Genomic DNA, 113338 nt, shown 5'->3' with positions numbered 1-113338 from the left:
GCCCTGGCCGATGGAGAAACTGCCCGTCTTGACGATCCCTTCTTCGAGGCTCCAGCCTTCACTGCGCGTGTACTGGAAGTACAGGTCGGCGTAATCGACCTTGTGGGTGAAGATTTCACCCAGCGCCCGCGCCATGTCCGCCTCCGTCAGCCCCCAGGGGTCGAGCAGGAGGGATTTGGCGGTGGCTAGGGATGCAATGGCGGGATCGATGATTTTCATAGGCTCTGTTCAGGGACGGCAGCTGGGCCGCGCACGCGCGCGAAGTGGCTCAAGCCCGTATCGTAACGCCGACACGGCTCCGGCGTCCCGACTGCAAGGAAGTCGCGGCAAGGCGCGCCCATCGGCGGGCGACAAAATGGTCACGGATTATCTTCGGCTAATAGATGGGGACGGAATATTGCATATCAAGTTAACTATTCGACGCAGGCAGCAAACCGGGGGTTGAAATCAGGCGCTTGTCATACAACCTGACACCAAAATGAAATCTTGGCGGCGGACCACAACTAATCAAAGGCTCCATATCATTCCCGGAAGATGAGAAAGCCAAAATGCATGGACATTTATGACACCGAAGAGTTGCATGGTGGCTCATCACACGACTCGCCCGGCAATTGCCGGGAACGGCGAAGAACACAGCTGCTTGCCCTTTCGGCGTTTGAGTTCGGACTTGCCGCCCCCGCGCTCTCGGGAAACCGCCGGCAGACCGCGTAAGGACAGAGCTGCACGTCCTTGTTCGCCCAAGCAAGCGCTTGTATCAAGTTGTCCCAAATCTGGGATTAATCTTCCCAAGATTTGCACGAATGGACGAATCGCTGTCGCCACCCGGAGGGACGCTTTTGATACAAAGTAATTAGTCCGAAAATCGGAAATGCCGGGCTTAATTTCTGTATTATGCGAAGCACAACAAATAAACATAACTTCGCCGGCGATTAAAGCAGTTCCATAATCAGGAATAAACCATGGCCCGAGAAACCTACGCAGCTCTGCAAGCAAAGATCGAAAAGGAAATCAACAAGCTCCAAAAGAAGGCTGAAGTCCTCCAAACGAAGCGTCGCAAGCCGGTGATCACCTCGATCATCAACTCCATGCGCGAATACGACATCACGCCCGAGGAAATCATCGCGGCTTTCGGCGCAGGCAAGCCCGCGCGCGCCTCCGGCCCGCGCCGCAAGGCTGGCGCCCCCGCTCGCGCCGCCACCGCTTCCAAGCGCGCCGTGGCTCCGAAGTACCGCCACCCCCAAACCGGTGAAACCTGGAGCGGCCGCGGCAAGGCTCCTCGCTGGCTCGCCGCCGAAGAGGCTTCCGGCGCCACCCGCGAGAGTTTTCTCATCAAGGAATAAAAGCTATTCCTCAGTAAGAAATAAAGCGGCGCACCACCATGGTGCGCCGCTTTTATTTTGGAAATGCAACAACGCGGGCTTGGCCCGCCTTACTGCACCGGGAATTGAATCTCACGTTCAGCGCCATTATTTCCCGGGAAATTGTCGAATATCGCCCGCACCAGATAGGGCATGGTGCGAATGAAATCATCACGCTCACTCAATATGAAGGCGGTGGAACGGTATACCTCGGCGCCCCCTTGCTGGGTATCGCGGATGAAGAGTGTCAGCGAATTGCGCTGGACCACCATCGGCACATCCACCCAGCCCGGGCCCCAGTAGCCCGGGCCCCAGTAACCCGCGCCCATACCCCAGGGCCCCGGCCCATAGTACCCACCGTAGCCACCATAGAAATATGGATCATAGGAACGGCGCACCATCACCTGGGTCTGCGAAGTGCCATAGCGGAAGGACACATCGAAACGGCCCCTGGCGCCCGGCTGGGCCTCGACAAGCCCTGTTGCGCCGATGCCCGCGCGCACCATGTCCTGGAAGGATTGGTATTCCAGATTATTGAGCTGCGACGAATCCGCCGGCACGAACTGGTAGGTTTGGCCTTCCACGGCCGCCGGCCACTGCTGAAACGACGTTACCCTGGCCGACACGGTCGGCGCTGCACATCCTGTTAACGCCAGCGCGCCGAGCACGGCCAATATGCCTGTCCATCGGGCTACATTGCCGAACAAAAATCTTGCGGACATTTGCGACTCCTCTTGCGCGACGGCGCCCATCTTACCGAGGTTTGACATACGCGCTTGCCAAAAGTTTAAGGCTAGCCCGAATGCCCCAGCGTGCGCTCTGCGGCCAGCCACTACAATAGGGTCCTCGTTCATATCGGACTGCAATCCCATGCGCACTGAAACGCCCGTTACCGTCTACCGCAAGGATTACCAGCCCTACCCCTACGAAATTCCCGAAGTCGCGCTGGCCTTCGATCTCGCGCCGGATGCGACCGAAGTCCGCTGCACCATGCAGGTGCAGCGCAAGTCCGAAGCCAACGCCGACGCCGCCCTGGTCCTGGACGGAGAAGAGCTGGAACTCGTCTCGGTAGGTGTGGATGGCGTGGCCCTGCCCGCTGATCGCTACCAACTGTCCGAACACAGCCTCATCCTGCACGGCCTGCCCCCCGCCGCCACGGTCGAGATCGTCAGCCGCTGCAAGCCGTCCGCCAATTCCACGCTGATGGGCCTGTATGTATCGGGCGGCAATTTCTTCACGCAGTGCGAGGCCGAGGGGTTTCGTCGGATCACCTGGTTTGCCGACCGGCCCGACGTCATGTCGCGCTACCGCGTCACGCTGCGCGCACGGCCGGACTATCCGGTGCTGCTGTCCAACGGCAACCTGATCGCCTCGCGACAGCTTCCGGATGGCCGCAACGAAGTCGAATGGGAAGACCCCTTCCCCAAGCCGTGCTACCTGTTCGCACTGGTGGCTGGCAATCTGACGCACCGGGAAACCACGGTGAAGACGGCCAGCGGACGCGACGTGCTCCTGCAGGTCTATAGCGACCCCGGCTCCGAAACCAAGACCGAATGGGCGCTGGATTCGCTGGTGCGCGCACTGCGCTGGGACGAAAACCGCTTCGGCCTGGAACTGGATCTGGACCGCTTCATGATCGTCGCCGTCCATGACTTCAATATGGGAGCCATGGAGAACAAAGGCCTGAATATCTTCAACGCCGCGTACGTCCTGGCCGACGCCGACACCGCTACCGACGCCAACTATGAAGGCATCGAGTCCGTCATTGGGCATGAGTACTTCCACAACTGGACGGGTAACCGAGTCACATGCCGCGACTGGTTCCAGTTGAGCCTGAAGGAAGGGCTGACCGTATTCCGCGACCAGGAATTCAGCGCCGACATGATGGCGGACGACATGGACGCCACAGCCGCGGCCAGCGCCCGCGCCGTCAAGCGCATCGACGACGTGGTCGCCTTGCGCGCCGCGCAGTTCCCCGAAGACGCCGGCCCGATGGCGCATCCCATCCGCCCGGAAAGCTACCAGGAGATCGGCAACTTCTACACGGCCACCGTGTACGAGAAAGGCGCCGAGGTCATCCGCATGCAGCACACCCTGCTGGGCGAAGAAGGATTCCGCGCCGGCATGGACGAATACTTTCGCCGCCATGACGGCCAGGCCGTGACGTGCGACGACTTCGTCGACGCCATGGAGTCGGTATACGTGCGCAAGCACCCGGGACGCGACTTTTCCGTGTTCCGCCGCTGGTATCGCCAGGCAGGCACGCCTCGCGTCACCGTCAAACTCGACCACGACGCCGCCGCCCGCCGCTGCACCATTACGCTTACGCAGGCGAGCCCGTCCGTGGGCGTGGAAAAAAAGGCCGGCCCTGACTACGTCAAGTCGCCCTATCACATCCCCTTTGCGATCGGCCTGCTGGACCGCGACGGGCGCGCCCTGCCGCTGCGCCACGAAGGCGCGGTTGCAGACACCGCACTGTTGGAACTGACTACGCAAAGCCAGCAGTGGGTGTTCGACGATATCGCGGACCGTCCCGTGCCCTCTCTGCTGCGCGACTTCTCGGCTCCCGTCATCGTGGATTACGACTGGTCGGACGAGGAACTGGCGCTGCTGTCGGCGCACGACAGCAACCCGTTCGCACGCTGGGAGGCAGGGCAGGAACTGGCCACGCGGCAGATCCTTGCTCTGGCCGAGGCCCGCCAGTCCGGCCGCACCCTGCACGCCGACGCCGCCTTCGTCGAAGCATGGCGTGCGTTGCTCACCGATCCGGCGCTGGACGCCGCCTATCGCGCGCGCGCGCTGGCCCTGCCTTCGGAAAAGACTTTGGCCGAACGCATGCAGCAAGTCGACCCGCCCGCCCTTGCCGTGGCCCGCGACTTCCTGCGCGCCGAACTGGGCCGGCAGCTGGAAGCCGAGTTGCGACTAGTCTTCGACGACAACCAGACGCCCGGCGAATACAGCCCCGCGCCTGTCCCGGCAGGCAAGCGGGCGCTGAAGAACCTTGCGCTCAGCCATCTCATGGCGGCGGGCGAACAGGAAGCCCAGCGCCTGGCCGAACGGCAATACGCCACGGCCGGCAACATGACCGACAGCATCGCCGCCCTGTCCGCCCTGGTCAATTTCGGACAAGGCGCTTATCCGCAGGATGCGCTGGCCGGCTTCTACGAAAAATGGAGCAGCAACCCGCTGGTGGTGGACAAGTGGTTCGGCCTGCAGGCCGCCGCCCGCTCGACCACGGTGCAGACTGCGCGCGAGCTCATGGCGCATCCGGCCTTCACGTTGCGCAATCCCAATCGCGCGCGCGCGCTGATCTTTCAGTTCTGCCTGAACAACGCGCGGGGCATGCATCACCCCGACGGTTCTGGCTACGCGTTCTGGGCCGAACAGGTCCTGGCCCTGGACGCGCTCAATCCGGAAATCGCCGCGCGCCTGGCGCGCGCGCTGGACAACTGGTCGCGCTTCGTGCCCTCGCTCCGCGCGCCCATGCAGGCAGCCCTGCAGAAGGTGCGCCAGCACGAAGGCTTGTCGCGCAACGTACAGGAAATCGTATCCAAGGCTTTGGAATTCGCAGCATAGGAGACCCTTTTGAAACGTAAGACACTCACTCAATATCTGGTGGAGCAACAGCGCTCCACCCAAGCCCTTGCCCCGGAAGTGCGGCTGCTCATCGAAGTGGTGGCACGCGCCTGCAAGGCCATCAGCCATGCCGTCAGCAAGGGCGCGCTCGGCGGCGTCCTGGGCAGCCTGGAAAGCGAAAACGTCCAGGGCGAAGTCCAGAAGAAACTGGATGTGCTGTCCAACGAAATCCTGCTCGAAGCCAACGAATGGGGCGGCCACCTTGCGGCCATGGCCTCGGAAGAGATGGAAACCATCCATCTGATCCCGAACCGCTACCCCAAAGGCGAATACCTGCTGCTGTTCGATCCCCTGGACGGTTCGTCCAACATCGACGTGAACGTCTCGATCGGCACGATCTTTTCCGTGCTGCATGCGCCCCATAACGTTTCGGGCGCGCCTGTTTGCGAAGCCGATTTCCTGCAGCCGGGCAACAAGCAGGTGGTGGCCGGTTATGCCGTCTACGGCCCGCAGACGATGCTGGTCCTGACCATCGGCAATGGCGTGGTGGGCTTCACGCTGGATCGCGAGATGGGCTCGTGGGTGCTTACCCACGACAACATCCGCGTGCCGGAGGACACCAAGGAATTCGCCATCAACATGTCGAACATGCGTCACTGGGCCCCGCCGGTCAAACGCTACATCGACGACTGCCTGGCCGGTTCGACCGGTCCGCTGGGCAAGGACTTCAATATGCGGTGGATCGCGTCCATGGTGGCGGACGTGCATCGCATTCTTACCCGCGGCGGCATTTTCATGTATCCCTGGGATGCGCGTGAGCCCGGCAAGGCCGGCAAGCTGCGCCTGATGTACGAAGCCAATCCCATGAGCTTCCTGATCGAGCAAGCCGGCGGCGCCGCCATCAACGGCGAACAACGCATCATGGACATCCAGCCTGAAAAGCTGCACCAGCGCGTCAGCGTGATTCTGGGTTCCAGGAACGAAGTGGAACGCGTGGGCCGCTATCACGCGGAAGACGCGGGCAAGTAAGGCGCCCGCGCACACTGCGCGTCAATGCAAAAGCCCCGGCATGACAGCCGGGGCTTTTTTTGGTTCAGGCGGCCAAGTTAGTTTACTTGACCTCTTCGATCGACTTCACGTCGTCCTTGTTGACCTGAACCTTCTTGCCGTTTTGTTCGTATTCGTACATGCCCGACTTCTTGTCGTATTCGGGCTCATCGGGCGCTACGGTCGAAGAGCCGTCGCGTTGGTTGATAACCGAGGGGGACGAGCATCCGGCCAGTACTCCAAAGCCGGTCATCACCAGGGCCAACGTCATGGTCTTCAGCTTCATGGTCGTGTTCTCCGAGTGTGAATGGGTGATTTCACTCTATCGGAATCCGCCCCCAAAATCGTGTCGGCTTGTCGGCAAAATGCATAAGAACGTAAAACTACCCCGGCCCCAATAATGAAAAACCCCTCGCAGGAGGCACCAGCGAGGGGTTGCAACCGTACACAAGCGGCAAGCGTGGTTTACACCTTGGCGTTTGCCTCGATGAAACGGCGTACGGACGCTTCGTTGCAGTCCATGATTTCCACGCGTTGCGGCAAGGATTCGAGGTCGGCCAGGTTGCCCGGCGGCGTGGCCGGACGCCCAAGCGCCTCCTCGATGGTTTCGGAGAATTTGGCGGGCAACGCCGTTTCCAGCACCAGCATGGGCACGCCGGGCTCGACGAATTCGCGCGCGACCTTCACCCCATCGGCAGTATGCGGGTCGACCAACACGCCGGTGGCGTCGTACAGCGAGCGAATCGTCGCGAGGCGGTCTGCATGCGTGCTGGCGCCGGACACGAAGCCGTAACGCGATTCGAAATGCGCCATCAGGTCGGACAGGTCGAACGACCCATCGCGGGCAAGCGCCGTCCACAGTTCCTTCACGCGCGCGGTATCGCGCCCCACCAGGTCGAAGACGAAGCGTTCAAAGTTGGACGCGCGCGAAATGTCCATCGACGGGCTGGAGGTTGCGTAGGTCTGTTCGGCCGGACGCGGACGGTAGACGCCAGTACGGAAAAATTCTTCCAGCACGTTGTTCTCGTTCGTGGCCAGGACCAGGCGGCGGATGGGCAAGCCCATGCTGCGCGCGATATGGCCCGACAGGATGTTGCCGAAGTTGCCCGAAGGAACGGCGAACGACACCTGCTGACCCGGCTTTTCGGTGGCCCGCAGCCAGCCGTGGAAGTAATACACCACCTGGGCCGCGATGCGCGCCCAATTGATGGAGTTCACTGCGCCCAGACGGTAGCGGGTCTTGAAGTCCAAGTCGCCGGCCAAGGCCTTGACGATGTCCTGGGCTTCGTCGAACACGCCGCGCACGGCGATGTTGTGGATGTTTTCGTCCTGCAGCGAATACATCTGCGCGCGCTGGAACGCGCTCATGCGGCCGTGGGGCGACAACATGAACACCGCCACCCCCTTCTTGCCGCGCAAGGCGTATTCCGCCGCCGAGCCCGTGTCGCCTGACGTGGCGCCCACGATGTTCAGCGTCGTGTCCCGCTTGGCGAGCACGTATTCGAACACCTGGCCAAGGAATTGCATCGCCATGTCCTTGAAGGCCAGCGTCGGCCCCTCGGACAGGCCCAGCAACGACAGACCGCCATCCAACGGACGCAGCGGGACGATGTCCTCGCTGTTGAACGTCTGGGGCGTGTAGGCCGCGCGGGTCAGGCGGCGCAGATCGTCCGCGGGGATGTCCGTCGCGAACAGCGACAGCACTTCGAAGGCCAGGTCGGCATACGGCAGGCCACGCCAGGATTCCAGCGTTTCACCGGACACCTGCGGCAGCGTTTCCGGTACCGCCAGGCCGCCGTCCGGCGCCAGGCCTTCCAGCAGGATGTCGGAGAATTCCAGCGCGGCCATGCCGCCGCGGGTAGAGATGTATTTCATGCTGATTGCTCCATGCTGAGCCCAACGTTCCCGATCCGGGCTCGGGCGGAGCCGGCTGTGCCGGTCCGCGCGCGGCGCTTGCCGCAGGGGCAAGCGCCGGACCCGCTTCGGGAATGGGTCTTCATGTCAGGTGTTCCACACGCAGACGCGTGACCTTGGATCGCACGAAAGGCAATGCCTCGATGCGTTCGATAGCCTCGTTGACGTTGCCTTCCACGGCCTCGTGCGTCAGGAAAATGATATCGGCGCCGCCGATGTGCGAGGGCTGCTGGATCATCGATCCGATGGAGATGGAACGGTCGGCCAGCAGGCGGGCAATGTCCGCCAGCACGCCGGGCTGGTCGTCGACGCGCAAGCGCAGGTAATACGACGTGCTGACCTGCTCGATCGGGAGGATCGGCGTGTCCGACATCGCGTCCGGCTGGAACGCCAGGTGCGGCACCCGGTTGCCCGGATCCGCCGTGTGCAGGCGCGTCACGTCCACCAGGTCGGCCACGACGGCCGAAGCGGTGGGTTCTTCGCCCGCGCCTTGGCCGTAGTAGAGCGTCGGGCCGACGGCGTCGCCCTTGACCAGCACCGCGTTCATCGCGCCTTCGACGTTCGCCAGCAGGCGCTCGGAAGGAACCAGCGCCGGATGCACGCGCAGTTCGATGCCGTCGGGGCGGCGCTTGGTGATGCCAAGCAGCTTGATGCGATAGCCCAGGCGCTCGGCGTGCTCGATGTCTTCGGCGGCAAGCTGCGAAATGCCTTCGATGTGGGCGCGGTCGAATTGCACGGGCACGCCGAAAGCCAGCGACGCCAGCAAGGTCAGCTTGTGCGCGGCGTCCACGCCTTCCACGTCGAACGTCGGATCGGCTTCGGCGTAGCCCAGGCGCTGCGCTTCAGCCAGCACGTCGGCGAACGGGAGGCCGCGCGAACGCATTTCGGACAGGATGAAGTTCGTGGTGCCGTTGATGATGCCGGCCACCCACTGGATGCGGTTGGCGGTGAGGCCTTCGCGAATCGCCTTGATGATGGGGATGCCGCCCGCGACGGCAGCTTCGAAGTTCACCATCACGCCACGCTCGGAGGCGGCGGCGAAGATTTCGTTGCCGTGCTTGGCCAGCAAGGCCTTGTTGGCAGTGACCACATGCTTGCCGTTGGCGATGGCTTCCAGCACCAGCTCGCGGGCCAGCGTGTCGCCGCCGATCAGTTCGACGACGATGTCGATTTCAGGATCGCGCACCAGCGCGCGCACATCGGTGTCGACCAGGATGGAATCGCCCACACGCGCACGCGCCTTGGCGACGTCGCGCACGGCGGCGCGGGTCACTTCGATGCGACGGCCGGCGCGGCGTGCGATTTCCTCGGCGTTGCGTGACAGCACGGTCCACGTGCCGCCGCCAACCACACCAAGACCAAGCAGGCCCACCTTCATGGGTTTCATCGCGCCGCCCTCTGCGGGCGGGCGTTGAGGGGAATTCATTTCAGTTCTCCATAATGCTGTGCAAGAAGCAGATGCCCCCCTATCGGGATGCCGCGGATCCGGCTCCGCCGGTCCCCAGGCATGCCCCCTTAAAGGGGGCCCGCCAGAGGGGGAAGCGCGCAGCGCTGCGGGGGTGGGCCCCATTCACTTCAGCAAGCCGTCCTTGCGGAACATATCTTTGATGCCGCGCACCGCCTGGCGGGTGCGCTGCTCGTTTTCGATCAGGGCGAAACGTACGTATTCGTCGCCGTACTCGCCGAAGCCGATCCCGGGGGACACGGCCACCTTCGCGTCCGACAGGACACGCTTGGCAAATTCCAAAGAGCCCATCGCCCTGTAGGGTTCGGGGATCTGCGCCCATATGTACATGGACGCCTTGGGAATCTCCACATTCCAACCTGCTTCATGCAAGCCGCGCACGAGCACGTCGCGGCGGCTCTGGTACTGCGCCACGATCTCGTTCACGCAGTCCTGCGGGCCGTCCAGGGCGGCGATGGAAGCCACCTGGATCGGCGTGAACGTGCCGTAATCGTGATAGCTCTTGATGCGCGCGAGCGCATTGACGAGATCGCGGTTGCCGACCATGTAGCCAATGCGCCAGCCCGCCATGTTGTAGCTTTTGCTCATCGTGAAGAACTCGACGGCGACATCGCGCGCGCCGGGCACCTGCATGATGGACGGCGCCACGTAGCCGTCGAACGTGATGTCGGCGTAGGCCAGGTCGTGCACGACGAGAATGTCGTGTTCCTTGGCCAGCGCCACCACGCGTTCAAAGAACGACAGGTCCACGCACTGCGCGGTCGGGTTGCTGGGAAAGCCCAGCACCATCATCTTGGGCTTCGGGATGGATTCGCGCACGGCGCGTTCCAGTTCCTCGAAGAAATCCACCCCCGGCGTCATGCGCACCGAGCGGATGTTGGCGCCGGCGATGACGGCGCCGTAGATGTGGATCGGGTAGCTGGGGTTGGGCACCAGCACGGTGTCGCCGCGGTCCAGCGTGGCCAGCATCAGGTGCGCAAGCCCTTCCTTGGAGCCGATCGTGACGATGGCCTCGGAATCGGGATCGAATTCGACCGCGTAGCGGCGCTGGTACCAGTCACAGATCGCCTTGCGCAGACGCGGAATGCCCTTGGAAACCGAATAGCCATGCGTCGTGGGACGCGTGGTGGCCTCGACCATCTTGTCGACGATGTGCTTCGGCGTCGCGCCATCCGGATTGCCCATCGACATGTCGATGATGTCTTCGCCGCGCCGACGCGCCGCCATCTTGAGCTCGCCGGTAATGTTGAAAACGTACGGCGGCAAACGCTCAATGCGAGAGAACTTCCTCATGATGGGAATCCTTAGAGGCGAAAAAGCAAAAATACCAGGGCGCGGTCGCGCGAAGGGGAAATGGACTCAAAGCCGCGCCAGCGCACGTTTGCAGCGCAGCAAAACCCTGTAATCTAGCGCAACGCCGCCTGGGCGGCAAATGAGGCGAAAAAAGCCCCTTTTCCCTCGTGGATACGTTGCAACATGCGGTGTGTCCGATGCGCTATTATCAAGCACGTAAAGCCGGAGTTTTTATTGAAGCTGCATACCGATCCTGCGACGGCCGCTCTTAATACTGTCACCGCCTACGGCGATGGCTATATCGAGGTCAACCAGGTACGTTTTTCCTCCTCGGTCGCATTTGGCCCCGAAGGCGAAGTTACCCTCTGGCCCGTTGAGTCGCCGGCCGACATCACCCCCTCCCTCTTGCTCCAGGCAGCCGGATTGTCCGAGCCCGCCCGCGATCCCATGGACTTCCTGGACGCGCCGGAAGCCGCACCCAGTCGACCAGCCAACGCGCCGGAAGTCCTGCTGGTGGGCACCGGCGGCCGCCAACAGTTCCTGCGCCCCGAAATATTGCGTCCCCTTTTGGCGGCGGGTATCGGCGTGGAGATCATGGACACGCACGCCGCCTCGCGCACCTACAACATCCTGATGGCGGAGGGCCGGCGCGTGGTCGTCGCCCTCATCCCTCCCAATGGAGCATCCAGTCAATGACGCCGAGCATAGGCAAACCCGCCCCGCTGTTCACCGCCGAAAGCACGATAGGCCCGATCAGCCTGGAACAGTGCCAAGGGCGGGCGGTGATCCTGTACTTCTATCCCAAGGACAACACGCCTGGCTGCACCACCGAAAGCCAGGATTTCCGCGATCTGCACGCCGACTTCCTGTCGGCCAGTGCCATCGTGATCGGCATCTCGCGCGACTCGTTGAAGTCGCACGAGAATTTCAAAGCCAAGTACGAGCTTCCCTTCCCTCTCATCTCCGACGCCGACGAAACCGTCTGCAATATGTTCGGCGTCATCAAGCAAAAGAACATGTATGGAAAGCAGGTGCGCGGCATCGAACGCAGCACCTTCTTGATCGATGCCTACGGCGTGCTGGTGCAGGAGTGGCGCGGGGTGAAGGTCCCGGGCCACGCCAAGGAAGTCCTGCAAGCCGCCAAGAGCATCGGTTAGCCGCACAGGAAACCCGTCAGGCGCTATTGCCGGCCCAAACAGGAGAGTGACGCATATGCCGCTTCCGAAGTTGCCTACCCGCCCCGCAGCCATCCTGACCTTCCCCTCGGGCGATTCCGCCCGGGCGCAGGCCCGCACGACCAAGACTGCCGCTGCGCGGTCCAATACCCAAGCCGCCCTCGCCGAAGACGAGGACGAGCTGCTGGTTCAGCCAGAGCTTGATGGTCTGGCCGCCCCGGCGCGCAAAGCCCAGATTCCCGCTCCTGCCCGCGAAGTGCCTCCACCGGCGCCCGCGGCGCCCGCCGTGCGCGCGTCCGCGCGACAGCAGGCCAAACCCGCTCCCGCCCCCGCCAAGCGCGGCAAGGCGCGCGCCGAGAATGCCCCGCGCAAGCTCTTCGTGCTGGACACGAACGTGCTGCTGCATGACCCCAGCTCGCTGTTCCGCTTCGAAGAGCACGACATCTTCCTGCCGATGATGACGCTCGAAGAGCTGGACCACCAGAAGAAAGGCATGTCCGAAGTGGCGCGCAATGCGCGTCAGGTCAGCCGCTCGCTGGATGCGCTGGTGCAGGACGCCACGCACCTTGAAGAAGGGCTGGAACTGGCCAAGCTGGGCAACAAGGACGCCACCGGCCGCCTGATGTTCCAGACGACCGCCATCCACAGCACCCTGCCGTCCGACCTGCCGATGGGCAAGGCCGACAACCAGATCCTGGGCGTGGTTCGCGCCCTTCAGGAAAAATACCCGCAACGCGAAGTCGTGCTGGTGTCCAAGGACATCAACATGCGCCTGAAGGCCCGCGCGCTGGGCATGGCCGCGGAAGACTACTTCAACGACCACGTCCTTGAAGACTCGGACCTGATGTATTCGGGCGTGATGCAGTTGCCCGAGGACTTCTGGAACAAGCACGGCAAGGACGTCGAATCCTGGCAGCAAGGCGGCACGACGTTCTATCGCATCCACGGCCCGCTGTGCTCGCAGTTCGTCGTCAACCAGTTCGTCTACTTTGAAGGCCAGATGCCGCTGTACGCGCAGGTGCGCGAGGTCAGCGGCAAGATGGCGGTGCTGGCCACCCTGCGCGACTACACCCACGGCAAGAACAACGTCTGGGGCATCACCGCGCGCAACCGCGAACAGAACTTCGCCATGAACCTGCTGATGAACCCGGAATGCGATTTCGTGTCGCTTCTGGGCCAGGCCGGTACGGGCAAGACGCTTCTGGCGCTGGCCGCGGGCATCACGCAGGTGCTGGAAACCAAGCGCTACACCGAGATCATCATGACCCGCGTCACGGTGCCCGTCGGGGAAGACATCGGTTTCCTGCCCGGCACCGAGGAAGAAAAGATGCTGCCCTGGATGGGCGCGCTGGAAGACAACCTCGACGTGTTGAACATGGGAGACGGCGAAGGCAACGGCGATTGGGGCCGCGCGGCCACCATGGACCTGATCCGCTCGCGCATCAAGGTGAAATCCCTGAACTTCATGCGCGGCCGCACCTTCCTGAACAAGTACCTCATCATCGACGAGGCGCAGAACCTGACGCCCAAGCAGATGAAGACGCTGGTGACACGCGCGGGTCCTGGCACCAAGGTGATCTGCCTGGGCAACGTCGCCCAGATCGACACCCCCTACCTGACCGAGGGCAGCTCGGGCCTGACGTTCGTGGTGGATCGCTTCAAGGGCTGGCCGCATTCCGGCCACGTCACGCTGCAACGCGGTGAACGCTCTCGCCTGGCGGACTACGCGGGCGACGTGCTGTAAGCCTGCCAAGTCCCGGCCACAAAAAAAGCCCCTTGATCGCTCAAGGGGCTTTTTCTTTACGTACGCGAGCCGATTATTTGTCGGCAGCGTTGGTGATGGCGTTGCCCGCCCGGGACATGTCCTTGCCCATGCCGGCCACGGTATTGCAACCGGCCAACACAAACCCGAACACCACAAAGGCGGTCACCACGATCTTGCCGCGCATGCTGGAAACTCCTGGATAGATAAAAAGAAACTACGCGGCTCAGACGATCTGCACGCGCAGTTCGCCCAGGCCCTCGACGCCGCCGGTGATCACGTCGCCCTGCCGCACGGCGCCCACGCCTTCCGGCGTGCCGGTGAAGATGATGTCGCCGGGCTGCAGTTCAAACAGGCCCGAAAGGTACGAGATGCTTTCCGGCACATTCCAGAGCATCTGCGAAATGTCGCTGGACTGCTTGCGTTCGCCGTTGACGTCCAGCCAGATCGCGCCCTTGTCCAGCGTGCCGACAACGCTGCGCGGGTGGATGGGGCCCAACGGGGCGGATTGATCGAAGGCCTTGCCGATTTCCCAGGGACGCCCCTGCTTCTTCATTTCGCCTTGCAGGTCGCGGCGCGTCATGTCCAGGCCCAGCGCATAGCCCCACACGCATTCGTTGGCCTGATCAACGGGAATGTCGCGCCCGCCCTTGCCCAACACAACGACCAGCTCCATTTCGTAGTGCAGGTTGGAGGTCTTGGGCGGGTAAGGCATCTTGCCGGTTTCGCCGTCCGCCACGAACAGCACGGCATCCGCGGGCTTGCAGAAGAAGAACGGATCCTCGCGGCCAGTGAAACCCATTTCCTTGGCGTGCTCGGCGTAATTGCGGCCAACGCAATAAACGCGACGAACGGGGAACAGGGCGGCGCTGCCGGCCACGGGGACCGCGACGGGCGGCTGGGGAGGTAAAACGTAGTCCATGAGCTATCAACCTATGACAAATACGTGACCGGAAACCGGCGAAACATGTTACCCCGACGCCGCGCGCGCTAGGCATGCCCTGTGACCCCGCGATAGGGGCGTTTTTGTTTTGGGCGGCCGGGCGTTAAAAAGCACTCGCGAGTTTATCCCTTTCTGCGGCCGAAGCGAGGACCGATTGATTCGGGAACGCGCAAGACAACGGCGCGGCGGACGACAAGTAGCCGTCGCGACCGCGCCGCAGCAAGGGCCCGCCCGGCGCAATGCCGGCAGGCCCGGGGACTTATCAGCCCTTGGCGTAGCGCTCGGCGCTGCGAACGATTTCCTCGTGCGCGGCGTCGACGCCCTTCCAGCCCTTGACCTTGACCCACTTGCCCTTTTCGAGGTCTTTGTAGTGCTCGAAGAAGTGCTGGATGCGGGAGATGTCTTCCGTCGGCAGGTCTTCGTAGGTCTTGATGTTGCGGTAAGGGGGGTACAGCTTTTCGATCGGCACGGCCAGCAGCTTGGCGTCGCCGCCCGACTCATCGTCCATCTCGAGCACGCCGATGGCGCGGCAGCGCACCACGGCGCCGATCTGGATGGGGAACGGGGTCAGCACCAGCACGTCGGCGGGGTCGCCGTCTTCGGAGAGGGTCTGCGGGATGTAGCCGTAGTTGCACGGATAGTGCATGGCCGTCAGCATGAAGCGGTCAACGAAGATCGCACCGGAATCCTTGTCGACCTCGTACTTCACCGGGTCGGCGTTCATGGGGATTTCGATGATGACGTTGAAGTCTTCCGGCAGCTTCTTGCCAGGGGAGACGCGATCAAGACTCATGATTCAACCTTGTTTGTCTGGGAGGATATTCAAATCGAGCCGTCGTCCTTGAACGGCGGCTTGGTGGTGGGCACCGGCGCAGGCGGCGCCGGCTTGGTGGCAGCGGGTGCCGCAGGCGCAGGCGTCGGGGCGTACGTGGGCACGGGCTCGTCGAAAGCGGCGGCGGGAATCGGAGCGCTGTCGAAATACTCGTCGATGTCGGACGTTCCGCCAGCCAGCGGTGCGTTCTCGGGCGCCAAGGCACGGTCACGATGCTCTTTGCTGACGCGCGCGTCCGGGTCCAGCACGTAGTCGGAAGCCGACGCCGCAACCGCGGGCGGCAAGGCCGGATAGTCGCCGGCGATCTCCGCATCACTGTCGCTGTCGGACAAGCCAACGGCATAACCGCCCTCGGCGTCTACCCGGTAAGGATCCGAGCCCGTGTCGGCCGCCGGGAGCGCGGCATCCGCGGCCAGGACCGGCAACGCCATGCTGGCGGCCGTTGCCAGGCGCCAATGGCGGACGGCATCGGCGGGACGGTCCAGGCGATCGTACAGGCTGCCCAGCAAGGCATGCGTCTGTGCGTCACTGCGCCGGGCCAGGCTGCGCAGCAGATAGCGTTCGGCTTGACCCCACAGCTGGCCATTCAGGCAGAGCATGCCCAAAGCGGTAAGCAGATCGGGATCGGTCGGACGCTGCTGCAGCCAGGTTTCGGCTTTGGCCAGGCGGCGGGACACTTGTTCGGTATCGCAGCGGGCGTAGGCCGCAACCAGGGCGGGATTAAACTTGACGGCGACGGCCGCCTCGAGGACACGGGCCGCTTCGTTGGGTTCACCTGCAGCCTCGAAGGCCGCCGCGCCGGACAGCGCGACTTCGGGCAACAGGCGCTCTTCGGCTTTCAGGTCTTTCCAGATGGCTCGCCACGCATCGCTGCCCGCGGCTGCGCGCAACCGCGCTGCGCCCGAGGCGTCGATCAGGAGATCGGCTTCGGAGCGGCCAAGCGCATTGCGGCGCAAGAGCCCGCGCGCCAGCGTGAAGACTTGTTCCTGGTGGTTCAGCGCCGTGTGCGCACGCAGCAACAGGCGCATCGTGTGCAGATGGCGCGCGCCGCCATCCGCCAGCGGCGCCAGCACCGCCAGCGCGCGTTCGGCACGTCCCTGGTCCAGGAGCATGTCAGCCGAGACCGTGGCCGTGGCTTCCACCAGGCCGGGATCGGAGTCCGCCTGCTCTTGCGCGGTGGCCAGCAGACGATCGCGTCGGTCGAACTCGCCCAGGCCATGCGCGGCCCGCGCGGCGGACAACCCGGCCAGAACACGGCGCGTGCGCACCTTGGTCTGGTCCAACAGCTTGGTCAGGTCTTTCTCGGCATGGGAGTAGCGGCCTTCGAGCAAGCCGATCCAGCCGCGTTCGAGCAGTTCGTGGTCGCGCGCCTGAGCGCGCTTGCCGCGCCAGGCACGGACGCGATCCGGAATGGCAAGCAGCCAGGCCAGAAGGCGCAGGCCCACGTAGAGGATGATGAAGGTCGCGACGATCAGCAGGACGGCGAGCGTCAGCGACATCTCGATGCGCCACGGCCACACCAGCAACAGCACATTGCCGGCATGTGAACGCAGCACCACCGCCAGGGCGACGGCGACGACGGCGAGCAACAGAGTCCAGAACCAGGTACGCATAAGCCTCAGTCCTGATCGCTGGTCTTGAAGCCGGCTGCGCGCAGTGCGGCCACGGCGTTCAGGCTGTCCGCCACGTCGGGCATGCGCACGGCGATGTCGGTCTGGGCCAGTTCGCGGGCCAGGTTCTGGGCGGCGACGGTGTCCGGGGAACGGCCATCGAAGTACTTGGCGAGCGTAGAGTTGACGTTGTCCAGTTCGCTCTTCCAGACCGACGGCTGGCGCATCAGCATGGCCAACTGGGCGGTCAGCAGGCGCTGGCGCAGGGTGCCACGCACCTGATCGGCCTGTTCGGGAGACAGCAGCAGCGCGGCGGGCTCGTCGACACGCTGGATGGTGATGAGGCCACCCAATTCATGGGCCAGGGCCGAACCGGCGCGGCCAGGCCACGAGGCGACCTCGGCGCGCCAACGCTGCCACCAGGGCGCGTCGGAGGGAAGGTCCGCCAGGGGATCGACAGCGGGCGCAGGTGCGGCCGGCTGGGCTTGCCCCACGGGAGCCGCACCCGCCGAGGCGGCGTCCGGCACCAGCAGCGGCGCCCTGCCGATCAGCGAGACCAAACGTTCAATGCGGCCGGACTGGGCGGGGATATCGACCGTGGACACCGCACGCAGGCGGTCCAGGTCGCCATTGATGGATTGCTGCAGACTGGAGAAGCGCGGGCGGTCGGCGCGCGCCAGACGAGACTGAGCGGTTTCCAGGGCGACGATGGCATTGGAGACGTTGCCGGCCAGGCGCAGTTGCTGATTGGCGATGGTGAGCAGTCGCTCGACGTCGTTGGCCAGCAGTTCATCGCTGGCGCTGTCGTTGAAGTTTTGCCAAGCCTGCTGCAGGGCGTTGTATTGGCTTTGCGTTTCGCGCAAGGTGTCTTCGAGTTCGGCCACGCGGCCCGCCTGTGCCTGCGCAAGGGCCAGGGCTTCGCGGGTGTCCTTGCGGGCCTGCGCGACGTCGGCGCCAAGCGTATCGATGCGGGTAGCCACTTCGCGGCCAGCCGATACGAACTGGGCGCGCTGGTTCCACAGGGCATAGCCCAGGCCCACGGCCACGAGGATGACGATTATCAGCGCGGTGACCAAAGGGCCACTGCCGCGCTTGGCCGCACGAGGCTTGACGGAATCGGCCGGGGCCGACGCGGGCGCGGTTGCGTCCGGGGCAGCCGGATGAACGGCCGGATCGGTAGCGGGAGTCTTGTCTGTCATGACGCGATTGTATTCGGTGTCAGTCCGAACCAACGAATCAAGCAGCAACAAAAGCCTGGAATATCGACTCGTCGTTGGGCAAGCAGATTTTTACCATCGCCTGGCAGCCTGCGCTATCGCGGGGCTGTGGCACGCGGCGTGCCAGCGTGGGGTGCGTCAGCACGAACCGGCAGCGTTGCCACCAGTCCGCAAGACCGGCCGCCTGGACATGATCCCGGATGGCGTCGGCGCCCTCCCCGCTGGTAATCAGCCACGTCGCGATGGAGCCGGCATCCGCCCATTGCCGCAGGGTGGCCAACTGCCCGGAGTTCCAGTCGGCGGGACGTCGCAGATAGGCCGCGTGACGCGTCACGCTTGCGCCATGGGCTTCCAGTTTGTCGCCCAGCCAGTCCCTGCCCTGCGTGCCACGCACCAGGAGCACCCTGCCGGGCAGTTTGGGCAGACTTTCAAGGATGCTCCACAGCGCCTCGGAATCGTGGCTGGCAGCGGATTCGTCAGGGCAAAGAACTGTTGTATTCGCGCCAAAATAGCCTGAGTCGCGCAGGGCTTGCGCACTGGCGGGGCCCACGGTGGCTGCCGCCACGCCGGCCGGCCAGGAAACGGAGCCGTCCGCCAGCGCCAGTTGATCCAGGTATTGCCGGGCCGCGTTGCCACTGACGAACACCACGAGGTCGTAGGAGGATGGCCGAGGCAGATCCACCGAGGCGATCGGCAACGCCTGGATTTCAAGAGCGGGAAGAATGCAGGACTGCCAGCCGGCGCCAAGCAGGCGGCTGGCCAGCGTCTCGTTGCGCCCGGCGGGCCGAGTCAGAACGGCGATGCGCGGCCCTTCGGCGGCTGCAAACGCCTGGCTCATCAGTCCGGCCCGGCGGTTTGCTGCAGTTCGCGAAGAATGGCGTCGGCGCCCGCGTCCAGCAATTCGGAAGCGGCGGCCTCGCCGATGGCTTCGGCGTCGCTTGCGGGACCGGAGTGGGAAGCGTGGATCATGCGGGTGCCGTCCGGCGACGCCACCAGCGCCCGCAGCGACAGAGTGTCGCCGGAGATCTGGGCGAATGCCGCCAGAGGAACCTGACACGAGCCGCCCAGCCTGCGCGAAACCGCGCGTTCGGCCAGAACGCAGGCGGTGGTGTCGGCGCTGACCAGCGGCGCCAACCACGCCCGCATGTCATCGCGATCGTCGCGGATCTCGATGCCTAGCGCGCCCTGACCGGCTGCGGGCAGGCTGTCGGCGGGATCGAGCAGGCTGCGGATGCGCGCACCCATGCCCAGGCGATCAAGACCTGCAGCCGCCAGCACAATGGCGTCGTAATCGCCGTTGTCGAGCTTGCCCAGGCGCGTGTCCAGGTTTCCGCGCAGCGGCTTCACCACCAGCTCGGGATACCGGGAGCGGATCTGCGATTCGCGCCGCAGGCTGGACGTGCCAACCACCGCACCGGCGGGGAGGTCGGCCAGCGAGGCATATTGGTTGGACACGAAGGCGTCGCGCGGATCGGCGCGATCGAGGACCGCGCAAAGCTCGAACGGAGCCTGGAGATCCACCGGCACGTCCTTCAAGGAGTGAACGGCAAGATCGGCCCGGCCGTCGAGCAGCGCGTTTTCGAGTTCCTTGACGAACAATCCTTTGCCGCCCACTTTGGAGAGCGTGCGGTCGAGGATCTGGTCGCCGCGGGTCGTCAGGGTAAGAAGTTCAACCGCGCACGCCGGGTACAGCGTGCGCAGCCGATCGCGCACATGCTCGGCTTGCCAAAGGGCAAGCCGGCTGGCGCGGGTCGCGATGACCAGGCGTTGCGGCAGTGACACGTGCGGCCATCAAACGAAGTTGGAGACGATGACCGTCGCGACTACGCCGAGAATGGCCAGCACGAACAGGCCCTGAAGAAGACTCAGGCCTGATTCGGTTTGCTGGGGATCAGAAGATCTACGCAGACTCATGTGCTGATTCCTTGGAAGCGGTTTTGCGGCTTGCAAGCCACCGTCCAAGGACAACAACGAGCAAGGCGCCAATGATTTCTGCGCCGATTTTAACCGCAGTCGGCTGAACGCCAAATTGACGCTCGACAACCACGTCGGTGATCAGCATGCCGCCGGCGATCCAGCCCAGAAGGCCCGCACCGAACGTAACGACCAGCGGATAGCGGTCGATGAGCTTGAGCACCAGCGTGCTGCCCCAGATGATGATCGGCACACTGACGATCAGGCCGAAGGCGACCAGGCCGATCTGGTGATCGGCGTGGGCGTTCTGGGCCGCGCCGGCAATGGCGATGACGTTGTCCAGGCTCATCACAAAGTCAGCAATGATGATGGTTTTGATCGCGGCTGCGATGGATGTTCCGCCCTTTACGTTGCCATGCGCATCGTCTTCGGGGATAAGGAGCTTGACGCCGATCCAGACGAGCAACAGGCCGCCCACTACCTTCAGGAACGGAATGGACAGGAGCGTCAGCGCAAAGGCGATCAGCACGACGCGCAGGATGATCGCGCCGGCGGTGCCCCACAGGATGCCTTGCATCCGCTGCTTGGGCGCCAGGTTGCGACACGCCAGCGCGATGACGACCGCGTTATCGCCGCCGAGCAGGATGTCAATAAGGATGATCTGGAATACCGCTGCCCAACTCAGCGTCTGGAAAAACTCAAGCACTTTGAACCCCCGAAGGCATTTATGAAAAGAATTGGCCGGTCCCGAACCGGCCGCCCTGCCCGCGCGCAGCGCGGGCAGGTTAATTTCAGAACAACATATTATTGTAATTCAGCTTTCAGTCAGCTTTCTGGCGCATCAGCAAAACTTTGCCGATAGCCAGCACCAGCACGGCGCCCAGCACGCCTGTCATCAGGGCGAAACTGTGCTGCGTGACTCCCAAGGCCGCGTCGATGCGCGCCACGGGTTCCTGCAAGGCGGGATCGCCCACCAACAGTTCGCCAGCGATGAAGCCCAGGAGTGCCGCCCCCACCCAAACGATGACCGGGAAGCGCTCGATGACCTTCAAAAGCAACGTGCTGCCAAAGATGACCAGAGGAATACTGATCGCCAAGCCAACAATCAGCAAGGTGTTATCGCCCATTGCCGCCGCGGCAACCGCCACCACGTTGTCCAGGCTCATGACCAGGTCGGCGATCATGATGGTGCGGATCGCGGTGAGGAGATTGCCTTGCGTCTTGCCTGCACCGTCTTCGTCTCCTTCGGGCAACAGCAGCGTCACGCCGATGTAGACCAGAAGCAGCGCGCCGATCAGCTTGAGCCACGGCAACAGCAATAGCTTGGCCGCAACCAGCGTCAGCACGATACGCATGATGATCGCAGCGGCGGAACCGACCACGATCGCTTTCTTCTGTTGCGCCGGGGGCAGTGAACGCGCCGCCAGCGCAATAACCACGGCGTTGTCGCCCGATAGCAGAATGTTGACCCAAATGATCTGGAGCAACGCGATCCAGAATGCCGCTGAACTGAGTTCCATACCTCTCTTTCCTAGGTGTGATCCCCCTAGGAGAAAACCAAATTAATGGATGAAATGAAGACAAAAACGTACTGACCGTCTTGGTGCGAGCCGTGACGGCATTCTTGCTTGGTACGCGCGAAATTTCTTTCATTATAGTTTCGTTCAGCTTTCCGTATGATTCGCCTGACCGCGTCCTGTACGCGGGATTACCCTAGGAAAACGTAAAAAAAGCGGACGAAAAAAAGCCCGCCGAGGCGGGCTTTTGCAGCGCAAGGCTGATGGTCAATGCAGGCGCTTACAGCACCGACTTGAGCAGCTTGCCCATTTCGGAGGGGTTGCGCGTGGTGCGGATGCCGCAAGCTTCCATGACTTCCAGCTTGGCGTCGGCCGTGTCGGCGCCACCGGAGATCAGGGCGCCAGCGTGGCCCATGCGCTTTCCGGGAGGGGCGGTGACGCCAGCGATGAAGCCGACGACCGGCTTCTTCATGTTGTCCTTGGCCCACTGCGCGGCGTTGACTTCATCCGGACCGCCGATTTCGCCGATCATGATGACGGCGTCGGTGTCGGGATCGTCATTGAACAGCTTGAGCACGTCGACGTGCTTCAGGCCGTTGATGGGATCGCCGCCGATGCCGACGGCGCTGGATTGACCCAGGCCCAGCTCGGTGACTTGCGCCACGGCTTCGTACGTCAGGGTGCCCGAACGGCTGACGATGCCGATGCGGCCCTTGCGGTGGATGTGGCCCGGCATGATGCCGATCTTGATTTCATCGGGGGTGATGAGACCCGGGCAGTTCGGGCCCAGCAGCAGCGTCTTGCTGCCCTTGGCCTTCATGCGGTTCTTGACTTCCAGCATGTCGCGGACCGGGATGCCTTCGGTGATGCAGATCACCAGTTCCAGTTCGGCTTCGACAGCTTCCCAGATGGCGGCAGCGGCGCCGGCCGGCGGCACGTAGATGACGGACACGGTGGCGCCCGTGTCGGCCTTGGCGTCCTTCACCGACGCGAAGATCGGCACGCCTTCGAAGTCTTCACCAGCCTTCTTGGGGTTCACGCCGGCCACGAAGGCGGCCTTCCCATTGGCGTACTCACGGCACATGCGGGTGTGGAACTGACCAGTCTTACCCGTGATGCCCTGGGTGATGACTTTGGTGTCCTTGTTGATCAGAATCGACATTTGTGAATCCTTGGCAATTTTTTGACGCCGGGCCGCCCCGAGTCTGAAACGCCCCCTTGCGGGGTCGCCAGCCTCAAAGGGGCGCGGCGTGGGTCATATTTACTTGACGGCGGCTACGACGCGGGTGGCGGCTTCGGCCATCGTGTCGGCGCTGATGATCGGCAGGCCTGAGTCGGCCAGCATCTTCTTGCCGAGTTCTTCGTTGGTGCCCTTCATGCGGACGACCAGCGGCACGTTCAGGTTGACGGCCTTGCAAGCGGTGATCACGCCTTCGGCGATCACGTCGCAGCGCATGATGCCGCCGAAGATGTTGACCAGGATGGCCTTGACGCTCTTGTTGCCCAGCATGATCTTGAAGGCTTCGGTGACCTTCTCGGCCGTGGCGCCGCCGCCGACGTCCAGGAAGTTGGCCGGCTCGCCGCCGAACAGCTTGATGGTGTCCATGGTGGCCATGGCCAGGCCGGCGCCGTTCACCAGGCAGCCGATGTTGCCGTCGAGCTGGATGTAGGCCAGGTCGAACTTGCTGGCTTCGATTTCAGCGGGATCTTCTTCGTCCAGGTCGCGGTAGGCGACGATTTCCGGATGACGGAACAGGGCGTTGGAGTCGAAGTTGAACTTGGCGTCCAGGGCGATGATGTTGCCCTTGCTGTCGCGGTTCAGGGGGTTGATTTCGACCAGGGAGGCGTCGGTGTCCATGTAGCACTTGTAGAGCTTCTGGAAGACGTCCACGGCTTGGGCGGTCGAGTCGGCGGGCAGGCCGATCGCGTTGGCGATCTTGGTGGCTTGCTCGGCGGACAGACCGGTCAGCGGGTCGATGTATTCGGTGATGATCTTTTCGGGGGTGGAGTGAGCCACTTCCTCGATGTCCATGCCGCCTTCGCTGGAAGCGATGAAGGCGACGTTCTGCGTGGCGCGGTCGGTGACCAGCGAGACGTAGTATTCCTTCTGGATGTCAGCGCCGTCCTCGATGTACAGGCGACGGACCTTCTGACCTTCCGGGCCGGTCTGATGCGTGATCAGCTGCATGCCCAGGATTTCGGAAGCCAGCTTGCGGACGTCGTCCAGCGAGCGGGCCAGCTTGACGCCGCCGCCCTTGCCGCGGCCGCCCGCGTGGATTTGTGCCTTGACGACCCAAACCGGTCCACCCAGCTTTTCAGCGGCAGCCACGGCCTCGTCGACGGAAAGAGCGGGGATCCCGCGCGGCACGGGGACGCCAAATTGCTTCAGCAGTTCCTTGCCTTGATACTCGTGGATTTTCATGTGTTACCTGTCAGGACGTATGAGAAAAAGAAGGTGAATCGGAGGACGACTCGGCCGATGCCTCAGCGCTACCCCCGGTGTACCACTCGGGATAATGCTCAGCCACCACAGGACCGCCAGTGCTGAGCGCATGGCAGCCGTCCAGTTGGAATGGACGCCGATTCGGGTTGATTTCCTGCCGCCGGCGGTTGGCCATGGTCTGGACCGCCGCGGTGGGAAGCACCTGCGACAGTTCGGTCATGTGCGTACAGCCTTCCACGTGCCCGAACCGTTCCTTGACCTGGCGGCGGAACCCTTTGAGCAGGTTCATGCCGATCAGGTCAGTGTACGCCGGCTCGATGGCCTTGCAATGCTCGCCGTAAGGCGCCGCGTCATAGACGGCCTGAGCCGCCACGATCGAGAAATTCTCGTCGATGGTGATGCGCAGGTGCATATGGTGGATGGGTTGCCCGGCCTTGAACATCTCGCCGTCGCGCTTGGGAAAATCGTACGCCTTGACGTCGATAAGCTCGGCTTCCAGGTCCCAGTTGCCGTCATCGCGCGCGTACGACTGCACACGTATGGAACGCGTATGCAGCGGTTGGCGAGGACTATCCGGCGGTGGCAATGGCATGCGTGGGGCCTGCGGGGCAAAGATGGCCTGCGCAAATGGTGCGCGGCAACAAAACCTTCAAAGTATAGCGCAGGCGGGTAGTTATCAACCGTATTCTTGCACCCCATCGCGCGGCGGCCGAGCCGGCCGTCTCCGCAGACCGGTGATTGCGCGCTGCCCTGCCCGCCGCCCGAAGAGCCTGCAAGGGGGGCCGGGGAACTGAAAGCGGCGCAGGATCTGCAAAAAACCCGGCATGCGCCGAGGCGCATCCGGGTTCCGGGACCGTGCCTTCCCGGGGAACGTGTCCCCGGAAATTTGCCTACGCGGATTCGCGCAGCGCGCGCGCCGCCTGCACCATGCCGATCAGCGCGGCCTCCGTTTCCGGCCAGGCGCGGGTCTTCAGGCCGCAATCCGGGTTGACCCACAGACGCTCCTTCGGGAGGCGGGCGGCAGCCTTGTTCATCAGGTCGACCATCCAGTCCACGTCGGGCACGTTGGGCGAGTGGATGTCATAGACCCCCGGCCCGATGTCGTTCGGATAGCGGAAATCCTCGAACGCCTTCAGCAGTTCCATGTTCGACCGCGACGTTTCGATCGTGATCACGTCCGCATCCATGGCGGCGATGGATTCGATGATGTCGTTGAACTCGGAATAGCACATGTGCGTGTGGATTTGCGTCTCGTCGCGCACACCGGCGGTCGACAGGCGGAAGCAGTCCACCGCCCAGTCCAAGTAAGCCTGCCAGTCGGCGCGGCGCAACGGCAGGCCTTCACGGATCGCGGGCTCGTCGATCTGGATGACATTGATGCCGGCGGACTCCAGGTCCACCACTTCGTCGCGAAGAGCCAGCGCCAGCTGGCGGCAGGTCTGCTCGCGCGGCTGGTCGTCGCGCACGAACGACCATTGCAGGATGGTGACCGGGCCGGTCAGCATGCCCTTCACCGGCTTGTCGGTGAGCGATTGCGCATAGGACGACCAGCCCACGGTCATGGGAGCCGGGCGAGCCACGTCGCCGAAGATGATCGGCGGCTTGACGCAGCGCGAGCCATAGCTTTGCACCCAGCCATTCTTGGTGAAGGCAAAGCCGGCCAGCAGCTCGCCGAAATACTCCACCATGTCATTGCGCTCGGGCTCGCCATGGACAAGCAGGTCCAGGCCGACCTTCTCCTGGAAGCGAATGACCTCCTCGATTTCCTTGCGGATCGCGGTCTCATAGGCCGAATCCGTCAGCGCCCCGGCCTTCCAGTCACGGCGCAGCGCGCGGATCTCGGCGGTTTGCGGGAAGGAACCGATCGTGGTGGTCGGATAGGCGGGCAGCCCCAGTTGATCTTGCTGGCGGGCGATTCGGCCGGCAAACGGCGCGCGCTCGCGCGACACGTCCGCGGCAGCCGCCATGCGACGGGCGACGGCCGGATTATGGATGCGGACCGACGCGCGGCGAGCCGCCAAGGCTGCGCGTTGCCCCGCCAGGCCATCCTGCACCGAGGGATCGGTCGCGCTTTCCAGCGCGCGGCCCAGCAGGCTCAGTTCGTCCAGCTTCTGGGCGGCAAACGACAGCCAGCTCTTCAGCTCGGCGTCCAGCTCGGTTTCATTGGCCAGGTCCACCGGCACATGCAGCAGCGAGCATGACGGCGCAAGCCACAGGCGGTCGCCCAATTGACGCTGGATCGGCGCCAGCGTGGCAATCGCCGCGTCCAGGTCGGTGCGCCAGATGTTGCGGCCGTTGATGACGCCGGCGGACAGAATCTGCCCGGCGCGCAGGCCGGCAGCCACCTCGGCCAACTGTTCGGGCGCGCGCACCAGATCCACGTGCAGGCCGGCCACCGGCAGAGCCAGCGCCGTAGGCAGATTGTCCTTCAGCCCATCGAAGTAGGTGGCGGCAAGCAGTTTGACAGGGCCGGCCGCAAGCCTGGCGTAGACATCCTTGAACGCATCGCGCCACGCTTGCGGCAGATCCAGCACCAGGATGGGCTCGTCGATCTGCACCCACTCCACACCCAGCTTGGCAAAACGCGCCAGCACTTCTTCGTAGACCGGCAGCAGCGCGGCCAGCAGTTGCAGCTTGCCCGCGTCGGCGGCGCCACCGCCAAAAGCATCGCCCTTGCCCTGGTAAAGCCAGGTCAGCGGGCCCGGAATCACCGGCTTGACGGCGTAACCCAGCGCTTGCGCTTCCCTGACCTGGTCGAACAGGGATTCGCGGGCGATACGGAACGTTTGGCCGGGGACGAGTTCGGGGACGATGTAGTGATAGTTAGTGTCGAACCACTTGGTCATTTCGCAGGCTGCCGCCGGCTTGCCGGTCGGCGCGCGGCCGCGCCCCATGCGAAACAGCGTGTCCAGCGTAACGGGTTCGTTGTCTTTCTGGCCAAAGCGGGCCGGGACGGCGCCGAGCAGCGTCGTCCATTCCAGGATCTGGTCGTACCAGGCAAAGTCGCCCACGGGCACGTATTTCAGGCCGGCTGCGGCCTGCAGCTTCCAGTGCCGAGCGCGCAATTCGCGCCCCGTGTCCTCAAGCGAGTCGGCAGTCTGCTTGCCGGCCCAATAGGCCTCGACGGCGCGCTTGAGTTCACGCTGGGCGCCAATGCGGGGGAACCCCAAATTATGAATCGTAGTCATGAGAACGCCACCATTTCACAAAATTTGTTCAAGTGGCGATCATTCTGAAGCATCATCAAGATGAATCAAAATCAATGTCTACATTCATTAGATGAGAAAATCTCATAGAATATAAGCTCATTTCCGGGCCATCAGGTTCGGAGCCAGGACTCACCGTCGCTTCCGACGGGGTTCGCTTAATGATGCCGCCCTTGCCATGCTGGAAATTCGCCATCTTGAAACGCTGACTGCCATCCGGGAGGGCGGCAGCCTGCAAGAAGCCGCGGAACGGTTGCACCTGACGCAATCCGCGCTGTCGCACCAATTGCGCGATCTGGAAACCCGCCTGGGTACGCCTTTGCTGAACCGCCGCACCCGCCCTGCCCGGCTTACCACCGCAGGCCTGCGCGTGCTGGCCCTGGCCGACGAAGTGCTGCCTCGCATACGGGCCACCGAACGAGACTTGCAACGCCTGGCTGCCGGGCGTACCGGGCGGCTGCACCTGGCGATCGACTGCCATTCCTGCTTTCAGTGGCTGATGCCGGCCCTGGACGCCTTTCGCGTCCAATGGCCCGATGTGGCGCTGGACTTGTCGGCAGCGTTCTCGTTCGCCCCACTGCCAGCCCTGGTGCGCGGCGATCTGGACCTGGTCATCACTTCTGATCCCCAGCCGCTGGACGCCGTGGAATACCTGCCGCTTTTCAAGTACGAACTGGTGCTGGCGGTCTCCGAATCCAATCCGTTGGCGGGCAGCAAGTTCATCACGCCCGAACAGCTGGCCGACCAGACGCTCATCACGTACCCGGTGGACAAACAACGGCTGGACATCTTCACCGCGTTCCTGGATCCGGCCGACGTCGAACCCGCCGCCATCCGCAAGGCGGAACTGACACCCATCATTGCCCAGTTGGTTGCAAGCAACCGAGGCGTAGCGGCACTGCCGAACTGGGCGCTCACGGAATACATGAATCAGGGATGGCTGCGGCTTTGCCGGCTGGGACCGCAAGGCGTCTGGCGCACGCTGTATGCAACGGTGCGCAGCGAGGACACTGATGCGTCATACATCGACGAATTCCTGACCATCACGCGAGACGTCTGCTTCAAGACGCTGTCGGGGATCAAGTCTGCGAAATAGGCCGCAGCGTCCGGCGAGTGCGCCAGGCCGCTGGTCGAAACAGGTAATCAGTCCTCTTCGCCGTCGCCGAGGATGCGGCGGATGACGTCGTGCGCGAATCCGCGGCTGGCCAGGAAGCGCGCTTGCTTGGCGTAGGCCGCGCGGTCGTCTGGCTTGGCGCTGAAGCGCTTTTTCCAGACCTCCAACGCCCGGTCGTATTCGGTGGCGCGAAGCTGGTCGCGCAGTTCGGCGACCTGGTTGTCGTCGACGCCGTGCTGGCGCAGTTCCTGCACGATGCGGGCAGCACCCTGGCGGGAAGCGCGCCGATGGACCAGGCTTTGCGCAAAGCGCTCGGTGGACAGCCAGCCCTCTTTTTCAAGCGCATCCAGCACCGTGTCGACCTCGGCCGGGTCTTCGGCATAGGCCGCCAGCTTGCGCGCCAGTTCTTCCCGCGCATGTTCACGCCGCGACAGATAGCCCACCGCTCGCATCTTCAGCGACGGTCCTTTGCGGGCCGGCTTGCTGTCAGAGGATGAAGCCTCTTCGCCGGCATCGGCGGGCCGCCTGCGCCCCGCGCTGCGTTGTTCGGAGCTGCGCTGCCATTGATCCGCGGATTCGACATGGCCGTCAGACGCTGCGGCGTCGCGCTCGACGCGGGCATCGGAAGTTCGCCGCAAGCCTTGCGGCTTGGCGACGGTTTCGAATTCGTCGTCCAATCTGGCGCGTAGGCGCTCGGCTGACGCGGGAGTCGATTTCCAGCTCATGCGCTTTCCTGCATGCTAAGCAAAACGGCAGGCCCGTGAAGGCGCCTGCCGCAGTTCACCACCCCCGACGGGGGGGCAGCCAGGGCCGCGCCCGATCCGCGGCGCGACCGGTCGAGCCACCGATTATTCGGCAGTGTCTTCCGCCGTGGGCACGAATTCGGCGGCACGGCTGACGATGCCCTGGTTTTCGCGGACGCGGTTTTCGATCTCGATGGCTATCGCCTTGTGTTCTTTCAGGTATTCCCGGACATTGTCCTTGCCCTGGCCGATACGATTGCCGTTGTAGCTGTACCAGGCGCCAGACTTGTCGACGACGTTGGCGGCCACGCCCAAGTCGATGATTTCGCCTTCGCGCGAGATGCCGGCGCCGTACATGATGTCGAATTCGGCTTGCTTGAACGGCGGCGCGACCTTGTTCTTGACGACCTTGACGCGGGTTTCGTTGCCGACGACTTCGTCGCCCTTCTTGATGGAGCCGATGCGGCGGATATCCAGGCGCACGGACGAGTAGAACTTGAGCGCGTTGCCGCCAGTGGTGGTTTCGGGGTTGCCGAACATGACACCGATCTTCATCCGGATCTGGTTGATGAAGATGACCATGCAATTGGTCTTCTTGATGGTGGCGGTGAGCTTGCGCAGCGCCTGGCTCATCAGGCGCGCCTGCAGGCCAGGCAGCGAGTCGCCCATTTCGCCTTCGATTTCGGCCTTGGGCACCAGCGCGGCCACCGAGTCGACGACGATCAGGTCGACGGAACCCGAGCGCACCAGCGCGTCGGTGATTTCCAGGGCCTGTTCGCCCGTGTCCGGCTGCGAGATAAGCAGGTCGGCAAGGTTCACGCCCAGCTTGGAGGCGTACTGGACGTCGAGCGCGTGTTCAGCGTCGACGAAAGCGCAGGTGCCGCCCACCTTTTGCATTTCGGCCACGACCTGAAGGGTCAGCGTGGTCTTGCCCGACGATTCCGGACCGTAGATTTCGACCACGCGGCCACGCGGCAGGCCGCCGACGCCCAGCGCGATGTCCAGACCCAGCGAGCCCGTGGAAACCACCTGGATGTCGTGCGAGACCTCGTTGTCGCCGTAGCGCATGATCGAGCCCTTGCCGAACTGCTTTTCGATCTGCGAAAGCGCCGCGGCAAGCGCCTTGGCCTTTTCCGAAGCGGCGGCCTTGGTGGTTTTGTCGTCCATGAGGAGTCCTGTCTGTAACGTATCTGGATGTCGGGAAAAACTGCGGTCTGACAGTAATGCGGTCTGACAGCGAATGGGCTGGCAGCGATGTCTGACGGGTGGGATCAGGCGTGTCCGGGTCGAATCTGGACTGGAAACGCCTTGAGCTACGGATCAGATTATGGCACTGGATTGTACTGTACAAAAACCCAGTGTGCCAGTCTTTTGCACGTATACCCTGAGTGGCAAGCCTGGCGCCATATGACAGAATCAAACGCGATCCCGGTATTTTCCCTTTTTTCCGCCACCGGATCCGCCCCCAGGCGGAAAGCGCCCATCCCAAGAGGTGGCAGCCGCGGCGGGTTTCTCCTTGCAGCAGCCCATGCGTATTCTGATCGCCGAAGACGACAGCATCCTGGCCGACGGCCTGTCCCGCTCTTTGCGCCACAACGGCTATGCCGTGGATGCCGTGCGCGACGGGCTCGCCGCGGACTCCGCGCTGGCCGCGCAGGCCTTCGACCTTCTCATCCTGGACCTCGGCCTGCCGCAACTGGCCGGGCTGGAAGTGCTGCGCCGCCTGCGCGCCCGCAATTCCGCCCTGCCCGTGCTCATCCTGACCGCCGCCGACAGCATCGAACAGCGGGTAAAGGGCCTGGACCTGGGCGCCGACGACTACATGGCAAAGCCTTTCGCCTTGTCCGAACTCGAGGCCCGCGTGCGGGCGCTGACGCGGCGCGGGGCCGGCGGCGGCGCGACGATGCTCAAGCACGGCCGCCTGCTCTTCGACCAGACGGGCCGCGTGGCCATCGTGGACGACCAGACCCTGGACCTGTCCGCCCGCGAGGTCAGCCTGCTCGAGATCCTGCTGACCCGCAGTGGGCGCATGGTCAGCAAGACTCAGCTTGTCGACCACCTTTGCGAATGGGGCGAAGAAGTCAGCACCAACGCCATCGAGGTCTACGTGCATCGCCTGCGCAAAAAGCTCGAGCCCAGCGGCGTGAAGATCGTCACCGTGCGCGGCCTGGGCTACTGTCTTGAGCGGGACCAGGGTGCGGCGTACCTCGCAAGCTGAGCCCTCTCCAGAGCCGCTCAACCAGGAAGCCCTGGACATCATGCAAGCTGGGTCCAAGGGCCCCAGCTTCGCGCCGCCCCAGCGCTCGCTGCTGGGCGAGATCCTGGACTGGATGCTGGCGCCCCTGTTCCTGTTGTGGCCGATGAGCGTCGCGATCACGTACGTGGTCGCGCAGAACATCGCCAACGTTCCCTACGACCGCGCGCTTGCCAACAACCTGCATGTGCTGACCCGCCAGGTCCACGCCCAGGACGGTCGCGCCGTGCTGAAAATGACCGATGCCGCGCGCGACGTGCTGCGCGCCGATGAAACGGACAGCGTGTTCTGGCTGGCCCTGGGCAGCCGCGGCGAATACCTGGGCGGCGACCGCGCCCTGCCGCTGCCCACCACCGTGGGACAGCCCCGTCCTGGCGAGGTCCAGTACGAAGACGACACGCTGCGCGGGTTCGGGATCCGGCTGGCGTTCACTTGGGTGGACCTGCATCTGCCCGGCACCCAGCCCGCGCTGCTGATCGTGGCCGAAACGGTGGAAAAGCGCACGCAGCTTGCCAACGACATCATCAAAGGCGTGATCATCCCGCAGTTCGTGGTGCTGCCGATCGCCGTGCTGCTGGTGTGGTTCGGCCTGTCTCGCGGCGTTGCGCCCTTGAACGCGTTGCAGCAACGCCTGCGGGCTCGCCGGCCGGACGACCTGTCGCCCATCGACGAGCGCGCCGCCCCTTCCGAAATCGCGCCGCTGGTCGCGGCCATGAACGACCTGCTGGACCGCCTGTCCGCCAACGTCCAGGCCCAGCGCCGCTTCGTGGCGGACGCGGCGCACCAGCTCAAGACGCCGCTGGCCGGCCTGCGGACCCAGGCGGAACTGGCGCTGCGCGATGCCAGCCCCGAGGAAATGCAGTCCAGCCTGCGCCAGCTGGTGACGGGATCCGAACGGGCCACCCGGCTGGTCAACCAGTTGCTGCTGCTGGCCCGCGCCGAAAACCCCAGCGCCATCGGCCTGACCCGCACGGACATCAACGCCATCGCCTACGAGCAGGCCATGCAATGGGTCCCGATGGCGCTGTCGCTGAACACGGACCTGGGTTTCGAGGGATCCGAAACGCCCGTCGAAATCAACGGCAATCCCCTGCTGCTGGCAGAGCTGCTCAACAACCTGGTGGACAACGCGCTGCGCTACACGCCGCGGGGCGGCCACATCACGGTGCGGGTCCTGCAGGACGACGGCCAGGGCATCCTCGAAGTGGAAGACTCCGGACCAGGCATTCCTCCCGAGGAACGCGAACGCGTGTTCGACCGCTTCTATCGGGTGCTGGGCACATCGTCCGACGGCAGCGGCCTGGGACTGGCGATCGTGCGCGAGATCACGCAAAAGCATCAGGCAAGCGTTGTGATCAGCGACAACCCCTCCGTGCATTCCGAACTTCCCGGCACCCGTATCCGTGTAGTGTTTCCTCTGTATAGCCACAGTGCTGACCTGCCCGAATCCGCCTAGGACTATCCCTAGTGCTCCCCGCATTGCTTACTATTTGTTTCAAATTTAAGATTCGAGTAAGTGTCTCGTCAGAACCTCGTCAGCGTCGGCCCCCAATGTGACGCTTAGCTCGATGTCGGTCTCGCCGGCGGAGGGTCAAGCACGGCGGAAAACCGCCGGCCAAAAAACGAGGAGACATCATGAGCACAACTACCATGGCAGGCCGCGGTCCATCCGCGGATCCGCGTCCGATGACCAAGGAGGAGCGCAAGGTCATCTTCGCGTCTTCACTCGGCACGGTGTTCGAGTGGTACGACTTTTATCTTTACGGCTCGCTTGCAGCCATCATCGCCCAGCACTTCTTTTCGGGCGTAAACCCCACCGCAGGCTTCATCTTCGCGCTGCTGGCCTTCGCAGCCGGCTTCGCGGTGCGTCCGTTCGGCGCGCTGGTGTTCGGCCGCCTGGGCGACCTGGTCGGACGCAAGTACACGTTCCTGGTCACGATCGTGATCATGGGCCTGTCCACCTTCCTCGTGGGCATCCTGCCCAGCTACGCCAGCATCGGCCTGGCCGCTCCGGCCATCCTGATCATCCTGCGCCTGCTGCAAGGCCTGGCGTTGGGCGGCGAGTACGGCGGCGCGGCGACTTACGTCGCCGAGCATGCCCCGCACGGACGCCGCGGCTTCTACACGTCCTGGATTCAAACCACCGCGACGCTGGGCCTGTTCCTGTCGCTGCTGGTCATCCTGGGCATCCGCACGTTCATGGGCGAAGACGACTTCAAGGCCTGGGGCTGGCGCATTCCGTTCCTGATCTCGGTGGTCCTCTTGGGCATCTCGGTCTGGATCCGCCTGCAGCTCAATGAATCCCCCACCTTCAAGCGCATGAAGGAAGAAGGCAAGGGTTCCAAGGCGCCGATCGCGGAATCGTTCGGCCAATGGAAGAACCTGAAAGTCGTGCTGCTGGCGCTGCTGGGCCTGACCGCCGGCCAGGCCGTGGTCTGGTACACGGGCCAGTTCTACGCCCTGTTCTTCCTGACGCAGACGCTGAAGGTCGACGCCAACACGGCCAACATCATGATCGCCGTGGCGCTGCTGCTGGGCACGCCTTTCTTCGTGATCTTCGGCGCACTGTCCGACAAGATCGGCCGCAAGCCCATCATCATGGCGGGCTGCCTGATCGCCGCCGCGACGTACTTCCCGATCTTCCAGGGTCTTACTCACTTCGCCAACCCTGCGCTGGAAAAGGCCCAGGCGACCGCACCGGTCACCGTCATCGCCGACCCCAGCACGTGCTCGTTCCAGTTCAACCCGGTGGGCACGTCTTCGTTCACCAGCTCTTGCGACGTCGTCAAGTCGTTCATGGCCCGCAACTCCGTGAACTACCGCAACGAAGCCGCACCGGCCGGTTCGGTGGCCCGCGTCAAGATCGGCAACGACGAGTTCACGTCGTTTGACGGCAAGTCGATGGCCCCGGCGGACTTCAAGGCCAAGGCGGCCGAACTCGACAAGGCCCTGACCACCGCCATCCGCAGCCACGGCTATCCGGCCAAGGCGGATCCGGCCCAAACCAACAACGTCATGGTCGTGGTGCTGCTGACGATCCTGGTTCTCTACGTGACCATGGTCTACGGCCCGATCGCGGCAATGCTGGTGGAAATGTTCCCGACGCGCATCCGCTACACGTCGATGAGCCTGCCCTACCACATCGGCAACGGCTGGTTCGGCGGCTTCCTGCCACCCGTCGCGTTCGCGGTGGTGGCGGCCACGGGCAACATCTACGACGGCTTGTGGTACCCGATCATCATCGCCGTCATGACGCTGGTCATCGGCACGCTCTTCGTGCGCGAATCCAAGGACAACGACATCAACGCGTAATCGACCATCCCCCGCCGGGTGGGACTGCTGCGCCTGCCCGGCCTTTCAAAAGCTCCTTGCGGAGCTTTTTTTTTATCTGGCGCGCACTTTCAGGACCATGTCAGACCCGCCCCATTAGACTGGGCGCTCAGATTACGGCCTTGCGCCAGATCGACTGACGATTGATCCCCCTGTCAGGCGATTGCAGGGCTGGTGTTCTGACACCAATACCGCGTTCCCCGCGAGCCTTTTTATGACGCGGTATTGCGTGCTCCCGTACCGGCCCGACTCTTCAATGAGCCGGGCCGCTTTTTTTTTGCGCATGCAAACGAAGGGCGGCCGCAATGCGGCCGCCTTCTTCATGCTGCGCAACCGGCTCTGCGGCCGGCCGCGATCAACGACGCATGCCCACGCCGATCGCCACCACGCCCGCCACGATTGCGGCAATGCCAGCCCACGTCGGGATCGGCACCGACTTCTCGGTTTCGGCGGTTGCCTTCACGGATCCGATCTGCAGAACCGTCTCTTCGGACTTGTAGCTGAAGCCCTTGTAGGCCAGGGCGGCAACGCCCAGGACAATCAGGATCGCGCCAATGATCTTCATGTTTTTTCTCCAATTCCATGCTGGTGCGCGGGACAGTACCGGATCGCCCGGCCCCTGTCAGTGACAGATCGTGTCGCCTTGGGCCGACGCATCTAACCACTTCGGCAAAGCCGCCGCGTCGTATAGAATCAACCCTTTTGGCCGACGCTCATGTGGTTCAAGAATCTCAAGATTTACCGCCTTTCCTCGCCCTGGACACTGACTGGCGATCAGCTTGAAGAAACGCTGGCGCGGCATGCCTACCAAGCCGGCAACAACCTGGAAATGCAAAGCCTGGGATGGGTGCCGCCGCGTGAAAACGGCGGGCTCGCCCACGTGGTCAATGGCCAGATCCTGCTTAGCCTGCGTGCCGAAAAGAAGCTTCTGCCCGGCACCGTGGTCAACCAGGTCGCCAAGGCCCGCGCCCAGGAAATCGAAGAGCAGCAAGGCTACAAGCCGGGCCGCAAGCAGATGAAGGAAATCAAGGAGCGCGTCACCGACGAGCTCCTGCCGCGCGCTTTCAGCGTGTATCGCGACACGCGCGTGTGGATCGATCCGCAGAACCACTGGCTGGTCATCGATGCGGCCGCGTCCGCCAAGGCTGACGAAGTCATCGGCCTGCTCGCCAAGTGTGTAGACCCCTTCCCGCTCGAAAACCTGTACGTGGCCCAATCGCCCGCCTCGGCCATGACGGGCTGGCTGGCCGAAGACGAAGCGCCCGCCAACTTCAGCATCGACCAGGACACGGAGCTGCGCTCGTCCGGCGAAAGCGGCGCGGCCATCCGCTACGTGAAGCACTCCATCGACGCCGATGACGTGCGACGCCATATCCAGTCGGGCAAGCAGTGCACGCGCCTGGCGATGACCTGGGCCGACCGCGTGTCGTTCGTGCTGACCGAAGGCCTGGACGTCAAGCGCGTCGCGCCGCTGGACGTGCTGAAAGAAGGCAACGAAGGCGTGGCGGCGAACGACGACGAAAAGTTCGACTCCGACATGATGCTGATGACCGGCGAACTGGCCAAAATGATGGCCGAGCTGGTGGAAGCCCTGGGCGGCGAAAAGAAGGTGTAAGTCCTTTGCTCCGCAAGGCGCAAACGACCAGGCCGCCCCAAGGGGCGGCCTTTTTCATGCCGCGACGCTGCGGTCGCGGCCAGCCTGCTTGGCTTTGTACAGCGCCTTGTCGGCGCGGTCGATCAGGTAAGCGTAGTCGGGATGTCCATCGAAGGTCGCGACACCGATGCTGGCCGTGACCTGCAGCGCGCCGGAGTCGGGCAGCGCGAAACGATGCCGGCGGATCTCGGCGCCGAGCTTTTCAGCTGCGGCAAGCGCGGCATCCCGGCCTGTGTCCACCAGAACCACCAGAAACTCTTCGCCGCCATAACGGAAGACGAAGTCGCTGGAGCGGCACGTCTGGTGCACCACCTCGGCGAACTGGCGCAGCACCTGGTCACCACCCGAATGGCCGTGCTCATCGTTGATGGCCTTGAAATGATCGATGTCCAGCAACAGCACGGAAAAGCCCGAACGCTGACGCTGCGCGATCGAGATCTCGCGCCCGATCACAGACGGCAGGAAGCGCCGATTCAGCACATTCGTCAAGGGATCGCTGCCGCTTTCGATCTCGGCCACCATGTCGAAAAGGCCGTTGAGCAGATGCTTGATGCGCGCCACCAGTTCCTGCAATTCGCGAACCTGGTCCGGCAGCGTGCCCCGCTCTTGCGCATCGCCCTGCATCATTCGCGGCAGCACCGTGTCATCCAGGCGCGACACGGCTTCCGTTATCTGGCGCAGCGCCGGCGCGCTCTCGAACAGCACCGCGCCCTTATGCTGCAGCCACAGGCCGAATTCCGACGCAGCCAGGCGCGGCAAGGCCTGTTCCGGCGCGCGGTAGTGCAGCCCGATCAACACGGCCTGGCTCCATTCCAGCAAGGCGGCGCGCTGGCGCTCGCGCTCGGTGGAAATGTTCTGCCCCAAGGCGAAGAGGCGATAGGCCTCGTCGTTGCGCGCGCCGCGGTTGATGTCGCGCATGAAGGCCCGGCTCATCTGTTCGATCGCCAGGTCGAACAGATTACAGACGTATTGCGTGGCCACCGAGGCCGAGACGCCATCCAGGTCGCTCGTGCGCAAGCGCTGCGCGATCTCGTTCTTCAGGATGCGCGCGCCGGCCATCACCAGGTGGATCGGGATGTGGACGCGCGCGTGGATCTCGCCCACCTTTTTCTGCGTCGCCATCAGCACGTCGATGTCGCCCTGTTCGCGGACGCACAGCAGGCCTTTGAGCCAATGCTTCATGCCGTTGTGCAGGCGGGTCGAGACGATTTCGTGAGAGAGCCGCGGGCCCGCCTCGGCATCGGACAGCAGCGTGGAATAGAAGGCATCGACCAGTTGCGTGGCGCTGTCGGCCACTACCGCCGCGACCTGGCCACGCGTATAGGCGTCGACCGACTGATAGACCGCTTCCCAGGCTTGCGCATTGGAGGCACTGAGGTAGCAATCCTGGTCGCGGGCCGCAACGGCGCCGGTCGAGGAAATAGGAACACCGGTACTGCTCGAAGACATAAGATCATCCGCCCTGGAACTGGGTGCGTGTCCAGCCGAGACACGGCCGGAAAAGCCAGCGCGGATTATGCTTGAATTCTCCGTGGCAAGGCGCTGCGGCCTTGCCACGGCGGCACTTCAATCCAGGCCGTGGAAGACCGAATCATCGGGGCCCACATGCGACGGATGCTGCCACGTCACGTCGCGCAGCGAATGCTGCACCAGGCCTTCGACGCCCAGCAAGACGGCGAAGATCGCCATGCGGATGGGAATGCCGTTGTCGGTCTGGCGGAAGATCGCCAGGCGCGGATCGTGGTTCAGGTCGACGCTGAGGTCGTTCGCGCCCGGGCGGCTGTCGCGCGGCAGCGGGTGCATCACGATCGTCTCGGGGCTGCAATAGGCATCGATGATGGCGCGATTGATCTGGAAGTCGGGCGTGTAGCCCTCGTTTTCTTCGTTTGCGAAGCGCTCTTTCTGCACGCGCGTCGCGTAGATGACGTCGGCGCCGGCCAGGCCTTCGGCCAGCGAGGTCTTCTGTTCGATGATGTTGCCGTTGCGGCTGGCCTGCTCGACGATGTAGGTCGGCATTTCCAGGCCCTTGGGCGACACCAGCGAGAACTTGACGTTCTTGTACAGCGCCATCAACTTGATGAGCGAATGCACCGTGCGGCCGTACTTCAGGTCGCCGACCATGGCGATGTGCGCGCCGTCCAGCAATTTGCCCAGCCGCGAGAACTCGGTCAGGATCGTGTACAGGTCCAGCAAGGCCTGGCTGGGATGTTCGCCGGGGCCATCGCCGCCGTTGACGACGGGGATGTTCGTCGCACGCGCGAATTCGGCAACCGATCCCTGGTCCGGATGGCGGATCACCATCGCGTCCACGTAGCCGCTCATGACGCGGCTCGTGTCGTAAATGGATTCGCCCTTGGCCATCGAGGAAAACGTAAAGCCGGTCGTGTCGCACACCGAACCGCCCAGGCGGCAAAAGGCAGACCCGAAGCTCACCCGCGTACGGGTGCTGGCCTCGAAGAACAGGTTGCCCAACACGGCGCCTTCCAGCACGCGCGAGACCTTCTGGCGGCGCGCGATGGGTTGCATCATGTCGGCCACTCGGAACAGGTCTTCCACTGAATCGCGGGTGAACTGATCCACGGACAACAGCTGATTCTTGCCCTCGACAGCGATGCGTTCACGCAGGGGGCCGTCTTGTACGCTTTGCGTATATTTTTCGAGCAAAACACCATTCTGGACGATTTCGGTCACGAAGCGCTGCACGACTTCCGGCATGGCTCGGAATTCTTGGGAGCCTTCGGGCAACAGCCAGGTGTCCAGCGCACGGCGCTTGACGCCGATACGAGTGGCAAAAACGTCACGGGTGAGATTGAGGCGGCGCATGGCGTCGCGCAGGAAGGCTTGCTGGGAGATGCTCATGACGGGCCCCAAAAAGAGGATTTATATACGCAGAGCGCATATTATTCCCTACACACAGACAAGTCCAACATTTTTGCGCACACGGGTTTACCCGTGTTTTTACCGCTGCGCGTAGGCGGTCGATTGCGGCGTATCCAGGGCCGCCTGACCCGAGGCCAGCCAGCACGCGCCGCAGAAGGCCAAGGCGCTAGCCAGGTAGCAGATCATGGCCAGCAGCTGGGAGGGCCAACGGCCCCGCGTCAGATGGCCGTTGTAGCCCTGCCGCAACAGGCTGACCTGCGCCAGATAGGCAAACAGTACGCCCAGGCAGGAGAGCATCAGGCCCGCCAGGAACAGCAACAAGGGAATCTGCAGATCCGGCGCGGCGACGTCTCCGCCCACCACGCCCAACGTAAAACCGACAAGGACCAGAGCAGCGGCGCCGTTCAACCATCCGAGGAACCGGAATGCCCCCGAAAACAGCGAGAACGACAAGCTGCCGGTGCGTATCTGCTGAGCACGGGGATCCATATGTCAACCGCCGGTGGCGTCGCGGCACACCGGGGTGGCGCTCTGGATCGACTTGCGCGCCGCGGCGATCTCGGCCTCGTCCCAACGGCCATCGCCCAGCACAGTGACGGTGACCTTGGACTTGGCCGGGCCGTCGGCTTCGGCGGAGATCAGCTCCAGCACCGTGGCGGGTTGGCCGACCTTGAAAACCTTGATTTCGTCGGGCGCGCCCTTTTCACCCAGGGTGTGGCGCCACGAATAGGCGGCGCCGTAGGCATGCGGCTTCAAGACATGACAAGTGCGGACGTATTCGCCGGCGCGACGAAAAGCCGCCTGGTAGCTGGTGTCGACGCTGAAGGTTTCTTTCTTGACCTCCTCCGCCTCGTAGACTCCCGTGCTCGCGCAACCGGCCAACAGGACCGCCAACGTTGCACCTACCCATACAGACTTGCGCATGATTCTTCCCGACATTGGTATTCGAACTTCCGGGATTATGCCAGCGGCCACAAAAAGGCCACGCCCGAAATGCCGAAACATTTCTCGCGTGGCCTTGAGCCATCAGTGCGGCAGCGGAGGCTGACGCCCTACCTCTTTTCCGCGGCGCCCTCGATCTTTTCGCCGCCGCGCTGGATGTCCTTGCCTGCCCCTGCAACGGTATTGCAGCCTGCCGACAGCGCGGCAATCGAAAGCAGCACGACGAGAAAGACTCTGTTCTTCATAAAGATCTCCTGTCTGGGCGTGGAATCGGGACCCAGCATACCTTAAAGTCCCCGATTTGCGCAGCAGCGCCCGGCAGCCTTGCAATGACCAAAAGGATGAGTGCAATCCGCGCCCGCGACGCCGGCCGGCCCGCAAACTCTGTAACAACGCTGAAGAAAAACCGTCACCACCCTTACGCGCCCGTGACATTTCCAAGGCATTCCCGCCTGTCGCGTATTTGCCGCCAATGGATTAGGATGCGCACATGACGAAGAAACAAGCATCGGACCGCGCAGGCGCGCAACTTCAGCCGTGGGGCTGGGAGCAGCCTGGATGCCGCGGACAGGCCGCTTTGGCCCTGTTTATTGACGATTTGCATCGGGTTTTGCAGGCCCACGCAGCGGGTAAGCTCGCTGACAGCAGCACCCTCGCGGACGCGCAGGCGCAAGTGAATGAACTATTGGCGCGCTACAACGAAATCGGCGCGGCGCCGGATATTTTTCTTGGGCAATCTGTCCAACTCAAAGAAGGCATCGACCGCAGCGGCGTAGCGCACACGGTGCCGATTTTTTCGCCGCGACTGAAGCAATCGTTGGTGTCTATGCTGGGCCAGGGACCCGGCTGACCATGTGGCGCCCGGCACGTGCCGAGGCCCGCCAGAACAGCCCCAAAGGAGACCACAAGATGAGTTCGGACAACGTCGTACAGTTTCTCCGCCTGCTGTCACTGGACGTTACCCTGGGTACAGCCGCCCAGCATGCAGCCAGCCAGGCCGACGCGCCGCTGGCGCTGGCCCGCTTGGCCACGGCACATGGTTTGCCGTGTAGCGCTTCGGATTGGTCCTCTTTTGCACGCAACTGCCTGGACAACCTGGACTCTGCCGACGGAGACGCGGGCCTGGCCGGCACCACGATCTGGCAGTTGGTGCAGGATCCCGCCCACGGCACGACCATTCCGGCCAGCGCAATCACCCGCGTCATTGGCATCATTTCGCAGCCCGAAGGGGGGCCTCCGGTGGTGGGCCATGTCGTGGGCGATCTTGCTCCACGCGCCCCGCTCGGCATGGCGCCGCACCCCACGGGCTCCTGATATCTGTCGGCGGCCAGTCCCGTTCAGGGCTGTCCGTTCAGGAAATCCATGACGCCCCCAGCGCCGAAAGCGCCGCTGGCCATGCAGGCCGTCAACAGGTAGCCCCCCGTGGGCGCCTCCCAATCCAGCATTTCGCCGACACAGAACACGCCGGGCGCCGCCTTCAGCATCAGCCCGGGCGTCAGTCCGTCGAAAGACACGCCGCCCGCGGTGCTGATGGCCTCGTCAATCGGTCGGGGACGCGCCAGCGTCACAGGCAAGGCCTTGATGCGGCGCGCAAGGCAAGCCGGATCCTTGAAGTCTTCGGCCGAGGCGCATTCGCGCAACAGGCCGGCCTTGACGCCAGTCAGACCCATCCGGCTTTGCAGGTGGCTGGACATGGAGCGCGCGCCGCGCGGATGCGCCACAGCCGCCATGACGCGTTCCGGCGTCCAGTCGGGCGCAAGATCCAGCGTGATTACCGCCTGACCGCGCGCCTCGATCTGATCCCGCACGCTTGCAGACAGCGCATAGACGAGGCTGCCTTCGATCCCTGTCTCGGAAATGACGAATTCGCCTTGCCTGGCGGCACCGCCGCCGGCCATGGACACGGACTTGACCGGTTGACCGGCAAACTTCTGGCGAAAATGCTCGGTCCAGGCGACATCAAACCCGCAATTCGCCGGACGCAATGGCGCCACCGGAATGCCGCGGGCCTGCAATTGCGACACCCACGCCCCATCCGACCCCAGCTTGGCCCAACTGCCCCCGCCCAGGGCAAGCACCACGGCGTCGGCCGCCACGCACGTCTGGCCGGACGGCGTTTCGAAACGCAGTTCTTGCGCGGCAGGCTGGACGCCCTGCCAGCCCAGCCAACGATGCCGCATGTGAAAACGCACGCCGCGCGCGCGCAGCCTGGCCAGCCAGGCCCGCAGCAGAGGAGCCGCTTTCATCTCCTCGGGAAACACACGGCCGGAGGAGCCCACAAACGTTTTGATGCCCAGCGTGTGGGCCCATTCGCGCAAGCTTGCTGCATCCATGACCCCAAGCCACGGCGCCACGGCTGCAGCGCGGGCGCCATATCGCGCCAGAAAGGGTTCCGCGGGTTCGCTATGCGTCAGATTCAGTCCGCCCCGCCCCGCCATCAGGAACTTCCGGCCGACCGAGGGCATCGCGTCGAACACGTCCACTTGCACGCCCGCATCGCTCAATCGCTCCGCCGCCATCAGGCCGGCGGGTCCGCCTCCGACGATGGCGACGCGTCTGCCGGCAGGGCTCATGGGGCCGATACCTTCATGACGGGGCGAGAGGCGGGCAAGGTAGAAAACATGCAGGACAAAGTAGTAAAGGAATGACCGGACGGGCCCACGGGCAGTGGGGATGCGATTGTCTCATGGAGGCATCCCGGCACGGCGTGGGCGTAAAAAAGGGCCGGCACCGGCCACTTCTTGACCGCAGGCGCCAAGCCCTTGTTATTGCAAGAAAAATCGAGAATACGCAGTGACTATCCCAAGGCTTGTCCACAATCCTTGTGGGTAACTATCACCGTCCCGCCCAGCCAGCCTGGTCAGACGCGCTCGGCGGCTTGCATGGGACCGGACCAGGGTTCGGCATCGATCTGGAACCGAAGCTCCTGGTATTCGCCATCCACCGCAACGGACGGCAGCAGCCCGGCGTCCAGCGCCTGGCCCAACGCGCGACGGCAAAGGGTTTCAGGGTCGTCCGGCAGAGACTGGAAGACGCCGTCCGGGATGCGAAGACGGAGCAAAGCGCGGGGATCGCCGCGTTCCGCGGGCCGGCCAATATGGATGTGGGCGGGATAGCCATGGGGGCACCAGATGCCCACATGGTATTTGCCCTCGGCGCCCGTATCGGCAACGTAGCCGGGATGGTCGTATTTTGCGGTTCCCATGGATACTCCTGGTATGCGGCAAGCTAGCGCGCGTGACCCATGGTAGCGCAGGGCCACGGCGATGTGCGGACGCGGACACCCGGGAAACTCCGGACTGGAACGACGGCATGACCCAGCGCAATCGCCCAACGAAAAAAAGCCGCGAAGAGATTCGCGGCTTTTCTGGCGGGCCCGACTGAGCGCGCTGTAAAAGCGCTGCCGGCTGGCCGGGGTACTGCTTGAAACTGGTTGCGGGGGCAGGATTTGAACCTACGACCTTCGGGTTATGAGCCCGACGAGCTGCCAGACTGCTCCACCCCGCGTCTGATGTGTGAATCATACATCATTTTGAAATCTTGTGCAGCGCACCCAGCCGATTGTTTCCATTTTTCGGCAAAAACCATCGAAAAATCGCTGCGACCATGCGGTAAAGCGGCTGAGCCAGACCCGGCGCATCCAGACACATCAGCCGCGCGTCGCCAATGGCGATCAACCTTATGGCGCCCCCGTACGACACGACATGCGATTCTCCCGCGTTCACGCGGACTGCCACCACGCGAACCAGCGCGTTCGCGGCTTCCGAGCCTTTCATGACTTCTTCCACGGTGACGCTGCCTTCCGTGCAGATCACCGCGGCGCCGGGTCGCAGCGGAAGCCGCCTGTCAGCGCCGGAGGGAAGGTCGACGCGGAGCGCTTGTGATTCGAAGTCGGGGTGCGGGGTCATGGTCATCTCCAAATGGACAACCACAGGCTACGCGCGCCCTGCTTTGCGCAACAGCCACACAAGCGACCTTTCTGTACCGATGCAGAAGCTCGATTTTGTGCCTGTTATGGTGTACTTTTCCTGGATCTGTGCCTACCCCTATTCCACCCCTCGGGAGCAAGATCGGCGCATGGACCCTCAACCGCTGTACGTACGCCTGGCGAATCATTACCGGCGAGCCATCCAGACGGGCGTGCTTGCTCCCGCTCAGCGCATGCCTTCCGTCCGCACGTTGGTGCGTACCCATCACGTCAGCTTGTCGACCGCGCTGCAGGCGTGCCGCCAATTGGAAGATGACGGCTTGATCGAGGCGCGCCCGCGCTCCGGCTACTTCGTCCTGAAGCCCCGGCGCAACAGCATTCCGCCCGTAAGCGAACCGGATATCCGGCAGATGCTCGGCGCGGCGCAGTATGTGGGCATCCACGATCGCGTCTCCGACTTCATCGCCAAGTGCGAGGCCCATCCGGTGAGCGCCAATTTCGCCCTGGCGGCGGCCGAGCCGCAGGCCTATCCCATGGACGCCATCAAGCAGGCGATGACGCGCGCCCTGCGGCAGTCCCCGGAGGTGTTGGTCAGCCCGGTGCCGCCGCAGGGGCATCCCGACCTGCGCGGCGTGCTGGCGCGCCGCGCCCTGGCCAACGGCATCAACGCCACGCCGGACGACGTCATTGTCACGCACGGCTGCATCGAGGCCCTGAACCTGGCGCTGCGCGCCGTGGCGCGTCCCGGCGACACGATTGCGGTGGAATCGCCTGCGTATTTCGGCCTGCTGCAGATCCTGGAAAGCCTGGGAATGCGGGCATTGGAGATTCCGACCAGTCCGCAACACGGACTGTCGATCGAGGCGCTGGACCTGGCTTTCCAGACGCACGGCAATATCCGCGCCGTGGTCGTGGTGCCGAATTTCCAGAACCCATTGGGCTGCGTCATGCCCGACGAGCAGAAGGCGCGCCTGGTTGCCCTTTGCGAGCGCCAGCAGGTGCCGCTTATCGAGGACGACACCTACGGCGCCCTGACCGACGACGACACGCCCCTGGCGGCGGCCAAGTCCTGGGATGCGACCGGCAACGTGATCTATTGTTCGTCGATGCACAAGACGCTGGCGCCGGGCATGCGGCTGGGCTGGCTGCTGGGCGGACGCTGGAAGGCGCGCATCGCCATGCTGAAGTTCGCGCAAAGCCGTCCCAATGAACCGCTGGCGCAGATCGCGGTGGCCGAATTCATGGGCTCGCGCGCCTATGACCGGCACCTTGCGCGGCTGCGCCGGCAGTTGAAGACCCAGCGCGACCAGACCGCGGAAGCCATCGCCGCGCATTTTCCGCGCGGCACGCGTCTGAGCGTACCGCAGGGCGGTATGCTGCTGTGGGTCGAGATGCCCGACGGGCTATCCGGAATGGAAGTTTTCGAAGCCGCGCTGCGGCAAGGGATACGTGTCGCGCCCGGCGCGATGTTCTCGAATGGCCCGAGGTACAACCACTTTTTGCGTATCAGCTGCGGTCAGCGCATCACGCCCGACGTCGCGCGCGCGCTGGTGACGCTGGCGCGCATCGTGGAAGAAAAGACAGGATGAATCCGGAACTGCACCAATTCATCGCCGACTACGGGTTGTGGGCCGTAGTGGGTGGAACGTTCCTGGAAGGCGAGAGCGTCGTGGTGCTGGCGGGCTTCCTGGCGCACCAGGGGCTCTTCCCGCTGCCATACGTGATGTTATGCGCGTTCGGCGGATCATTTCTGGCGGACCAGTTGCTGTTTTATCTGGGCCGGCGCTATCGCGATCACCGGTACGTGCGGCGTATCCGCGAAAAACCCGCGTTCGACAAGGCGTTGGCGGCCATCGACCGCTATCCCGACGGGTTCATCCTGACCTTGCGGTTTCTATATGGGCTGCGCACGGTCGGCCCCGTCGCCCTGGGCGCGTCGCGTGTGTCGCCGCTGCGCTACCTGCTGCTGAACGCCATTGCCGCCGCGATCTGGGCGGTGTGCTTCAGCTTGCTGGGGTATGTGTTCGGACAGACGATCGAGGCTCTGCTGGGTCGCCTGCACGGCGTGGAAACCAAGCTGGCCGTGGCCGCGGCGCTGGGAGTGCTGGTCTGGCTGGGGTATCGGCTATACGCCCGCCTTTACGCCCGCCGCCGCACGTGACGCGGGCCGGGTTCAGATCACCAGTTTGCCGCTTGCGCGCTGGACATGACGGCGCCGGGCATTGCGGTACAGGGTGCCGATGAACGGCAGCCGCGCCAGGCGGCGAAGGATCGGGTGCCGCTGATCGAAGTCGTGCCAGGCCTTGAAGCCGTGGCCCATGCGCTCCCAGCTCTCCCGTGCCTCGGGAGAAAGTTTGCCGGGGTCGAACGCCGCCAGCTTTGCCGCTTCCGAAACACGTGCCGTCATGGCTTTGCTCCGGCATTCCAATGAATACTGATTCCGCATGGGGCGGCATATTAACCGGGCTGGACCTTCCGTGCCGGCCCACGAGATGCATCAAGGCGCATCACCCGGGCGTCACCTTTGACCGCAAATTCCAAGCCATTGTAATCAAAGGGATTTGCGCACCTATGCCCGCGCTATCCCAAGGCTTGTCCACAGAAGTTGTGGGTAACTCTAGCCGTCCGGATCACTTCAATGCGGCGATGACCATGTCGCGCACGCTTTCAAAGCCTGCCACGTATTGGGGATTTTCGGAACGCGCCAGCAGGCTGGAGTAGTTCTGCTCGAGTTGAGCCTCGATGGCTTCGCGCAGACCCGGGGAACCCTTCACCAGATGCAGCGTCGACAGCAACGCGGCATTGAGCGCGTCGATGCGGCCGCCCTGATGCGAAATGGTGTGCACGATGACGGCGATTTGTTCCTGCGTATCCATGATGTAAAGCCTCCTGGCAATGATTTTCGGCGCAAATCCTAGCATGGCCCCCTGCTCCTGCGACCGGCCCTGGCAGGCGCCGCGGAAGCGCCCCGCCCGCTAGGCAAGCTTTCAGGGGCGCGCTAGCATGAAGCGTAGCCGCAAGGGCACCGCGGCGCACGCCGCCGGCGCCGGTCCGGGCCGCCGGCGCCTTCGGAGCGCGCTCATGAAAACGATTCAGAACTACGTCCCGCCAAACGCCCAGTCGCTGCAGCGACTCCAGGACAGACTGGGATACAGCGATGCCAAGATGGCCGAGCTGGCCGGACTGGATGCATCGACTCCGTGGCCCAGCTTCGTCGGCGGCCCGGAGCCCCGCTCGCTGGGACGGCAACGCCTTTTCTACATGATGGCCCGGCTGACGCTGGAAGAACAGGAGTGGCAGCGCGTGTTGGCCGCCATGGCGGAAGTCGGCGCGCGGTTCGAGTACACGGACGCTCACGCCGCCGACCCGGCGCCGCCACCGGAACCGATGGCCGACGAAGAACGCAAGTTCGGCATGCTGCTCGTCAGCCGCAACGGGTCCTTCCATGAAATGGAGCAACTGCGCGAATTCGCCCGCTTCGCCCATGAGTCGGATGTCAGCCGCTTCGTGCACAGCGCGTTCTACGACAGCGACATCGACCTGTGCCGATTCAGCTTTGCAGACCACGACGGCCTGGACGACGCCAGCCGTGACCGAATCTTCGATGCCGCGCACAAAACCATCACTCGCTTCGAGTTCGATGGCCGCATCTACCAAGGCGGCATTCTTCCCGAATCCGACGGATGAGCGCGCAACATTGACGCCGGCAGGCCGGCGCCTGTACCGTCGGCATTTCGCCGAACGGCTCATCGCCAACGCCCACGCATGAACGAACGACTCGACGCCATCGACCGGCAATTGCTCAGCCTGCTGCAAGCCAATGCGCGCGAACCGGCGGCGATTCTTGCGCGCAAGCTGGGCCTGGCGCGCACGACGGTCGTTGCTCGCATCGCGCGGCTCGAGCGCGAGAGCATCGTGGCGGGCTATGGCGTGCGCCTGGGGCGGCTGCTGGAAGAAGCGGCGGTAAGGGCTTACTGCTTTATCAGCGTGCTTCCCAAGACGCCGGCCGCGGTGATCCGCGAACTGGAAAAAATGCCCGAAGTCGAAGAGGTGTCATCGGTCAGCGGGCCTTATGACTACCTTATCTTCCTGCGCTGCGAAACCCACGAGCAACTCGACGAACTCCTGGACCGCATCGGGCTTATCGACGGCGTCAAGCAGACGCAGACGTCCATCGTGCTCAGCCGCAAGGTCGACCGCCGCAGCGCCGTCGCCGCGCCGTAAGGGGCGCCGTGGCGCGCCGGCTTTCCGCCGGGCGCGACATGGTGGTGTAATGAGGCCTGTCGCGAATCCTGGATTTTTCATGCTTGCACGCCTTGCCCCTGCCGCCGCCCTGCTCACCCTGCTGACTGCCTGCTCCAGCATGAGCGAGGTCACGTCCGTCGACAAGGACCTCTACAGCGTCACGTACAGTTCCGGCACTCAGCTGCTGAGCTGGGTGGAAATCAAGAACAAGACCATGGAGCGCGCCGACGAGCATTGCCAGTCGCTCGGCCGCAGGCTGATCAAGCCCAAGGTCACGTCCAACCACGCGACCGGCCTGGGTTCCAAGCGCGCCACGGTCACCTTCGAATGCGCGCCCATCGAACCGCCCAAGGACAAGGCCGCGGCGAACTGAGCGCTGCCCGGCGCCGCGCTTGATCGGGTGTAGCATTGATGACACCCGCTTCCTTACTGCACTCCACCGTGAAAACATCCCTGCCCGTGGGCATTACCATGGGCGATGCCGCTGGCATCGGTCCCGAGATCATCGTCAAAGCCTACGCGCAGGGCATGCACGCGCCATGCGTGGTGTACGGCGACGCCGGCGCGCTGCGGCGCTCCGCAGCGCAGCTGGATGCCCGCCTGGATATCGTCGAGATCACGGCGATCGACCAGGCCCGGCCGGAACCGGGACGCCTTCACGTAGTCGCCTGCAGCCCGCCTTTGCCCGCCGACCTGCCGCTCGGGCGCGTGAACGCGCTTGCCGGGCGCGGGGCCTATGACTATGTCTGCGCGGCCATCGACGATGCGCTGGCCGGCCATATCCGCGCCATCGTCACCGCCCCGCTCAACAAGAAGTCCATGCACGAAGCCGGCATCGACTTCCCCGGCCACACCGAAATCCTGGCGGAGCGATCCGGGACGCATGACTTCGCGATGATGCTGGCCAACGACGAACTGCGCGTGCTGCTGGTTACGATCCACGTGGCGCTTGCCGACGTCATTGCGCGCATCACCCCCGAGGCCGAGCTGACCGCGATGCGGCTTGCGGATCGCGCCTGTCGCCAAATGGGCATCGCGCGTCCGCGCGTTGCCGTCGCGGGCTTGAATCCTCACGCAGGCGAAGGCGGCAAGTTCGGACGCGAAGACATCGACATCATCGAACCGGCCATCGAAGCCGCGCGCGCGGAAGGCATCGACGCTAGCGGCCCCTGGCCCGGCGACACGATCTTCATGCGTGCCCGCCGTGGTGAATTCGACATCGTCGTGGCGCAGTACCACGACCAGGGATTGATCCCCGTGAAGTACCTGGGCCTGGATCATGGCGTGAACGTCACCGTCGGATTGCCCTTCGTGCGCACCAGCGTGGATCATGGCACTGCGTTCGACATTGCCGGCAAGGGAACGGCCGACCACGCATCGCTGGTGGCCGCGTTTGACCTGGCGCTGGCGATGACGCCCTGACCCCGAAAAAAGCCGCTGCCTGAATCATCGCGCGGACGATTGCATCCGCCGGCGACGGATCGCGCCCGCCCCGGGTCTACAATACGCCCCGTTTCCGGCGCCCCGCGCGCCCCGCCGCTTTTCTGTCTTTCCTCCCGTCCCCATGTCCCGCCTCGTTCGACTCCTGCCTGACCGTTTCACCCTTTACCTGATCTGCACCGTCATCATCGCCAGCATCGTGCCCGCGCATGGACAGGGCGTGGTCATCTTCGGCTGGATCACCAACGTGGCCGTCGGCCTGTTGTTTTTCCTGCATGGCGCACGCCTGTCCCGCGAGGCCATCATCGCCGGCCTGACGCACTGGAAGCTGCACCTGACCATTTTCTCGGCCACGTTCCTGATGTTCCCGCTGCTGGGACTGGCGCTCAAGCCCGTGCTTGAGCCGCTGGTGACGCCCGAGCTGTACCTCGGCATCCTGTTCCTGTGCTGCCTGCCGGCAACCGTGCAGTCCGCGATCGCTTTCACCTCCATGGCGCGCGGCAACGTTCCCGCGGCGGTCTGCAGTGCGTCGGCCTCCAGCCTGCTTGGCATCTTCCTGACGCCCCTGTTGGTCGGCACCGTGGTGGCCAACGCGGGCAGCGCACCGATTTCGTTCGACGCGGTCGGCAAGATCATGCTGCAACTGCTGCTGCCCTTCGTGCTGGGCCAGTTTGCGCGTCGCTGGATCGGCGCCTGGGTGCACAAGCGCAAGGCCATGCTGAAGTTCGTGGACCAGGGATCGATCCTCCTGGTGGTCTACACGGCATTCTCCGAAGCCATCAATGAAGGCCTGTGGAGCAGCACGCCCATTCCCGCGCTGGTCGGGTTGGTCGTGAGCTGCGGCGTGATCCTGGCGCTTGCGCTGGGTTTGTCCGCGCTGGCCGGCAGAATGTTCGGCTTCAGCATCGAAGACCGCATCACCCTGCTCTTCTGCGGTTCCAAAAAGAGCCTCGCGAGCGGCATTCCGATGGCGCAGGTGCTGTTCGCCGGCCACGCCGTCGGCGCGGTGGTGCTGCCGCTGATGCTGTTCCACCAGATCCAGCTCATGGTCTGCGGCGTCCTTGCCGCGCGCTACGGCAAGCGGCCCGAAACCACGCACTGACGCTTCTTAGGCCGCAAAAAAAAACCGCGCTTTCCACAAGCGCGGTTTTTTTACGTATGCCGACGGATCAGTACATGTCCCGCGGCTGCGCGCCCGAGAAGTTCAGGAAGCGCGTGCTGGACCCCTGGAAGGTCAGGCGCACCGATCCGATCGGACCGTTACGCTGCTTGCCGATGATGATCTCGGCAGTGCCCTTGTCCGGCGAATCCGGGTTGTAGACCTCGTCGCGGTAGATGAACAGGATCACGTCGGCATCCTGTTCGATGGCGCCCGATTCGCGCAGGTCGCTCATGACGGGGCGCTTGTTGGGGCGCTGTTCCAGGCTTCGGTTCAGCTGCGAGAGCGCGATGAGCGGGCAGTTGAGTTCCTTGGCCAGGCCCTTGAGCGAGCGGCTGATTTCCGACACTTCGGTGGCCCGGTTTTCGCCCGACCCGTTGCCCGACATGAGCTGCAGGTAGTCGATGATGATGAGGCCAAGCTGCCCGCACTGGCGCGCCAGACGGCGCGCGCGCGCCCGCACTTCCATGGGGCTGAGCGCAGGGGATTCATCGATGTAGACCTGCGCGTCCTGCATGAGCTGCACGGCGTGCGTCACACGCGGCCAGTCCTCGGCGATCAGCTTGCCGGTACGCATGCGGTGCTGGTCCAGCAGACCGACGGAGCCCAGCATACGCATGGCCAGCTGCACCGCGCCCATTTCCATCGAGAACACCGCGACCGGCAGCCCTTCTTCGATGGCCACGTGCTCGCCGATGTTCATGGAGAACGAGGTCTTGCCCATCGACGGGCGGCCCGCCACGATGATCAGGTCTCCGCCCTGCATGCCGGAGGTCATCTTGTCCAGATCGGTGAAGCCCGTGGGCACGCCCGTCACGTCGGACGTGCTTTCGCGGTGGTAAAGCTCGTCGATGCGCTCGACCACCTGGGTCAGGAGCGGCTGGATTTCCTGGAAGCCCGCAGCGCCGCGCGCGCCCTCCTGGGCGATCTGGAAGACCTTGGATTCGGCCTCGTCCAGCAGCTGACGCGCTTCCTTGCCCTGGGGGTTCATGGCCGCCGACGAGATTTCGTCGGCGATGGACACCAGCTTGCGCAGCATGGCGCGCTCGCGCACGATCTCGCCATAGCGCCGGATGTTCGCGGCCGACGGCGTGTTGTGCGCCAGCGCGTTCAGGTAGGCCAGGCCGCCGGATTCCTCGACCTTGCCGGCGCTGACCAGCGACTCGTGCACCGTGATGACGTCGGCCGGGCGCGCCAGCCCGATCAGCCGGGCGATGTGGTGCCAGATCAGCCGATGGTCGTGCCGATAGAAGTCTTCTTCGATCAGCACGTCCGCGATGCGGTCCCATGCGGCGTTGTCCAGCAGGAGACCGCCCAGGACCGACTGCTCCGCCTCGATGGAATGAGGAGGAACGCGCAGGTATTCGAGCTGGGAGTCGGCGGGTGTATTCATGGCTTCAATAGTAACGGCTGCAGGATGTCCGACACGCGGAAAAACCCTTGGACATCGCGCGAGGGAAAGCGGCTGAGAACGGGGCGCAGCGGCATTGCAACGGCGCACAGGACGCGGGCCAGGCGCATCAGGCCGGCCTTGACTTCGGGATCGGGGTTGCTGTCCAGATAGACGTCCAGGGCCAGTTTACCCAGCGTCCGGGCGTCGCCGTCGTCCAGTTTACGTAGCGACACCAATGAAGCAAGCATCTGGAACAGGTCGTACGCCTGTGCCAGCGGACGGGACAGCGTCGCCCCGATGTTTTCTTCGAAATCGATGCGCCAGAGCTCGCCTTCCTGCAGCGTCACATTGCGGATCTGCGCGCCGCCGTGCCACATGCCGCGCGCATGGAAGGCCGCCAGGTCGGTGGCGGCCGCGCGCGTCAGCCACAGGCGCGACGTCGAGTCTTCCTTGCGAATGAGATACGCAAGATCCGACCCCACGAACTCCAGCACCAACAGGTTCTGTTGCTGCCACCATACCTCGGGGACCCTGCAGCCGGCCTCCTGCAATTGCGACAGGCGCTGCGCTTCATGGGCCAGTCCATTGCGCAGCAGCACGCCAGGACGCGGAAACTCGCCCAGGAATATCTTGCAGCCCACGCCGAGGAAGAGCGCGCGGACATAGCGCAATGCATAACTCACGCCCTGCAGGAAGCCTGGCCTGCGTCGCTTGATGATGCAGCGCACGCCGTCAATCTTCACATCCCGCACCGAAGGTTCACGCGAAGCATCCACGCTGTCGAGCCAGGCTCGCAGGCCGGGCGGCGCATTGTGGTGGACAGGCGGATGACTCAAGAGATCCTCTGGATTGACAGCGTGAATCGGGGCGCGCATCGGAGCCGTTCGTAGCAGGACGGGAGCGAAAACACGCAAAGAAAAAAAGCCGGCGCGCGGGCCGGCTTCTTTTTACCGCGAGTGCCGGTTTAGGACAGTTCGCCTTCGACCAGGACCGTGATGTCGACGACGACATCAGCGTGCAGGGCGACCTGGACGGGGAACTCACCGATGGCCTTCAGCTGGCCATTGGGCAGACGCACCTGGGCCTTTTCGACGGCTTCGAAAGAAGCCTTCTTCAGACCTTCGGCGATGTCGGCGTTGGTGACCGAACCGAACAGACGGCCGTCGACGCCAGCCTTCTGGCTGATCTTCAGCTGGAAGCCGTTCATGCGCTCGCCCAGAGCTTGGGCAGCGGCCAGCTTTTCAGCCTGGGCCTTTTCCAGTTCGGCGCGGCGGGCTTCGAATTCCTTCAGGGCGGCGTCGGTTGCACGACGGGCCTTCTTCTGGGGAATCAGGAAGTTGCGGGCGTAGCCATCACGGACGCGCACGACTTCACCCAGGTTGCCCAGGTTGACGACTTTTTCGAGCAGAATAACTTGCATTTCAGTGCCCCGGATTAGTTGTGGTTGTCGGTGTAAGGCAACAGGGCCAGGAAGCGCGCGCGCTTGATGGCGGTGTCCAGCTGACGCTGGTAGATTGCCTTGGTGCCGGTCAGGCGAGCCGGGATGATCTTGCCGTTTTCTTGCACGAAGTCGCGCAGGGTGTCCAGATCCTTGTAGTCGATCTCTTCGACGCCGGCTGCGGTGAAGCGGCAGAACTTACGACGCTTGAAGAGCGGGTTCTGCTGCGTGAATTTGCGTTTTTCTTTGCGTTTTCCGAAGAAAGCCATGATATGTGCCTTTATGTTTGAGGGGGTTGGTCCTGCCCGGAATTATCAAGAACCGGGTCCAACTCCCCATAACCTATCCGTATTCAGAAGGCGCTCTCGCACCCTTGGACTCATTCCCTTCAAGCCACCTGCGGATCGCTTCCAGCGCTTCCGCCGATCTTGCGCGCCTGCTGCAAATGCAGCTTGATCTTCACCGAGTCCTTGCGGGCGGGAGCCAAAAACCCCTGCACCAGCAATTCGGACCCTAACGCGGTGTTTCTCAAGAGCAACGCCAGGTCTCCCAGTGCCACGGCGGCGATCGTCAATTCGACACGGCGCGGGTGGCCGGCTTCGATGACCTCCGACTCGTGTGCCAGCAGCATTTCCAGCGCTGGCAATCCGGCGGGGGTGTGGCGCAAAGGCTCGCATTCGAGAACGCGTGCGCTGAGTTCCAGCTTGTTCATCCTGCCAGGTACCGAGGGGACTTAATGGGAAGAGCTCTGCGTGAGCCCTGCTTACTCGGGCTGAGCCGCGACAGCTTCCGCCGAAGCCTTGCGGGCTTCTTCGCGCTCGACCGACTTCATCATGATCGACGGAGTGGTCTGGGCCTTCTTGGTCTTGATGACCAGGTGGCGCAGGACGGCATCGTTGTAGCGGAACGAGTGTTCCAGCTCATCCAGCGTGGCTTGGCCGCACTCGATGTTCAGGCAGACGTAGTGAGCCTTGACGAGCTTCTGGATCGGGTAGGCCAGTTGACGGCGGCCCCAGTCTTCCAGGCGGTGGATCGAGCCGCCTTGGCCCGTGACCAGCGCTTGGTAACGCTCGACCATGGCGGGCACTTGCTCGCTTTGGTCGGGGTGAACGATAAACACTACTTCGTAGTGACGCATGAGTAAAACTCCTTGAGGATGTCTTGCTGGCTGGTCGTCTTGCACCCGCGCTTTCCATCATGGGTGGATTTACATCATCGACGATCGCCGCAAGGGGCAGCCCGCAACCCAAAAACCATGGGTGGTCGAGCAAGAAAGCTCTCGATTATCACCGATTGGCTGCCTGCATGCAAGCCGCAGCCGCATCACGAAATAAGGGACGCGTTATTGGCCGGTTCGGCACCCGGCGCGACCGGTGCGTCCGCCGCAGTGATGGGCTGCGGCCGGTTGACCGCGCTGACCATGACATAGCTGATGATCATCAGCAGGAACCAAGAACCCAGCTTGGCGATGGAAACCAGCTGCCAGACCTGCGACTGGTTCGGATAGCGCCAGGCGTTGGCGAAGGTGCCGATGTTCTCGGCGAACCAGATGAAAAGCGCCACCAGCACGAAACCCAGCAGAAGCGGCATGCGGCGGTAGACGCGCCAGATGCGGAAGTACACCCAGGTCCGTGCGAACAGGATCGCCGTCATCGCAAACAGCGCCCACCGGAAATCCAAGACGTAATGGTGCGTGAAGAAATTCAGGTAGATCAGCACCGACAGCGCCACCGTGGCCGCCAGCGGCGGATGGGCACGGAACCGGAAGTCGAACAGTCGCCATACCCGGGCCAGGTAGCTGCCCACCGCGGCGTACATGAATCCGGTGAACAAGGGCACGCCGCCGATGCGCAGCACGCTGGCTTCGGGGTAGATCCACGAACCGGCGGCGGTCTTGAAGATCTCCATGCAGGTGCCCACCACATGGAACATCAGGATCACCCGAGCCTCGCTCCAGGTTTCCATGCGCAGTGCGAGCAACGCGGCCTGGATGCCGAGCGCCGCCAGGGTCAGGAAATCGTACCGGGCCAGTGCGGCATCCGGGGGATACCACCAATGCGTGCCCAGCAGCAAGGCGCACATCAGGCCTCCGAAGAGGCAAGCCCAGGCCTGCTTTACGCCGAAGCGGAAGAACTCGTAAAGCGCCACCCCGAAACGGCCGCGGTTGGCCAGATTGCTGGCCAGCCGCGTTTCCCAATGCTGCAGATCGGCGATAAGCGGCCAATCGCTGGCCGCCGGATGGCGCACGGCCGCTCAGCCTTCGACGACGGCGTAGGCCGAGTGATTGTGGATGGATTCGAAGTTCTCGGCTTCCACGCGATACCGCGCGATGCCGGGATGTGCATTCAGGCGGGCCGCCACGTCGCGCACGAGGTCCTCGACGAACTTGGGATTGTCGTAGGCGCGTTCGGTGACGAACTTTTCATCGGGCCGCTTGAGCAGGCCCCACAGCTCGCACGAGCCTTCCTCTTCGATGAGACGGATGACGCCATCCATGCCGATGTCTTCAGTCAGGATCGACGAAACCGTGACATGCGAGCGCTGGTTGTGGGCGCCGTATTCGGAAATGGCCTTGGAACACGGGCACAGGCTGGTGACGGGCACCTGCACGACGAGCTCGAACTCGACGCTGTCGGCCTGGGCGCGGGCGATCCACTGGACTTCGTAGTCCAGAAGGCTTTGCACGCCCGAGATAGGCGCGGACTTGTTGATGAAGTACGGGAACGAAGCGGTGATGTCGCCGCGTTCGGCGTTCAGCAGGGGCAGCATGTCGGCCGCCATGGCGCGGAACAGCTCGGGCGTCATCGGCGTGCTGCGATATTTTTCCAGCAGCGCCACGAAACGGGACATGTGGGTGCCCTTTTCTTCGGGCGGCAGGGCCACGGTCAACGTCCAGTTGGCCACGGTGCCTTGCACGGAGCCGTCGCCGCTTTGCACCAGCATGGGATGACGCACGCCGCGGATGCCAACGCGCTGGATCGGGATGTGTCGCGTGTCCGTGGAACTTTGGACGTCGGGCATCACGATGGCGGGGTCGATCGGAGAGTTCATTTCGGCTTACCTGTCCGGGCAGTCTGCCGTGTCGCACCGCGCTGGCCCGGTAATCTTGAGAGAGGGGCCATTATCGCCCAAGCGCGCGCAATCGCCAGGAATACCCTTTGGCGGGTAGGCGGCGGGACCGGAACAGTGTGTCTCAACCTTGCGCACGACTGCCGTCGTACTCGTGCGCAAGGAGGAGTCTTCAGTTCAGCAGGTCGGCGTAGCGCGCGCGGATCGATTGCTCGATGCCCGCCGCGTCCAGGCCCAGACCGGCCAGCAGAGCTGATTGCTCGCCGTGGTCGATGAACTCGTCGGGCAGTCCCAGTTGCAACACCGGAATCTGCACGCCGGCGGCGCTCAGGAGCTCGAGCACGGCGCTGCCCGCGCCGCCCATGATGCAGGCGTCTTCCACGGTGACGAACGCATCGTGCCGGTTCACCAGATCGAGGATCAGCTCGCGATCGATGGGCTTGACGAAGCGCATGTCGGCCACGGAGGCATCGAGCTTGCCGGCTGCGGCCAGCGCAGCCTGGACCAGCGTGCCAAAACCGAGGATGGCGATCTTCTTGCCTTCGCGCCGAACCACGCCCTTGCCCAGGGCCACGACGTCCAGGCTGTCCGCTTCGGCCGCGCCGCAGCCCGCGCCGCGCGGATAGCGGACCGACGCGGGGCCGGGGTGCTGATAACAGGTCGACAGCAGTAGGCGGGTTTCGTTTTCGTCCGAGGGGGTGGCGACCACCATGTTCGGCACACAGCGCAGGAAGGCGATGTCGTAGTTGCCGGCGTGCGTGGCGCCGTCGGCGCCGACGATGCCGGCGCGGTCCAGCGCGAATGTGACATCGAGATTCTGCAGGGCGACGTCATGGATGAACTGGTCGTAGCCGCGCTGCATGAACGTGGAGTAGATGGCGACGACCGGCTTCTGCCCTTCGCAGGCGACGCCCGCCGCAAAGGTGACGGCGTGCTGTTCAGCGATGCCCACATCGAAATACCGCTGCGGAAAGCGCTGCTCGAACTCCACCAGCCCGCTGCCCTCGCGCATGGCCGGCGTTACCGCAACCAGGCGCGTATCCTGCTGCGCCGTGTCGCACAGCCACTTGCCGAAAACCTGCGTGAAGGTGCGCTTGCCCGGCGCCTTGGATTGCTGGATGCCGACCGCGGGATCGAATTTGCCGGGACCGTGATACAGCACGGGATCGGCTTCGGCGAGCTTGTAGCCCTGCCCTTTCCGGGTGACCACATGCAGGAACTGCAGGCCTTCCAGGGCCTTCAGGTTCTGCAGCGTGGGAACCAGCGCGTCGAGATCGTGGCCGTCGATGGGACCCACGTAGTTGAAGCCGAATTCCTCGAACAGCGTGGCCGGCGTGACCATGCCCTTGGCATGCTCTTCGAAGCGGCGCGCAAGCTCAAGCACCGGCGGCACATGCTGCAGCACGGCCCGGCCCACATTCTTGGCCGCTGCGTAGAAACGCCCGGACATCAGGCGGGCCAGGTAGCGGTTCAGCGCCCCCACCGGCGGCGAGATCGACATGTCGTTGTCGTTCAGGATCACCAGCAGGTTGATGTTGGGCGTGACGCCGGCGTTGTTCATGGCTTCGAACGCCATGCCGGCCGACATCGCGCCATCGCCGATCACGGCGATGTGCTGGCGTTGCACGCCCGCATTGCGCGAAGCGACGGCCATGCCCAGCGCCGCCGAGATCGAGGTGGACGAATGGGCGGTGCCAAAGGCGTCGTATTCGGATTCGCTGCGCTTGGGGAAGCCCGAAATGCCGCCCTGCTGGCGCAGCTTGGCCATGCCGGCGCGACGGCCCGTCAGGATCTTGTGCGGATAGGACTGGTGGCCGACGTCCCAGACGATGCGGTCATGCGGTGTATCGAACACCTGGTGCAGCGCCAGCGTGAGTTCGACGGTGCCCAGGTTGGACGACAGATGCCCGCCCGTCTTGGAAACCGACTCAAGCACGAAGCCGCGCAGTTCGTCGGCAAGCTTTTTCAGTTCGCGACGATCCAGGCGCTTGAGGTCTGCCGGCGATTGAATGCGGTCCAATAAATCAGTCGTCATGCTTTTATGAGTTCGTTGGCCCGGCCTGCGAAGCGGCCGGGCTGGTCACGGATCAGCGGTCTCGAAGAACGATGAAGTCGGCCAACTGGGCGAGGCGCGCGCCGGCATCCCCGAGGGGAGCCAGGGCCGCCAGGGCCGCCACGCGCAGTTCCTCGGCAAATGCCCGGGCGTCCGCCAGGCCCAGCAGCGAAACGTAGGTAGGCTTGTTTTCCGCGGCGTCCTTGCCCGGCGTCTTGCCCAGGCTGGCGCTGTCGGCGGTGACGTCAAGGATGTCGTCGACCACCTGGAAAGCCAGGCCCATGGCCTGCGCGTAGGCGTCCAGTGCCTGGCGCGAGGCCGAGCTGGCGCCCGCCACGATGCCGCCCAGCGCCACGCTGCAAGCCAGCATGGCGCCGGTCTTCATGCCGTGCATCGTCTGGAGTTCATCGCGCGACAGCGAGCGGCCGACGCTGAACAGGTCGATGGCCTGCCCGCCCGCCATGCCCTGGCTGCCGGCGGCGCGCGCCAGCGACTGGGTGGCCTGGACGATCAGCGCCGGGGCGATCGGCATGGAGGCCAGCAGGTCGAACGCCAGCGGCTGCAGCGCGTCGCCCGCCAGCATGGCGGTGGCTTCGTCGAACTGCACGTGCGTGGTGGGCCGGCCGCGGCGCAGGGTGTCGTCATCCATGCAGGGCAGATCGTCATGGATCAGCGAGTACGCATGGATCAGTTCCACGGCGGCGGCCGCGCGGTCGAGCGAAGCCTCGATGGCCAGCACGCTGCCGCTGACCGGGCAGGCCTGCCCGGCGGCATAGACCAGCGCGGCGCGCACGCGCTTGCCGCCGCCCAGAACGGCGTACCGCATGGCTTCGTGCAACCGCGAAGGCAGCGCGTCCGCGGGAGGCAGGAGGTCGTCGAGCACGTCCTCGACGTGATGCGCACGGCCCTGCAACCACTCGGGAAAAGCGAGTTGAATTTGCTTCATCGGGTTCTTATTCGTCATCCAGCGCCGCGGGGTCCAGCGGACGCAGCAGGTCGCCCTCGAGGACCTTGACCTGCTGTTCGGCCTGCGCCAGGCGATCCTGGCAGACCCGCGTGAGCGCCACGCCGCGCCGGTAGGCAGCCAGCGATTGCTCGAGCGGCAGCGAGCCGTCTTCCATGGCCGCGACCAGCGATTCGAGTTCGGCCAGGGCCGTTTCGAAATCCTGGGGCAAGGGACGATCGTCGTTCTGCGGATCAGCTTGTGTGGGGTTGGCCAAACGGGCCTCCGGGGGCACTAGGGGTGGATCAATCCGTGAATTGTACGAGATAGCCACGCGCGCCCCGGATGCCCTGTGCGAGTCAGGCCGGTCCGCCGGCCAGGCCCGCCACCGCCGCCAGCAGCGCCGGGGCCACGCGGGCTCGCAAGTGCGCTTCTTCGAGCAGGCCTGCGGGCCCGCCGCAGCTCATGACGAAGACGCCCTCGCCTGTGATGGACGTGAATGGCACGGCAACGGCGTTGATGCCGGACTGCCAGTCGCCGATGGCAAAGCAGCATCCCGTTTGCGCCAGGTCGGCGCGGGCGCGCTCGACCGCCCCGGGGGTGGGAGCCGCGGCGCCCAGGCGCGCCAGGACGGCGACGCGATCGGGTTCGGGCAGGCTGGCCAGATAGGCCCGGCCCATGGCGCTGTCCAGCGTGGCGCGGTAACCGACCGGCAGGCGCAAATACAAGGCGGAGGATCCGTGGATGGCTTCAACGTAGGTCATGGCATCGCCGTCGAAGGCGCCCAGCGCGACGGCGCCGCCGGTCTCGCGCGCCAGATCGGTCATGGAGGCCTTGGCCAGTTCGCGGACCTCGAGCCCTGCCAGCAGGCCGAAACCCAGCGCCAGCACGCCATAGCCAGGCGAATACTTGCCGGTGTCCGGGTGGTATCGCAGGTAGCCCAGTTCGGTGAGCGTGTAGGTGATCCGGCTGATGGTGGGCTTGGGCAAGCCGGTCAGGCGCGCCAAATCAAGGTTGCCAAGCGCGGTGACGCCATGCCGAAAGCAGCGCAATACATCCAGCCCGCGCGCCAGCGCGGTAATGAAATCGGGCGAGTTGGCGCCTTCGGAGGCCCCGGCGGCGCGCTTGCGGCGCGCGGGCAGGCTCAGTTCCAGCTTCTGGTCGGGCTTGGATGGCGGTTGCGTGGGGCGCCGGGCGTCAGAAAATGATTGCATTTCTATTCGCTTCGTTTTTATAGTTTATTCCGGAATACAAAATTAAATTCCATATCGCGGAATTTAATCCAACCAAGGAGACTTGGCAAGCCACCCGAGATGCATCGCATCGCGCCGGCCAAGCCAGGCCCGACGACCATCCTGACCACGCGATTCCAAGGGGAAAACATGATTCGCAACAGCTTCAAACTGCTCGCCACCCTGATGCTCAGCGCCGCCGCACTGGGCGCCCACGCAGAAACGTATCCCGCACGGCCGATCAAGGTGATTTCGCCCTTTCCGGCCGGGGGCGCCACCGATGTGCTGACGCGCGTCCTGGCCGAGCGCATGGCCAAGAACCTGGGCCAGCCCATGATCGTCGAAAACAAGGCCGGCGCGGGCACGTCCATCGGCGCGGCCTTCGTTTCGCGCGAAGCGCCTGACGGCTACACCATCCTGATGGCCACCAACTCGACGCTGGTCACCAATCGCTATCTCTATAAGGAGTTGCCGTACGATCCGGACGGCTTCGCCAAGATCGGCATGGTGGGCGTGGGCCCGCTGGTCCTTTTGTCCAGCCCCAAGCGGCCGTTCAACAGCACCCAGGACGTGGTGGCCTACGCCAAGCAGAATCCGGGCAAGCTCACCTTCGCAACGTTTGGCCCCGGCACGTCATCGCACCTGGCCGGCGAACTGTTCAAGGAACGCGCGGGCATCGACATCCTGCACGTGCCCTTCAAGGGCGCCACGCAGGCCCTGCCCGCTTTGGTCAGCGGCGACGTGGACCTGTTCTTCGACATGGTCGCCACCGGCATGCCGCAAGCCGACGCCGGCAAGGTCAAGGTCTTCGCGATCACCAGCCCCACGCGCCTGGCCACCCAGCCCAATTTGGGCACGCTGGCAGAACAGGGCTACCCGTCGTTCGACATGACCGCCTGGTTCAGCTTCGTGGCGCCGAAGGGCACGCCGGCCGCCGTGGTCGACAGGCTGCAGACGGCCCTGACCGAAACCTTGCAGGACGAATCGGTGAAAAAGCGCCTGCTGGACATGGGCATCGATCCGCGCTCGGGCACCGCGGCCGAACTGGACAAGCAGATCAAGACCGAGCAGCCGATCGTGTCGCAACTCATCAAGCAGGCCAACATCGTCCTGCAGTAAACCTGGGTTCGCCACGCACGGTTTCGTGACAAAACGTTCGCGGACCGCCGGCCCGCGATCGCTGGTCCGCAGCCCTGCCGTGGACCGGTTTCTTCCACCGACAGCGCCAATCGGCCCTGTCGGTTTTTTACGTGCGGCCTAACCCCTGGATACAGAAATCGGCTCGCCCCCGCTGCTAAGGTAAGGCGCACGAAGCCGAACATCCCGCGGGAGCCCGATGACTGACAATGAAGACCGATACGCCCGTCTGGACTCAGCCCGATGGCTGGCGGCGGTGGCCGTCGTGTTGTTGCACAGCGCCGCGCTCATCGTCAGCGACCCCGCCGCCCACGGCCGCGGGGCGTGGCTGGCAGCCAATCTGTATGACTCCGCTGCCCGGTGGTGCGTGCCCGTCTTCGTCATGGTGAGCGGCGCGCTGCTGCTCGACCCCGACAAGCCCCAGGACGCGCGTCGTTTCTACAGCCGGCGGCTGGCCCGCATCTGCGCCCCCCTGTTGTTCTGGACGCTGTTCTACCTGGCGTGGCGGACCGGCCTGGACTGGTGGGACGATGGCCGGATCGATTTTTCGTTCTGGCCGCGCAAGGTCGCCCAAGGCGAGCCCTACTACCACCTGTGGTACCTGTACATGATCGTGGGCCTGTACCTTTTCGCCCCACTGGTCCGTCTGCTTTATGCACGCAGCACGCCGCGGGCGCGCTCGTTGTGGGTCGTCGGCATCCTGGGCGTGGCCATCCTGGATTCCCTGTACCGCCGAGCCCTTGGCGCGCCTCACGGTTTCTTCCTGACGTGGTTCCTCCCCTATCTGGGCTACTTCGTGGCGGGCCGGCTGATATTCGACGGCGAGCTGCGGATCCCGCGACCCGGGCTGATGCTGGCCGCGAGCGTGGCCGCCACGGCGCTGGGCGTCACGCTCATGTCCGACGGTCATGCCCTGGACACCTACTTCTACGATTACTTCAGCCTGACGGTGCCGTTCATGTCGCTGGCCGCGTTCCAGTGGATCGTGTCGTCACCCAGGCTGCCACGGCTGGCGGCGCTTGCGCCTCTGACGTTCGGCGTATACCTGATCCACCCGGTCTTCCTGGACGTTGCACGCCGAGCCGGCGCCTTCTCCGGTGGAGATCGCGACGCGTGGATCGTGCCATTGCTGACGATGATGGTGTTCGCGCTGTCGGCCGCCAGCAGCTGGCTGTTGCGACGCCATCCAGCCACACGCAGGCTCGTCTGAAAGACCTACGGCGCGAAGGGTTAATCCACGTTTGCGCAAGGTCAACCCTGCCCCGGCGTTTTCAGGGAAGGCCTAGGCTTTCCTGCCGGGCGTCGCACAGGCCCTTGGGGTACAATTCACGGCTTATTTGATCGGCCAGACACCGATTTTTCTTCGCGCCAGAACGGATTTAGCCAGGCACGCATTCATGAACAGGCCGCCCCGAAAAAACTTTCGGGGAACCTGGCCTGAACAAAAGCGCTTGGCGAAGCTCAAACCGTCCTGGCTTTTTTATCCGAGCGGAGGGAATCATGACCGACATCGGTCGGATGGCACATGTCGTGCCAGCTCGCACCCAGCTACCCGTCAGCGCATATTTTGACGAAGCCCTCTTTGCCCGCGAGCAAGAACTCATTTTCAAGCAATCCTCGCTTTACGTCGGCCACCAGAAGTTGGTGCCCGAAGTCGGGGATTGGCGTACGTTGGTTCAGGAAAACGGAGGGCGCACGCTGGTTCGCAACCAGCAAGGCGTCGACCTCATCTCAAATGTCTGCCGCCACCGTCAGGCTTTGATGCTTGGCGGCGAAGCCGGCAACGTGGCGGGCAACTGCAATACGCACGGCAACCTGAAGGCCACGGGCGGCAACATCGTCTGCCCGCTGCATCGCTGGACGTACAACAACCACGGTGAGTTGTTGGGCGCGCCCCAGTTCGAGACCACGCCCTGCATGAACCTGCAGAAGTTCCGCCTGCGCGATTGCCATGGGCTGCTGTTTGAAGGCCCGCGCGATCCGGCCTCGGACATGGCGCCGCTGTTCGCGCGGCCCGAGTTCGACTTCGGCGACTACGTGCTCGACCACGTGGAAGTGCATCAGTGCAACTACAACTGGAAGACCTTCATCGAGGTCTACCTCGAGGACTACCACGTCGGTCCCTTCCACCCGGGACTCGGGCGCTTCGTCACGTGCGACGACCTGACCTGGGAGTTCAACGACTGGTACAGCCTGCAGAAGGTTGGCGTGCATAACGCGCTGGCGCAGCCGGGTTCGGATGTCTACAAGCAGTGGCACGATCGCCTGCTGTCGTTCCGCGACGGCGACGCGCCGGATTTCGGCGCGGTCTGGGTCACCTACTTCCCGACCCACATGATCGAGCTCTACCCGCACGTACTCGTGCTGTCCACGCTGTACCCGAAGGGCCCGCAGGAAACCATCAACGTCGTCGAGTTCTACTACCCCGAGGAAATCGCGGCGTTTGAACGCGAATTCGTCGAGGCGCAGCGCGCGGCCTATATGGAAACGGCCATCGAAGACGACGAGATCGCCGAACGCATGGACGCGGGCCGCAAGGCCCTGATGCTGCGCGGCGTGAACGAGACCGGCCCCTACCAGTCGCCCATGGAAGACGGCATGCAGCACTTTCACGAGTGGTATCGCCGCATCATGCAAGACGTGTAGTTTCCACATCGGCACTACGGACGAACAAAGGGCCTCGCAATCGCGAGGCCCTTTTTCTTCCAGGCGCGGATCAGCGTCCGGTCACGCCCGCGACCGTCCGTTCACCGATGGCAAGCCCCACCGTCATGCCGACGCCGGAATGCATGACCGCCACGGTGGTGGCCTTGTCCACCGGCAGCACCGAGAACGGCGCCGGGCCATGCGCGCCGTATACGCCCTGCCAGCGCTCCAGCACGCGCAACCGCGCGCCCAACGCCTGGGACGCGAGGTCCAGCATGGCGTCGTCGACGGCCTCGTCGTTGAAAGGCGGCGCGTCCTGCCCGTACCGGTGCGAGTCGCCGATGATCAGTTCGCCATACGGCGTGGGGCTGATCAGCAGATGAATGCCGTTCTCCAGCAACATCGGGGTGCGCGCCTGGATCACGTTCCGCAGCGCGTGCGCCGATGGCAGGTCGGAGAAGGCGCCGTAATGCACGCAGGACAGGCCCGTCAGCAACGGACGGTCCAATGCGATGGGATTCGTCTCGAAGGCCGCGCGCAGCATCTGCAGTCGCGTGACCTCCAGGTTCAACGGCGCGAAGTGTTCGGGCAGCAGGGTCAGGTAGTCATGGCCCGGGCACACGAAGACGTGCGAGGCCTTGAAGTCCCCGGCCGTCGTGCAGACTTCGCCATTTTCCACGGCACGCGCCAGCGTTCCGGTGATGAAGGCGACCTTGAGCGACGATTCCAGATAACGCGTGATGGCGGGAAGCGCCTCTCGCGAATAGATCTGCAGGTCGTCATGGCCGCGCAGCGCCATGCAGTGATGGGCGAGCTGGCCGTCATACAGGCCGGCCACATCGCGGCCGGACAGCAGTTCGGCGCGATACCCTTCCTGCCGCATGCGCGTGTCGGCGAACTCCTGGAGGACGTCGGCTTCGTCGGCATTGCGCGCCAGCACCAGCGCGCCGTTGGCGCGGACATGGAAGCCTGCGCTGGCGGCCAGGTCCAGCCACAACTCACGCGACTGTTGAGCGTGCGACAGCATGGCGCCGGGCGCCTGCCCCGTCACGATGACCTGGCCGAAGTTGCGGACCGTGGCGCCGTGCGCCTGGCGGCTGCGTTCGATGACGGCCACGGACAGCCCGCGCTTGGCGGCCGCCCAGGCGTGCGCGATGCCGAGCATGCCCGCACCCACCACGATTACGTCGAATGTTTTCATCTTCGGAATACTGCAAGAAGGATTGCTGGGAAGCCCTGCGCGGGCTTCCCGATGCGCGGCGGCCTCTTGCCGCCGCGTGGTCATGGATCTACTTCTTCTTGGGCTCCGACTTGCCGTCGTAGCGCTTGGTCCATTCCGCGATGATGCGGTCGCGGTTGGTGGCGGCCCACGTGAAGTCGTTCTTGATCATGCGCGAAGTCAGGTCAGCCGGCAGGTTCGGATTGGCCGTGGCGATCGAGGGGATCGCCAGCACCGCGAAGTTGGCCTTGTAGAGTTCGTTGGCTTCACGGCTGGCGGAGAAGTCGGCCAGCTTGCGGGCGGCTTCCAGATTCTTGGTGCCCTTCATGATGGCGGTGGCTTCCACTTCCCAGCCCAGGCCTTCCGACGGGAAGACGGCTTCAACCGGCGCGCCGTCGGCCTTCAGCTTGGCGGCGCGGTAGTCGAAAGAAATGCCGATCGGGAACTCGCCGGCGGCGGCCATGTTGCAGGGCTTGGAGCCCGAGTGCGTGTACGAGCCGATGTTCTTGTGCAGGGCGTCCATGTAGGCCCAGCCCTTCTCTTCGCCGAAGATCTGCAGCCATGCGCTGACATCCAGGAATCCGGTGCCCGACGACGCCGGGTTCGGCATGACGATCTTGCCGGCGTACACCGGCTTGGTCAGGTCCTGCCAGGACGTGGGCTTGGGCAGCTTCTGCTTTTCGGCTTCGATCGTGTTGAAGCAGATGGCGGCGGCGTAGCCGTCCATGCCGACCCACGACGGCTCGGCCTTGGCGTCGCGCATGTTGGCGGCGATCTGGTCCAGGCCCTTCGGGGCGTAAGGCTGCAGCATGCCTTCCTTGTCCATCAAGCCCAGCGCCGTACCGGCCAGGCCCCAGACCACGTCGGCCTTCGGATTGCTTTTCTCGGCCAGCAGCTTGGCAGCGATGATGCCGGTGGAGTCGCGCACCCACTGGATCTTGATATCGGGATTCGCCTTTTCGAACGCGGCCTGGTAGGCCTTGATCTGGTCGGCTTCCAACGCCGTGTAGACGGTCAGGGTGGTCTCGGCAGAGGCAGCGCCCATCACGCCCGTCAGGGCGGCAGCCAGTGCAAGCAGCTTGTAGCGATTCATGCGGAACTCCGTAGGTAAGCGGAAAAGTAGGGTGAACAAGGTCCCCGCTGCCGGCGGCTGCCGGTTGCGGATGGCGGGGGGATAAGGAAAGGCGCCCGACGGCCGGGCGGCGGGCTTCTAGATCAAGGGCGTTCGCCTCGCGCCAGACGGGCCTCGATATCGGTGATCACGGCGGGCAGGTCGGCCACCGTGTCGATCAGGTAATGCGAGGTGACGGACGCCAGTTCCTGGCGGGCGGCGGCGCGCGCGGCCTCGCGGCCGGACTCGTCCAGGCCCAGATATTCCTCGAGCGTGAGGCCAGCGGCATTGCCCGACAGCAGCAGACCCACCGTCCACATTCCGGCGCGGCGGCCTTCCTCGATGCCGGGCGCCGTGTCGTCGACCTTGATGCAGGCCGCAACGTCGAACACACCCAGTTCCACGACGTTCTTCAAGGCCATGGCGGGCGCCGGACGCGCACGCGGCACGTCATCGCTGGCGACGATGCAGTCGGGCGCAAGGCCTTCGGCGGCGCCGCGCTCGACCACGCGCCGCATGACGCTGTCGGGGTAGCCGGAACACGAGCCGATCTTCAGGCCGCGCTGGCGCAGTGCGCGCAGCAGTTCGGCGGCGCCGGGGATGGCCGCGGAATATTGCGCGACCTTTTCGAGCTGCATCGGCAGAAAGCGCTCGTAGATGGCGGTGACGTCGTCGTCGGTGGGCAGTCGGCCGAACCGCGCCTGGTACTGGCTGGCGATGGCGGGCTGGTCGCACAGGGCACGGATGTGGTCCCACTTGCCCATGCCCATCGGGCCGCGGGCTTCCTTCAGCGACACTTCCATGCCGAACTGCGAGAACGCATCCACGAACACTTTGGTTGGGGCGAAGGAGCCGAAGTCGACCAGCGTGCCGGCCCAGTCGAAGATCACCGCTTCAAGGCGGACGGGCAAGGGTTGAACAGTCATGAGGGTCATCCAGTAAAAATGGTCGATCAACGGGCCACGGGGCGGCGCCATGCCTGGCTGCGCGCCACCAGGGCGCGGCTGGCCAGGTGCAGCGCCAGCGCGGCAACGGCGGAACTGGCCATGATCACGGTGCACATCGCGGCGGCCGGTCCGATAAAGCCGGCATCGTCCATGTTAAGCACGGCGACGGCCGCCAGCACGGTGGACGGGCTGTAGAGGAACACCACGGCCGACACCGTCGTCATGGCCGAGACAAACAGGTAGCGGGCGACGTCCAGCGCCGCGGGCAGGCACATGGGCAGGGTCACGCGCAGAAAGGTGGTGATCCGGGGAACCTTGAGCGACGCGGAAGCCGCTTCGAATTCGGGATCCAGCGCATTCAGCGCGGTGCAGGCCGTCAGGTGGGCGCTGGTATAGAAGTGCACGACCGTGCACAGCACCAGCAGCGGCATCGTTCCGTACAGGACATTCAGCGGATTCACAGGGCTGTTGAAGAAGAAGATGTAGCCCAGGCCCAGCACCAGCCCGGGCACCGCCATGGGCATCAGCGCCAGCATTCCCGCCATGCCCCGCAGGCCGCGCGCCATCCCGGCGCGCGCCGGCACTTTTTCCATCATCCATGCGCCGGCAAAGACCACCACGGTGCCCACCAGCGCCGTGCAGAACGCCAGCTGCAGGCTGTTGCGCCAGGCAAGCCAGCCGCCGCCGTCCATGTTGTCGAAGTCGTACGAACGCAGCGACATGGACAGGTTGTACGGCCACATCTTCACGAACGAGGCCCAGACCGCCACGCCGATGATCAACAGCAGGAATGCCGCCATCACCGTAGCCAGCGCCAGGAACGCGGCGTCGCGCCGGCCATTGACGCCCGGCGCATAAGGCTGGGCGCGGCCGCTCATCTGGGCGCCCTGGCGGGCACGCAGGCGGCGGTCCAGAACGAAGGTCAACAGCGCCGGCAACAGCAACAGGATGCCGATCGCCGCCCCCTTCGGGAAATTCTGCTGGCCGACCACCGCCTTGTAGGCTTCCATGGCAAGCACGTTGTAATCGCCGCCCACCACCTTCGGCACGCCGAAGTCCGTGACGGTCAGCGTGAACACCACGCAGCAGGCAGAGAACACCGCATAGCGCGTGCCGGGCAGCGTGACCGTCAGGAAGGTGCGCCACGGCCCCGCGCCCATGGCGCGCGCGGCGTCAAAGAGCCGCCCGTCCGCCAGCGCCAGGCCGGTCAAGAGAATCATGAGGGCATGCGGGAAGGTGTAGAAGGCCTCGCCCACGACGATGCCCCAGAAACCATAGATGGTGGCGCCGCCAGTCAGGCCCTTGAGCAGGCCCTGGTTGCCCAGCAGGTACACCAGCGCGATGCCGGGCAACAGCGACGGCGCCAGCAACGGCAGCAGTGCGATGGTGCGCAACAGGCCCTTGCCTGCAAGGCGGGTGCGAGTCAGTCCATAGGCGAATCCGTAAGCGCAGGGCACGACCAGCATAGTCGTCACCACGCCCACCGCAAGGCTGCGGCCGACCATGGCCAGAAAGCCATCGGCGCCGATGATGCCGGCGATGACCGCCAGGCCGGCCCAACCGCCATCGCTGTCGGTGACGGATTTGACCAGGATCGCCGCCAAGGGCAGGGCCAGGAATACCAGCAGGCCAAGCGCCAGGCCGCCCTGCCCCAGCGTCAGGCCCAACGCGCCGATCCATCCGGGCAGCGGGCGGCGGCCGAGCGCGGGGACGGGTGCGGCGGCGGCCGGGACTGGCTGGGTCGCAGGCGCGGAAATCGGGGCCGGCTGGGCCATCGTGCGAGCGTTCGTCACGGCCGGATCAAGCGTAGGCGCGTATCGCATGGCGCGGCAGCTCCACCCAGCAGCGGCTGGCGGCGTGAGGGCCCAGCAGGGCATCTCCGGTTTCGGGAGACACGATGGAATGGACGGTGGCGCCGGGCACCCCTTCCAGACGCAAGGCCAGGCGGTAGCTGCGGCCCAGGAACACGCCGTCCAGCACGTCCGCCAGCATGGCATTGGGCTCGTCGGGCTTGGCCATGCTTACCCGAACGGCTTCGGGGCGCACGAACAGCTTGCCCGCGCCCGTATCCAGCGCGGTGTCCACCGCCAGTTCCTGGCGGCCCACTCGGGCGCGGTGGGCGTCGATGCGCTCGAACGGCAGCCAGTTGGCCTCGCCCACGAAGTCGGCGATGAACTTTGATCCCGGCTGACGATAGAGCTCCCGGGGCGTGCCGTATTGTTCAATGACGCCGCCGTTCATCACGGCGATGCGATCGGCCATCACCATGGCCTCTTCCTGGTCATGCGTCACCATCAATGTGGTGATCGAGAGCCGTTTCTGCAGCGCTCGCAATTCGATGCGCAGGTGCTCGCGCACCCGGGCGTCCAGGGCCGACATGGGCTCATCGAGCAGCAGCAGGGACGGCGACGGCGCAAGCGCGCGCGCCAGGGCGACGCGCTGCTGCTGGCCGCCAGAGATCTGGCCCGGATATTTCTGCGCCGCGCCAGCCAGGCCAACCAGGGTCAGCATTTCCTCGACGCGGGCGGCGACGTGGCTGCGATGGGCGCGTTTGCCGCTCAGGCCATAGGCCACGTTCTGGGCCACGGTCAGATTTGGGAACAGCGCGTAGGACTGGAACAGGATGCCGTAGTCGCGCTCCTGGGGCTCGGCATTGGAGATATCCCGTCCGGACAGCACGATGGCGCCGCTGTCCTGCCGCTCCAGGCCGGCGATGGCGCGCAACAGCGTCGTCTTGCCGCAACCCGACGGCCCCAACAGGCAAACCAGCTCTCCGGCGCGGATATCGAGCGAAACGTCGGCCAGCGCCGTGTGGCTGCCGAATCGCTTCACAAGATTCTGCACGGATAGAAAGGCGGTATCGCGTTGGGGCATGGTGCCTCCGGTCTGGGAACGAAGGCAGTATGGAAGGCGCGTATTGAGCGTTTATGACACTTCGCGCAAATGCAGTAATAAAAACATCAAATTATTTTGGTGTACTGGCGGTCTTGCGCATTGCGTCCCTCCTCCGCCCCCACCATCGTGCTCGTCGCCGAACTCAAATCCTTCTACGCAGTGGCCCGCTGCGGCACCGTCACCAAGGCCGCCGCCCAGCTTGGCGTGAGCCAGCCCACGGTGACCGGGCAACTGCGCCAGCTGGAATCGCGCTACGGCATCGAACTGTTCCACCGCCAAGGGCGTGGGATGCGGCTGTCCGACGCGGGCCAGAGCCTGATGCCGATGGTGGAAAAACTGGTGCAGCAGGAAACCGAGATCGACTTCCGGCTGCGCGATGCCAGCGATCTGCGTGAAGGCAACCTGCGCATCGGCGCCACCGGCCCCTACTACATCATGGACACGGTGCGGCGCTACAACCAGCGCTATCCCGGGATCGACCTGACCGTCACGATCGGCAATTCGCAGTCGATGCTGCAGGCGCTGCACGACTACCGCATCGAGATTGCCACGTCGTCCTTTCTGATGGATGACAAGCATCTGTACCGCCGCAAGATCGCGGCGGACCCGATCCGGGTCGTGACCCATCGCGCCCATCCGCTGGCCCGGTTGGGGCAGGTCCGGCTGGCCGACCTGGCCCAGCACGCGCTGCTGCTGCGCGAGCCCGGTTCGATGACCCGCCAGCTGACTGAAGAAGCGCTGCAAGCCGCCGGCGTAACGGTGCGCCGCACGCTGGAAATCGGCAGCCGCGAATCGATCCGGCAAGCCATCCTGTGCGAACTGGGCATCAGCCTGATCCCGTCGCGCGAAATCCCTTCCCATCCCGATCTGGCGGCCCTGGACATCCAGGACGCCGGCATCGTGATGAATGAGTACCTGTACTGCCTGCGCGAGCGCCAACCGGTGCAGCTTATCGCGCGCTTTCTGGAGATGGCGCCGGCAGCCGGCTGACCTGTTGCGGTCACTGCCCGCCTCTTCCCCTTGCGGCCACTCAGGAGACAACCATGGCCTTGACCCTGCAGGATATCGAACAGCTTTTCCTGGAACGCGGGCACCGTTCCTATCACGGCGAATCCGTCAGCCACCTGCGGCATGCGCTGCAGACCGCGGCGCTTGCCGAGCGGCACGGCGCCAGTGCGCATCTCATCACGGCAAGCCTGCTGCATGACCTGGGCCACCTGATCGCGGACCGGCCCGGCACGCCCACTTTGCGCGGCATCGACGACAAGCACCAGTACTTCGTGCTGCCCTTCCTGCGTGGCCTGTTCAGTTCGGCGGTGCTGGATCCGATCCGCCTGCACGTGGAGGCCAAGCGCTACCTGTGCTATGTGGAACCGCAGTACGAAGCGTCGCTCTCCGAGGACTCCCGGCGCAGCCTGGCGCTGCAGGGGGGCAGCTTCGATGCGGGCCAGGCAGTGGACTTCGCCAGCATGCCCGGCGCGCCGGACGCGATACGCCTGCGCCGCTGGGACGACATGGCGAAGGTGCCGGGACTGGCTACGCCGCCTCTGGATCACTTCCTGGAGATCGCCGAGAGCGTGTCAGGGCGCGTCAAGCTGGCCGCCGTCTGGTGAAGGGCGCCGGGCGCCGATGAAAAAGCCAGGGTGCTGCCCTGCCTTTTTTGCTTCAAGCGCCCTTGGCCACCGGCCGGGACGGATCGCTGCACCATTCGCTCCAGGATCCCGGATACAGGCGCGAACCGGATAGACCGGCGATCTCCATCGACAGCAGGTTGTGGCAGGCAGTGATGCCGGAACCGCATTGGTGCACGATCGCGGCCGGGTCGCGGCCGGCCAGCAGGCCGGTGAATTCCGCGCGCAATTGTTCGGCCGACTTGAAGCGACCGTCCGGCTGAAGGTTTTCGCCATTGGGGCGATTCAGCGCGCCCGGAATATGGCCGGCCACCGGATCCATGGGTTCGACTTCCCCGCGGTAGCGGTTGGCGGCGCGGGCGTCGATGACGGTGAACGACGGCTGGGCAATGTTGTCCTGCACCGTCCGGGCATCCACTGTCCCAACCAGCGCTGCGGCCGGCTCCACCGGCGCGCCCGGTTGCACGGCGGGCGCGGCCTCGAGGCTGACCGGCAGCCCGGCGGCCGTCCAGGCCTGCCAGCCGCCGTCCAGCACGGCGACCTGATCGTGCCCCAGCCAGCGCAGCATCCACCACAGATGCGCCGCGTACATGCCGCCGCTGGCGTCGTAGGCCACGACCAGGGTGCGGGGCGTCACGCCGTGCGCCGCCATCAGGGCGCCGAAATCGGCCCGTGCCGGCAAGGGATGACGACCATTCTTGCCGGTGCGGGCCGCGGCCAGTTCGGTCTCGTGGTCCAGGTAGCGCGCGCCCGGGATGTGACCGGCGTCATAAGCCTGACGGCCGGCCGCGTGATTGGTCAGGTCGTGGCGCACGTCGAATACGCGCACGTCGGGCTGGTCAAGGCGCGCAGCCAGATCGGCGGCGGAAATGAGTGTCGTCGTCATTCGATGTGCTCCTGTACGGGAAAGAGACAACCGCTGGGGATCAAGCCGACTTGGGATCGCGCATGGTGCGCCACACCGACAAGAGACCCGCGGAGATGATCAGGCCCATGCCGGCCCAGGCCAGACCGTCCAGATGGTCTCCCCAGACTCCCATGCCCAGCAAAGCCGCAAAAATGATGGTGGTGTACTGCAGCGCCGCCGTCAGCAGCGCCGACCCGACGCCGAAAGCGCGGGTCATGGCCAACTGGCCGAACAGCCCCGCAACGCCCACGCCCAGCAACGACAGATAACCGGTCCAGTCGGCATGGCCCCAGCCTTCGAAGGCCAGCCCCGCGCCGCTAGACACGCACACGGCGACCGAGAAGAACAGCACGGTGCGCCATTCGGGTTCGCCGATGCGGCCCAACTGGCGGATCTGCATCATGGCGATCGCCGACATGGCGCCAGCGCCCATCCCCAGCAGGGCGGCCAGCCATTGGTCTTCGTTGATGCTGGGCCGCAGTACCGCGATCACGCCCAGAAAGCCCAGGGCCACGGCCAGAATACGCACGGGATCGCGCTGCGCCCCGCCCCATCCCAGCATCCAGCACGCGATGAAAAGCGGCGCGGTGTAGTTCAGGCTGGTGGCGGTGGCCAGCGGCAGATGGGAGATGGCGAAAAATCCCAGCCACATCGACGTGACGCCGGACACGTTGCGCCAGATGTGCAGCTTCCAGCTGGTGGGAATGATGGACTGGCGGCCGGCGCGCGCCCAGATCAGCAGCAGGACCACCGACGGCAGACCGCGAAAAAGCACGATCTGGGGCAGCGACGCGCCGTGTTCGGTGCCGAGCTTCACGAACGACCCCATGATGGCGAACATGGCGGACGCCACCAACATCCAAAGTGCCTGCATGCGGGTCTACGCTAAGGGAAAAGAGAAGAAGGAATAAGGGAAAGCGATACTATACTCTCCGTCACCGGGAGCGGAGCCGGCGAGTCGGGGAACTGGCGGGCCGCCGCCATGTCGAAACCCGGGTATTTGCCGCTCGCATAGGAATAAAAAAACATGAAACGCATCGTCCTTTTTGTCTTGACCAACCTGGCCGTCATGCTTGTGCTGTCGGCCACACTGCGCATCCTCGGCGTAGACCGCATCATCACGGCCAACGGGCTCAACTTCAACGCGCTGCTGATCTTCTCGGTGGTCGTGGGCTTTACCGGCGCCATCATTTCGCTGCTGATGAGCAAGCCGATGGCCAAATGGAGCACCGGCGCCCAGGTGCTGGACCCCAACTCCCCCCGCAATCAGCGCGAGGCCTGGCTGGTGGACACCGTGCATCAGCTTGCCGACCGCGCCGGCATCGGCCGCCCCGAAGTCGCCATCTACGAAGGCGCGCCCAACGCGTTCGCCACGGGCGCCTTCAAGAACGACTCGCTGGTCGCCGTATCGACCGGCCTGCTGGAAAGCATGAGCGAAGAAGAAGTCGCCGCCGTGCTGGCCCACGAAGTCGCGCACATCGCCAACGGCGACATGGTCACCCTCACCCTGATCCAGGGCGTGGTGAACACCTTCGTCGTCTTCCTGGCGCGCGTGGTGGGCTACTTCATCGACCGCGTCGTGTTCAAGAACGAACGCGGCATCGGCCCGGGCTACTTCATCACCGTGCTGGTCTGTGAAATCATCTTCGGCGTCCTGGCCTCCATCATCGTGGCCTGGTTCTCGCGCCAGCGCGAATACCGCGCCGACGCCGGCTCGGCCCACCTGATGGGCGCCCGCGAACCGATGATCCGCGCCCTCGCCCGTCTGGGCGGACTGGAACCGGGCGAACTGCCCAAGTCCTTCGAAGCCTCCGGCATCACCGGCAAGGGCGGCCTGGCGGCCATGTTCGCCTCGCACCCGCCCATCCCGGCCCGCATCGCCGCTCTGCAGAATGCCCGCGTGATCTGATCCGCGCCGGCAGCAAAAAGGCCCCGCAAGGGGCCTTTTCCATTGGGCGCGACGCCTGATCAGCATTCCACGATGTTGACCGCCAGGCCGCCGCGGGCAGTTTCCTTGTACTTGGTCTTCATGTCGGCCCCGGTTTCGCGCATGGTCTTGATAACCGAATCCAGCGACACGTAGTGCTGGCCGTCCCCGCGCAGCGCCATGCGCGCGGCGTTGACGGCCTTGACCGACGCCATCGCGTTGCGCTCGATACAGGGAATCTGAACCAGGCCGCCCACGGGGTCGCAAGTAAGGCCCAGGTTGTGCTCCATGCCGATTTCGGCCGCATTTTCGACCTGCTCGACGGCTCCGCCCAGCGCGGCGGCCAAGCCGCCAGCGGCCATGGAACAGGCCACGCCCACTTCGCCCTGGCATCCGACCTCGGCGCCCGACAGCGACGCGTTGTACTTGTACAGCAGGCCGATGGCGGCGGCCGTCAGAAGGAAGTCGCGCACGCCCTCGCGGTTGGCGCCCGGCACGAAGCGGTCGTAGTAGTGCAGGACCGCCGGAATGATGCCCGCCGCGCCGTTGGTCGGCGCCGTGACGACGCGGCCGCCGGCGGCGTTCTCTTCGTTGACGGCCATCGCGTACAGGTTCACCCAGTCCATGACGGACAGCGGGTCGGACAGGGTGCGTTCGGCACGCTGCGTCAGGTTGCGGTAGAGCTCGGGCGCCCGGCGGCGCACCCGCAACGGGCCGGGCAGTTCGCCGTCCGCTTCCGGATAATTGATGCCGCAACCGCGCGATACGCAGTCCTGCATCACCTGCCAGATGCGATCCAGCCCGGCGTTGACCTCGGACACGTCGCGCCACGTGAGCTCGTTCTGCATCATGATCTGGGCGACGGAGAGCCCGCTGTCCTGGCACATGGCCAGCAGCTCGCGTCCCATGCGGAACGGGTACGGCAATTGGTCGTGCGCGGCGATGACCTGGCTGTTCGATGCTCCGGCGGTGACCACGAAGCCGCCGCCCACCGACAGGTAGCGCGCCTCGCGCAGCGACTGGCCTTCGGCGTCGAATGCGTGGAATTTCATGCCGTTGGGATGTTCGGCCATGGCTTCGCGGCGATAGAACATCAGGTGTTCCTTTTCGACGAAGGGCAGCGGGTACTTGCCCAGCAAAGGCAACTGCCGGCTGGACCGCACCGAGGCGACCATGCCGGCGATGGCGGCCGGGTCCACGGTGTCGGGCGCTTCGCCCATCAGGCCCAGCAGCACGCCCTTGTCGGTGCCGTGCCCCTTGCCGGTGGCGCCGAGGGATCCGTAGAGTTCGGCCCGCACGCTGGCGACACGAGGGATCAGTCCATCGCGTTCCAGGCCCTGCGCGAACAACAGCGCCGCCCGCATCGGGCCCACCGTATGGGAGCTAGACGGGCCAATGCCTATCTTGAACAGATCGAATACGGAAACGGCCACGCGAAACTCCAGTACATCCACATATGATCAGGCAATGATACGCGCTGGCCGGGGCGCACGCAGCAAAGCCCCGCCGGGCGTATCCTGTATCTGCCGGGCGGGTTTCCCCGCCCGCCGGGGCATGCGATCATTACAGAATTATTACTTGTCATAAAAAGAACGGAAACACGCCTGGATGTCTGGACTCACTACCCTGCTTGACTTCGCCGGCTACGTGGCGCTGCTCCTCTGGGGCGTGCATATGGTCCAGACGGGCGTCCAGCGCGCCTTCGGAGCGGCCCTGGGCGCCGCACTGGGCCGGGCGCTGGGCACTCGCCTCCGCGCGTTTGCTGCGGGCCTGGGCATCACCGCCGCGCTTCAGAGCAGCACCGCCACCGGCCTGATGATCACCGGTTTCGCGGCCGGCGGCGTCGTGGGCCTGGTGCCAGCCCTGGCCGCCATGCTGGGCGCCAACGTGGGCACCACGCTGATCGTCCAGCTCCTGTCCTTCGACCTGACCGAACTGGCGCCCATCCTGATCCTCGCGGGCGTCTGGATGTTCCGACGCTATCCGCCGGGCCGCACTCGCGACCTTGGACGGGTATTCATCGGCCTGGGATTGCTGCTGCTGTCTTTGCATCAGCTCGTGGAGCTTTTCGCGCCGTTCCAGACGGCGCCGATGCTGGGCATGATCCTGGACGCGCTGTCGACCCAGCCCGTTGCGGCCGTGCTGTTGTCGGCCGCGTTCACCTGGGCGGCGCACTCCAGCGTCGCCGTGGTGGTGCTGGTGATGTCGCTGGCCAGCCACAATATGGTGGCCCCGCACGTGGCCTTTGCGCTGGTGCTCGGCGCCAACCTGGGTACCGCGATAAATCCGATGATCGAAGGCGTCACGGGCGATGACCCGGCCGCGCGGCGCCTGCCGCTGGGCAATCTGCTGACGCGGGTGCTGGGCGTGCTGGCCGGGCTGATGCTGCTGCCATTCCTGCAGCCCTGGATGACCGGCCTGGCCAACGATCCTGCCCGCGCCGTCGCCAACTTCCACACCTTGTTCAACGCCGTCATCGCGCTGGTGTTCCTGCCGCTCCTGACGCCGTACGCCGCCCTTCTCACCCGCTGGCTGCCCAAGCGCGCCGATCCCAACGATCCGTCCCGGCCCCAATACCTGGACGAGTGGGCCCATGACGTCCCGGCCGTGGCGCTGGGCAACGCCGCGCGCGAGGCCTTGCGCATGGCCGACATGGTGCAGACGCTGCTGCTCTACGCGCGCGCCGGCTTCAAGCGCGACAACCGCCACCGCATGGTGCAGGCGCGCCAGCTGGACGGCGCGCTGGACAAGCTGGAAAACGCCATTACGACCTACCTGGCCACGCTGGACCAGGAAAACATGACGCGCGACGACATCCAGCGGCTGGACGACATCCTGGCGTTCACCAGCAACATCGGCCACGCAGGCGACATCGCGCATCACGGCCTGCTCAGCCACGTCGCCAAGCTGCGCAAGCAGGGTTGGGTGTTTTCGCCCGAGCAACGCGCCAGCCTGGACGACACCCTGGGCCAGCTCATCGCCAACCAGCGCACCGCCGCAGCGCTGTTCGTGAACGATGACTTGCGGCAGGCCCGCACCCTGGCCGAGGAAAAGGCCCGCTTCCGCACGATCGAAACGCAGGCCGCCGACAACCACCTGCAGAAGATCAAGTCGGGACAGGTGGATGCCGCCGAGGTCGGCGCCCTGTACCTGGATATCCTTCGGGACATGAAGGGCATCAACTCTCACCTGGTAGGCGCCGCCGCCTACCCCCTCCTCGCCCGGCACGGCGAACTGCTCCCCAGCCGTCTTCGGGAAGCCGGGAATTGAATGTCGGCCTGTATGTTGGCGCGCACGCCGCCTAACCCGCTCGTGCTGGCCGGCCCGTTATGGGACGGCCCGTTATGGGACGGCCCGTTATGGGACGGCCCGTTATGGGACGGCCCGTTCCGAGACGGCCCGGCGGCGCCCCGCAACTTTGCATGAACCGCAACAGCAGCCCGGCAACAAAAAACCGACCCTCGGGTCGGTTTTTTCCTGACTGATCACAAATACCGCTTGAACCAATCCAGCATCCGGCGCCAGCCATCCTTGGCAGCCTCGGGGTGGTAGCTGGCGCGGTAGTCAGCCAGGAAGGCGTGATCGGCTTCCGGGTAGACGACGATCTCGGACTGCTTTGCCGCGGCGCTGCCCGACGCGAGCTTGGTCTTCATGGTTTCGACGTCCGCCAGCGGGATGCTGGCATCGCGGCCGCCGTACAGGCCAAGGACAGGGCCATGCAGCTCGTCGACCACGTCGAACGCGACGCGCTTGATCAGCGGACCGTGGCCCACGCTGAGCTTGCCGTACCAGGCCACGCCCGCCTTGACGTCCGGATTGTGCGCCGCGTACATCCAGGTCAGGCGGCCGCCCCAGCAGAAGCCCGTCACCGCCACGCGGCGCGCGTCACCGCCATTGGCCGCCGCCCACGCAACACTGGCGTCCAGGTCCGCGTACACCTGTTCGTCAGGCACCTTGCTGACCAGCTCGGAGATAAGTTTCGGGATGTCGGTATAAGCCGAGGCGTCGCCCTGACGCTGATAGAGATTGGCGGCCACGGCCAGGTAGCCTTCCTTGGCCAGGCGGCGGCAGATGTCCTTGATGTGCTCGTGAACGCCAAAGATCTCCTGCACGACCAGCACGATGGGCAAGTCGCGCTTGCCTTGCGGCGCGGCGTAGTAGGCGTCAATCGGCCCGTTGGCGACGGGCAGTTGGAAATCCCCGTGGACCAGACCCTGCGTGTCGGTGTGGATCACGGTGGGGGCTACATTGCCGGCGGCGGTGGAAAAACTCATGGAGAACTCCTTGGTTGGGATCGACAAAGCCGGCCCTCCCCCGCCCATCCCGGCGCTAGTGCCGGTGGCCGTGCTCCGCGTGGGCGGCGCCATGGCCCGCATCCGCGCCGTGCTCGTGCCCGTGGTGCATCAGGGTCGTGACGCTGTAGATCAGCGCCACGCCCACGCCGACCAGCAGCAATTGCGGCACGGCGTCGGAAAGGGAGACCCGCTCGTGCATTTGCGGCATCAGGTCGGCCACCGAGATATACAGGAAGCTGCTGGCGGCAACCACCAGGATATACGGGACCAGGTCCTGCGCCTGCTGCAGCACGAAGTACCCTATTATGCCGCCCACGGCTGAACACAAGCTGGTGAACAGGATCAATGCGAAAGCGCGGCGGCGGCGCAAACCGGCATTGAGCAGAACCACGAAATCGCCCAGCTTGTGCGGCACCTCGTGGACAATGATCGACGCCGCGGTCAGCACGCCCAACAGAGGATCGGTCAGGAACGCGGCCGCGATCAGGACGCCGTCGCACAGGTTGTGCAGCGAACTGCCGATCAGGATCAGCACCCCGCCGCGTCCGGCCTCGTGACGGTCGTGGCCCTTGTGATGATGGTGGCCATCCCCTTCGTGGTGATGGCTATGGCGCAGCAGCGCGATCTTTTCCAGCACGAAAAAGCCGATCAGCGACGCCAGCATCAGGCCAAACAACACGTGGGAATCGCCCACGCCGGTTTCGAAGGCCTCCGGCAGCAGATGCAACAAGGCGACCGACAGCAGCACCCCGACCGACAGGCTCACCATGTGATGCAGATATTGGGCAAAGACCTTGTACGCCAGCCAGCTGGCGACAAGGACGGCAATAAGGCCGCCGGTAACGGTGGCAAGCAGGACCCAGAGCAGCAACATGAGGCGACGGAGAATTAGGCGGGGTGAAAGCGCAACATTATATTGTTGCAATCGCAAAAGCGGAAATGGGCCGCCCAGGGCGGCCCACCGTCATGGGGAAGCGGGACGTCGTCCCGCCCCGAGGCGGCTGCGTCAGTGCGCCTGCTCCCAGTTCTTGCCCACGCCGACCTCCGCCACCAGCGGCACGCGCAGGGTCGCCACGTTGCACATCAGGCGTGGCAGCGCTTCCTTGACCAGTTCAAGCTCGGCGTCCGGCGCTTCAAGCACCAGTTCGTCGTGCACCTGCATGATCATGCGCGTCTGCAGCTTTTCGGCTTCGAGCCAGTCCTGCACCGCCACCATCGCCATCTTGATCAGGTCGGCAGCCGTGCCCTGCATGGGCGCATTGATGGCCGCGCGCTCGGCGCCCTGCCTGCGCGGGCCGGACGCGCCTCGAATTTCCGGCAGTTGCAGTCGGCGCCCGAAGACGGTCTCGACGTAGCCCTGCTCGCGCGCCAGGCGCCGGGTGTTGTCCATGTACATCGCAACACCGGGGTAGCGCGCGAAATAGCGGTCGATGTACGCCTGAGCGGCGTCGCGGGTGATGCCCAGGTTGGAGGCCAGGCCGAAAACGCCCATGCCGTAGATCAGCCCGAAGTTGATGGCCTTGGCCGCCCGCCGCTGATCGGAGGACACGCCGTCCAGCGGCACGCCGAAGACCTCGGATGCGGTGGCGCGGTGGATATCCTCGCCAGCCGCGAAAGCCCGCTGCAGGTTGGCGTCGTCCGACACGTGAGCCATGATGCGCAGCTCGATCTGCGAGTAGTCCGCCGACAGGAGCATGCCCTGTTCGGCGATGAAGGCCTCGCGCACGCGCCGGCCGGCCTCGGTGCGGACCGGAATGTTCTGCAGATTGGGATCCGACGAAGCCAGGCGCCCCGTGATCACGGCGGCCTGCGAGTAATGGGTATGTACCCTGCCCGTAGCCGGATTGATCATGCGCGGCAGCTTGTCGGTGTACGTGGACTTCAGCTTCGACAGGCCGCGGTATTCCAGCAGCACCTGCGGCAGCGGATAGTCCAGCGCCAGCTTGCTGAGCACTTCCTCGTCGGTGGAAGGCGCACCGCTCGCGGTCTTGCGCACCACGGGCAATTGCATGCGGCCGAACAGGATCTCGCCCAGTTGCTTGGGCGAATTCAGGTTGAACGGCTGGCCCGCCAGTTCATAGGCCTTTTGTTCCAGCAACAGCATTTCCTGACCGAGCTTGTTGCTCTGGCGGCCAAGTTCCGCCGCGTCCACCTTCACGCCATTGCGCTCGATGGTGGTCAGCACGGCGGACACCTGCATTTCCAGCTGGTAAATGCGTTCCAGCCCTTCATCGGCAGCCACCATCGGACGCAACACCTGATGAAGCTGCAGCGTGAAGTCCGCGTCCTCGGCGGCGTAATGGCCAGCCTTGTCCACCGCGACTTCGTCAAAGCCGATCTGCTTGGCGCCCTTGCCGCAAAGGTCCTCGTAGGACACGCCGGTGCGGCCCAGGTAACGCTGCGCCAGGTCGTTCAGGCCGACGCCCCGATGGGACTCCAGCACGTAGGCCTGCAGCATGGTGTCTTCGGCGGCGCCGGCCAGGCGGATGCCTTCGTTGGCGAACACGTGCGTGTCGTACTTGGCGTGGTGCAGCAGCTTGGCGCGCGCCGGATCTTCGAGCCACGGCTTCAACCGGGCCAGGACTTCGTCCTTGGGCAACTGGGTCGCGCCGTCCGGTCCGCGATGCGCGACCGGGATATAGCAGGCCACGCCGGGCGCGACCGACAGCGACAGGCCAACAAGCCGCGCCTGCATCTCATCCAGCGAGGTGGTCTCGGTGTCCAGCGCCACCAGGGACGCGTCCTGCATCAGCGCCATCCAGGCGTCGAATGCGGCCCAGTCGGCAATGATGCGGTAGTCGATGGTCGCCGGCGCGGCCGGCGCTTCATGGGCGACCCGTGCATCGCCTGCGGGCACGCGCTCGGCATCGCCGGTCAGGTCGCGCAGCCATGTGCGGAACCCGTAGCGTTCGTACAGCTCGGTCAGCACCGCGTCGTCGCGCGAGCGCGGCGTCAGGTCATGCACGCTGTCGACGTGGCCGGTCAGGTCGCAGTCGCATTTGACGGTCAGAAGCTGGCGCGTCAGCGGAAAGTTGGGAATGGCTTCGCGCAGGTTGTTGCCCGCCACACCCTTCACGCCATCGGCGCCTTCGATCAGCTTGTCGATGGAGCCAAATTCCGTAATCCATTTGGCGGCCGTCTTGGGCCCCACCTTGGTCACGCCCGGAACGTTGTCGACCGTGTCGCCCACCAGCATCAGGTAATCCACGATGCGATCGGGCGGAACGCCGAACTTGTTGACGACGCCCGCTTCGTCCAGGACTTCGCCGCTCATGGTGTTGACCAGGGTGACATGGCTGTTCACCAATTGCGCCAGATCCTTGTCGCCCGTAGAGACAATGGTGTGGACGTCGTGTTGCGCGGCATGATGCGCCAGGGTTCCGATCACGTCGTCGGCCTCGACCCCTTCGATCGCCAGCACCGGCCACCCCAACGCGCGCACGGCGCGATGGATGGGATCGATTTGTGCTGCCAGGTCTTCAGGCATAGGGGGACGGTGCGACTTGTACTCTGGATACAGGTCATCCCGAAACGTCTTGCCGCGGGCATCGAAAATGCATGCGGCATACTCTGCCTTATGGTCAGATACAAGCTTGCGCAGCATATTCACCACGCCGTAAAGCGCACCCGTGGGTTCGCCTTGCGCGTTGCGCAAATCAGGCATAGCGTGGAAAGCGCGGTACAAGTAACTTGAACCGTCGACCAGTAATAAGGTTTTTTTCATGGTTACAAAGGCAGATATGGATACACCCGCCGGCAAACAAATTCCGCTGATTATGTCAGAGATACGGACGGCGGCAGACAAGCTCGCACACATCGGGCCCGCGGTCAGCGTTTTCGGCAGCGCACGAGTCAGCCGCAATTCCCCGTACTACGAAACCACCATCGCAATTTCGTCCGCACTTGCCGAAGCCGGCTTCGCGGTCATCGCAGGCGGCGGCCCCGGCATCATGGAGGCCGCCAACAAAGGTGCATTTGAATCAGGAGGCACGAGCGTCGGCTTGAACATCAGCCTGCCGCACGAAGCGCACAACAACGAATACCAAACCATCAGCCTGTCGTTCGAGTACTTTTTTCCTCGGAAGGCGGCGTTTTTCATGCACAGCTTCGCGTACGTGGCGATGCCGGGCGGCTTCGGCACCCTGGACGAACTCTTCGAAGCATTGACGCTCATCCAGACCGGCAAGGTTCCGCCCGCGCCGATCGTGCTGGTCGGCAGCGAATACTGGTCGGGCCTAGCTGAATGGCTGGGCGACCAGGTGCTGGGCAACGGCATGATTGCCGCGCATGACCTGGAACTCTTCATCATCGAGGACGATCCCGTCAAGGTGGTGCGCAAAGTCGTGGAATTCCACGAACGCGTCACTTCCTCGGAACAGTACGCCCCTTCCCTGCCCGCCTGACCGTCGCCGCCGCAGCGGGCAGCGCCGGCCGCCCTGCGCCACGCAGCGTCGCCTCGAGGCCGATGCCTATGCCATCGCCTTGACGATGGCCTCGCGCGCCAGCCCCACGAAGTCGCTTTCACCGGGGCGGGCGGCGAGCAGGCGGAATTCCACCGACGGCAGCGGCGGCAGGCCCGGCGCATGCACGCGCGTCATGCCTGCCCGCAGCGCGGACTCGTTCAGGCAGGCGATGCCCAAGCCTGCCGCCACCGCCAATTGCAGGCCTGCCACGCCGGAAGCGACATGCGCCACCGAGTACGCCACACCGCGACGGGACAGCAGCCCTTCCACGTACTGCCGCAACGCGCAGCTCTCCGGCAACACCAGTAGCGGCAACGGATCGGCAAGCGGAGCGGACGCGACTTCGGACGCCATCCACAACAGTGGCTCGCGGCGCAGCAGCGCGCCTTGCGCCCGCCCGCGCGCGGCGCTTCGTTCCTGAATGACCATCGAAATGCCCACGTCGATCTCGCCACGTTCGTAGGCGGCTTCGATGGCGCCGCTTTTCATGATGGTGACGTGCAGCCGCACCTGCGGATATTGCTCGTTGAGTCGGCGCAGCATGCGCGCCACGTCGCCGGGCCGGAAATAGTCGGTGATGCACAGCCGCAGCTCGCCACGCAAGGCGACACCGCGCAGGTCGCGATAGGCCTCGTCGCTCAGGGCGAGGATTGCCCGCGCATGCGCAAGCAGGCGCTCGCCCGCCGGTGTGGCGGCGACGCCGGCCTTGCCGCGCACCAGCAAAGCCTGGCCGGCGCGGTCTTCCAGTTTGCGCATCTGTTCGCTGACCGACGATTGGGACAGGAACACCTTCGGCGCGGCCGCCGTCAGGCTGCCCGCATCCAGCACGGCCACAAGCGTGCGCAATTGGTCCAGGTCGAAGCCCGACATAAGGCGTCTCCATCCAACGGATTAATCGATAGATGAAATCGTAAATTCCCGCTTTTCCGATGTCAACGGCGTTTCTACACTGCAGTTGTACCGTCCACCCAGGAGATCCGCCATGCCTCACATCGTCATCCATCGTTCTGGAACGCCCGACGCCGACATCGACCGCCGCATCGTCGATGCGGTCAAGGGACTGACCCAGTCCGTGTTGGGCAAGAAGCTGCCCGTCATCGCCATCACCCTGCAGCACATTCCGCACGAACTATGGTTCATCGGCGGCCAGCCCTTATCCGAACTGGGCAAGCACGCATTCCACCTGGACATCAGCGTCACGGACGAAACCAATACCAAGGCCGAAAAAGCGCGCTTCATCAAGGAGGTGTTCGGCGCCTTCCAGGACATCCTGGGCGAGCTGCACGAGTGCTCCTACGTCCACGTCATCGACGCGCGTGCAGCCGCCTATGGGTATGGCGGCCGCACGCAGGAGTACCGCCATCAGCACGGTGGTCTGTAATGCCGCCAACGAAAAAAAGCCGCGCACCCTGAAAGGTGCGCGGCTTTTCGCATCGAGGCGGGAAGACCAGGCTTCCCGCGCTCAAAGTCAGACAGCGGCTTCGCGTGCGGCGCGCTTGCGCTCGTTTTCCAGCAGGTGACGCTTGCGCAGACGGATCGACTTCGGGGTGAGTTCCACCAGTTCGTCGTCGTCGATGAATTCCACGGCGTATTCCAGCGACATCTGGATCGGCGGAACCAGGCGCACGGCTTCGTCGGTGCCCGAGGCGCGCACGTTGGTCAGCTGCTTGCCCTTGATCGGGTTCACGACCAGGTCGTTGTCGCGGCTGTGAATGCCGATGATCATGCCTTCGTACAGCGCTTCACCCGGATTGACGAACATGCGGCCGCGATCCTGGAGCTTCCAGAGCGCGTAGGCCACGGCGTCGCCGTTGTCCTGGCTGATCAGCACGCCATTGCGGCGCTCGCCGATGGCGCCTTCCTTGACCGGGCCGTATTCGTGGAAGATGTGGCTCATCAGGCCCGTGCCGCGCGTCAGCGTCAGGAACTCGTTCTGGAAGCCGATCAGGCCGCGGGCCGGGATCAGGTATTCCAGGCGGGTACGGCCACGGCCGTCCGGCTGCATGTCCTGCAGGTCGCCCTTGCGGCGGCCCAGTTCTTCCATGACGCCGCCCTGATGCGCGTCTTCCACGTCGACCGTCAGGGATTCGAACGGCTCGGACTTCACGCCATCGATTTCCTTGAACACGACGCGCGGACGCGACACGGCCAGCTCGTAGCCTTCACGGCGCATCGTTTCCAGCAGAATGGTCAGGTGCAGTTCGCCACGGCCCGACACTTCGAACACCGTGTCGTCGCCCGTGTCGCGCACGCGCAGCGCCACGTTGGACTTCAGTTCACGATCCAGGCGGTCGCGCAGTTGGCGGCTGGTCACGAACTTGCCTTCGCGGCCGGCCAGCGGCGACGTGTTCACCATGAAGTTCATGGTCAGGGTGGGCTCGTCGATGCGCAGCATCGGCAGCGGTTCCTGGTTGACCGGGTCGGTGACGGTGCAGCCGATGCCCAGTTCTTCAATGCCGTTGATCAGCACGATGTCGCCGGCTTCGGCTTCGTTCACGACGACGCGCTCCAGGCCGTGGAACTTCAGCACCTGGTTGATGCGGCCACGGCCGCCCTGGCCGTCGGGACCGAACTTGTAGGCGACTTCCATGCCGGGACGCATGCGGCCACGGTTGATGCGGCCCACGCCGATTTTGCCGACGTAGCTGTTGTAGTCCAGCGAGATGATCTGCATCTGCAGCGGACCATTGGGATCGTCGTTACGCTGCGGCACGTGCTGCAGGATGGCTTCGAACAGCGGACGCATGTCGCCTTCGCGCACGTCCGGGGTGAGACCGGCGTAGCCCGACAGGCCCGAGGCGTACACGACCGGGAAGTCCAGCTGCTCTTCGGTGGCGCCCAGCTTGTCGAACAGGTCGAACGTGGCGTTGATGACGAAGTCGGTGCGGGCGCCGGGGCGGTCGACCTTGTTGACCACGACGATCGGCTTCAGGCCCAGGGCCAGCGCCTTGCGGGTCACGAAGATGGTCTGGGGCATCGGGCCTTCGACCGCATCGACCAGCAGCAGCACGCCGTCGACCATGGACAGCACGCGCTCGACTTCACCGCCGAAGTCCGCGTGTCCCGGGGTGTCGACGATGTTGATGTGGGTGCCCTGGTATTCGACGGCGCAGTTCTTGGCCAGAATGGTGATGCCGCGTTCTTTTTCCAGGTCGTTCGAGTCCATGACCCGTTCGGTCAGCGCCTGGTTTTCGCGGAAGGTGCCGGATTGGCGCAGCAGCTGGTCGACCAGGGTGGTTTTACCGTGGTCAACGTGGGCGATGATGGCGACGTTGCGCAAGGCGCGAGTCATAGCGAGTCCTTTATGGTCAGGGTGGAGGGCAGCAAGCCCTCCGGCAATTCGTTCAGTGCAAGCAATGCCTGCTTCGGGTCTGGCATGGCCTGCAAGGCTTCCAGTTCAACGGCGCGTTCCAGAGAAAATGGCCCGACATGCGTGCGCCGCAGCGCCGTCAGGTGGGCGTAACAGCCCAGCACGCGCCCGATGTCCTGGGCAAGCGTTCGGATGTATGTGCCTTTACTGCAAGCCACATCGATCTCTGCCTGCGTCCCGTTCAGGGACAACAGCTCGATGCGGTATATCGTGATCTGGCGCGGAGGCCGCTCCAGCTCGATGCCGGCGCGCGCGTACTCGTACAAGGGCTTGCCGTCGCGCTTGAGCGCCGAGTACATCGGCGGAATCTGCGAGATGGTGCCGGAGAAACGTGACAGCGCGTCGCGCAGTGCCTGTTCCTCGACGGCGAACCCCGGTTCGGCGGTGGCCGTGACGTTGCCCGTCAGGTCGCCGGAATCGGTTTCCGATCCAAATTGCAGCGTAGCGCGATATGCCTTGTCGGCGTCAAGCATCGCGCCGGAAATTTTGGTCGCGCGCCCCATACAGCACACCAGCAAGCCGGTCGCAAAGGGGTCCAGCGTGCCGGTATGGCCCGCTTTTGCCGCGTCCATGGCGCGTTTGGCGCGCTGCAGGGCGTGGTTGCTCGACAAACCTACAGGTTTGTCGAGCAACAGCACACCGTCGAGCGCAAGCCCGCGTCGTTTAGCCATCGTCGAAATCCGGAAAATGAAGCAGTGACGACAGCCCGTTCAGGACTGGTCTTCTGGCTCGTCGGGAACGCCCGAATGCGGGCCGGGGCGGTTTGCGCGGTCGATGAGGATCGACATCTCGATGCCACGAGCGACTTGCTCGTCGTGGAAAAAGCGCAAAGTGGGGACGGTGTGAATGTGCAACAGCTTGTAGAGCTGCGAATGCAGCCAGCCGGCCTTCTCGTTCAGCAAGGCGGTGGCGGCTTCGGGCTCGGCGCCCAAAACCGTGAACCACACCTTGGCATGCGCGTAGTCGGTCGACAGCTCCACACCCGAAAGGGTGATCAGTCCAGCGCGAGTCGTGTCGATTTCGCGCTGGATGATCCCGGCCAGATCCTTCTGGATCTGGTCGGCCAGCCGCAGATTGCGGCCGGGGATGGCTTTGGACTTGTGACGGCTCATTAACAATGCCTGGCGCGCGCTTTACAGCGTACGCGCGATTTCCTTGATTTCAAAGACTTCCAGCTGGTCGCCCACCTGGATGTCGTTGTTGCCGCGCAGCGTGAGACCGCAATCGAAGCCCGACTTGACTTCCTTGACGTCGTCCTTGAAGCGGCGCAGCGATTCGAGCTGGCCGGTCCACTGGACCACGTTGTTGCGCAGCAGGCGGACCTGCGAGTCGCGACGCACGATGCCGTCCAGCACCATACAACCGGCGATGTTGCCGATGCGGGAGATGCTGTAGACCTCGCGGATCTCGACCAGGCCGATGATCTCTTCCTTCTTCTCGGGCGCCAACATGCCCGACATGGCCGCCTTCACCTCATCCACGGCGTCGTAGATGATGTTGTAGTAGCGCACGTCGATGCCGTTGTTCTCGGCAAGCTTCTTGGCGCTGGCTTCCGCCCGCACGTTGAAGCCGATCACCACGGCGTTCGAGGCGATGGCCAGGTTGATGTCGCTTTCCGAAATGCCGCCCACGGCCGCGTGCACGACTTGCACGCGCACTTCGTCGGTGGACAGCTTGGTCAGCGATTGCACCAGCGCTTCCTGCGAACCTTGAACGTCGGTCTTGACGATCAGGGCCAGGGTCTGCGTGCCTTCGCCCAGGTTGTCGAACATGGACTCGAGCTTGGCGGCCTGCTGGCGGGCCAGCTTGACGTCGCGGAACTTGCCCTGGCGGAACAGCGCGATTTCACGCGCCTTGCGCTCGTCGGACAGCACCATCAATTCGTCGCCGGCGGCGGGAACTTCGGTGAGGCCCTGGATTTCCACGGGGATCGAAGGACCGGCTTCCTGGATCGGCTTGCCGTTTTCGTCCAGCATGGCGCGCACACGGCCAAAGCTTGCGCCGGCCAGCACGACGTCGCCGCGCTTGAGCGTGCCGCTCTGCACCAGGATCGTCGCGACGGGGCCGCGGCCCTTGTCCAGACGGGCTTCGATGACCAGGCCCTTGGCGGGCGCGTCTTCCGGCGCCTTCAGTTCCAGCACTTCGGCTTGCAGCAGCACGTTTTCCAGGAGGTCGTCGATGCCCTCGCCGGTCTTGGCGGACACGCCGACGAACGGCACGTCGCCGCCGTATTCTTCCGGCACGACTTCTTCGGCAACCAGTTCCTGCTTGACGCGGTCCGGGTTGGCGGACGGCTTGTCGATCTTGGTCACGGCCACGACCATGGGCACGCCCGCGGCCTTGGCGTGGTGGATGGCTTCACGCGTTTGCGGCATCACGCCGTCGTCGGAAGCAACCACCAGGATGACGATGTCCGTCGCCTTGGCGCCGCGGGCACGCATGGCGGTGAACGCCTCGTGGCCCGGGGTGTCAAGAAAGGTCACCATGCCGCGCTCGGTGCGGACATGGTAGGCGCCGATGTGCTGCGTAATGCCGCCGGCTTCGCCCGCGGCAACCTTGGCGCGGCGGATGTAGTCCAGCAGCGAGGTCTTGCCGTGGTCGACGTGGCCCATGACGGTCACGACCGGGGCGCGCGGCAGCTGTTCGGCTTCGGATTGCGAGGCGGTTTCGTCCAGGAAGGCTTCCGGATCGTCCAGCTTGGCGGCGATGGCGACGTGGCCCAGTTCCTCGACCACGATCATGGCCGTTTCCTGGTCCAGAACCTGGTTGATGGTGACCATCTGGCCCAGCTTCATCAGTTGCTTGATGACCTCGGCGGCCTTGACGGACATCTTGTGCGCCAGGTCGGCCACGCTGATGGTTTCCGGCACGTGGACTTCACGCGCGATGAATTCCTGCGGCGCCGGTTCGCTGCGACGGTCGTTCTGCTGGTTGCGGCCACCGCGGCCGCCCGACTTGCCACCGCCCTTGCCGCCTGCGCGCCAGCCGTCGCGGCTGGCAGGTGCTGCGGGCTTGTCGGCAGGCTTCTTGCGCGAGGAGTCATCGGACCAGGTCGAAGCGACTTCGGCGGTCTTGATGGTCTTCTTGGCGCCCGGAGCTGCGGGCTTGGCGTCCTTCTTGGCGGCAGGCGCGGCGCCGGGCTTGCCGGCCGGCTTGTGCAGCGTGCCGGAAATCGGCGCGGCGGCAGGAGCCTCGGGCTCGGGCGCACGCAGCACCTTGCGCGGACGGTTGAGCATTTCACGCAGCGCGGCAGCTTCAGCTTCGGCAGCGCGGCGGGCTTCGTCACGGGCAGCCGGAGCGGCGGACGCGGCCAGCGGCGGACCTGCACGACGATTGTCGGCGCGGTTGCCAACCTTGGGGGCGGCAGCGGGCGCGGCAGCCTCGGGCTTCGCGGCGGGCTTTACGGGTTCGGACTTCGCGGCAGGCTGGGCCTGGGCGACAGGCCCAGCGGCCTGGGAGGAAGAGGATTCGGACTTATTGGCTAGCACAGCGGGTTCCGGCTCGGCTTGTTCAGCCTGGGGCTCGGTGGGTTCAGTCTTGATTTCGGGCTTGGCCTCGGTGGCCACGGGCTCGGCAGGAGCGGGCGCCGGCGTCGGTTCGGGTTCAGGCTGAGCCTGGACTTCGGGCGCTTGGGCCTCGACGGGGGCGGGCGCTTCGGCCGCGACGGATTCAGTTGCCTCGGGCGCTTCGACCGGCGCGGCCGTTTCGGCGGCGGCGGGCTCTTGCACGGGGGCGGGAGCCGGGGCCGGGGCCTCGGCCGGCACGGGAGCAGCTTCGCGGGGCTCGACGGCGGCAGGCGCCACAGGCGCGGCCGGCGCGGAGACCTGCTGGGCCTCATCGGCCGCAACTTCTTCTTCCGCACGGGCGGAAGCAGCCTGCTCCAGGGCGAGTTCGGACGGGTCGCGCTTGACGAAAACGCGCTTCTTGCGCACCTCGACTTGAATGGTGCGCGAACGGCCCGTGGCGTCGGCTTGCCGGATCTCGGAAGTCTGGCGGCGCGTCAGCGTGATCTTCTTGCCTTCGGTCGCGCCATGGGCGCGACGCAGCGATTCGAGCAATTTCGCCTTGTCGCTGTCGGTGACGGAGTCGTCGACCGATTTGAGGTCAACGCCAGCCGAACGCAGCTGATCCAGCAGCACGTTGGCAGGCATTTTCAGCTCGGTAGCGAACTGGGCGACGGTATTACTCGACATTAGGCTCTCTCTTCCCTATAGGCAGCTATTACAAACAACGTGAACTTGCGGCAGACGAAGCGGAGCTTCCTCCGCCGCAGACCCGTGTCCTTTTGGTTATTCTTCGTCGAACCAATGGGCGCGGGCACGCATGATGAGATCGCTGGCTTCCTGTTCGGTCAGACCGGCGATTTCCGCCAGTTCGTCCGTTGCCAATTCGGCCAGATCATCACGCGTATGCACTTGACGCTCGGCCAGCTTGGCGGCCAGTTCCGGCGTCATGCCTTCGAGTTCAAGCAAATCCTGTGCGGTCTCAAGGCGCTCTTCCTGGGCGATTGCCTCGGTCAGGAGCGCATTGCGGGCACGGGCGCGCAACTCATTGATGGTGTCTTCGTCAAACGCCTCGATTTCCAGCAGTTCCTGCATGGGAACGTAGGCGATTTCCTCGATACCGGTAAATCCTTCGTCGATCAGGATGTCAGCGACTTCTTCATCGACGTCAAGCTTGCTCATGAACGTGGTGCGCAACCCCGAACGCTCGACTTCCTGGCGATTCAGGCTTTCTTCCGGCGTCATGATGTTGATCTGCCAGCCGGTCAGTTCGGATGCCAGGCGCACGTTCTGGCCCTTGGCGCCAATGGCCTTGGGCAGGTTTTCCTCGTCGACAACGACGTCCATCGCGTGCTTGTCTTCGTCGACCACGATGGATTCTACGTTGGCCGGCGCCAGGGCGCCGATGACGAACTGCGCGGGATCTTCCGACCACAGCACGATGTCGACCTGTTCGCCGCCGAGTTCGTTGCGCACGGCGGTTACGCGCGAACCGCGCATGCCCACGCAGGTACCGATGGGATCGATACGCTTATCGTATGCCACCACGGCGATCTTCGCACGCACGCCGGCGTCGCGGGCAGCAGCCTTGATTTCAAGAAGGCCCTGTTCGATTTCGGGCACTTCGTTCTCAAACAGCTGGCGGATGAACTCGGGCGACGTGCGCGAGAGGATCACTTGCTGGCCGCGCGCGGCGTGGTCTACACGCAACACGAAGGCGCGCACGCGATCGGCGACCCGGAGGTTTTCCTTCGGGATCATTTCGGAGCGCGGCAGGCGCGCTTCGATCTTGCCGGTTTCGACGATGGCGTCGCCCTTGTCCATGCGCTTGATCGTTCCGGACACGATGGTTTCACCACGATCCAGGAAGTCGTTGAGCACCTGCTCGCGCTCGGCGTCGCGGATCTTCTGCAGGATGGCCTGCTTGGCCGCCTGCGCGCCGATACGACCGAATTCGATGGGTTCGAGCGGCTCTTCGATGTACTCGCCTTCCTTGATGCCGGGGACGATTTCCTCGGCATCCGACAGCATTTCCTGCTTGTCGGGCTCTTGCAGGCCGGCCTCGTCGGGCACGACCAGCCACCGGCGGAAGCCTTCGTGGTCACCGGTTTCCCTATCGATGGAAACACGGATGTCCGCATCATCCTTGAAGCGCTTTTTCATGGCCGAGGCCAGCGCACTTTCGAGAGCGCCGAACACGACGTCACGCGTGACGTTCTTTTCACGCGCCAAGGCATCGACCAACAGAAGAATTTCGCGACTCATCGCTTTTTGCCCTTGAAATCCAGAACGGGATCCAGTTTTGCACGTTCGATGTCATCGACCGTGAAATTCAAAACCTGGACTTCGTTCTTTTTTGCCTCAAATTCGAGACCGAACACGGTCTTGTGCATTCCAGCAGCGTCCGAGGCTGCGGCGTCGTCTTCCGGCACGGTCAACGTGCCCGAAAAGACCTTGCGGCCGTCCAATGCCTCGCGCAGCTTGATTTCGATGCGCTCGCCTGCGAACCGGCGGAATTCGGCCTCGTTGCGCAACGGGCGGTCAATGCCCGGCGAACCGACTTCCAGCCGCTTGTAGTCGATGTTCTCGACCTCAAACACCCGCGACAATTGGCGGGACACCTGCTCGCAGTCTTCGATGCGCACACCGCCGACCCGATCGATCGTGACGCGCAAAAGGCCCAGGGCGGCACGCTCGACGTCAACGAGTTCGACGTCCATGCCGGCCAGAGCCTCTTCGGTCAATGCGAATAAATCAGCCATATACTCAAAAAAAATGGGCTGCACGCCCAGCCCACCGATATTGCACAGAGCCCAGCCGCTTCCCTACTGCACGTAAGGAGCAATGCTGGGCAGCGCCCTATATTGCGACCTAATTTTTGGCTTGCGCCGCCTTGCCTGCCCTACCCGTTCAGTCCGGGTACCGCGGCGCTTGCGCACCGACTGCAGATAGCGACACGCGCCAAGGAGACTGCTGCAAACAGCGTCCGGCACACGCCAGTACAAAAGCACACGCCAGTACAAAAGCCGTGCGCCCGACTGGCAGAAACGCCGCCGACGTGCTTTTTGCGGTAACGCGCACTGAAGACAACGCAGTGCATCCGTCAAAAAGCAATGACGCGAAGCCATGAAAACCATTGATTTTACCAGATAAACTGGAAAAACGCCTGATTCGTCACGGGCTTACGGTTATGTGGGACGGATCCCAAACCAGACAGTGCGTCCAGCGCACCGCCTGGCGGCCTTCAGCGGCCCTGGCGCCCCCGGCCACCACCCACCACGCCCAGGCGCGATTCGTGCGCCGAAGCACCGCGGGGCTGCCAGTCGTCGCCGCGGGAGGAACCCTCGCCGCGCGATGCGCCGCTGCGGGGCGAGCGCGGCTTGCCGCCTGCGCCCGGACCCTTGTTTCCACCCGTGCGCGCGCCTTCGGCCTTGTTTCCGCCGCGTCCGCCGGACGCGGGCTTGCCATTACGGGGAGCATTGCCGCCGCGTGAACCGGCCGGCTTGCCACCGGCAGGCTTGCCGGAAGACTTGCCGCCAGGCCGACGGCCCGTACCGGCAGGAGCCTCTGCCATGCCGCCAGCCGCCACATTGGCGGAAGCCGCATTGCCGGCAGGACCGTTCGCAGCTGCGGCCCGCGGGCCACGCGGCTTGCCGCCGGACCGCCCGCCGGGCTTCCCGCCCGGCTTGCCAGCGCCGGAGGGCCGGCCCGTGGACTTGCCGCCCTTGCGGTTGCCAGCACCGCCTTCGGCAGCCAACGGATGACCATTGGCGTAGCCGCCGGCAATCATCAAGCCGGTGCCGAAAGGATCGGAGGGACACGCCGCGGCCTGTCCGGCGCTACCGACACCGCCGCCCTGCAGCTTGCCGCGGCGTCCGATGCGAGCGCCGTTCATGCCGTTGCGGTCCATGGTGCCGAATCCCGGGGGCAACGCGCTGTCATGCGATTGCGGCTGCTTGGAGCGCCGGCGATTACCCGGCGCATCGTCGTCATCTCGCAACAGTCCAAGCTGAACCATGAGGGCGGTCACGAGCGAGGCGTCCAGCTCGTCCCACCGGCCGCGACGCAGCGTGCGGGGCAGGACCACGTCGCCGAAACGAGTGCGGATCAGGCGGCTGACGGTGACGCCAACTGCCTCGAACATGCGGCGGACTTCGCGATTACGGCCTTCCTGCAGCGTGACGCGATACCAGCGGTTGCTGCCGTCGCCGCCCAGGTAGTCCAGCGAGCCGAACGCAGCCAGGCCGTCTTCGAGCTCGATGCCGTCCACCAGCGACTGGCGCTGCGCTTCGTCCATTTCACCCAGGACGCGGACCGCGTATTCGCGCTCGGTGCCATAACGCGGATGCATGATCCGGTTGGCCATGTCGCCCGAGGTCGTGAAGATCAGCAGACCTTCGGTGTTCAGGTCCAGACGCCCCACCGACAGCCATTTACCGGTGCGCAGCTTGGGCAGGCGCGCAAAAACGCTGGCCCGGCCACCCGGATCGTCGTGGCTGACGATTTCGCCGGCGGGCTTGTGATAGAGGATCACGCGCGGCGGCTTTTTAGTGTTCGCGCGCATGATCGGCTTGCCGTTGACGCGCACCTGGTCATTGGGACCCACGCGCTGGCCGATGTGGGCCGGCTCGCCATTGACGGACACACGGCCCGCGACAATCAGTTCTTCCATCTCGCGGCGCGAACCGATTCCGGCATCGGCCAGCACCTTGTGCAGCTTGGGCATGACGGCTTCGCTGTTCAGGTACTTGCCCAGCCGCTGCTCCATACGGTCGGCCGTATCCAGATAGGCCAGGGCCTGTTCGGCTTCCTGCTCATTTCCCCGGGAATCCACAGATTCGACCGGAGCGGCCGCCGTCGCGGGCTGCCCTTCTGCCGCGGGCGCCTGTTCCGCCGCGGCGTCACCGCGGCGACGGCGAAACGGCGTCCTCAGCTTTCGTCCGCGACCGCGCGCGCCGGCGTCACCTTCGGCAGCCGGCTCTCGCGAGACGGAGGTTTCAGGCTGGCCGCCGGTCACGGCGTCATCCGGGCGGGGGGTGTCGTCCTGCATTGCTGTATTCGTTGTCACTGGGACAGCTCCGAATTTCAAACTTGTGTAGGCCTGCCGGGAGCAGGCGCGTCATCATCTGGGGACGCCGAAGTCCGTTCAGACCCGGACCGCTCGGGGTCCGCCTCTTCCGGATCCGCGGTGGCGGAATCGGGGTCAGGCTGAACGGCCTCGCCAAGACCATGAACGGGCTCACGCCCGGCGGCGCCAGGGGCCACAGTATTGGTCTCGTCAATCGGGTCAGTCGGTTCCGCGTGTTTTGCGTTCTCGACCATTTCCTTTGCAGCACCGGCCTCGGAGGCATCGGCGGCCATATTGGAAATGTCGTTGCCAGCCCTGTTGCCGGAGAATCCGGACGAGGGCAGCGTATTGGACAAGCCTTCGGCTTGCTCCCGGACGGTGGATTCGTCGGCGGGATCCGCGCCTTCTTCTGTGCGCGAAAGCTGCGATTCTACGCTATCGATGGCAGCTATGGGAGCATCGTCTTCCGAAAGAGACAATTCAGGCAACGGAAAGTTCAGATCTTCGTCCCCACGGGCATTCCCAGCGCGCACATTTTGCGACTCGGTAGTTGTGGGCGAGTCGAGGGCGTCTGCCTGCTGCTCGAAGGAATCATCCTCGGACGAAGCGGCTTCCGATGCGATTTCTCCAGAGGCGATACCTTCGGCGGCGATTTCTTCAGCGTTCGCAGACTTTTCAGTAGCCGCAGCCTCTTCGGCGCTCGCAGCCTCTTCAGTGGTAGCACTCTCTTCAGAGGCCCCATTGCCCGAACCAGCGCCTTCGGCAACCGATTCCAGGGAGCCTTGCGCGTCGCCCGCATTTTCAGACCCGGACGCGTCGGCGGACACCCCCTCTTCTTCAGGACCAGCCTGCACCGCTGGCGCGCCTTGCTCCGCGCCGGCATCGCTTTCGGGGGAATCGCCCCCTTCTCCCAGGACCTGCTGGACTTCGCCCAGATCCAGCCCGGCCAGCGCGGCAGCGGCGTGGGCGGACTCCAGCGGGGGCAGCTCGTCGAGCGCACGCAAGCCCAGGTCATCCAAAAACTGGCGCGTCGTGCCGAACAGCGCGGGACGTCCCGGCGCGTCACGATGGCCGATGACTTCGATCCAGCCGCGATCCTCGAGCGCCTTTACGATCTGCGATGACACCGTCACGCCGCGAATATCTTCGATATCGCCACGCGTCACGGGCTGGCGCCAGGCCACGATGGCCAGCGTTTCCATGACGGCGCGCGAGTACTTGGGCGGCTTCTCGGGGCTCAGGCGCTCCAGGTAGCGCTGCATGCTGGGACGGCTTTGAAACCGCCATCCGGATGCCAGTTGCACAAGCTCAAGTCCGCCGTCGGCCCAGTTGCTTTGCAGCGTCGCGAGGAGCGTACGCACGGCGTTGTTGTCGAATTGTTCATCATCCCCGAACAGCTTGCGCATATCGGAAATCTGCATCGGCTGCACCGCACACAAAAGCGCGGTTTCCAGCACGAGTATTGCCTCGCTATCGTTCATCGACATCCAAATTCAAAAAGGGGCTAACTTGCGCTAGGTTTGAAAGAAGGTTAATATTCATTTCTCAGACGCGGGGTGGAGCAGTCTGGCAGCTCGTCGGGCTCATAACCCGAAGGTCGTAGGTTCAAATCCTGCCCCCGCAACCAAATTGATGAAGGCCTGGCGTATGCGCCGGGCCTTTTTCATTTGCGCCCGCGAATTGAAAACAAGCGGCCGACAGGACTGCCACGCGCATTGAAGCCACCGGCGCCGAAGCTGCGGACACCGAAGCCTCAGATACCGAAGCTGCAGATACCGAATCCCCTGACACCAAAGCCACTGACAGCGAAGGCGCAACACCAGCCGCGCCAGCAAGAAGACGCGAAACCGCGCGAAAAACCGCACGCAGGCGCGAAGACGCCACTGCGGGGCTTGCGATCACACGACGCGCATCCGCACACGCCCGGCCCGCCGCAAAAACGGCGACGCGACAGTCGGTGTTGGCTTGCATAGTTATCACTGGGTTCCTGTCTTACCGCCATGCACGCCGCCCCATGCCAAGGCCAGCGCGAAACGGCCGCGCGAATGCCTATGAGGCGGACAGCCTGCCGCGGCGCGTGGCCAAGGCAGACATCCCGAGCAAATTCTGGAAAAGCTGGCGCCAGTCGCGCTGGCGCCAATCGCCAATATGGCTGCGGAATGCGCCGGTAGCTTCCAGCGCCAACCCTTCCGCGAAAATTGATAGCAAAGACTAGATCAACAGGCATCGGCCCTGCGACACGGCGGAAAAGCGCCTTTCGCAATCCGACACGCCCCCTTGCGCATGCGAAGCCGGGCCTCGCCTTGCGTCGGCCCGTTACCAGGCCGGAACGATTGTTTGGTGTTTTCTAAGGTCGAATGCTAGCGGACATTGGCCAGCCTTGGAACATCCACGGGGAGAAACATCCCGGATGACCGGCCACGCCAAATACGTCCAAACAGCCGCCAAATTATACCGCCATAAAGACCGCCATTTAAATGGCCCTCAAGCCGCGGCGAGCACGACAAACCGTCGAACGGCTAGGCCGCCGTCTTGTCCCACGGAGCCGAACCAAGCCGGTCAACCAGAAAATCCAGCATCGAGCGCAAAATCAGCGGCATTTGGCGGCGCGAGGCGTAGACGCCATAGATACCCAGCTCCTGCGGCTTGCACTGAGGCAGGATGACCTGCAGCCGGCCCGAGGCGATGTGGTCGGCCGCGTAATACGTGGGCAGCATGGCGATACCCGCCCCTTGCACGGCCGCGCTGGACAACACCGACACTTCGTTGGCGCTGATGCTTCCACTGACCGGCACATCGACGGGCTCGCCATCGCGCTCGAACCGCCACAGGCTTTTGCCGAAATACGAATGGGTGAGGCAGTTGCGCAACGACAGGTCTTCGATGCGCGCCGGCACACCTTCGCGCGCCAGGTATTCCGGCGAGGCACAGACCACCGAACGGCACACCGCCAGCTTGCGGGCAATCAGGTTCGGATCCAGGTCATTCGTGATGCGCACCGCCAGGTCAACCCGCTCTTCCACCAGATTGACCGCACGTTCCACCAGCATCAAGTCCACCGAAGTGCCCGGGTGCAGCTTGACGTAGTCCGTCACGGCGCCCGCCAGGTGGCGTGCGCCGAAGGACATGCTGGTGGTGATGCGCAAGAGGCCTCGCGGCGTGTCTTCGGGAGTTGCAACGGCGCTGTGCAGATCACCGACCATGTCCAGCATCTGCCGGCAACGGGGCAAGGTTTCAGCGCCCGCCGGCGTCAGACTGAGACGGCGCGTGGTGCGGTGCAAAAGGCGCACGCCTACCCACTGCTCCATCTCGGCCAGATATCGTGACACCATGGCGCGAGACATATCCAGGTGGACGGCGGCCGCCGACAGGCTGCCCCGGTCGGCAACCTCGACGAACACCTGCATGGCTTTCAGACGATCCATGATTGTCTCGATACGTGCATCAGACCGTACCGGTTATACCGTATTTCCGTGCAACATCAGCAACGGAATTTCGGCCAATGCAACGGGGTCCTTCCACGGCGCCCGTCAGCCCGCGCCCTGCCCCAGCGCCTCGCGCACCGCATCGCTGACCTCGCGGACGTCGAGCCCGCGAACGATGAACACCAGCCGGGACAGACGGTCTTCACCAGGCCATTCAGCCAAGGGACGCATTGGATACAGCTCGCCATGCACACCATGAACCTCGGTGGGCAAGGCCTCTCCCTGGAAGCAGATCAATCCTTTCATTCTCAGCAAGGCCGGGCCAAAGCGCTCCTGGATCCGCGCAACGCCCGCCAGGAAGGCCGCCCGGGAAGGAAGCGGCGACAGCGTCAGCGAAAAACTCTTCACGTTCGCGTGGCGGCCGGCGGCGGGCGCGGAAAAAGCGCTCAGCCACTTCGACGTGACCGTCCCGTCGCGTCGCGCACGCGGGTCGCCCCCCTCGCGCAGCGCGGCGGCCAGGGGCTCATCCGGCAACTGCACGCAACGGTGCGCGCCGGGATTGATGGCGGCGATCGCCGCTTCCGTCTTGCGCACCTGCGCGGCATCCGTCAGGTCGGACTTGCTGATCACCACCGTGTCGGCAAGGGCAAGCTGGCGGCCCGCCTCGGGCTGCAGATCCAGCTCTTCTGGCCCGTGCGTTGCCGCCACGACGACTATGGCGCCCTGATAGACGTATCGCTCCGCAAGGAATTTATCGTGCTTCAGCGTGAAAAGAACAGGCGCCGGATCCGCCAGCCCGCTGGTTTCTATCAGCACCCGCCGGAATGGCTTGATCTTGCGGCCGAGGGCAAGCATGAAGAGTTCGCGCAAGGCGTCAACCACCGAACCGCTTACCACACAGCAAAGGCAGCCGCCCTCGACCAGCACGACGTTGTCCGGCGCCAGGCGCACCAGATGGTGATCGACGCCGATGTCTCCATACTCGTTGACGATGACGACGGCATCGGCATAGGCCGGCTCGCGCACCAGGCGATTCAGCAGCGAGGTCTTCCCGCTTCCCAGAAAGCCCGAAATCACGGTCACGCCAACGCGCTTGTCTTCCTGACGGCTATCTTGCTTGTCGTGTTCCATGCAGATGGCTCCCATGGCGTGCGCACAGCGGCGCGTGGCGCGGAAAATGCCCACAGCGACGCATGCCGCCGAAAAACCCACAGCGGCGCATGCCGCGGAAAAAACGCACAGCGGCGCACGCCGCCGAAAAACCAAAAGGGCCGCTCACTTGCGTGAGCGGCCCTGAATTCTTTTGGCTCCCCGAGCTGGGCTCGAACCAGCGACCTGCGGATTAACAGTCCGTCGCTCTACCGACTGAGCTATCGGGGATCTGCCAAGACCGAAATTATGTACGAAAAATCCAAAGGATGCAAATCGCATTTTTTTCAGAGAATTTTGGCGTGACCCTTCCCCATCGCCAAAAAACTCTGATATGATCTCGGTCTTTCCAGATCGGGCCCTAAAAAAGGCAGCGAACTGGGAAAACAAAGATGTTTTGCTTGCAGCTTTCCGGCCTGGTCCAGAAACAAAAGCAAATGGTCTTGCCGGCATAGCTCAGTTGGTAGAGCAGCGCATTCGTAATGCGAAGGTCGTAGGTTCGACTCCTATTGCCGGCACCAATTCCTAAAAGCAGCCCCATTCGGGCTGCTTTTTTCATTTCTGGCCCCGCCTATGCCCACCCCTGCCCCTGCCGCTAGGGAACTCGGGCCGTTCGCCGCGCGTCCAATCTGCTGGACCACCCAAGCGGAACCCCCATGCGCATCCTCCTTGTGGAAGACGACATCATGATCGGCGAAAGCGTATTGGACTGCCTGCGCGCAGAACATTACGCCGTCGACTGGGTCAAGGACGGCAACGCGGCGGAGCTTGCCTTGCGCACCGACCCGTACGACCTCGTGCTGCTGGACCTCGGGCTGCCCAAGCGTGACGGCCTGGCGTTGCTGCGCGAATTGCGCGCGCGCAAGGACCGCACGCCGGTGCTGATCGCCACCGCACGCGACGCCGTCAGCGACCGCATCGCCGGGCTGGATGCGGGCGCGGACGATTACATCGTCAAGCCCTATGACGTGGACGAATTGCTGGCGCGCATGCGTGCGCTGATCCGCCGCAGCGCGGGCCGCGCGGAGCCCGTGTTCGAACACGATGGCATCACCATCGACCCTCAGGCCCATGCAGCCATGGTGGATGGCGCGCCGGTGGCGCTGACCGCTCGGGAATGGGCCGTCCTGGAACCTCTGATCGCACGGCCCGGCATGATTTTTTCGCGCGCGCAGCTTGAAGAAAAGCTCTATAGCTGGAAGGACAGCATCAGCAGCAACGCCGTTGAGGTATATATTCATGGCCTGCGCAAGAAACTGGGGCAGAACCTGATCCAGAACGTCCGAGGCGTGGGCTATGTCATCCCCAAAACATGAGCATTCCGCTTAGCTATTCGCTGAGAGCCAGGCTGCTTTTCTTTCTGCTGGCCGCGATCGCGGTCGGCGCGCTGGTGCAAGGCGCAATCGCCTACCGCAGCACCCTGGCGCAAGCCGACGACATTTTCGATTCCCTGCTCCAGCGCACCGCCCTGTCGCTGGGCACCGGCGACGGCCTGCTCAGCACCGGCCCCACACACGCACGCGGCGCGGGCTCACCCGTGGCCGATGACCTCATCATCCAGATATGGACGCCGGACGGCCTGCGCGTCTTCAACTCCCGGTCGCGCCTGCGCCTGCCCAGCCAGATCGTGCTGGGATTTTCCGACGCCAGACTGGAAGGCGAAACCTATCGGGTGTATTCGCTGGCGACGCCATTCCAGGTAATCCAGGTAGCGCAGGACATGGGGGTGCGCAGGAACATGGCGCGCGCGCTTGCGCTGCGCACCGTGGCTCCCATCGCCGCGGCCGCGCCACTGTTGATGCTGATCATCTGGTGCGTCGTCAGTTGGTCGCTGCGCCCGGTCAAGCGGGCACGCGCCCAGGTGGCCGCTCGGCAGCCCGAGGATCTTTCCCCCATCAGCGTACGGGGCCTGCCCGACGAAATCCGCCCCCTGGTTCAAGAGCTGAACCTGCTGCTCGAACGCATGCGCGGCGCATTCGCCCAGCAAAAGCAATTCGTGGGCGACGCGGCGCATGAACTTCGTTCGCCGCTGGCGGCGCTGCGGCTGCAAATGCAGGCGCTGCAGCGCGCGGGCGACGCACCGGCGCGGCAGGTGGCCGAACAGCGGCTCACCGCGGGCATCGACCGCGCCACGCGGCTGGTCGAACAACTGCTGTCCATGGCGCGGCACGAAGGCGCCGAAGAACTGGCGCCGCCGGCGCCGGTGGATCTGGCCGACGTGCTGCGCCAGGCAATTTCAGAGGCGCTCCCGCAGGCCAACGCCAAGCGAATCACCATTGCGCTGGAGGGCGAGCCCGAAGCCCGGATACTGGGCGATCGCGACGCGCTGGTCCTGATGGTGCGCAACCTGCTGGACAACGCGATCAAGTATTCCCCCGCCGAAGGCCGCGTCGGCATGCGCCTGGAGCATGCCGCGCAACGCACTTCGTTGTTGATCGATGACGAAGGACCCGGCATCGCCAAAGAAGAACGCGAACGCGTGTTCGACCGGTTCTACCGTGTGCAGGGCAACACGCAACACGGCAGCGGGCTGGGGCTTGCGATCGCCCGCGCCATCGCGGACCGGCACGGCGCGACCATCTCACTGGAAGATGCGCCAGAAGGTCGCGGACTGCGAGCCCGCGTGGATTTCCCTGCTTAAGTTTCACCTAAGTGTCAGGCCCGAACATAGCGCCATGTCCTTAAACATGAACGCAGGAGCCGACATGAAGACCAAGCAAATGCAACCCTCGCGCCTCGTCCTGGCGCTGCTGGCCGCCGGCGCCATTGGCGGCGCGGGCGCAACCGCCTTGACGGGCAGCGTATCGATGGCGGCCGACGCGCCCGCCGCCGCTTCGCAACCGATCAGCGCATCCGTCCCGCCCAATTTCGCGCAAATCACGCGTGATTTCGGTCCGGCCGTCGTGAACATCAGCGTGAGCGGCACGCGCAAGGTGTCCGCCACCGAAAGCGACGACCCGCTCGCGCAGTTCTTTGGCCAGGTCCCCGGCTCCCGCGGCCGCGCGCCAGCCCGAGAAGTGCCGATGCGCGGCGAGGGCTCCGGCTTCATCGTGAGCCAGGATGGCGTCATCCTGACCAACGCACACGTCGTGCAGGACGCCAAGGAAGTCACCGTGAAGATGACTGACCGCCGCGAGTACAAAGCCAAGGTGCTGGGCGCCGATCCGCAGACTGACGTGGCCGTCATCAAGATCGAGGCGAAGAACCTGCCGGTAATCAAGGTGGGCGACGTCAACAAGCTGCAGGTGGGTGAATGGGTGCTGGCCATCGGATCGCCCTACGGCCTGGAAAACACCGCCACCGCCGGCATCGTCAGCGCCAAGGGCCGTTCGCTGCCGGACGACACCTCGGTGCCGTTCATCCAGACGGACGTGGCTGTGAACCCCGGCAATTCGGGCGGCCCGCTGTTCAACGACCGCGGCGAAGTCGTGGGCATCAACTCGCAGATCTACAGCCGCACCGGCGGATTCCAGGGCCTGTCGTTCTCCATCCCCATCGACCTGGCCTACAAGATCAAGGACCAGATTCTCGAGCACGGCAAAGTGCAGCACGCGCGGCTTGGCGTGACGGTGCAGGAAGTCAACCAGGACCTGGCGGATTCGTTCAAGCTGGACTCCCCGTCCGGCGCGCTGGTCTCCAGCGTCGAAAAGGAAAGCGCGGCCGATAAGGCGGGCCTGCAACCAGGCGATGTGGTGCGCAAGATCGACGGCAAGACCATCGTGTCCTCGGGCGATCTGGCTTCGACCATCACCATGGCCGCACCCGGCGAGAAGATCAAGCTGGACGTCTGGCGCGCCGGCGCGCAGAAGGAACTGGTCGCCACGCTGGGCGGCATGCCCAAGGACAAGACGCAGGCATCGGCGGATGGTCAGGAAGTGCAACGCGGCCAGCTTGGCCTGGCGTTGCGCCCGCTGAGCCCGCAAGAGCAGCAGGCGTCGGGTTCGGAAGGCCTGCTGATCGAGCGTTCGGCCGGCCCGTCCGCCAAGGCCGGCATCCAGCCTGGGGACGTGCTGCTGTCGCTCAACGGCGTTCCAGTGCACAACGTGGCGCAGGTGAAGGAACAGCTGTCCAAGTCGGGCAAGACGGTCGCGCTGCTGGTGCAGCGCGGAGAAGACAAGATCTTCGTGCCCGTGCAGGTCGGCTAAGCCAACCTGGCGTTACTCCGCGTCGGGCTGCTTGCCCGGCGCGGCCGCATCAAAGGCCGGCAACGCACGGCACGCCGCGTCGATGCGCAACACATTGGGCATGGCCGACAGGTCACACTCGAAACGCTGCGCATTCGCCACTTGCGGCACCAGGCACAGGTCGGCGATGGTGGGCGTATCGCCATGGCAGAACTTGCCGGTTGCACTGGAACCCGCCAATTGGGCTTCCAGGGCTTCCAGGCCCTGATGCACCCAATGCTTGTACCAGGCGGTCTTGGCCGCTTCGTCGACACCCAGCGTGTGCTTCAGGTACTTCAGCACGCGCAGGTTGTTCAGGGGATGCGTATCGCACGCGATGCCCAGGGCCAGGTCGCGCACGCGAGCCCGCCCGATGGCATCGGCGGGCAAGAGCGGCGTCTCGGGATGCGTTTCTTCCAGGTATTCGATGATGGCGAGCGACTGGCCGATGATGGCGTCGCCGTCCACCAACGTGGGAACCAGCGCGGACGGATTCATCTTGCGATAGCCGGCGGAAAGCTGCTGGCCGCCGTCCTTGAGCAGATGCACGGGCACGTACTCGTACGTCAGGCCCTTCAGATTCAGGGCAATGCGCACCCGGTAGGCCGCCGAACTGCGGAAATAGCTGTACAGCTGCATGGAGTCTCCTTGGTGTTCTTCTGGCGCCGCCCGCTTGGGGCGGCGCTTGTTCATTCCAGCGATTCCGTCTTGGCCGCCTTGCGGGACAGCCCCTTGGGCAGCGGGAACGCCACGTTCTCTTCCAGCCCCGGCATCTTGCGCACCGAAACGGCGCCCAACTCCTTGACGCGGGAAATCACCTGCTGCACCAGGATCTCGGGCGCCGAGGCGCCGGCCGTCACGCCGATGCGCCTGCGGTCGACCAGCCAGGCGGGGTCGATGGAATCGGCGCCGTCGATCAGGTAGGACGCGACACCCTTGCGCTCGGCGACTTCCCGCAAGCGGTTGGAGTTCGAGCTGTTCGGGCTGCCCACGACCAGTACCAGATCGCATTCCGGCGCCATGACCTTGACTGCGTCCTGGCGGTTCTGCGTGGCATAGCAGATGTCGCTTTTCTTGGGCTCGGCGATGTTGGGAAAGCGCGCCTTGAGCGCCTTCGACACCGCCGCCGCGTCGTCCACCGACAGCGTGGTCTGCGTGACGTATGCAAGGTTTTCCGGGTCAACGACTTCCAGGCTGGCCACGTCCTCGACGGTCTCGACGAGGTACATGCCGCCCTGGGCCTGACCCAACGTGCCTTCGACTTCGGGGTGCCCCTTGTGCCCGATCATGATGATTTCACGGCCGGCGGCGCGCATCCGCGCCACTTCGATGTGGACCTTCGTCACCAGGGGGCAGGTGGCGTCGAACACCTGCAGTCCGCGCGACTCCGCCTCCGCCCGCACCGCCTTGGATACGCCGTGCGCGGAAAACACCACGATGGAACCCGCCGGCGCATCTTCAAGTTCATCAATGAAGATGGCGCCCTTGGCGCGCAGGTCTTCCACGACGTAGCGATTGTGGACGATCTCGTGGCGCACGTAGATGGGCGCGCCATGCAGCTCGATGGCGCGCTCGACGATGTCGATGGCACGATCCACGCCTGCACAGAAGCCGCGGGGCTGCGCCAGCAGGACTTCGGCGTCGGACGCGGTGACAACCTGGCTCATCAAAGAACCCCCAGCAACGCCACGTCCACCTGCAGGCTTATGCCCGCCAGGGGATGGTTGAAATCGAACAAGGCCGACTCATCGTTGATTTCCTTCAGGACGCCCGAATACCGTCCGCCGTTGGGCGCGGTGAATTCGACCAGGTCGCCGGGTTCGAACGTGGCGTCGGCGCCAGCGTGCTCGGCGAGCATCGTGCGCGTCACGCGCTGGATGAGTTCGGGGTTGCGGTCGCCGTAGGCGTCGGCGGGCGGCACCGTGACGCTGAACCGATCGCCTTCCTTTCGACCGACCAGCGCGGCCTCCAGGCCGGGCGCCCACTGGCCGCTGCCCATTTGCAGCGTGCCGGGGCGGCCATCGAAGGTGTCGGCAAACACGGAGCCCGCGCCGGGCCCGGAGGCCAGCGTGATCCGATAGTGCAGCGTCAGGTAGGAATCCGGACGGACCAAAACGTTCACTTCGTTAGAGGCGATGCTCAAGATCTGCCACCGTATGGAATTAAATAAACCTTGATTTTAGAGCCTCTTATGAAATTGTCCGTCCGGCTGCCGCAACAAGAGCGTCCCCGAGAGCGTCTCATGCGCCACGGCGCCGCCTCGATCGAGGACGCCGAACTCCTCGCCATCGCGCTGCGCACCGGCATTCCGGGGCTGAACGTCGTCGACCTGTGCCGCCAACTGCTGGACCGGTTCGGCGGCCTGCGAGGCTTGCTGGGCACCCCGCCCGAAGACCTGATGGCGGTGGCCGGACTGGGATCCGCCAAGGCCTGCACCCTGGCCGCCCTGCTCGAGCTCGCCCGCCGCGCCCTCGAAGAAGACCTGACGCGCGACAGCCCGATGAACCACCCCTCGCGGGTGAAACAATACTGCAAGGCCGCGCTGGCGCACCGCCATGTGGAACACTGCATCGCCCTTTACCTGGACGCCCAGTTGCGCCTGATCGCCACCGGCGAGCTGGCCCGCGGCACGCTGTCGCAGGCCGCCGTCTATCCTCGGGAAGTGGTGCGCGAAGCCTTGCGGCACCACGCGGCCGCCCTCATCGTGGCCCATAACCACCCTTCCGGCGTGGCGTCGCCCAGCGGCGCCGATCATGCCTTCACCCGACACCTGAAGGAAGCCCTGGCGCTGGTCGACATCAAGCTCGTCGATCACCTGATCGTTGCTGGCGGCACCGCGGTGTCCCTCGCGGAACTGGGCTGCCTGTGACGGCGGAACGCCCCGGAATTCGTTAGACTACCGCCCCATATTGCTTTAGGCTTAACCTAGTTCCGGCCTCCGCATCCCTTCTGCCCCATGAAACGCCTGTGGGATATCTCCCCGCCCGTCTCGACGGCATCGCCTGTCTTTCCGGGCGATACACCGTACCGCCAGCAATGGAAGTGGTCGCTCGCGCCCGGCTGTCCGGTGAATGTCAGCGAAATCACGCTGTCGCCGCATATCGGCGCGCACGCGGACGCCCCGCTGCATTACCAAAACGGGGCCGCAGCCATCGGGTCGGTATCGCTGGAACCCTTTCTGGGCCCGTGCCGCGTCATCCACGCCATTGACTGCGGGCCGTTGATAACGCCTGAGCATCTTGCTCATGCGTCCCTGAATATGCCGCCCCGCGTGCTGGTGCGCACTGCCAAGCACGCCGCGCAAGACTGGTGGACCGACGACTTCTCTGCCTACGCGCCCCAGACGATCGAATGGCTGGCCGAACGCGGCGTCATGCTGATCGGCCTGGATACCGCCAGCATCGACCCCGCTTCCAGCAAGACCCTGGACAGCCACCACACGATCTTGCGGCACGACATGCGCGTACTGGAAAACCTGGTGCTCGACGATGTGCCGGAAGGCGATTACGAGTTGATCGCCCTGCCGTTGGCGCTGGTCCAGGCTGATGCCAGCCCGGTCCGCGCGATTCTGCGCGAGCTGTAGGCTGATTCGCCGGCCAACGGGCGTCATGACATCGATCAGACGCCCCGCCTAGAGAAGCACGACCATGAAAAACCCATTTGCGCCCCATTGGCGCGCCCTCCCCGCATCGGCCCGCCGCGCCGCGCCGCCCGCCCAAGGAGCCCGCGCATGAGCCAGAACGAACGACCCGAGGACATCGTCCACCAGGAAAAAGCGCAACTCGACTTCACGCGCGACATGACCTACGGCGACTACCTGCATCTGGATGAACTGCTGGGCGCCCAGCATCCGATGTCGCCCGAACACAACGAGATGCTGTTCATCATCCAGCACCAGACCAGCGAACTCTGGATGAAGCTGATGCTGCATGAGCTGCGGGCGGCGATTGCAAGCGTGGCTACGGACCGCTTGCAGCCCGCCTTCAAGATGCTGGCTCGCGTCAGCAAGATCATGGAACAGCTGGTTCATGCGTGGGACGTGCTGGCGACCATGACGCCGCCCGAATATTCGGCGCTGCGCCCCTATCTCGCCCGCTCAAGCGGATTCCAGAGCTATCAGTATCGCCAGGTCGAATTCCTGCTGGGCAACAAGAACGCCGCGATGCTCAAGCCCCATTCGCACCGTGCGGACCTGCTGGCCCAGGTGCAAAGCGCCTACGAAGCCCCGTCGCTGTACGACGAGGCTCTGAGGTTGCTCGCGCGCCACGGCCTGGATCTGCCGGCTGACCACCTGGAGCGCGACTGGACGCAGCCGTACCAGTCGTCAGCGGCCGTCGAGGCGGCCTGGCTCACGGTCTATCGCGACACCGATCGGTACTGGGATCTTTACCAGCTGGGCGAAAAGCTCACCGACCTGGAAGATGCGTTCCGCCTGTGGCGCTTCCGCCACGTCACCACCGTCGAGCGCGTCATCGGTTTCAAGCGCGGCACCGGCGGCACGTCGGGCGTGGATTACCTGCGGCGCATGCTGGATGTCGTGCTGTTCCCGGAAATCTGGAAGCTGCGCACGGATCTCTGACATCTGTCCCTTAAATAGGCGCGGGCGCGGGGTTGGCCCGCGCCTTCAATTCTGGCTGGCCCGGGTCAGCTGCACATGCTAGAATGCGGGGTTACTTTTTGGATACGTGGCTAGCGCCTGCGCGCACCTGATTCGGCAACGATATCTGGTAGCGGATACCTGGCAGCTTTAGCTGGCGACCCTAACAACCTGAGAAAGACTCGACCGAGTCTAGGAAAGCACCATGAAAGAAGGCATTCACCCCGAATACCGCGAAGTCGTCTTCGCCGACCTGCAAACGGGCAACAAGTTCATCACCCGTTCCACCGTCCAGACGCGCGAAACCGTCGAACTCGACGGCAAGACGTACCCGCTCTTCAAGTGCGACGTGACCTCCGAATCGCACCCGTTCTACACTGGCGCACAGACCCGCATCGTCGAAACGGGCCGCGTGGAAAAGTTCCGCGCCCGCTTCGCCCGCACGGCTGGCACGGTCAAGTCCGCTTCCTGATCCTGTTGCTCCTGCGGGAGTCACAGCAAAAAGGCAGCCTTCGGGCTGCTTTTTTTTCCACCCCGGCGGCTGCTTTGCTGCCCAGGGGCTGGCGCACCCAGCCCACTCGGTTACATTAACGCCCGTGTCCCCACTTTCCATTTCCACTCCGGCCCGACTGACGTCGGTAGCCACCGCAAAACTGCCCCGCCTCATCCTGCTGGGGCTGGCCCTTGCCTATATCGTGGCCGGGCTGTTCATGCGCGATCCGTGGAAAACCGACGACGCCGTCGGGCTGGCGACCATGATCACCGCGATCCGCGAAGGCGGCCTGACCTGGCTGCTGCCGCAGGTGGGTCATCTGGCTCACGCCGAGGAAGGACCGCTGATCACGTGGGTGGGCGCAGTAAGCATCTGGCTGTTTGGCCCCTTCATCGGCGACATCACCGCGGGACGCCTGCCCAATCTGCTGTGGTTTGGCATCACGACCGCCAGCGTCTGGTACGGCACCTACCTGCTGGGCCGCCGCGCCGAGGCGCAGCCGCTGGCCCTTCCCTTTGGCGGTGAACCCGAGCCCCGCGACTACGGACGCATGCTGGCCGACGCCGCGCTGCTCCTGCTGCTTGCCACCGTCGGCATTCTTCAGCGCACCCATGAAACCACGGTCGTTCCCGCGATCATGGCGTGCCAGGCGCTGGCGTTCTATTCGCTGGCGCGCACCGTGGATCGCCCGGTCACCGGATCCACCACGCTGGGCATCGCGCTGGCCGCCAGCTTCCTGACTCGCGGCTGGGTGGGCGCCCTGCCCATCATGATCGGCGCGGCGCTCGCTTTCTACCCCCGCAGCCCGCTCTGGAAATGCAAGCGCTGGCTGCTGTGGGCCGCGGTGCTGGCCACCGGCCTGATCCTCGCATGGTGGATCCCTGCCTCGCAAAGCAGCGAATACTGGATCCGCAACTGGAAGGCCTGGAACCTGACGTCCTTCGCACTTCCCAGCCTGCACGACGCCGCGCGCACGCTGCGCGACCTGCCCTGGTATCTCTGGCCCACGTGGCCGCTGGCGCTGCTGGCCGTCTGGCGCTGGCGCGCCTGGATCTACGCGCCGCACATCTGGCTTCCTTTGATGCTGCTGGCGTGCTCGGCCTTGCTCCTGTTCTTCCTGGACGAAGCCACCGACTCCGAATTCGTGCTGCTGGCGGTGCCGTGCGCGGTGCTTGGGGCCTTCTCGCTGCCCACCTTGCGCCGCGGCGTGGTCAATACGCTGGACTGGTTTGCGGTCATGTGTTTTTCGCTGACCGCAGCGACGGCCTGGCTGGGCTGGGTGGCGCTGCACTTCCACTGGCCGGCGCAGATTGGCCGCAATATCGCGCGCCAGACCACAGGCTACGAACCGGTAATCTCCTGGGTATCGTTTGGGCTGGCGGTGATCTTCACGCTGGCGTGGATCTGCCTGGTCGTTTGGCGGCTGCGTGTGCGCCCGCAAGCCCTGTGGCGCGGCACCGTGCTGTCTGCGGGCGGACTGACGGTCACGTGGATCCTCCTGGTGTTGCTATGGCAGCCGGCCGTGGATTACGCCCGCAGCTACCGCACCGTTTCGGGCCAACTGGCCCAGGCGCTTGAGAAACACAAGCGCCCCGGCGAATGCGTGCGCGGACTGGGCTTGGGCAGCGGCCAGCGCGCGTCGTTCCTGATTTTCGATAATCTGTCGTTCCCGTTTGACTCCCGCTGCACGCTGGTCCTGCAACAGACCAACAACCAGAGCCTGCGCGACGGTACGGCGGCGTACAGCGATGGGGCTGAAGTCCTCTGGCAAGGCGGCCGACGCGCCGACCGCTCCGAAGTCTTCCGCCTGCTGCGGACCGCCCCCCCGCAATGACGTCCGTGACGTCTGCGCCGATGACCTTCGGCGCCACCCTGCGCGGCATCGCCAAGCAGGCATGGCCGGTGTTGATCAGCCAGTGGGCCGGTATTTCGTTCGGCGTCCTGGACACCGCCATGACGGGCCACTCCAGCCCCGACGACCTGGCGGCGATGGCGCTGTCCGCATCCATATACATCACCATCTTCGTTGGGCTGATGGGCGTCGTGCACGCCCTGATTCCCATACTGGCGCAGCAGTTCGGGGCGGGCAACAACCTGGAAGTCGGCAAAAGCTGGGGCCAGGGCGTATGGCTGGCGCTGGGCCTGTCGGTGGTGGGCGCGGCGCTGATGCTCTTTCCGGACATGTGGTTGTCGATGTCGGGCGAAGTCGCGCCCGGCGTGCGTGACCGCATCGCGTCTTACCTGCAGGCGCTGGTGCTGGCCCTGCCCGCCGCGCTAGTGTTCCGCACGATCTATGCGCTGGGGACGGCAGTGTCCCGGCCCAAGCTGGTGATGGCCATCAACCTGTCGATCATCGGCTTCAAGGCGCTGTTCAACTGGATCTTCATCTACGGCAAGCTGGGCCTGCCCGCCATGGGCGCGGCTGGCGCGGGTCTGGCCACCGCGGTGGTGTCCTGGATGAGCCTTGCGCTGGGCCTGTGGGTGATCACGCACGACCGCTACTACCGCCGTTTCCAGCTTCGCGTCGGCAAGCCCGACTGGAAAGCGCTGAAGGAACTGCTGCGCCTGGGCCTGCCCATGGGCGGTTCCTATCTGGTGGAGGTGTCCGCGTTCACTTTCATGGCGCTGCTGGTTGCGCGTGAAGGCACTTTCGTGACGGGCGGCCACCAAATCATGTCGAACCTGGCCGCGCTGTGCTACATGATGCCGATGGCGCTTGGCGTGGCGACTGCGGCGCTGACCGCCCAGGCCATTGGCGCCGGCAACTATGCGCATGCGCACCGGACCGGCATGGCGGGACTTGTGCTGGGTCTGATGGGTGCGTTGCTGACGGCGGCAGTGCTGCTGGTGGGGCGCCCGCTCATCCTGGCGGCGTACACGGACGACGCCGCAGTGGCTGCCGTGGCGACCACGCTGCTGGCCGTCCTGCCGCTGTTCCACCTGTTCGATTCGATGCAATGCATCAACTCTTACCTGCTGCGCGCCTACAAGATCGCCGTGGTGCCGCTGCTGCTGCAGACGGTAGCGCTGGCCGGCGTGGGCCTGGTGGGCGGCTGGTGGTTCGGCTTCGGCCCGGGACGCGGCGGGCTGGACGGCTTGCGGAACCTGCTGGTGCCCGGCTCCCCGGAAGGCGCGGGCAGCATGTGGCTGATGGCCATGTTCGGCCTGGCCCTGTCCGCGGCGCTATTGCAGTTCTGGTACCGGCGCATCCTGCGCACCGTGGGCCGCTAGAACTGGCGGCTCTGACGCGTCCTGGCATAGGTTGACACCTACGGGACGGTATCCGTAGCAAGCTACGGATTC

Annotated in this window: 108 protein-coding genes and 4 tRNA genes (1 of these 112 cut by a window edge); 40 read left to right on the top strand and 72 right to left on the bottom strand. The window is 64.5% G+C overall.

Features of this window, described 5'->3' with window-relative positions:
* Positions 1-219, bottom strand: the 5' end (the start) of a protein-coding gene (gene tldD, locus RT614_RS22995; RefSeq protein WP_313624476.1) for a metalloprotease TldD. The gene continues 1242 nt to the left of window position 1, outside the view; only the first 219 of its 1461 coding nucleotides appear in the window; it begins with the start codon at positions 217-219; the stop codon falls past the left edge of the window.
* A gap of 740 nt (positions 220-959) precedes the next feature.
* Here tldD and RT614_RS22990 point away from each other — a divergent pair.
* The gene (locus RT614_RS22990; protein ID WP_313624475.1) at positions 960-1340 is read left to right on the top strand and encodes an H-NS histone family protein; all 381 of its coding nucleotides are present in this window, start codon (positions 960-962) and stop codon (positions 1338-1340) included.
* Between the two features lie 89 nt (positions 1341-1429).
* Here the strand turns inward: RT614_RS22990 and RT614_RS22985 are convergent, their stop codons facing one another.
* Positions 1430-2080, bottom strand: coding sequence for a DUF4136 domain-containing protein (locus RT614_RS22985; RefSeq protein ID WP_313624474.1), 651 nt, complete (start codon positions 2078-2080; stop codon positions 1430-1432).
* 148 nt (positions 2081-2228) lie between these two features.
* Between RT614_RS22985 and pepN the strand changes: the two genes are divergently transcribed.
* Both pepN and RT614_RS22975 read left to right on the top strand, forming a co-directional pair.
* A complete protein-coding gene (pepN, locus tag RT614_RS22980; RefSeq protein WP_313624473.1) occupies positions 2229-4934 on the top strand; it encodes an aminopeptidase N in 2706 nt (901 codons plus the stop codon).
* A gap of 9 nt (positions 4935-4943) precedes the next feature.
* Positions 4944-5963 carry a class 1 fructose-bisphosphatase gene (locus RT614_RS22975; RefSeq protein ID WP_313624472.1) on the top strand — a complete coding sequence of 340 codons (1020 nt, stop codon included), beginning with the start codon at positions 4944-4946 and terminating at the stop codon, positions 5961-5963.
* Positions 5964-6045: 82 nt separating this feature from the next.
* Here the strand turns inward: RT614_RS22975 and RT614_RS22970 are convergent, their stop codons facing one another.
* The 4 genes from RT614_RS22970 to alaC form a co-directional block, all read right to left on the bottom strand.
* A complete protein-coding gene (locus RT614_RS22970; protein ID WP_313624471.1) occupies positions 6046-6267 on the bottom strand; it encodes a YgdI/YgdR family lipoprotein in 222 nt (73 codons plus the stop codon).
* A gap of 179 nt (positions 6268-6446) precedes the next feature.
* Entirely contained in the window at positions 6447-7856 is a 1410-nt protein-coding gene (gene thrC / locus RT614_RS22965) for a threonine synthase (protein WP_313624470.1), read from the bottom strand.
* A gap of 121 nt (positions 7857-7977) precedes the next feature.
* On the bottom strand, positions 7978-9282 hold the full coding sequence (locus RT614_RS22960; protein WP_313624498.1) for a homoserine dehydrogenase: 1305 nt from the start codon (positions 9280-9282) through the stop codon (positions 7978-7980).
* Positions 9283-9465: 183 nt separating this feature from the next.
* The gene (alaC, locus tag RT614_RS22955; RefSeq protein ID WP_313624469.1) at positions 9466-10653 is read right to left on the bottom strand and encodes an alanine transaminase; all 1188 of its coding nucleotides are present in this window, start codon (positions 10651-10653) and stop codon (positions 9466-9468) included.
* A 234-nt stretch (positions 10654-10887) separates the two neighbouring features.
* Here alaC and RT614_RS22950 point away from each other — a divergent pair, with 234 nt between their 5' ends.
* From RT614_RS22950 to RT614_RS22940, 3 genes are read left to right on the top strand one after another with little or no spacing between them, the layout of a single operon-like run.
* On the top strand, positions 10888-11349 hold the full coding sequence (locus RT614_RS22950) for an Mth938-like domain-containing protein (protein ID WP_313624468.1): 462 nt from the start codon (positions 10888-10890) through the stop codon (positions 11347-11349).
* A complete protein-coding gene (locus RT614_RS22945; RefSeq protein ID WP_313624467.1) occupies positions 11346-11810 on the top strand; it encodes a peroxiredoxin in 465 nt (154 codons plus the stop codon). The genes RT614_RS22950 and RT614_RS22945 overlap by 4 nt, the downstream gene beginning before the upstream one ends.
* 55 nt (positions 11811-11865) lie before the next feature.
* Complete coding sequence (locus tag RT614_RS22940; RefSeq protein ID WP_313624466.1) at positions 11866-13572, top strand: PhoH family protein; 1707 nt, start codon at positions 11866-11868, stop codon at positions 13570-13572.
* Positions 13573-13645: 73 nt separating this feature from the next.
* On the opposite strand, the gene RT614_RS22935 is transcribed toward RT614_RS22940, so the two are convergent.
* The 14 genes from RT614_RS22935 to metE all read right to left on the bottom strand — a co-directional run bounded on the left by RT614_RS22935 (position 13646) and on the right by metE (position 27254).
* Positions 13646-13777 (bottom strand): entericidin A/B family lipoprotein, encoded by a 132-nt coding sequence (locus RT614_RS22935; protein WP_313624465.1) that lies wholly within the window; start codon positions 13775-13777, stop codon positions 13646-13648.
* 39 nt (positions 13778-13816) lie between these two features.
* A complete protein-coding gene (locus RT614_RS22930) occupies positions 13817-14512 on the bottom strand; it encodes a fumarylacetoacetate hydrolase family protein (protein ID WP_313624464.1) in 696 nt (231 codons plus the stop codon).
* 283 nt (positions 14513-14795) lie between these two features.
* Positions 14796-15326 (bottom strand): inorganic diphosphatase, encoded by a 531-nt coding sequence (gene ppa, locus RT614_RS22925; protein WP_313624463.1) that lies wholly within the window; start codon positions 15324-15326, stop codon positions 14796-14798.
* A gap of 29 nt (positions 15327-15355) precedes the next feature.
* Positions 15356-16978 (bottom strand): heme biosynthesis HemY N-terminal domain-containing protein, encoded by a 1623-nt coding sequence (locus RT614_RS22920; protein WP_313624462.1) that lies wholly within the window; start codon positions 16976-16978, stop codon positions 15356-15358.
* A 5-nt stretch (positions 16979-16983) separates the two neighbouring features.
* Positions 16984-18174: a uroporphyrinogen-III C-methyltransferase gene (locus RT614_RS22915; protein ID WP_313624461.1), complete on the bottom strand. Its 1191-nt coding sequence runs from the start codon at positions 18172-18174 to the stop codon at positions 16984-16986.
* A 37-nt stretch (positions 18175-18211) separates the two neighbouring features.
* Positions 18212-19030, bottom strand: a complete 819-nt coding sequence (locus RT614_RS22910; RefSeq protein ID WP_313624460.1) for a uroporphyrinogen-III synthase — start codon at positions 19028-19030, stop codon at positions 18212-18214.
* On the bottom strand, positions 19030-19974 hold the full coding sequence (gene hemC, locus RT614_RS22905) for a hydroxymethylbilane synthase (protein WP_313624459.1): 945 nt from the start codon (positions 19972-19974) through the stop codon (positions 19030-19032). The genes RT614_RS22910 and hemC overlap by 1 nt, the downstream gene beginning before the upstream one ends.
* Positions 19975-19983: 9 nt before the next feature.
* Complete coding sequence (locus RT614_RS22900) at positions 19984-20106, bottom strand: hypothetical protein (protein WP_313624458.1); 123 nt, start codon at positions 20104-20106, stop codon at positions 19984-19986.
* Positions 20093-20812, bottom strand: coding sequence for a TerC family protein (locus RT614_RS22895; RefSeq protein ID WP_313624457.1), 720 nt, complete (start codon positions 20810-20812; stop codon positions 20093-20095). The genes RT614_RS22900 and RT614_RS22895 overlap by 14 nt, the downstream gene beginning before the upstream one ends.
* Positions 20813-20927: 115 nt before the next feature.
* Complete coding sequence (locus tag RT614_RS22890; protein ID WP_313624456.1) at positions 20928-21626, bottom strand: TerC family protein; 699 nt, start codon at positions 21624-21626, stop codon at positions 20928-20930.
* Between the two features lie 277 nt (positions 21627-21903).
* Complete coding sequence (gene sucD / locus RT614_RS22885) at positions 21904-22785, bottom strand: succinate--CoA ligase subunit alpha (protein ID WP_056567350.1); 882 nt, start codon at positions 22783-22785, stop codon at positions 21904-21906.
* Between the two features lie 99 nt (positions 22786-22884).
* Positions 22885-24045, bottom strand: coding sequence for an ADP-forming succinate--CoA ligase subunit beta (gene sucC, locus RT614_RS22880; protein ID WP_313624455.1), 1161 nt, complete (start codon positions 24043-24045; stop codon positions 22885-22887).
* 10 nt (positions 24046-24055) lie between these two features.
* Positions 24056-24658: a DUF2889 domain-containing protein gene (locus RT614_RS22875; protein WP_313624454.1), complete on the bottom strand. Its 603-nt coding sequence runs from the start codon at positions 24656-24658 to the stop codon at positions 24056-24058.
* Between the two features lie 298 nt (positions 24659-24956).
* A complete protein-coding gene (gene metE / locus RT614_RS22870; RefSeq protein WP_313624453.1) occupies positions 24957-27254 on the bottom strand; it encodes a 5-methyltetrahydropteroyltriglutamate--homocysteine S-methyltransferase in 2298 nt (765 codons plus the stop codon).
* Positions 27255-27450: 196 nt separating this feature from the next.
* Here metE and RT614_RS22865 point away from each other — a divergent pair, with 196 nt between their 5' ends.
* Entirely contained in the window at positions 27451-28368 is a 918-nt protein-coding gene (locus tag RT614_RS22865; RefSeq protein ID WP_313624452.1) for a LysR substrate-binding domain-containing protein, read from the top strand.
* A 47-nt stretch (positions 28369-28415) separates the two neighbouring features.
* Here the strand turns inward: RT614_RS22865 and recX are convergent, their stop codons facing one another.
* Positions 28416-29111, bottom strand: a complete 696-nt coding sequence (recX, locus tag RT614_RS22860; protein ID WP_313624451.1) for a recombination regulator RecX — start codon at positions 29109-29111, stop codon at positions 28416-28418.
* 123 nt (positions 29112-29234) lie between these two features.
* A complete protein-coding gene (gene recA / locus RT614_RS22855) occupies positions 29235-30296 on the bottom strand; it encodes a recombinase RecA (RefSeq protein WP_313624450.1) in 1062 nt (353 codons plus the stop codon).
* 361 nt (positions 30297-30657) lie between these two features.
* Here recA and RT614_RS22850 point away from each other — a divergent pair, with 361 nt between their 5' ends.
* The 3 genes from RT614_RS22850 to RT614_RS22840 all read left to right on the top strand — a co-directional run bounded on the left by RT614_RS22850 (position 30658) and on the right by RT614_RS22840 (position 34695).
* Positions 30658-31347, top strand: a complete 690-nt coding sequence (locus tag RT614_RS22850; RefSeq protein ID WP_006218337.1) for a response regulator transcription factor — start codon at positions 30658-30660, stop codon at positions 31345-31347.
* A gap of 112 nt (positions 31348-31459) precedes the next feature.
* Entirely contained in the window at positions 31460-32839 is a 1380-nt protein-coding gene (locus RT614_RS22845; RefSeq protein ID WP_313624497.1) for a sensor histidine kinase, read from the top strand.
* 194 nt (positions 32840-33033) lie between these two features.
* On the top strand, positions 33034-34695 hold the full coding sequence (locus RT614_RS22840; protein WP_409558510.1) for an MFS transporter: 1662 nt from the start codon (positions 33034-33036) through the stop codon (positions 34693-34695).
* Positions 34696-35068: 373 nt separating this feature from the next.
* On the opposite strand, the gene RT614_RS22835 is transcribed toward RT614_RS22840, so the two are convergent.
* Positions 35069-35278, bottom strand: coding sequence for a hypothetical protein (locus RT614_RS22835; protein WP_008164281.1), 210 nt, complete (start codon positions 35276-35278; stop codon positions 35069-35071).
* 150 nt (positions 35279-35428) lie between these two features.
* On the opposite strand from RT614_RS22835, the gene RT614_RS22830 reads away from it, so the two are divergent.
* Positions 35429-36328: a recombination-associated protein RdgC gene (locus tag RT614_RS22830; protein ID WP_313624448.1), complete on the top strand. Its 900-nt coding sequence runs from the start codon at positions 35429-35431 to the stop codon at positions 36326-36328.
* 54 nt (positions 36329-36382) lie between these two features.
* On the opposite strand, the gene RT614_RS22825 is transcribed toward RT614_RS22830, so the two are convergent.
* The 5 genes from RT614_RS22825 to RT614_RS22805 form a co-directional block, all read right to left on the bottom strand.
* The gene (locus RT614_RS22825; RefSeq protein WP_313624447.1) at positions 36383-37816 is read right to left on the bottom strand and encodes a diguanylate cyclase; all 1434 of its coding nucleotides are present in this window, start codon (positions 37814-37816) and stop codon (positions 36383-36385) included.
* A gap of 117 nt (positions 37817-37933) precedes the next feature.
* Positions 37934-39226 carry an aspartate carbamoyltransferase gene (locus tag RT614_RS22820; protein ID WP_313624446.1) on the bottom strand — a complete coding sequence of 431 codons (1293 nt, stop codon included), beginning with the start codon at positions 39224-39226 and terminating at the stop codon, positions 37934-37936.
* Between the two features lie 99 nt (positions 39227-39325).
* Positions 39326-39736, bottom strand: coding sequence for a hypothetical protein (locus RT614_RS22815; RefSeq protein WP_313624445.1), 411 nt, complete (start codon positions 39734-39736; stop codon positions 39326-39328).
* 3 nt (positions 39737-39739) lie between these two features.
* A complete protein-coding gene (locus tag RT614_RS22810; RefSeq protein WP_313624444.1) occupies positions 39740-40171 on the bottom strand; it encodes a BPTD_2524 family lipoprotein in 432 nt (143 codons plus the stop codon).
* Between the two features lie 128 nt (positions 40172-40299).
* Positions 40300-40434, bottom strand: a complete 135-nt coding sequence (locus RT614_RS22805) for an entericidin A/B family lipoprotein (protein WP_313624443.1) — start codon at positions 40432-40434, stop codon at positions 40300-40302.
* Positions 40435-40679: 245 nt separating this feature from the next.
* Between RT614_RS22805 and RT614_RS22800 the strand changes: the two genes are divergently transcribed.
* Together RT614_RS22800 and RT614_RS22795 are read left to right on the top strand one after the other, a co-directional pair.
* On the top strand, positions 40680-41039 hold the full coding sequence (locus RT614_RS22800; RefSeq protein ID WP_313624442.1) for a hypothetical protein: 360 nt from the start codon (positions 40680-40682) through the stop codon (positions 41037-41039).
* Between the two features lie 59 nt (positions 41040-41098).
* The gene (locus RT614_RS22795; RefSeq protein ID WP_313624441.1) at positions 41099-41503 is read left to right on the top strand and encodes a hypothetical protein; all 405 of its coding nucleotides are present in this window, start codon (positions 41099-41101) and stop codon (positions 41501-41503) included.
* A 23-nt stretch (positions 41504-41526) separates the two neighbouring features.
* Here the strand turns inward: RT614_RS22795 and RT614_RS22790 are convergent, their stop codons facing one another.
* The 4 genes from RT614_RS22790 to RT614_RS22775 all read right to left on the bottom strand — a co-directional run bounded on the left by RT614_RS22790 (position 41527) and on the right by RT614_RS22775 (position 44097).
* Positions 41527-42762, bottom strand: a complete 1236-nt coding sequence (locus RT614_RS22790) for a TIGR03862 family flavoprotein (protein WP_313624440.1) — start codon at positions 42760-42762, stop codon at positions 41527-41529.
* 287 nt (positions 42763-43049) lie between these two features.
* Positions 43050-43394 carry a hypothetical protein gene (locus RT614_RS22785; protein WP_313624439.1) on the bottom strand — a complete coding sequence of 115 codons (345 nt, stop codon included), beginning with the start codon at positions 43392-43394 and terminating at the stop codon, positions 43050-43052.
* Between the two features lie 225 nt (positions 43395-43619).
* Positions 43620-43696: transfer RNA gene (locus tag RT614_RS22780), tRNA-Met, on the bottom strand.
* A gap of 20 nt (positions 43697-43716) precedes the next feature.
* Positions 43717-44097 (bottom strand): hypothetical protein, encoded by a 381-nt coding sequence (locus RT614_RS22775; RefSeq protein ID WP_313624438.1) that lies wholly within the window; start codon positions 44095-44097, stop codon positions 43717-43719.
* A gap of 169 nt (positions 44098-44266) precedes the next feature.
* Between RT614_RS22775 and RT614_RS22770 the strand changes: the two genes are divergently transcribed.
* Together RT614_RS22770 and RT614_RS22765 are read left to right on the top strand one after the other, a co-directional pair.
* Positions 44267-45706, top strand: coding sequence for a PLP-dependent aminotransferase family protein (locus RT614_RS22770; RefSeq protein WP_313624437.1), 1440 nt, complete (start codon positions 44267-44269; stop codon positions 45704-45706).
* Positions 45703-46278, top strand: a complete 576-nt coding sequence (locus RT614_RS22765; protein WP_313624436.1) for a DedA family protein — start codon at positions 45703-45705, stop codon at positions 46276-46278. The genes RT614_RS22770 and RT614_RS22765 overlap by 4 nt, the downstream gene beginning before the upstream one ends.
* 12 nt (positions 46279-46290) lie before the next feature.
* Here the strand turns inward: RT614_RS22765 and RT614_RS22760 are convergent, their stop codons facing one another.
* Positions 46291-46524 carry a hypothetical protein gene (locus RT614_RS22760; protein WP_313624435.1) on the bottom strand — a complete coding sequence of 78 codons (234 nt, stop codon included), beginning with the start codon at positions 46522-46524 and terminating at the stop codon, positions 46291-46293.
* A 223-nt stretch (positions 46525-46747) separates the two neighbouring features.
* On the bottom strand, positions 46748-46993 hold the full coding sequence (locus RT614_RS22755; protein ID WP_313624434.1) for a hypothetical protein: 246 nt from the start codon (positions 46991-46993) through the stop codon (positions 46748-46750).
* A gap of 205 nt (positions 46994-47198) precedes the next feature.
* Here RT614_RS22755 and RT614_RS22750 point away from each other — a divergent pair, with 205 nt between their 5' ends.
* From RT614_RS22750 to RT614_RS22730, 5 genes are all read left to right on the top strand, one after another.
* Positions 47199-47804 carry a hypothetical protein gene (locus tag RT614_RS22750; RefSeq protein WP_313624433.1) on the top strand — a complete coding sequence of 202 codons (606 nt, stop codon included), beginning with the start codon at positions 47199-47201 and terminating at the stop codon, positions 47802-47804.
* A 78-nt stretch (positions 47805-47882) separates the two neighbouring features.
* A complete protein-coding gene (locus RT614_RS22745; protein ID WP_313624432.1) occupies positions 47883-48341 on the top strand; it encodes an Lrp/AsnC family transcriptional regulator in 459 nt (152 codons plus the stop codon).
* Between the two features lie 79 nt (positions 48342-48420).
* Complete coding sequence (locus tag RT614_RS22740) at positions 48421-48735, top strand: hypothetical protein (RefSeq protein WP_313624431.1); 315 nt, start codon at positions 48421-48423, stop codon at positions 48733-48735.
* A gap of 68 nt (positions 48736-48803) precedes the next feature.
* Complete coding sequence (gene pdxA / locus RT614_RS22735; protein ID WP_313624430.1) at positions 48804-49784, top strand: 4-hydroxythreonine-4-phosphate dehydrogenase PdxA; 981 nt, start codon at positions 48804-48806, stop codon at positions 49782-49784.
* 142 nt (positions 49785-49926) lie between these two features.
* Complete coding sequence (locus RT614_RS22730) at positions 49927-50904, top strand: bile acid:sodium symporter family protein (protein WP_313624429.1); 978 nt, start codon at positions 49927-49929, stop codon at positions 50902-50904.
* Positions 50905-50971: 67 nt separating this feature from the next.
* Here the strand turns inward: RT614_RS22730 and RT614_RS22725 are convergent, their stop codons facing one another.
* From RT614_RS22725 to RT614_RS22670, 12 genes are all read right to left on the bottom strand, one after another.
* Complete coding sequence (locus RT614_RS22725; RefSeq protein WP_313624428.1) at positions 50972-52354, bottom strand: replicative DNA helicase; 1383 nt, start codon at positions 52352-52354, stop codon at positions 50972-50974.
* Positions 52351-53190 (bottom strand): RIO1 family regulatory kinase/ATPase, encoded by an 840-nt coding sequence (locus RT614_RS22720; RefSeq protein ID WP_313624427.1) that lies wholly within the window; start codon positions 53188-53190, stop codon positions 52351-52353. The genes RT614_RS22725 and RT614_RS22720 overlap by 4 nt, the downstream gene beginning before the upstream one ends.
* A 128-nt stretch (positions 53191-53318) precedes the next feature.
* The gene (gene rplI, locus RT614_RS22715) at positions 53319-53774 is read right to left on the bottom strand and encodes a 50S ribosomal protein L9 (protein WP_313624426.1); all 456 of its coding nucleotides are present in this window, start codon (positions 53772-53774) and stop codon (positions 53319-53321) included.
* Between the two features lie 14 nt (positions 53775-53788).
* On the bottom strand, positions 53789-54061 hold the full coding sequence (rpsR, locus tag RT614_RS22710; RefSeq protein ID WP_006218308.1) for a 30S ribosomal protein S18: 273 nt from the start codon (positions 54059-54061) through the stop codon (positions 53789-53791).
* Positions 54062-54180: 119 nt separating this feature from the next.
* Positions 54181-54504, bottom strand: coding sequence for a primosomal replication protein N (gene priB, locus RT614_RS22705; protein ID WP_076519706.1), 324 nt, complete (start codon positions 54502-54504; stop codon positions 54181-54183).
* 51 nt (positions 54505-54555) lie between these two features.
* On the bottom strand, positions 54556-54930 hold the full coding sequence (rpsF, locus tag RT614_RS22700) for a 30S ribosomal protein S6 (RefSeq protein WP_008164226.1): 375 nt from the start codon (positions 54928-54930) through the stop codon (positions 54556-54558).
* 185 nt (positions 54931-55115) lie between these two features.
* Entirely contained in the window at positions 55116-56039 is a 924-nt protein-coding gene (locus RT614_RS22695) for a DUF817 domain-containing protein (protein ID WP_313624425.1), read from the bottom strand.
* A gap of 6 nt (positions 56040-56045) precedes the next feature.
* Entirely contained in the window at positions 56046-56843 is a 798-nt protein-coding gene (gene folE2, locus RT614_RS22690) for a GTP cyclohydrolase FolE2 (protein WP_313624424.1), read from the bottom strand.
* 190 nt (positions 56844-57033) lie between these two features.
* A complete protein-coding gene (gene dxs / locus RT614_RS22685) occupies positions 57034-58896 on the bottom strand; it encodes a 1-deoxy-D-xylulose-5-phosphate synthase (protein ID WP_313624423.1) in 1863 nt (620 codons plus the stop codon).
* A gap of 52 nt (positions 58897-58948) precedes the next feature.
* The gene (locus RT614_RS22680) at positions 58949-59860 is read right to left on the bottom strand and encodes a farnesyl diphosphate synthase (protein WP_313624422.1); all 912 of its coding nucleotides are present in this window, start codon (positions 59858-59860) and stop codon (positions 58949-58951) included.
* Between the two features lie 7 nt (positions 59861-59867).
* Positions 59868-60134 (bottom strand): exodeoxyribonuclease VII small subunit, encoded by a 267-nt coding sequence (locus RT614_RS22675; protein ID WP_313624421.1) that lies wholly within the window; start codon positions 60132-60134, stop codon positions 59868-59870.
* 82 nt (positions 60135-60216) lie between these two features.
* Entirely contained in the window at positions 60217-61071 is an 855-nt protein-coding gene (locus RT614_RS22670; protein ID WP_313624420.1) for an IclR family transcriptional regulator, read from the bottom strand.
* A 168-nt stretch (positions 61072-61239) separates the two neighbouring features.
* On the opposite strand from RT614_RS22670, the gene RT614_RS22665 reads away from it, so the two are divergent.
* The 3 genes from RT614_RS22665 (at position 61240) to RT614_RS22655 (ending at position 64872) form a co-directional block, all read left to right on the top strand.
* The gene (locus RT614_RS22665; protein ID WP_313624419.1) at positions 61240-62208 is read left to right on the top strand and encodes a tripartite tricarboxylate transporter substrate binding protein; all 969 of its coding nucleotides are present in this window, start codon (positions 61240-61242) and stop codon (positions 62206-62208) included.
* Between the two features lie 217 nt (positions 62209-62425).
* Positions 62426-63436 (top strand): acyltransferase family protein, encoded by a 1011-nt coding sequence (locus tag RT614_RS22660; RefSeq protein ID WP_313624418.1) that lies wholly within the window; start codon positions 62426-62428, stop codon positions 63434-63436.
* A 290-nt stretch (positions 63437-63726) separates the two neighbouring features.
* Positions 63727-64872 (top strand): aromatic ring-hydroxylating dioxygenase subunit alpha, encoded by a 1146-nt coding sequence (locus RT614_RS22655; RefSeq protein WP_313624417.1) that lies wholly within the window; start codon positions 63727-63729, stop codon positions 64870-64872.
* A gap of 70 nt (positions 64873-64942) precedes the next feature.
* Here RT614_RS22655 and RT614_RS22650 read toward each other — a convergent pair whose 3' ends face one another.
* From RT614_RS22650 to RT614_RS22630, 5 genes are all read right to left on the bottom strand, one after another.
* The gene (locus RT614_RS22650) at positions 64943-66073 is read right to left on the bottom strand and encodes a TIGR03364 family FAD-dependent oxidoreductase (RefSeq protein ID WP_313624416.1); all 1131 of its coding nucleotides are present in this window, start codon (positions 66071-66073) and stop codon (positions 64943-64945) included.
* Between the two features lie 88 nt (positions 66074-66161).
* Positions 66162-67184 carry a putative 2-aminoethylphosphonate ABC transporter substrate-binding protein gene (locus RT614_RS22645; protein WP_313624415.1) on the bottom strand — a complete coding sequence of 341 codons (1023 nt, stop codon included), beginning with the start codon at positions 67182-67184 and terminating at the stop codon, positions 66162-66164.
* A gap of 122 nt (positions 67185-67306) precedes the next feature.
* Positions 67307-68137 (bottom strand): phosphonoacetaldehyde hydrolase, encoded by an 831-nt coding sequence (gene phnX, locus RT614_RS22640; RefSeq protein WP_313624496.1) that lies wholly within the window; start codon positions 68135-68137, stop codon positions 67307-67309.
* A gap of 17 nt (positions 68138-68154) precedes the next feature.
* Entirely contained in the window at positions 68155-69972 is a 1818-nt protein-coding gene (locus tag RT614_RS22635; protein WP_409558509.1) for a putative 2-aminoethylphosphonate ABC transporter permease subunit, read from the bottom strand.
* Positions 69950-71023 (bottom strand): putative 2-aminoethylphosphonate ABC transporter ATP-binding protein, encoded by a 1074-nt coding sequence (locus RT614_RS22630; protein WP_313624414.1) that lies wholly within the window; start codon positions 71021-71023, stop codon positions 69950-69952. Before RT614_RS22630 ends, RT614_RS22635 begins: the two co-directional genes overlap by 23 nt.
* Positions 71024-71170: 147 nt before the next feature.
* On the opposite strand from RT614_RS22630, the gene RT614_RS22625 reads away from it, so the two are divergent.
* Together RT614_RS22625 and RT614_RS22620 are read left to right on the top strand one after the other, a co-directional pair.
* The gene (locus RT614_RS22625; RefSeq protein ID WP_313624494.1) at positions 71171-72034 is read left to right on the top strand and encodes a LysR family transcriptional regulator; all 864 of its coding nucleotides are present in this window, start codon (positions 71171-71173) and stop codon (positions 72032-72034) included.
* A gap of 53 nt (positions 72035-72087) precedes the next feature.
* Entirely contained in the window at positions 72088-72657 is a 570-nt protein-coding gene (locus tag RT614_RS22620) for a phosphonate degradation HD-domain oxygenase (RefSeq protein WP_313624413.1), read from the top strand.
* 52 nt (positions 72658-72709) lie between these two features.
* Here RT614_RS22620 and RT614_RS22615 read toward each other — a convergent pair whose 3' ends face one another.
* Positions 72710-73561, bottom strand: a complete 852-nt coding sequence (locus RT614_RS22615) for a sulfurtransferase (RefSeq protein ID WP_313624412.1) — start codon at positions 73559-73561, stop codon at positions 72710-72712.
* A 40-nt stretch (positions 73562-73601) separates the two neighbouring features.
* Positions 73602-74456 (bottom strand): DMT family transporter, encoded by an 855-nt coding sequence (locus RT614_RS22610; RefSeq protein ID WP_313624411.1) that lies wholly within the window; start codon positions 74454-74456, stop codon positions 73602-73604.
* Positions 74457-74609: 153 nt separating this feature from the next.
* Between RT614_RS22610 and htpX the strand changes: the two genes are divergently transcribed.
* Positions 74610-75491 (top strand): protease HtpX, encoded by an 882-nt coding sequence (gene htpX / locus RT614_RS22605; RefSeq protein ID WP_313624410.1) that lies wholly within the window; start codon positions 74610-74612, stop codon positions 75489-75491.
* 59 nt (positions 75492-75550) lie between these two features.
* Here htpX and RT614_RS22600 read toward each other — a convergent pair whose 3' ends face one another.
* Complete coding sequence (locus RT614_RS22600; RefSeq protein ID WP_313624409.1) at positions 75551-76942, bottom strand: L-serine ammonia-lyase; 1392 nt, start codon at positions 76940-76942, stop codon at positions 75551-75553.
* A 175-nt stretch (positions 76943-77117) separates the two neighbouring features.
* Here RT614_RS22600 and RT614_RS22595 point away from each other — a divergent pair, with 175 nt between their 5' ends.
* The gene (locus RT614_RS22595) at positions 77118-78779 is read left to right on the top strand and encodes a Na/Pi cotransporter family protein (RefSeq protein ID WP_313624408.1); all 1662 of its coding nucleotides are present in this window, start codon (positions 77118-77120) and stop codon (positions 78777-78779) included.
* A 215-nt stretch (positions 78780-78994) separates the two neighbouring features.
* Here RT614_RS22595 and RT614_RS22590 read toward each other — a convergent pair whose 3' ends face one another.
* From RT614_RS22590 to polA, 3 genes are all read right to left on the bottom strand, one after another.
* Positions 78995-79783 (bottom strand): dienelactone hydrolase family protein, encoded by a 789-nt coding sequence (locus RT614_RS22590; RefSeq protein WP_313624407.1) that lies wholly within the window; start codon positions 79781-79783, stop codon positions 78995-78997.
* Between the two features lie 55 nt (positions 79784-79838).
* Positions 79839-80678: a ZIP family metal transporter gene (locus tag RT614_RS22585; RefSeq protein ID WP_313624406.1), complete on the bottom strand. Its 840-nt coding sequence runs from the start codon at positions 80676-80678 to the stop codon at positions 79839-79841.
* 132 nt (positions 80679-80810) lie between these two features.
* Complete coding sequence (polA, locus tag RT614_RS22580; RefSeq protein WP_313624405.1) at positions 80811-83528, bottom strand: DNA polymerase I; 2718 nt, start codon at positions 83526-83528, stop codon at positions 80811-80813.
* Between the two features lie 52 nt (positions 83529-83580).
* Here polA and RT614_RS22575 point away from each other — a divergent pair, with 52 nt between their 5' ends.
* Entirely contained in the window at positions 83581-84207 is a 627-nt protein-coding gene (locus RT614_RS22575; protein WP_313624404.1) for a TIGR00730 family Rossman fold protein, read from the top strand.
* Positions 84208-84273: 66 nt separating this feature from the next.
* On the opposite strand, the gene RT614_RS22570 is transcribed toward RT614_RS22575, so the two are convergent.
* Positions 84274-85137 (bottom strand): LysR substrate-binding domain-containing protein, encoded by an 864-nt coding sequence (locus RT614_RS22570; RefSeq protein ID WP_313624403.1) that lies wholly within the window; start codon positions 85135-85137, stop codon positions 84274-84276.
* 112 nt (positions 85138-85249) lie between these two features.
* Here RT614_RS22570 and RT614_RS22565 point away from each other — a divergent pair, with 112 nt between their 5' ends.
* On the top strand, positions 85250-85648 hold the full coding sequence (locus tag RT614_RS22565; protein ID WP_313624401.1) for a 4-oxalocrotonate tautomerase: 399 nt from the start codon (positions 85250-85252) through the stop codon (positions 85646-85648).
* A gap of 87 nt (positions 85649-85735) precedes the next feature.
* On the opposite strand, the gene typA is transcribed toward RT614_RS22565, so the two are convergent.
* From typA to scpB, 8 genes are all read right to left on the bottom strand, one after another.
* Positions 85736-87559: a translational GTPase TypA gene (gene typA, locus RT614_RS22560; protein WP_313624399.1), complete on the bottom strand. Its 1824-nt coding sequence runs from the start codon at positions 87557-87559 to the stop codon at positions 85736-85738.
* Positions 87556-88308, bottom strand: coding sequence for a tRNA pseudouridine(55) synthase TruB (gene truB, locus RT614_RS22555; RefSeq protein ID WP_313624397.1), 753 nt, complete (start codon positions 88306-88308; stop codon positions 87556-87558). Before truB ends, typA begins: the two co-directional genes overlap by 4 nt.
* A 39-nt stretch (positions 88309-88347) precedes the next feature.
* Positions 88348-88749, bottom strand: a complete 402-nt coding sequence (gene rbfA / locus RT614_RS22550; protein WP_313624396.1) for a 30S ribosome-binding factor RbfA — start codon at positions 88747-88749, stop codon at positions 88348-88350.
* A gap of 21 nt (positions 88750-88770) precedes the next feature.
* Complete coding sequence (gene infB / locus RT614_RS22545; protein ID WP_313624395.1) at positions 88771-91830, bottom strand: translation initiation factor IF-2; 3060 nt, start codon at positions 91828-91830, stop codon at positions 88771-88773.
* Positions 91831-91926: 96 nt separating this feature from the next.
* Positions 91927-93405, bottom strand: a complete 1479-nt coding sequence (gene nusA, locus RT614_RS22540; RefSeq protein ID WP_056322387.1) for a transcription termination factor NusA — start codon at positions 93403-93405, stop codon at positions 91927-91929.
* On the bottom strand, positions 93402-93902 hold the full coding sequence (gene rimP, locus RT614_RS22535) for a ribosome maturation factor RimP (protein WP_313624493.1): 501 nt from the start codon (positions 93900-93902) through the stop codon (positions 93402-93404). The genes nusA and rimP overlap by 4 nt, the downstream gene beginning before the upstream one ends.
* Before the next feature lie 482 nt (positions 93903-94384).
* Positions 94385-96190: a 23S rRNA pseudouridine(2605) synthase RluB gene (gene rluB / locus RT614_RS22530; RefSeq protein ID WP_313624394.1), complete on the bottom strand. Its 1806-nt coding sequence runs from the start codon at positions 96188-96190 to the stop codon at positions 94385-94387.
* A gap of 35 nt (positions 96191-96225) precedes the next feature.
* Positions 96226-97689 (bottom strand): SMC-Scp complex subunit ScpB, encoded by a 1464-nt coding sequence (gene scpB / locus RT614_RS22525; protein WP_313624492.1) that lies wholly within the window; start codon positions 97687-97689, stop codon positions 96226-96228.
* 69 nt (positions 97690-97758) lie between these two features.
* Here scpB and RT614_RS22520 point away from each other — a divergent pair.
* Positions 97759-97835, top strand: a tRNA-Met gene (locus RT614_RS22520).
* Between the two features lie 892 nt (positions 97836-98727).
* Here the strand turns inward: RT614_RS22520 and RT614_RS22515 are convergent.
* From RT614_RS22515 to RT614_RS22505, 3 genes are all read right to left on the bottom strand, one after another.
* Positions 98728-99633: a LysR family transcriptional regulator gene (locus tag RT614_RS22515; protein ID WP_313624392.1), complete on the bottom strand. Its 906-nt coding sequence runs from the start codon at positions 99631-99633 to the stop codon at positions 98728-98730.
* A 105-nt stretch (positions 99634-99738) separates the two neighbouring features.
* Positions 99739-100764: a GTP-binding protein gene (locus tag RT614_RS22510; RefSeq protein WP_313624390.1), complete on the bottom strand. Its 1026-nt coding sequence runs from the start codon at positions 100762-100764 to the stop codon at positions 99739-99741.
* 173 nt (positions 100765-100937) lie between these two features.
* A tRNA-Asn gene (locus RT614_RS22505) sits at positions 100938-101013 on the bottom strand.
* A gap of 214 nt (positions 101014-101227) precedes the next feature.
* On the opposite strand from RT614_RS22505, the gene RT614_RS22500 reads away from it, so the two are divergent.
* The 4 genes from RT614_RS22500 (at position 101228) to RT614_RS22485 (ending at position 104927) form a co-directional block, all read left to right on the top strand.
* A tRNA-Thr gene (locus tag RT614_RS22500) sits at positions 101228-101303 on the top strand.
* A gap of 135 nt (positions 101304-101438) precedes the next feature.
* On the top strand, positions 101439-102098 hold the full coding sequence (locus RT614_RS22495) for a response regulator (RefSeq protein WP_313624388.1): 660 nt from the start codon (positions 101439-101441) through the stop codon (positions 102096-102098).
* Positions 102095-103423 carry an ATP-binding protein gene (locus RT614_RS22490; protein WP_313624386.1) on the top strand — a complete coding sequence of 443 codons (1329 nt, stop codon included), beginning with the start codon at positions 102095-102097 and terminating at the stop codon, positions 103421-103423. Before RT614_RS22495 ends, RT614_RS22490 begins: the two co-directional genes overlap by 4 nt.
* 64 nt (positions 103424-103487) lie before the next feature.
* Complete coding sequence (locus RT614_RS22485; RefSeq protein ID WP_313624384.1) at positions 103488-104927, top strand: DegQ family serine endoprotease; 1440 nt, start codon at positions 103488-103490, stop codon at positions 104925-104927.
* Between the two features lie 12 nt (positions 104928-104939).
* Here the strand turns inward: RT614_RS22485 and maiA are convergent, their stop codons facing one another.
* From maiA to RT614_RS22470, 3 genes are read right to left on the bottom strand one after another with little or no spacing between them, the layout of a single operon-like run.
* Entirely contained in the window at positions 104940-105584 is a 645-nt protein-coding gene (gene maiA / locus RT614_RS22480) for a maleylacetoacetate isomerase (RefSeq protein WP_313624491.1), read from the bottom strand.
* A gap of 50 nt (positions 105585-105634) precedes the next feature.
* Complete coding sequence (gene ispH / locus RT614_RS22475; protein ID WP_313624383.1) at positions 105635-106612, bottom strand: 4-hydroxy-3-methylbut-2-enyl diphosphate reductase; 978 nt, start codon at positions 106610-106612, stop codon at positions 105635-105637.
* Complete coding sequence (locus RT614_RS22470) at positions 106612-107088, bottom strand: FKBP-type peptidyl-prolyl cis-trans isomerase (protein ID WP_313624381.1); 477 nt, start codon at positions 107086-107088, stop codon at positions 106612-106614. Before RT614_RS22470 ends, ispH begins: the two co-directional genes overlap by 1 nt.
* 48 nt (positions 107089-107136) lie before the next feature.
* On the opposite strand from RT614_RS22470, the gene radC reads away from it, so the two are divergent.
* The 6 genes from radC to RT614_RS22440 all read left to right on the top strand — a co-directional run bounded on the left by radC (position 107137) and on the right by RT614_RS22440 (position 113266).
* Positions 107137-107814: a RadC family protein gene (gene radC, locus RT614_RS22465; RefSeq protein ID WP_313624379.1), complete on the top strand. Its 678-nt coding sequence runs from the start codon at positions 107137-107139 to the stop codon at positions 107812-107814.
* A gap of 87 nt (positions 107815-107901) precedes the next feature.
* Complete coding sequence (gene kynB / locus RT614_RS22460) at positions 107902-108528, top strand: arylformamidase (protein WP_313624377.1); 627 nt, start codon at positions 107902-107904, stop codon at positions 108526-108528.
* 147 nt (positions 108529-108675) lie between these two features.
* The gene (gene kynA / locus RT614_RS22455; protein WP_313624375.1) at positions 108676-109524 is read left to right on the top strand and encodes a tryptophan 2,3-dioxygenase; all 849 of its coding nucleotides are present in this window, start codon (positions 108676-108678) and stop codon (positions 109522-109524) included.
* Between the two features lie 223 nt (positions 109525-109747).
* Positions 109748-110014 carry a type B 50S ribosomal protein L31 gene (locus RT614_RS22450; protein WP_008164119.1) on the top strand — a complete coding sequence of 89 codons (267 nt, stop codon included), beginning with the start codon at positions 109748-109750 and terminating at the stop codon, positions 110012-110014.
* 124 nt (positions 110015-110138) lie between these two features.
* Positions 110139-111869, top strand: a complete 1731-nt coding sequence (locus tag RT614_RS22445; RefSeq protein ID WP_313624374.1) for a glycosyltransferase — start codon at positions 110139-110141, stop codon at positions 111867-111869.
* Positions 111866-113266: an MATE family efflux transporter gene (locus RT614_RS22440; protein ID WP_313624373.1), complete on the top strand. Its 1401-nt coding sequence runs from the start codon at positions 111866-111868 to the stop codon at positions 113264-113266. The genes RT614_RS22445 and RT614_RS22440 overlap by 4 nt, the downstream gene beginning before the upstream one ends.
* The last annotated feature ends 72 nt before the right edge of the window (positions 113267-113338 follow it).

Origin of the sequence: Achromobacter sp. (assembly GCF_032102605.1) — a bacterium.
Classification (GTDB): Bacteria; Pseudomonadota; Gammaproteobacteria; order Burkholderiales; family Burkholderiaceae_B; genus Achromobacter.
Note: the sequence above shows the minus strand (reverse complement) of the source record. Positions and strands in the feature narration are given on the sequence as shown.

Bases quoted from the DNA above. Each gene is read 5' to 3' on its own strand.
- RT614_RS22900 (WP_313624458.1), bottom strand. From the start codon at position 20,106: ATGAGTCTGCGTAGATCTTCTGATCCCCAGCAAACCGAATCAGGCCTG.
- RT614_RS22620 (WP_313624413.1), top strand. From the start codon at position 72,088: ATGGCCTTGACCCTGCAGGATATCGAACAGCTTTTCCTGGAACGCGGG.
- RT614_RS22945 (WP_313624467.1), top strand. From the start codon at position 11,346: ATGACGCCGAGCATAGGCAAACCCGCCCCGCTGTTCACCGCCGAAAGC.
- RT614_RS22655 (WP_313624417.1), top strand. From the start codon at position 63,727: ATGACCGACATCGGTCGGATGGCACATGTCGTGCCAGCTCGCACCCAG.
- RT614_RS22765 (WP_313624436.1), top strand. From the start codon at position 45,703: ATGAATCCGGAACTGCACCAATTCATCGCCGACTACGGGTTGTGGGCC.
- RT614_RS22570 (WP_313624403.1), bottom strand. From the start codon at position 85,137: ATGTCGGGCTTCGACCTGGACCAATTGCGCACGCTTGTGGCCGTGCTG.
- ispH (WP_313624383.1), bottom strand. From the start codon at position 106,612: ATGAGCCAGGTTGTCACCGCGTCCGACGCCGAAGTCCTGCTGGCGCAG.
- RT614_RS22645 (WP_313624415.1), bottom strand. From the start codon at position 67,184: ATGAATCGCTACAAGCTGCTTGCACTGGCTGCCGCCCTGACGGGCGTG.
- RT614_RS22775 (WP_313624438.1), bottom strand. From the start codon at position 44,097: ATGACCCCGCACCCCGACTTCGAATCACAAGCGCTCCGCGTCGACCTT.
- nusA (WP_056322387.1), bottom strand. From the start codon at position 93,405: ATGAGTCGCGAAATTCTTCTGTTGGTCGATGCCTTGGCGCGTGAAAAG.
- RT614_RS22985 (WP_313624474.1), bottom strand. From the start codon at position 2,080: ATGTCCGCAAGATTTTTGTTCGGCAATGTAGCCCGATGGACAGGCATA.
- RT614_RS22490 (WP_313624386.1), top strand. From the start codon at position 102,095: ATGAGCATTCCGCTTAGCTATTCGCTGAGAGCCAGGCTGCTTTTCTTT.
- RT614_RS22485 (WP_313624384.1), top strand. From the start codon at position 103,488: ATGAAGACCAAGCAAATGCAACCCTCGCGCCTCGTCCTGGCGCTGCTG.
- pepN (WP_313624473.1), top strand. From the start codon at position 2,229: ATGCGCACTGAAACGCCCGTTACCGTCTACCGCAAGGATTACCAGCCC.
- RT614_RS22610 (WP_313624411.1), bottom strand. From the start codon at position 74,456: ATGCAGGCACTTTGGATGTTGGTGGCGTCCGCCATGTTCGCCATCATG.
- RT614_RS22790 (WP_313624440.1), bottom strand. From the start codon at position 42,762: ATGAGCCCTGCCGGCAGACGCGTCGCCATCGTCGGAGGCGGACCCGCC.
- kynA (WP_313624375.1), top strand. From the start codon at position 108,676: ATGAGCCAGAACGAACGACCCGAGGACATCGTCCACCAGGAAAAAGCG.
- rbfA (WP_313624396.1), bottom strand. From the start codon at position 88,749: ATGAGCCGTCACAAGTCCAAAGCCATCCCCGGCCGCAATCTGCGGCTG.
- recA (WP_313624450.1), bottom strand. From the start codon at position 30,296: ATGGACGACAAAACCACCAAGGCCGCCGCTTCGGAAAAGGCCAAGGCG.
- RT614_RS22515 (WP_313624392.1), bottom strand. From the start codon at position 99,633: ATGGATCGTCTGAAAGCCATGCAGGTGTTCGTCGAGGTTGCCGACCGG.
- radC (WP_313624379.1), top strand. From the start codon at position 107,137: ATGAAATTGTCCGTCCGGCTGCCGCAACAAGAGCGTCCCCGAGAGCGT.
- RT614_RS22760 (WP_313624435.1), bottom strand. From the start codon at position 46,524: ATGACGGCACGTGTTTCGGAAGCGGCAAAGCTGGCGGCGTTCGACCCC.
- RT614_RS22615 (WP_313624412.1), bottom strand. From the start codon at position 73,561: ATGACGACGACACTCATTTCCGCCGCCGATCTGGCTGCGCGCCTTGAC.
- RT614_RS22440 (WP_313624373.1), top strand. From the start codon at position 111,866: ATGACGTCCGTGACGTCTGCGCCGATGACCTTCGGCGCCACCCTGCGC.
- polA (WP_313624405.1), bottom strand. From the start codon at position 83,528: ATGAAAAAAACCTTATTACTGGTCGACGGTTCAAGTTACTTGTACCGC.
- RT614_RS22590 (WP_313624407.1), bottom strand. From the start codon at position 79,783: ATGAGTTTTTCCACCGCCGCCGGCAATGTAGCCCCCACCGTGATCCAC.
- RT614_RS22915 (WP_313624461.1), bottom strand. From the start codon at position 18,174: ATGACAGACAAGACTCCCGCTACCGATCCGGCCGTTCATCCGGCTGCC.
- sucC (WP_313624455.1), bottom strand. From the start codon at position 24,045: ATGAAAATCCACGAGTATCAAGGCAAGGAACTGCTGAAGCAATTTGGC.
- RT614_RS22565 (WP_313624401.1), top strand. From the start codon at position 85,250: ATGCCTCACATCGTCATCCATCGTTCTGGAACGCCCGACGCCGACATC.
- RT614_RS22755 (WP_313624434.1), bottom strand. From the start codon at position 46,993: ATGGATACGCAGGAACAAATCGCCGTCATCGTGCACACCATTTCGCAT.
- truB (WP_313624397.1), bottom strand. From the start codon at position 88,308: ATGGCTAAACGACGCGGGCTTGCGCTCGACGGTGTGCTGTTGCTCGAC.
- kynB (WP_313624377.1), top strand. From the start codon at position 107,902: ATGAAACGCCTGTGGGATATCTCCCCGCCCGTCTCGACGGCATCGCCT.
- recX (WP_313624451.1), bottom strand. From the start codon at position 29,111: ATGAGCTGGAAATCGACTCCCGCGTCAGCCGAGCGCCTACGCGCCAGA.
- RT614_RS22740 (WP_313624431.1), top strand. From the start codon at position 48,421: ATGCTTGCACGCCTTGCCCCTGCCGCCGCCCTGCTCACCCTGCTGACT.
- RT614_RS22595 (WP_313624408.1), top strand. From the start codon at position 77,118: ATGTCTGGACTCACTACCCTGCTTGACTTCGCCGGCTACGTGGCGCTG.
- RT614_RS22805 (WP_313624443.1), bottom strand. From the start codon at position 40,434: ATGAAGAACAGAGTCTTTCTCGTCGTGCTGCTTTCGATTGCCGCGCTG.
- RT614_RS22930 (WP_313624464.1), bottom strand. From the start codon at position 14,512: ATGGACTACGTTTTACCTCCCCAGCCGCCCGTCGCGGTCCCCGTGGCC.
- rplI (WP_313624426.1), bottom strand. From the start codon at position 53,774: ATGCAAGTTATTCTGCTCGAAAAAGTCGTCAACCTGGGCAACCTGGGT.
- RT614_RS22940 (WP_313624466.1), top strand. From the start codon at position 11,866: ATGCCGCTTCCGAAGTTGCCTACCCGCCCCGCAGCCATCCTGACCTTC.
- rpsF (WP_008164226.1), bottom strand. From the start codon at position 54,930: ATGCGTCACTACGAAGTAGTGTTTATCGTTCACCCCGACCAAAGCGAG.
- ppa (WP_313624463.1), bottom strand. From the start codon at position 15,326: ATGAGTCTTGATCGCGTCTCCCCTGGCAAGAAGCTGCCGGAAGACTTC.
- RT614_RS22585 (WP_313624406.1), bottom strand. From the start codon at position 80,678: ATGTTGCTGCTCTGGGTCCTGCTTGCCACCGTTACCGGCGGCCTTATT.
- RT614_RS22785 (WP_313624439.1), bottom strand. From the start codon at position 43,394: ATGGGAACCGCAAAATACGACCATCCCGGCTACGTTGCCGATACGGGC.
- RT614_RS22850 (WP_006218337.1), top strand. From the start codon at position 30,658: ATGCGTATTCTGATCGCCGAAGACGACAGCATCCTGGCCGACGGCCTG.
- infB (WP_313624395.1), bottom strand. From the start codon at position 91,830: ATGTCGAGTAATACCGTCGCCCAGTTCGCTACCGAGCTGAAAATGCCT.
- RT614_RS22450 (WP_008164119.1), top strand. From the start codon at position 109,748: ATGAAAGAAGGCATTCACCCCGAATACCGCGAAGTCGTCTTCGCCGAC.
- RT614_RS22910 (WP_313624460.1), bottom strand. From the start codon at position 19,030: ATGAGCCAGGCGTTTGCAGCCGCCGAAGGGCCGCGCATCGCCGTTCTG.
- RT614_RS22635 (WP_409558509.1), bottom strand. From the start codon at position 69,972: ATGCGATACGCGCCTACGCTTGATCCGGCCGTGACGAACGCTCGCACG.
- RT614_RS22830 (WP_313624448.1), top strand. From the start codon at position 35,429: ATGTGGTTCAAGAATCTCAAGATTTACCGCCTTTCCTCGCCCTGGACA.
- priB (WP_076519706.1), bottom strand. From the start codon at position 54,504: ATGAACAAGCTGGAACTCAGCGCACGCGTTCTCGAATGCGAGCCTTTG.
- RT614_RS22835 (WP_008164281.1), bottom strand. From the start codon at position 35,278: ATGAAGATCATTGGCGCGATCCTGATTGTCCTGGGCGTTGCCGCCCTG.
- RT614_RS22670 (WP_313624420.1), bottom strand. From the start codon at position 61,071: ATGCAATCATTTTCTGACGCCCGGCGCCCCACGCAACCGCCATCCAAG.
- RT614_RS22800 (WP_313624442.1), top strand. From the start codon at position 40,680: ATGACGAAGAAACAAGCATCGGACCGCGCAGGCGCGCAACTTCAGCCG.
- rpsR (WP_006218308.1), bottom strand. From the start codon at position 54,061: ATGGCTTTCTTCGGAAAACGCAAAGAAAAACGCAAATTCACGCAGCAG.
- RT614_RS22990 (WP_313624475.1), top strand. From the start codon at position 960: ATGGCCCGAGAAACCTACGCAGCTCTGCAAGCAAAGATCGAAAAGGAA.
- sucD (WP_056567350.1), bottom strand. From the start codon at position 22,785: ATGTCGATTCTGATCAACAAGGACACCAAAGTCATCACCCAGGGCATC.
- maiA (WP_313624491.1), bottom strand. From the start codon at position 105,584: ATGCAGCTGTACAGCTATTTCCGCAGTTCGGCGGCCTACCGGGTGCGC.
- RT614_RS22825 (WP_313624447.1), bottom strand. From the start codon at position 37,816: ATGTCTTCGAGCAGTACCGGTGTTCCTATTTCCTCGACCGGCGCCGTT.
- RT614_RS22725 (WP_313624428.1), bottom strand. From the start codon at position 52,354: ATGAATACACCCGCCGACTCCCAGCTCGAATACCTGCGCGTTCCTCCT.
- RT614_RS22795 (WP_313624441.1), top strand. From the start codon at position 41,099: ATGAGTTCGGACAACGTCGTACAGTTTCTCCGCCTGCTGTCACTGGAC.
- alaC (WP_313624469.1), bottom strand. From the start codon at position 10,653: ATGAGGAAGTTCTCTCGCATTGAGCGTTTGCCGCCGTACGTTTTCAAC.
- RT614_RS22575 (WP_313624404.1), top strand. From the start codon at position 83,581: ATGTCAGAGATACGGACGGCGGCAGACAAGCTCGCACACATCGGGCCC.
- thrC (WP_313624470.1), bottom strand. From the start codon at position 7,856: ATGAAATACATCTCTACCCGCGGCGGCATGGCCGCGCTGGAATTCTCC.
- phnX (WP_313624496.1), bottom strand. From the start codon at position 68,137: ATGACCCTCATGACTGTTCAACCCTTGCCCGTCCGCCTTGAAGCGGTG.
- scpB (WP_313624492.1), bottom strand. From the start codon at position 97,689: ATGAACGATAGCGAGGCAATACTCGTGCTGGAAACCGCGCTTTTGTGT.
- folE2 (WP_313624424.1), bottom strand. From the start codon at position 56,843: ATGAACTCTCCGATCGACCCCGCCATCGTGATGCCCGACGTCCAAAGT.
- RT614_RS22815 (WP_313624445.1), bottom strand. From the start codon at position 39,736: ATGGATCCCCGTGCTCAGCAGATACGCACCGGCAGCTTGTCGTTCTCG.
- RT614_RS22845 (WP_313624497.1), top strand. From the start codon at position 31,460: ATGCTGGCGCCCCTGTTCCTGTTGTGGCCGATGAGCGTCGCGATCACG.
- dxs (WP_313624423.1), bottom strand. From the start codon at position 58,896: ATGACGACTGATTTATTGGACCGCATTCAATCGCCGGCAGACCTCAAG.
- RT614_RS22630 (WP_313624414.1), bottom strand. From the start codon at position 71,023: ATGCCCCAACGCGATACCGCCTTTCTATCCGTGCAGAATCTTGTGAAG.
- htpX (WP_313624410.1), top strand. From the start codon at position 74,610: ATGAAACGCATCGTCCTTTTTGTCTTGACCAACCTGGCCGTCATGCTT.
- RT614_RS22875 (WP_313624454.1), bottom strand. From the start codon at position 24,658: ATGCCATTGCCACCGCCGGATAGTCCTCGCCAACCGCTGCATACGCGT.
- RT614_RS22770 (WP_313624437.1), top strand. From the start codon at position 44,267: ATGGACCCTCAACCGCTGTACGTACGCCTGGCGAATCATTACCGGCGA.
- RT614_RS22745 (WP_313624432.1), top strand. From the start codon at position 47,883: ATGAACGAACGACTCGACGCCATCGACCGGCAATTGCTCAGCCTGCTG.
- RT614_RS22680 (WP_313624422.1), bottom strand. From the start codon at position 59,860: ATGAAGCAAATTCAACTCGCTTTTCCCGAGTGGTTGCAGGGCCGTGCG.
- RT614_RS22865 (WP_313624452.1), top strand. From the start codon at position 27,451: ATGCTGGAAATTCGCCATCTTGAAACGCTGACTGCCATCCGGGAGGGC.
- rluB (WP_313624394.1), bottom strand. From the start codon at position 96,190: ATGCAGGACGACACCCCCCGCCCGGATGACGCCGTGACCGGCGGCCAG.
- RT614_RS22920 (WP_313624462.1), bottom strand. From the start codon at position 16,978: ATGCGTACCTGGTTCTGGACTCTGTTGCTCGCCGTCGTCGCCGTCGCC.
- RT614_RS22510 (WP_313624390.1), bottom strand. From the start codon at position 100,764: ATGGAACACGACAAGCAAGATAGCCGTCAGGAAGACAAGCGCGTTGGC.
- RT614_RS22750 (WP_313624433.1), top strand. From the start codon at position 47,199: ATGAAAACGATTCAGAACTACGTCCCGCCAAACGCCCAGTCGCTGCAG.
- metE (WP_313624453.1), bottom strand. From the start codon at position 27,254: ATGACTACGATTCATAATTTGGGGTTCCCCCGCATTGGCGCCCAGCGT.
- RT614_RS22960 (WP_313624498.1), bottom strand. From the start codon at position 9,282: ATGAAACCCATGAAGGTGGGCCTGCTTGGTCTTGGTGTGGTTGGCGGC.
- RT614_RS22730 (WP_313624429.1), top strand. From the start codon at position 49,927: ATGTCCCGCCTCGTTCGACTCCTGCCTGACCGTTTCACCCTTTACCTG.
- RT614_RS22935 (WP_313624465.1), bottom strand. From the start codon at position 13,777: ATGCGCGGCAAGATCGTGGTGACCGCCTTTGTGGTGTTCGGGTTTGTG.
- RT614_RS22820 (WP_313624446.1), bottom strand. From the start codon at position 39,226: ATGAGCATCTCCCAGCAAGCCTTCCTGCGCGACGCCATGCGCCGCCTC.
- RT614_RS22650 (WP_313624416.1), bottom strand. From the start codon at position 66,073: ATGAAAACATTCGACGTAATCGTGGTGGGTGCGGGCATGCTCGGCATC.
- rimP (WP_313624493.1), bottom strand. From the start codon at position 93,902: ATGGCTGATTTATTCGCATTGACCGAAGAGGCTCTGGCCGGCATGGAC.
- RT614_RS22495 (WP_313624388.1), top strand. From the start codon at position 101,439: ATGCGCATCCTCCTTGTGGAAGACGACATCATGATCGGCGAAAGCGTA.
- typA (WP_313624399.1), bottom strand. From the start codon at position 87,559: ATGACTCGCGCCTTGCGCAACGTCGCCATCATCGCCCACGTTGACCAC.
- RT614_RS22840 (WP_409558510.1), top strand. From the start codon at position 33,034: ATGGCAGGCCGCGGTCCATCCGCGGATCCGCGTCCGATGACCAAGGAG.
- RT614_RS22810 (WP_313624444.1), bottom strand. From the start codon at position 40,171: ATGCGCAAGTCTGTATGGGTAGGTGCAACGTTGGCGGTCCTGTTGGCC.
- RT614_RS22970 (WP_313624471.1), bottom strand. From the start codon at position 6,267: ATGAAGCTGAAGACCATGACGTTGGCCCTGGTGATGACCGGCTTTGGA.
- RT614_RS22665 (WP_313624419.1), top strand. From the start codon at position 61,240: ATGATTCGCAACAGCTTCAAACTGCTCGCCACCCTGATGCTCAGCGCC.
- RT614_RS22660 (WP_313624418.1), top strand. From the start codon at position 62,426: ATGACTGACAATGAAGACCGATACGCCCGTCTGGACTCAGCCCGATGG.
- RT614_RS22890 (WP_313624456.1), bottom strand. From the start codon at position 21,626: ATGGAACTCAGTTCAGCGGCATTCTGGATCGCGTTGCTCCAGATCATT.